This window comes from Hymenobacter saemangeumensis, assembly GCF_039541835.1.
Lineage (GTDB): Bacteria > Bacteroidota > Bacteroidia > Cytophagales > Hymenobacteraceae > Hymenobacter > Hymenobacter saemangeumensis.
This window is the reverse complement of sequence record NZ_BAABGZ010000016.1, coordinates 1-113,943: the sequence shown is the minus strand read 5'-3', so window position 1 is coordinate 113,943 and position 113,943 is coordinate 1. Positions and strand designations below refer to the sequence as shown.

Genomic DNA, 113,943 nt, shown 5'->3' with positions numbered 1-113,943 from the left:
GGCCAGCTTGCTTTCCTGGTCGAACAGGTCGCCTTTGGTGAGCACCATCAGGGTATGGCCCCGGGCCTTGAGTGCCTGCAGCGTGCCGGGCACGCCCGGCAGGGGCTCGATGGGGTAGTCGAGCAGGCGCTTGCCCAGGTCGATAAACTGCTGGATTTCATGCCCCCGCACCTGCCCGCCGGTGAGCTCAATGGCTGTTTCTATCATGGAGAGCATAAACGACTTGGCGCCGTAGCCGAACAGCTGCATGTTCTGGCGCTGCACGTCGTAGAGCCGGGCATTGATATGGGCAGTATCGGCGTGGGGCGCCAGAATATGCAGAAACTGGGCTTCGACGTGGTCGAAATGCGGCTGGTTAGGCCACAGGGTATCGTCGGCGTCGAAAGCAATAAGCTGAGGAGTGGGCATAGCGGCGGCGAAAAAGCAGGCCAAAGGTACCGAACTTGCGCCCCCATGAAGCAGCTGATTGACCTGGCCACCTGGCCCCGCCGCGAGCACTACGAATTCTTTTCGGCTTTCGAGGAGCCCTTCTTTGGCTTACAGGCCGAGGTGGACTGCAGCGCGGCCCTGGCCGAGGCCAAGCGCCTGGGGGTGCCTTTCTTCCTGTATTACCTGCACTGCACCCTACTGGCCGCCAATGCAGTAGAAGAGCTCCGCTGCCGCGTGGTCGACGGGCAGGTTGTGCGCTACGACCGCGTGCATGCCTCCCCTACCATCGGCCGGGCCGACCATACCTTCGGCTTTGCCTTTGTGGAGGCTCACGAAACGCTGGCTGCTTTTGTAGCTGCTGCCGAAGCCGAGATTGCCGCCGTACAGCAAAGCAGCGGGCTGCGCCTGAACGAGCATACTTCGCGGCCCGACACCATCCACTGCTCGGCCATTCCCTGGGTGAAGTTCACGGGCCTTTCCCACGCCCGCAGCTTCCGGTATCCCGATAGCTGCCCTAAAATTTCCTATGGCAAGCTCTATGAACTAGGCGCCGTCCGGCTGATGCCGGTCTCGGTGCACGTTCACCACGGCCTGGCCGATGGCTACCAGGTGGGCTTGTTCCTGGAGAAGTTTCAGGAGCTGCTGGGGTAGCGTTATTGAGCTCATTAAGAAGACATGAGACGTTAGACATGAGACCTTAGAATCGTTCTGCTGTAAGAACTTTCTAAGGTCTAACGTCTCATGTCTAAGGTCTTTTTATCACTTCACCACTTCCACCCAGCCTTTGGTGACTTTGCCATCGGGCAGGCGGAACAGGTAGGAATACACGCCCGGCGACACATCCGGGGCGTTGCCCCAGGTATTGCGGTAGTTGGTGGTGCTGTACACCTGCCGTCCCCAGCGGTTGAAGATGCTCAGGCTGTTTCCGGGGTAGAACTCCACGTTCTTGATAGTAAACACGTCATTCAGCCCGTCGTTATTGGCCGAAACGATGTTGTAGAACACCAGGCTGCGGTCGGGCGGGATGCAGGGGTCAACCTCAACCGTGGCCGTGGCCGATAGTGGGCAGCCCGCCGGAGACGTGCCGGCAATGGCGTAGGTTGTTGTGCCCGGAGGCGACAGCATAAATGGCCCGGGGCCGGTAAAGGTCTGCCCCCCGCCGCTGACGGTGTAGCTGCCGTTGCCACCGGCTACGCTCAGGCTGGCCGCGCTACCGGCGCAGATGCTCAAGGCGCCGCTCACGCTGAGGCTGGCGGGAGGCGGCACGGTTACGGTAACCGTGGCCGTAGCCAGGCAGCCCGCCGCCGAAGTGCCGCTGATGGTGTAGCTGGTGGTAGCTGCCGGCGCCAGCACAAAAGGCCCGGCCCCGGTGAGCGTGAGCCCGCCGCTACTGAGCGTATAGCTGCCCGTGCCGCCCGTAACCTGCAGGGTGGTGCTGCCGCTGCCCGGGCACAACAGCAGGTTGCCGGCCACGCTAAGCGACACGGCAGGGGCCACACTAAGAGTAAATGTATTGCTGATAGCACAGCCCGTGGCCGATGTGCCGACTACAGTGTAGCTGGTGGTAGCAGCCGGAGCCAATTGGAAAGGACCGGCCCCCGTAAGCGTCTGACCACCGCCGGTAAGGGTATAGCTTCCCACTCCCCCACTCACTGCAATGGAGGTGCTGCTGCCGGTGCAAAGGGCCGTATTGCCCGCAATAGTCAGCGGCGGCAGCGCATTTACCGTGATGGTAACCTGCCCGCTTGTCGGACAGCCATCGGCCGTGCTGCCGCTCACTGTATAGCTGGTGGTGACTGGCGGCGCCAGCACGAAGGGCCCCGCCCCGGTAAGGCTGAGGCCGCCCCCGCTGAGGGTGTAGGTGCCGGCCCCGCCGCTCACGCTCAGCGTGGTGCTGCTGCCTGCGCACAGCGTCGTAGCGCCCGAAAGCAGTAGGGGCGGCACCGGGTTCACCACCACAGTAACCGTCGCCGACGTGGGGCAGCCGCTGGCCGTAACCCCCTCAACCCGGTAGCTGGTCGTAGCCGCCGGCGTTAGCGTAAAAGGTCCGGGGCCGGTCTGTGTTTGTCCGCCTCCGGTAAGGGTGTAGCTTCCCGCGCCGCCGCTGATGGCCAGTGCGGTGCTGCTGCCGGCACAGAGCACGGTGGGGCCCGAAACCGTCAGCGGCAGCACCGGGTCGACGGTGATGGTGACGGTGGTGGTCAGCGGACAGCCGGCTGCCGTGCTGCCCGCAATGGTGTAGGTGGTGGTGGCCAGCGGCGCCAGCACGCACTGCCCGCTGCTGCTCAGCACCTGCCCTCCCCCGCTCACGGTGTACGCGGCCGTGCCCCCGCTGATGGTCAGCGTGGTGCTGCTGCCCCGGCATAGGTTCAGGCTGCCGGTTACCTGCAAAGCCGGCAGGGCCTGCACCTCCACCTGGCGGCGCAGCGAGTCGAGGGGGCAGCCGAAGCGGGAGATGCCGCCCAGCACCAGCTCGGCCCGGCCGGGCGCGGCATTCCAGCGCACCTGCACGGTGGGCAGGGTGTCGGAGCCGATAATGGTGCCGCCCCGGGCCCGCCAGCGGTAGCGCCCCATCGGCCGGCCCACCGGGGCGTAGGTACACAGCCGGGCCGCGTCGCAGATAATGGAGTCGCCGGTGAGGCGCGTAGGCCCCGCAGCGGGCACAATGGTGATGCGGAAGATGTCGGACGTCGCTTTTTTGCGGCAGTCGCTGCTGGTGGCCGTCACCACTACGTCGTAGGGGGAAGGACGGGCCGAGCCGCAGCGCGAGCTGAGCACAAAGGTGGCCCCCACGCTGCCCACGCCCTGCAGCGACACGATACCCGTGTTCTGGCCCGGGGCCACGGTGCCGGGCTGCCCATTAAAGCTGGCATCGATGCCGCCGGGCCCGTCGAGCAGGGCGCTGTTTACTTTAAGCGTCAGCAGCTCGTTGGGCACGCTCGTGGTGGCCGACAGCGGGAAGCTCAGCAGGCGGCCTTCCTCAATGACGTAGCTGCGCGGCACCACCGATGGCGGAGCCAGGGTGGGCGAGGCGCCGGCCGGACACACCCGTACCACCAGCTGGATGTCGCGCCGGGTGCGGCCCACCAGCACCTCCACCCCGTTTATCTGGCGGTACTCCGACACGTCGACCGCCACCACGTAGCGGCCCTGGGTGAGCACCCGGTAGGTGCTGAGGCCGGTGCTGGCATCGAGCTGGGCGATATTGCCCGGTGCCGTGCCAAAAGGCTGGCTTACCGAATACCCCGGCGCGTACAGCACCAGCACCGGCGGGGGCACAAAGCGGGCCGGCGGCACGGTATTGGCCCCCGAAGGATTGGCTGAGTAAGGAACCCCAAAGTCGTAGACAAGCCGGTCGCCATCGGCATCGGTGGCGTTGTTGATAAGCATCACCGTGTCGCCCTGGCAGACCAGCGCCACGGCCGTATCCGAAAATGTAGGCGAGGCATTGCGAATAAGGGGCGGGGCCATGTCCAGGTACAGGGTCATGTTTTCCTGGGATGAAGGCCGGAAGCTCAAGTCGATGTTGCGGATGGCCGCGTTGCGGGTACCATCGGTGACGTAAGCGTAGTAGCCCCCGGCCGACATGGGCAGCTCCACCGTGTCGCGGTAAACGGCCAGTCGTACGGGCGTGGTGGGCGGGCAGCCCGGCGTGGGCTGGGGCGTGGCGAAGCGCAGCGATACCCGCGGCACAATGAGCTGGTCGAGGGCCTCGCCATCCAGGATGCCCCCTTTCTGGTAGATGCCCACGCGCACAAAGGTGCGGCCATAGGGCACCTGCGACTGCGTTGGGCTGCCCGGCACGGTATCCGCATTGATGTACATGCCCACTGTCAGCTCGTAGCGAAAGGGGCGTCCGGGCCTGCCGTTGGCATCAAGGTAGCGGTAGCTCATTTCCCCGCCCAGCAGGTGAGAGGCCTGGGCACCCAGGCTTAGCAAACAGAGCCAGAGGCTAGCAAGCAGCCATTTCGTGCAGCCAGGCTTTGCCGGGCACGGGGCCGTTGCGACCAAATTGAAAGTACAGCGTAAAGGCATAGGCAGGCGCGGGCCAGCCACAGAGCAGCACCGCAGCTGCCAGACCAGCTTAATACCTTGAAGGTACTATGCTTAAGCCATTACCCAACACCATCCCCCTGGTTTACAAAGAATTATTTTCTGTATCAGGGTGCTGGTTCGCTAAGGGAAGCAAACCTGCTTTTTATCGGGTTTGCTTCCCTTAGCGAACCAGCACCGCTCTTAGTATTCTTCCGCCTTCAATAAGGCATTAGCCCTCAGTAGCCTCCTCCTGCAGCTCCTGCAACAGGCTTTCAAGCCGGTCGAGGTGCTGGCCGTAGGCCTGCTGCATGTGCCGGCGTAGGCACCAGTACGTGATGAGGTAGCTCAGCAGCAGCGTCAGGGCCAGCCATAGCAGAAAGCGCCCCTCGGCCGGCTGGGCCAGGGCCGCCCAGCCGTAGCGGCCGGCGGCATAAGCCAGCCCGCCGGCTATCAGCAGGGTAACGGCCAGGGTGGCATGAAAGTACAGGCCCAGCAGGCGGCGCAGGCTCTGTACCTGCTGCTGCAGGTGCACTTTTACGGACCGGGTGTTGTCGCTCATGCGCCGCAGCACGACCAGCTTGTAGAGGTAGTACGGCACCGAGCCCGCGACCAGCACGGCTATCACCGCCACCAAGGGCTCTACAACAGGGCCGCGCAGCTGCAGCAATGCCCACAGCAGGGGCAGTGCCAGGAACAGGGAGGCCACGTCCCACCAGAGGCTGCGCAGCATGCGGCCCACCGGACTATCGGAGCGTCGCGACACTACTTCTGCCAAGTTGAGGGAGCTGCTGAGGCGGGCCGGGGCGCCTTGCTGTTGCCAGGCGCGGGAGAGATGGTCGAGGTTCATTTAGAAGGAAGTAAAAGGTGACGAAGCTTATCCTGGGCGCGGTGCATCTTCACCCGCGCATTGTTGGCCGTGATGCCCAGTATCTCAGCAATCTCCTCGTAGGGGCGCTCTTCCAGGTACAGCAGCACCAGCGCTTTATCGAGCTGCGACAGGCTGGCAATGGCGCGGTACAGCGCCGCGAGCTCGTCGGAATCGGGGCCATCGGGGGCGGGCGCCGGCAGCGCGTGGGTGGCCGCACTCAGGGGCGCGGCGGCCGGGCGGCGCTTTCGCTCCCGCACGGCGGAGATGGCTACGTTCAGGGCTATGCGGTACAGCCAGGTGCTAAGCTTGGCCCGGCCTTCGTAGCGGGGCCAGGCTTTCCAGAGCTGCAGCATAATTTCCTGGTACAGGTCCTGCTGCTCGTCTTCATCGGTGCAGTACAGCCGGCACACGCGCCAGAGCAGGGCCTGGTACTGGGCCAGGGCAGCGGTAAAATCGACAGAAACAACAGGGGGCATGGCGGCTTAATTTGGCATATCAGTCGCCACTTGCGCCAACGTGTTACAAGCCGGACGAAAAAAAACGCTATTCCCCTGCTTGTTCTGCTTCTACCCCAGCTGCAATAGCCTAATTGTTAATCCATTATTTTTCGAATTCATCACCCAGCTTCTACCTGTCGGCGTAGGTCGAGGTCCTGGGCTACCTGGGCCAGCACGGGGCGTAGCAGCTGCTCGGTGTTGGACACCAGGCCCGGCAGGGTGTTGGGGCAGAAAGCGCCCTTCCAGGCGTCGAGCTGCTCTACCGGGGGCAGCACCTGCCACGCTTCAAAGTGAGCCAGGCTGGGCTTGAGCGTATGGGCGGTGGTTTTGAGCAGCCCCACGTCCTGGAGGCGCAGGCCCTCTCCGAAGGTGTCCAGGGCTTCTTCGCAGCTTTCCAGGAAGGTCTGCAGCATGAACTCCACAAACGTCTCATCGCCCTGGCTTAGCTGGCGCAGATGCTCCACCGAATACAGGCGGGCGTCGGCGCCGGCCGGTGTTGCCACGGGCAGCAGCCCGTCGCTTACCTCGCCGGCTCTATACTCGGCAAGCCCCGACCAGTCGGCCACAATTTTCAGCAGCTCCAGCTCGTGGAAGGGCTTGGCCAGGTAGTCGTTCATGCCCGCTTCGAGGCACTTTTCACGCTCCCCGCTCACGGCATTGGCCGTAAGGGCAATAATGGGCGTGCGCAGGCCCAGCTCCTGGCGCAGGGCCCGCGTGGCCTCAAAGCCGTTCATCACGGGCATCTGCACGTCCATCAGAATAAGGTCGAAAGCCTGCTGCCGCAGCATTTCCACGGCCAGGGCGCCGTTTTCCGCTTCGGTTACATCCACGTTGGCGTTGTTGAGGAAAGCCCTTGCAATCAGCCGGTTAAAGCGGTTGTCTTCGACCAGCAGCACGTGCTTGCCCCGCAGCGACTCGCGCAGGCTACCCACGCCGGAGGGCACGCCGCGCTCGGGCACGTCGGCGGCCGTGCCCACGGGCAGGCGCAGGGTAAAGCAAATGCGGGTACCGCTGTTTTTCTTGCTTTCCACCATTACCTCACCGCCCATCAGGTGAACCAGGCTGCGTGATATACTGAGGCCCAGGCCCGTACCGCCAAACTTGCGGGTGATGGACGAGTCTTCCTGCGTAAACTCTTCGAAGATGTCGGCCACATACTCCGAGTCGATGCCAATGCCGGTGTCGACCACGGTAAACTCCACCTCCACGCCTTCCTCCGTTTGCTCGCGCAGGCCGCAGCTGATGCGCACCTCCCCTTTCTCGGTAAACTTGATGGCGTTGCCGGCCAGGTTGAGCAGCACCTGCGTGATGCGGTACGGGTCGCCGCGCAGCACTTCCGGCACGGTTGCGCTGACTTCCGTCACAAAGGAGAGCCCTTTTTCCTCGGCCTTGTACTGCAGGGTTTTCTCAATCTGGGCAAACAGGCGGGCCGGCACAAAGCCCACCTCCTCGAGGGCCACCTTGCCGGCTTCGAGCTTGCTCAGGTCCAGAATGTCGTTGATGATAACCAGCAGGTTTTCGGCCGAGGTGCTGATGGCTTGCAGGTAGTTGTCCTGCACGTTGCTCAGCGGGGTCTGGGCCAGCAGCTGCGTCATGCCCAGAATGGCGTTCATGGGCGTGCGAATCTCGTGGCTCATGTTGGCCAGGAAGCTTTCTCGGGTACGCACGGCCGCTTCGGCGGCCTGCTTGGCGCGCTCCAGCTGCTTTTCGGCCAGCACGCGCTCGGTTACGTCCTGGGCATAGGCGATGATGTAGGGCGCCTGCCCGGCCTCGGCTACCAGGCAGTTGTGGTAGAGCAGGTAGCGCCGCTCCTGGTTTACGGGCAGCGTAACTGGAAGAATGCCCGATGCTTCGCTCAGGTGCTCGAAGTTGGCCAGGTACTTTTTGTACTCCTCGTAGCGTGACTCGCTCATTACCTGCGCCAGGTTGAGGCCCAGTATCTGTTCGGTGGGCATTTGCAGCAGGGCCGCCAGGGCGGGGTTGGCCGACAGCACGTTGCCCTGCAGGTCGTGGGTGCAAATCAGGGCCTGCGTGTACTGCATCAGGTCGCGGTACTGCTTGGCGTTGCGCTCCAGGTTCTGGCGGATGTGCTTGATTTCGGTGATGTCGGTGTTGATGGTCAGCACCTCTACCGTGCCATCGCTGCGCACCAGCGGCCGCTTGTCGACGAGGTAGTGCAGCACTTCGCCACTGGGAAAGTTCAGGGCCATTTCCTCGCGAATAACACACTGCTGGTCGATTACCATCTCATTCCAGGCCTGAAACTTCTGGCGCTCGGCGGCCTGCTCGGGGTACTCGTCGGGCCGCACGTAGGCATAGTTGCTGCGCTCCATAAAGGCGGTAAAGGCCTCGTTGGAAAATGCCACTTCGCCTTGGCGGTCCACCACGTACAGCACATCGGGAATGGTATCCACTATCTGGCGGATAAACTTCTGCTGCTCGTGAATGACGGCCTCGCTCTGCCGGTGCAGGTCTTCGGCCAGGTGGCGCTCGGTGATGTCGACGCCGGTGCCCACCACCATGAGGAGGTGGCCGTCGCTGTCGAATACCGGCCGGAAGCGGCGCAGCAGGTAGCGCGGCCCCTCGGGCGTGGCAATGGCTTCTTCCCACTGGGCTTCCTCCCGGCTTTGGATGGCCTGCAGAAACAGCTTGCGGCGGCCTTCAGCCAGGGCCCGGGGCTTCTGCCGGTACGCGCAGTACTCAAAGTCGTCCTTGCCGATAATCCACTCGCGCACCTGCTGGTTCTGAATGGCCAGGGGGTTGACGTACGCGTAGCGGTGGTGGGCGTCGAACACGGCCACATCGGCCGGCAGATGGGTAAGAATGGCTTCGTAAAACTGGCGCTGCTCGGCCAGCTTCTGCTCGGCCCGGTGCCGGTCGGAGATATCGAGGCCGTAGCCCAGCAGCATGCGCAGGGAGCCGTCGGGGTGAAACACGGGCTGCACGCAGCGCAGCAGGCGGCGCTCGCCCTCGGGCAGCAGGAAGCTTTCCTCAAATGTTACCAGCGAGCGGGTGCGCACGGCCTCGTCGAAGCGTGCAAAGCGCACCTCGCCAATTTCGCGCGGACGGTTGCGGTAGGCCGCGTACTCCAGGTCGTTCTTTCCAATAACCCAGGCCCGTATCGCGGGGTCTTTGATGCCGAGCTCGTTCACGTACACGTAGCGGTACTCGTGGTCGAAGATGCCGATGTCGCAGGGCAGGTGGTTGAGGATGCTCTCGTAGAACTCCCGCTGCTCGTCCAGCTTTTCCTCGGCTTTCTGCCGCTCGGTGATGTCGTAACCTGTGCTGAGCATGAGGCGCAGCTCGCCGCTGGCATCAAAAACGGGCTGAAAGCAGCGCAACAGGTAGCGCCTGCCGTGGGGGTAGGCAATGCTTTCTTCCCAGCTCACCGCCCGGCGCTCGCGTACGGCCTGCTCAAACAGGCTCTGCCGCTGCTCGGCCTGCCCCGGCGGGCGGTTGCGAATGCGGCAGGCCTCGGCGTTGTCTTTGCCAATCAGCGCCTCCCGGATTTCCGCCTGCGGCTCCACCGCCGGGTTGACAAACAGGTACCGGTAGTCGGGCGTGAGCACGGTCAGCGGGGTGGGCATCTCGTTCAGCACCGTCTCGTAGAACTCCCGCTGCTGCTGGAGCTCCTGCTCCAGCTCGGCCTGCCGGGCTTCGGCCTGCTCGCGGCGGGCACGCTCCTGCTGCAGCTGTGCCAGAAGCTCCTCCACGGTGGAAGCGGGTGTAACCAAAGAAGGTGCAGACATAGCAGTGCAGGAAGAGCAGGATGCCAACCAGCTCAGGTGAGTAGACGGCTGGCGGTCGGGCCGGTAAAAATACACGATTTTCCCGCATTACAATCTCGAAAAAACACAACATTAATATTTTTTAGCAGACTGCGGCCGGTTTACAACAGCCCGCCTGCTGCCCGGCCCCGTATTTTCGTGCTGATGAATCCAACGGCCACTCCCGACGACTACAAAACTTTTCTGCGGCGTTTTCACCCCGGCATCGACGATGCATCGCTGCAGCTGCTGCTGGCCGAGCTGCGGCCCCTGTCCATTAAAAAAGGTGAGTTCCTGATTCAGGCCGGCCAGGTGCAGAAAGAGCTGATGTTTGTGTACAGCGGAGTGCAAATCACCTGTTTCGACCACGAGGGCACCGAGCACGTCACCACGTTTTTCTACGCGCCCTCCCTGGCTGGCCTGCCCGACTCCTTTCTGTACCAGACCCCGGCCCAGGACAATATCCGGGCGCTGAGCGACAGCGAGTTCGGCTGCATCTCGTTTCAGCGCCTGCAGGAGCTGTTCGATGAGTCGCAGCCACTGGAGCGGCTGTTTCGCAAGATGATAGAAGCCAAGCTGGTGGGCCTTATCACGCGGCACAAGGAGTTTCATGCCCTCACCATCAAGGAGCGGTTTCAGCGCTTTGCCCAGCGCAGCGCCCACCTGTTTCACCTGGTGCCCCACAAGTACATCGCCAACTACCTGCACATCAACCCCACCAACTTCAGCAAGCTCTACAACTCCACCCGCTGGTGATGTTGGTATGTACCAACATTTAGCCGGGCAGCCCGGGCGTGCTTTGTGGCCTACAATGTCCCCTTCGTATGCACGCACCGCACCACTCCTTCTTCAAAGACCCGGCCCGGGCCCAGGCCTTTTTCAGCAGCTGGACGCAAGCCATTGAAACCTTGAACCAGTGCCGCTACCAGCGCCAGGAAGTGCCCAGCCAGCTCGGCACCACGGTGGTGTGGAGCCTGAACGCCGAGCAGCACAGCTGGCCGGCGCTGGTGATTTTTCCCGGCTTCCGCACCTGCGGGCTGTTCTGGGACCTCGACAACAACCTGGCCCCGCTCAAGGAGACGCACCGCATTTACCTGGTGGACGTGAACGGGCAGCCCTGCCTGAGCGCGGGCTACACCCCCAAGATAAAATCCCTGGACTACGGCCACTGGGCCGCCGACCTGCTCCAGCAGCTGGGGCTGGACCGGGTGGGTGTGGCCGGCGCCTCGTTTGGTGCCTTGCTGGGCCTGAAGCTGGCGCAGGTAGCGCCCGAGCGGATTAGCCACCTGGCCCTGCTCAACCCGGGCTGCCTGCAGCCCTTTTCGCTGGGATTGAAAAACCTGTATTACAACCTGATGCCCCTGGCTTTCCCCAGCGAAGCCAACGTGCGGAAGTTTCTGAATGCCGCCGTGTTTTGCTCGGGCTTTCACGAGCTGTCGGCCCCGGCCATGCAACTGCTGGTCGACTACGAGGTGTTTGCCATCCGGGAGTACCGCGACAACACCCCAAAGCCCTACGCCATGACGGCGGCGGAGCTGGAGCAGGTGAGCGTGCCCGTGTACCTGCTGCTGGGCGACAAAGACCTGCTTTTTCCCTACCAGAAGTCGCTGGCCGTAGCCCGGCGGCACCTGAAAACCCTGCGCCAGGCCCTGGTGCTGCCCAACATAGGTCATGGCATCGAAATCAGCCCAGTAGCCATGGCCGCCCTGGCCGGCTTTATCCGGGAGGATGCCAGTGCGCTGGCAGCAAGCCAAGACATTGCGCTGTAGCGCGGAATTGCATTCCGCGACCTTGGGCCATTGAGTTGAAGGAACGCGGAATGCAATTCCGCGCTACAACCCTGCCGGCTATTCTAACCGCGGCATGCAATTCCGCGCTACTGCAATTCCGCGCTACTGCAGGTTTACCAGCTCCATACTCAGTATCTGGTCGCCGATTTCAAGCTTGTGCACCACGTCCATGCCGCCCACCACGCGGGCGAAGATGGGGTAGCGCCCGTCGAGGTGGGGCGTGGGGGCGTGGGTGATAAAGAACTGGCAGCTCTCGGTGTCCTTGCCGGAAGAGGCCAGGCCCACGCTGCCTTCCTGGTAGCGCAGGTCGCCAAACTCCGAGCGCAGGGTGTAGGGTGCGCTGCCGCTGCCATCGCCGCGGGGGTCGCCGCCCTGGGCCACGAAGTTGGGCACCACGCGGTGGAAGTACAGGTTGTCGTAGAACTTGCTGCGAACCAGAGTCACGAAGCTGGCCACGGCCCCGGGGGCTTCGTTTACCAGCAGCTCCAGCAGGATGTCGCCCTGGCTGGTGCGCAGCCGCACCTGCTGGCCCGCCGGCACGCTCTGCACCACGCTCCAGTCGATGGGGTGCTGCTGGGCCGTACCGATGGGCGCGGGCGTGGGCTTAGGCGCCTTTTCCAGCTTGTCGAGCGCCGCCTGCAGGCCCTGCCAGGCTTCGATGTCGCGCGGCAGCTGCAGCTTGGCCTGGGCCTGGCGCAGGGCCTGCAGGTCGGCGGGCTGGGCCTGGGCGTACAGCTTGGCATCGGCCAGGGCTTCGGAGGCGGTGCTGAGCAGGGCCACGTCGCCGGTGCCCAGGGCCTGGCGCATGGCCGCAGCAAAGTCGGCCTGCCGCTCGGCCGGGAAGGCGCTGTTGCGGCGCAGGGCCACCAGGGTGTTCAGCCCGTAGCCTGCTACCACCGGCGACTGCCCGGGGGCAAAGGTTTCTTTCAGAATGAAGTTGAAAGACTGGGGGTCTTCGCCCAGTGCTTGCAGCAGGTAGCCTTTCTCGTACACCGTAGGGGCTGAGGCATAGCGCGACTGCAGGCGTTCGGTCAGCGTGGGCCGGCTGGCGGGGCTGGCCATCTTCACGGCCGCAGCCTGCAGGGTGGCCCGCACCCGCCAGGGCTTGATGCGGTCGGCACGGGCACTCAGCGCGGGGCCGGTTTCGCCTTTGCCGTGGGCCAGCAGCCACTCGGCAGCCGTGAGCGCCACGGGCTCGCGGCCGTCGCCCAGGGCGCTGAACACCGCGGCCCGGCTGTCCGCGTAGGTTTCGGTGCTGAAGGGCAGGGCGCGCAGGGCAGCTACCCGCACCCGGTAGTCGGCGTCTTTAGTGGCCAGCCGGGCCAGGGCTTCGGGCGCCCCTTTGGTGCTTAGCGCGGCTTTGCCCAGGGCCGTGGCGGCGGCCGACCGCACGGCGTAGTACTTGTCTTTGGCCGCTACCCGCAGCAGGGTAGCGCCGGCCAGGCGCGCCAGGTCGTCGTCGAGGCCCCGGGTGCGGGCCAGGGCCAGCGCCGCGGCCAGGCGGCCCGGGTCGGGCAGCGGCTTGTCGCTGTTGAGCAGCAGCACCGTGCGCCGGATACCTTCCGGCGAGCTGATGCCGCGCATGGAGGCGCGGGCCAGGCCCCAGGCCAGGGCCGCCATGCGGGCCGTGTCGTTCAGGGTTTCCACGCGCCAGAGCTCGGGCAGGCTCGTCCGGGTCACGCAGCGGCCCAGGGCCTCGTGCACGTAGCGGCGCACCAAACCATCGGGCTCTTTCAGCACGCGCACGCGCAGCGAGTCCACGGCAGTGCTGTCGCCGGTCTGGCCAATGGCATAGGCGGCGGCGCGGCGCACGCTGGGGTCGGCATCGCGCAGCAGGGGCAGCAGATAAGGGCTGGCCAGCTTTTCCTGCACCGAGGCAAACGCCAGGGCGGCCTCGCGGCGGTACGTAGGGTTGGCACTGGTCAGGAAAGGCAGCAGGGCGCTGGTGTTGCGCTCGTCCTGGGCCGTGCCGATTTGCCGCAGGGTAGCATCGGTGAACTTGTTGGCGGCGCTGGCGCTGGGCCGCGGGGTGCGGGCGCAGGCGGCCAGCAGCAGCAGCAAAGGCCAGAAGCGAAGAGTACGGCTGGGCATAGGCAAAGGGGCAGTTAGCAATGAACAATGCGTGGGTAATACATCATCCCGGGTCGGGAGCGACTAAAAGCAAATCCCAAGTTGCTGTACGGTTATTCCAGACCGGCTCCCCCTCTCCCTTTCGGAAATGCGAATTAAGCATTTTTTGGGGCGGGGGGTGAGGCGGACGGTAGAACGAAGTCTGTACTCCGACTTGGGAATTGCTGTAGCTTGTACGACGCAGCTCTGAAAGCGGCGGCATGGTGGCTAGGGCCGCTCAGGCTGCAGCTCGCCGGCCAGCTGCTGCAGGGCCGCGTCGAGCTGGGCAAACAACACCTCGTTGCCTTGCTGGAAGTAGCCGGCCAGGGCATTCTCAAACCCGCTCAGGTCGTAGAGGAAGGCCCGCAGGCTGTCGGCGGTAATGGCCGGGAAGTGGCGGCCGTAGCCCATCTTCTCCACTTCGGCGGCATTCAGCCACTGCTCGAACTGGGCCGGGATGGGAATGGCGCAGATGGGCTTGTGCAGGTACACGGCCTCCGAAATCAGCGAGAAGCCGCCATTGGTGACGATGGCGCGGCTGCTGGCCAGGTCTTCGATAAAGCCGGCTTCGCTGAAGGCGCGCAGCTGCACGTTGCCGTGGCTTTCCTCTTTGTTGAAGCCGTACACGCGGAACTCCTGGCCGGGCAGCTGCTGCAGAATGGACACCAGGTTTTGCTGGGTAGTGGCCGACTGATACACCAGCACGTGCTGCCCTTTGCTGGGCCGCGCCGCCAGAATCTCGGGCCGGATAATGGGGGGCACCAGGGTGGTGTCGGGCTTTATCAGCGGCAGCCCGAAAAACGTCGTGACGAAGTAGTGACGGCTGCGGGGCAGCTTCAGCTTCACGATGTTGCGGGCCAGCTGGAAGTTGCTCCGCTCCTCTTTGGGAATGGCTACGTTGAGTTCGGTCCGGTTGATTATCTGCATGTTGTCGATGCTGATAATGGGCAGCCGCCGCGTTTTAGCAAACAGGTAGCTGAACGACTCGAAGTCGGAAATCACCAGCTCGGGCTCGAAGTCGCAGAGCAGCTCGCGGTACTTGGCGAAGTTGATGCGCAAATCTTCCGGCGCTGTGCTGAGCGTGAGCGCCGCCGTGCGCGACTTACTTACCGTGAGGCCTTTGTAAGCCAGGTGAAAGCCCCGGATTTCGTGTACGCGCCCCGGGAAGGCCGCGTCCAGCATTTTAAAGGCCCGGCTGCTGCTCACCACGCACACCTGGTGGCCCTGGCTTAGCAGATGGCCAATCACCACCTTGCTGCGGGTAGCATGGCCCAGGCCTTCGCCGGGCACACCGTATAATATGTTCATCGCTGATTACCGCTGATTTTACTGATTCCGCTGATTTTTTCCTCGACAGGAAGCAGTGGATTTCGTGGTAAAGAAGCAAAAATTTCCATGGGCTGAAAGCTGCGAACTGCACGCAGCAGGCGTGCCGGCCGCAGTTTTACGATTATGGGTCGTGTAGCTGCGCTCCATAGTGACTGCGGGCAGCGCAGCGTCAGCTTTTTGCCCAGAATTTTACTTTACGCTTCTTGAGGATGAGGCCCAAGCCGTAGAATAGCTCCGTAAAAGCAATAACCATCCAAGCTGAAAACCAAACATCTGACACGTAGTGGTAACCAGGAATAAGCCGACCAATGCCTATCAGGATGGGGAGGGCTACTAGTGGAAACCGGTAGCGCGGAAAAGCGACCACAAAAGGCCAGAACAAGCTGAAAAACCCAGCCACATGTCCGGAAGGAAAGGAGTCATTATTGGGCCCTGCCTGCCAGAAGCCCCACCCGCTATACCCTTGCTCGAACAATACTTCCGGACGCAGCCGATGAACAGTCACTTTGAGAATATTAGCTCCTATCTGACTACTGAGATGAACCAGGAGAACCATTAAAAAAACAGTTCCCCATGCCCGTTTGAGCAGTATTCGCACAAGCAGAAAGCTGCCCAGTAAACCTGTAATGAGTATGGGAAGCCCCAAAACCTGAGGCTCTATTACAGCGGCGTAAGCTTGCTCGGCCAGTAAGGTGACGGCTGCAAATAGCGGACTAAGCCCTTCCAAATTTCGGTAAATAAACCAGGCAACCGGCTGGTCTATAAAGAGAATAAATAAGGTGCAACCGATTAACGTGCTGGCTGTAAACCACCAGAAAGTACGAGAGGCCATAAACCGCTTCTGAAATGCCTGGTAATGTACGCTCGCCATCCGTACTCGCCCTGCTATTGCGCCTCCAGCGACGGGCACGGCGCCTGCCCTGCCAGCCGCGTCAATCCAAGTAAATCAGAAATGCACCGCCATCGGCGGGCAATAAGCCAGTTGGAATTGCCGCTTTACGGCAGCGAGCTGCAAACCCGCCTCACCATCGGCTGCAGTCACACTCGCTGCGCTGCTTTAAGGCTATAAGCCAGCGTAAGCCGGTGGACTGCGGGCAGCCCTATGCAAAAGCCCCGACTTGAGGAAGTCAGGGCTTTAACAATCAACGAAATCAGAAAAATCAGCGCTTATCAATGATAAGCTTTTCGCTGTGGCTGAACTCTGGCGTTTCCAGGCGCAGGAAGTAGATACCCGCGGCCAGGCTTTCCAGGGGCAGCGGCACCTGCTGCGTACCCGCTCCGAAAGCCCGGGCTTGCTCCACGGTACGCACCAGCTTGCCCATGTTGTCGAAGATGGCCAGGGAAACGGAGCTGGGCCGCTTGAGCTGGAAGCTGGCCGTGGCGCCGCCGCTGGCCGGGTTGGGGTATATGCTGAGGTTGGTGAAGTTGGGGGCGGGCACCACGCTGGGCGAAATACCCAGCACGATGTTCTCGTCGCCGCTGCGGTAGGGCACGGCGTCGAAGTAAGTGAGCAGCATCTCGGCCGTGGTGCTTTCGCCCCACTGCACCCGCTGCGGCGGGCTGAAGGGGTTGCGCGGGTTCTGGGCGGTGTTGTCGTAGCTCACTTCGGCCTGCAGGCGGGAGCCGGCCGGCACGCGCAGCAGGCTGGTAAAGCGGTAGTTGCCCTGCCAGCGGAAGTCCCAGTCGTTGATTTTAACCAGCCGGATGGTGTCGCCGTTGGGCTTCACGGCCCACACCTTCCACTTCTGGCCCAGCAGGTGGGCGTGGGGCAGCACGCTCAGCAGGGTCACGTCGAAAGGTACCATCTGATTGGCCCGGAAGGTCGTCACCTGGTTAGCCGGCAGCACAAAAGGGCCGTTGGTGAGCGTCTGGGGCGAAATCACGGGCAGGGTCTGCACGTAGCGCGTCACCGGCTGCCGGGCAAAGAAGATGTTGATAGCCGAAGAGTCGTTCTGGGTGGTGTAGCTGGGCCCGTAGTGAATCTGCAGCAGCAGGGAAGCGCGGCGGTACAGTTTTTTACCCAGCCCGGCCGGGTAGAAGCGGGCCTGGGTGCCGGGTACCCAGCCGCCCCAGTTTTCCTCTACCGGGTTGAAGCCAAAGCCGCCGAAGCGGGTGTAGCCGTAGCCGGGGTCGGCCGCATCGAGTCCCTGGGCCTGCTGGGTGGTGTCGAGGCCGATGATGGCGTGGTGCACGATGCGCTTGTTGCCGGCCCGAAACTCGATGGCGGCAATGTCGCGGTCGGCGGGCAGGTTCACGGGCAGCACGAATACGCGGTACAGGTCCTGGCCATTGCCTTGGTGGGTGAAGGCCTGGCGCATGGGCACCACCAGGTCGGGCGTGCCCAGCTGCGAGCCGCTGGGGAAGGTGGGCAGCGGCGGGGCCTGGGCGGGGTTGCCCTGGGGCGTGCCGCTGTCAACCCAGGTGCGAATCAGCTGGATTTCGGCATCGGTCAGGGTGTTCTCGTCCAGGTAGTGCTTGTAGTTGGGGTCGGGCTTCCACGGCGGCATGTAGCGGATACCCGTAGCGTATTTGATGGTCTGGGCCCGGCTTACCACTTCGTTGTAGCTGGTGAGCGGAAACGGCGCCACTTCGCCGGTTCGGTGGCAGGGCGTGCAGTGGCTGTAAATCAGCGGCGCAATGTGCTGGCTGAAGGTAACCTGCTGGGCCTGGGCATGAGCAGCCAGCAAAACCAGCAGAACGAGTCGGAGTATTTTCATGGTTTCTTCTGGGTTTCTGGTTGCTGGTTTCTTGTTTCTGGTTGTCGTTTAAACCATTAACCAGAAACCAGAAGCTATTCGATAAAGCAGCCCACGGCGTCGGTGCGGGGCACGGCTACGGGGTTGCCGGCCATCACTGCCGCCAGGGCATCGGCCAGCTCGTGGTGCTGCACCACGGTGCGGCGCTGCCCCAGGCGGGCAAAGGAGTCGTCGAGCCGGCCCTGGTAGAGTACCCGGCGGCCATCGGCCGCTACCACCACGGCCTCGGGCGTGACGCGGGCGCGCAGGCGGCGCGTGAGGCGCTGGCCGGGGTCGGCCTGCAGCACGAAGGGCAGCTGGTAGGTTTGGGCAAAGCTGCGGAGAGAGGCCGGGCTGGCTTCCTTATCCGGAAATACGCCCACGAAGCGCACCCCCTGCCCCGCATACCGGCTGTGCAGCTCCCGCAGCGGCAGCGTGGCCGCCTGGCTGATGGGGCAGGTTTCGGCCAGAAACACGTACACCGTGGCCCGGGGCTGGGGCGAGCCCAACCCCAGCAAATGCACAAGCAGGAAGAGAAACAGTGGCATACAAAAGGCGGGCGCAGGCCGAAGCACTACAAATATGCTTCATAATTAAGCTCCTGGCAATACCAGTATCGATGCAGACACGCCCCGCTGCTCCGGGGTTCCAGCCATTCCGGCCTGATTTTCGTTCTCGGCCTTGCCTACTACCCTTACCGCTTATGAACACCCCTTCTGCTTTCCGCCTGCTACGCGCCACCTCCCTGCCGGCTCTGGCCGGCCTGCTTTTTATCACCAGCTGCACCGCGCCCCGCGCCATCGTGGCCACGGGCAAGGTGACGCCCCAGCACGAGTTCCGCGCCGGCTACAACGTGGGCTACAACATTGCCACCGCCCCCATTGCCAAAGCCGGTGCCGCCATCAAAGATGCAGCCAGCGCCGCGGCCAGCTCCGACAGCGTGCGCTACAGCAGCAGCCTCAACAACCTGCAGGCCGCCGCCCTGGCTTACCTGCTCGACCCGGTGCAGACCACCTCCGACCTGTCGCTGCGCTACGGCGTTATTCCCCGCCTTGATGTGGGCTATAAGTATGCCTTCGGCTCCCATGTGTTCGACGCCCAGTACCAGCTGCTGGGCCCGGTGGGCACCCCCGAAAGCCCCGGGGCCGGGGCCAGCACCGGCACCACCTACGCCAGCGTGGGCCTGCAGTTTGCCACCCAGCGGGCCAAGCTGCCCAGCATTCCTTTTCTCGACGACATCAACGAGGTGCTGGGCTTCTCGGCCCGCCGCCGCGACCTTATTGTTCCCCTTATCATCAGCCACTCCTTTGGCCCGGAAGAGGAAATCGGGGCGTTGTCGTACGGCTTGGCCTACGCCCACAGCTGGGTAAGCTATGAGTTTGTACCCGGCAAGGTATACAACGACAACCGCCAACGCCTGTCGGCCCTGCCCACGCAGTACCGCAGCTTCTCGTCTTACGGCGGCTTCGTCAACCTTAAGCTGGGCTACCGCTACGTGTATTTCGTGCCGGCCCTGTCCATCTTCTACCAGAACTATGGCGACTTTGCCCTGCTGAACGGGGCCAGCACTTCGCTGAGCGGCCTCACCTTCGTGCCTTCGCTGGGCGTGCAGGTGCGCATTCCCACCAAGCTGGGCGGCGGGCGGCGGTAGGGCTGACTTTCCCATTTTTTGGCCGTTATTTGTGCCCCTTTTCGATAATCTGCCGCCCTCCCCTAATTCCCACCCGCTCTGTTCCCCTATGGAAGCTCCCAACCCTGACTTCATGCGCGAGGCCATCCGCCTGTCGCTCGAAAAAATGCAAGCCGGCCACGGCGGCCCTTTTGGTGCCGTGGTGGTAAAAGATGGTCAAATCATTGCCCGGGGCTTTAATCAGGTGACGACCACCAACGACCCCACCTGCCACGCCGAGGTAGACGCCATCCGCAAGGCCTGCCGGGAGCTGGGCACCTTTCAGCTCGACGGCTGCGACCTCTACACCAGTTGCGAGCCCTGCCCCATGTGCCTGGGCGCCATCTACTGGGCCCGGCCGCGCCGCGTGTTCTACGGCAGCACCAAGCAGGATGCCGCCGCCATCGGCTTCGACGACCATTTCATCTACGAGGAGCTGGACCTGCCCATGCAGAGCCGCAAGCTGCCCATGACGCAGCTGCTGCGCGACGAAGCGCTGGTAAGTTTCCGCGCCTGGGAACAAAAAGAAGGCAAGACCGAGTATTAATTCAGGTCTTAGGTGTTAGGGACTTAGGTGTTAGTTTTTTTCTTTCGCCTGAAACCTGATTAAAGCCGATGTGGATTGCGGCTCTAATCAGACTACTCATAACCAGCTCTAAGACCTAAGCCCCTAATACCTAAGACCTATCAATGACTGAATTTTACCTCAACGACCAGCTCATCCGCACGGCGGAAGCACCGGCCAGCGCCCTGCTGGACTTTGTGCGCTACCAGCAGCACCTGAAGGGCACCAAGATTGGCTGCCGCGAGGGCGACTGCGGGGCCTGCACCGTGCTGGTGGGCGAGCTGGCAACCGATGGGCAGACGGTGGCCTACCAGAGCATGACCAGCTGCCTCACGCCCCTGGGCAACGCCCACGGCAAGCACGTGGTGACGGTGGAAGGCATCAACGCCGCGGCCGGGCAGCTCACGCCGGTGCAGCAGGCCATTGTGGCCGAAGGCGGCTCGCAGTGCGGCTTCTGCACAGTGGGCTTTGTGATGTCGCTCACCGGCCACAGCCTCAGCGACAAGCCCGCCACCGAGAAAAGTACCCTGGCGGCCATCGATGGCAACATCTGCCGCTGCACGGGCTACAAGTCGCTGGAGCGCGCCGCTGCCCGCCTCACCGCCCAGCTGGCCGAGCGGCCCCGGCAGAAGGCTGTGGAATGGCTCAGCCAGGAGCAGTTTGTGCCCCAGTACTTCCAGCACATGCCCGCTAAGCTGGCCAAGCTGCGCGACAAGCTGACGGCAGCACCAGCTGAGCATCATTCACCCACTCACCCATTCACCCATCCACTCATTGGCGGCGGCACCGACCTGATGGTGCAGCGCCTGGAGGAAATCCGGGAGCTGCCCGTGCGCCTGATTTACGACAACCGCGGCCTGCGCGGCATCCGCTCGTCGGAGGGCCACGTGGTGCTGGGCGCGGCCACCACGGCCACCCAGCTGCTGGAGTCGGAGCTGCTCAACGAGCTGCTGCCGGGGCTACCGGGCTACCTCAAGCTGGTGTCGAGCACGCCCATCCGCAACATGGGCACGGTGGCCGGCAACTTCATCAACGGCTCCCCCATCGGCGACCTCACCATTATGTTCCTGGCCCTGGGGGCTGATATCACGCTGGCCGATGCCGGCGGCACAACGCGGCAGCTGCCGCTGTCGGAGCTGTACCTGGGCTATAAGAAGCTGGACAAAGCTCCCGACGAGCAGGTGACGGAAATAAGCTTCCCCGCACCGGCGGCCGGCGACTTCTTCAACTTCGAAAAAGTGTCCAAGCGCACCCACCTCGACATTGCCAGCGTGAATTCCGCGGCCTGGGTCCGGGTGGAGAAGGGCGTTATTGCCGCCGCCCGCGTTTCGGCCGGCGGTGTGGGGCCCATTCCGCTGCTGCTGGCCCGCACCAATGCGTATTTACAAGGGCGGGAAATCAGCGCTGCTACTATTCAGGGCGCCAATGAGGTGATGCAAAGCGAAATCAGCCCGATTTCGGACGTGCGCGGCACCGCGGAGTACAAGCGCCTGCTGCTGCGCCAGCTGCTGTTTGCGCACTTCCTGAAGTTTGCGCCGGAAAAAGTGCAGATGCGGGAGCTGGTCTAGTTAATCAATAATTATAAAGAACGTCATGCTGAGCCTGTCGAAGCATCTCTACCACGAGAGTAAATCCTTTAAAAGGAATTACTACTGCGGTAGAGATGCTTCGACTCCGCTCCGCTTCGCTCAGCATGACGTTCTACTTTGTTTAAGTATGACGTTCTGCTGAACGTTTGTAGACAACACCATGAACCACCTCGACCCAGTGCGCCACGTGCGCGGCGAATCGCAGTACCTCGACGACGTGCCCACCCAGCAGGGCACGCTGCACGCGGCCGTGTTTGAAAGCCCGCTGGCGCACGGCGTGCTGCGCGGCATCAACCTGGAAGCAGCCCTGGCCGCTCCCGGCGTGTACCGCATTCTCACGGCCGAAGACATTCCCGGCGTCAACCAGATTGGGGGCATCGTGCCCGATGAGCCGCTGCTGGCGGAGGGCCACGTGCACTTCCGCGGGCAGCCGGTGGCGCTCGTGCTGGCTCAGCACGAGCACCAGGCCCACGCCGCACTCAAGCTCATCACCGTCGACATCGACCCGCTGCCCATCATCACCGACCCGCGGGTGGCGGCCGGGCTCGGCGAGCTGATTGTGCCGCCCCGCACCTTCAAGCTGGGCGACTCCGAGGCGGCCTGGGCCGGCTGCGCCCACATTTTCGAGGGCGTGGCCGAGAGCGGCGGGCAGGAGCACCTCTACATCGAAACCCAGGGCGCTTACGCCTTCCCCACTGAGATGGGCGGGGTGCGCATCATCTCCTCCACGCAGGGGCCTACGGCCGTGCAGCGCCATACAGCCCACGTGCTGGGCGTGGGCATGCACCAGGTGGAAGTCGACGTAACCCGCCTGGGCGGGGGCTTCGGCGGCAAGGAAGACCAGGCCACGCCCTGGGGTGCCCTGGCCGCGCTGGGCGCTTTCATCACCCGCCGCCCGGTGAAGCTGGCCCTCGACCGCATGGCCGACATGCGCATGACCGGCAAGCGCCACCCCTACTCGTCGGACTTCAAAATCGGGCTGGACGAAAACCTGAAAATCGTGGCCTACGAAGCCACCTTCTTTCAGGACGCCGGCGCGGCGGCCGACCTGTCGCCGGCCGTGCTGGAACGCACGCTGTTCCACGCCACCAACGCCTACTTCGTGCCCAACGTGACGGCCACGGCCTTCAGCTGCCGCACCAACCTGCCCCCCAACACGGCCTTCCGGGGCTTCGGCGGGCCCCAGGGCATGTTCGTCATCGAGGCCGCCATCGTGAAGGCCGCCGAGGAGCTGGGCGTGCCGGCCGCGGAAATTCAGCGCCGCAACCTGCTGCGCGAAAACGACCTGTTCTCCTACCGCCAGCCGGCCGAAATGTGCCACGCCGAGCAGGCCTGGGATACGGCCGCTGAGCTGTACGACCTGCCCAAAATCCGCCGGGAAGTAGCCGAGTTCAACAAAAGGAACGAGCTGTTCAAGAAAGGCTTTGCGGTGATGCCCATCTGCTTCGGCATCAGCTTCACCAAAACGCCCATGAACCAGGCACGGGCGCTGGTGCACATCTACTCCGACGGCTCGGTGGGCATCAGCACCGGCGCCGTGGAGATGGGCCAGGGCGTGAACACCAAGATTGCGCAGGTGGCTGCCCGCACCCTGGGTATCTCGCCCAGCCGCATCAAGGTGGAAAGCACCAACACCACGCGGGTAGCCAACACCTCCCCCACCGCCGCCTCGGCCACGGCCGACCTCAACGGCAAAGCCACGGAAATGGCCTGCCGGGCCTTGCGCGAGCGCCTGCTGCGCCACGCCAGCACGGAGTACACGCTCAACTACGAGGGCATAGAAATCAAGGACGAGGAAGTGCTGGCCGCCGGCATCCCCACCGAAACCAACTGGGAAAAGCTGGTGTCGTCGGCCTTCTGGAAGCGCATTGCCCTGACGGAAAATGCCCACTACGCTACGCCCGACATTCACTTCGACCCGGTAACCAACCAGGGCTACCCCTTCGCCTACCACGTGTACGGCACGGCCCTCACTACCGTCACCGTCGACTGCCTGCGCGGCACCTACACCGTGGATGCCGTACGCATTGCCCACGACTTCGGCCAGAGCATCAACCCGGCCGTGGACCTGGGCCAGATTGAGGGCGGCGCCGTGCAGGGCATTGGCTGGATGACGCTGGAAGAGCTCAGCTACAACGCCGAAGGCCGCCTGCTAAGCAACTCGCTCAACTCCTACAAAATCCCGGACCTCTACTGCGCCCCCGCCGTGCTCGACGTGCACTTCCTCGACACGCCGGGCCACCCCCGCGCCATCATGCGCTCCAAGGCCGTGGGCGAGCCGCCGCTGATGTACGGCATCGGCGCCTACTTCGCCCTGCGCGATGCCATCCGCGCCTTCCGCCCCGACGGCAAGCTGCCGCTTTCCGCGCCCATGACGCCGGAAAAGGTGCTGATGGGGCTGTACCCGGTACCCGTTATGACGCGGCCTACTACGGCTCTGGCCAGCTAGGCAAACTCCGTAGTGAGCAAAGCAAAAGCCCCTGACATCATATGTCAGGGGCTTTTGCTTGTAAGGGGCTGCCTATTCAGCCGCACCGTATAGAGCTAGTTCACAACGAGCTTACGCACCGCGACCAGGCCGCCGGCCTGCACGCGCACCGTGTAGAGGCCCGCCGGAACGCCGCCCAGGTCCAGCCCGGCCGTGGTACCTCCCGCGCCGAGTGCTACCGTGGCCGAGCGCACGCCGCGGCCCAGGGCATCGGTTAAGGTCAGCGTAGCCGACGAAGCGCTGCTGGCAGCCGGCAGCACCACGCTCACCTGCCCCGTGGCCGGGTTAGGATACAGCTCCGTCAGCTGGTTGAATGTGGAGGCCGTAGCCGCCAGCGGGGCCGAAGAGCCGCCGTTCAGCCGGATGCTGGCCGAGCCGTTGTACGGCCGGTTCACCGTGAGCAGGTCCAGGTCGCCGTCGCCGTCTACGTCGGCCGCGGCCAGGGCCTGGGGCCGGTCGGCAATCACGACATCGGTACCCTGGCTGCTGGTGCCGGTGCCAAAGGTGCCGTTGCCATTGCCCAGCCGTACGTTCACCACGCCCGAAGTGGCGTTGCTGGCGGTCAGCAGGTCGGGCAGGCCGTCGCCGTTTACATCGGCCAGGGTCAGGTCGAAGGGCTGCGGGCCGGTGGTCAGCTCGTAGCCGCCCGTGAACTGGCCTTGCCCGTTGCCGTAGCGCACGCTAATTGAGCCCGCGCTAAAGGAGCTGTTGCAGGTGATAAAGTCCGGGTTTCCGTCCTGGTTCAGGTCGGCCACGGCAATGCGGCGCTGCAGCAGACCCGTGGTGCCCAGGGCCACGGCGGTGGTGCCGGCGGGCGTGAACACGCCGTTGTTGTTGAGCGCAACGCCAACCGTGTTGTTGAAGGAGTTGTCGGTTAGTACATCCAGGTCGCCGTCGTTGTCGATATCTACAGCGGCCAGGTCGACGGGACCGCAGTTGCTGGCGCCGGCCGCAAAGGTGGTGGCCACGCGGAACGTGCCGGCCCCGTTGTTGGTCAGCAGCGCCACCACGCCGGTCCCGTTGGTGCAGGCTACCAACAAATCCAGGTCGCCGTCGCCGTCGGCATCAGCAGCTACCACGTTGCTGGGGAAGCTGGGCACCTGCACCGAGCCGGCCGCCGTGAACTGCCCCTGGCCGTTGTTGGCAAATACCTGCAGCAGGTTGTTGTTGCCGATGGTCAGCACCAAATCAAGGTCGGCATCAGCATCTACGTCGGCCAGCAGCAGCCCATTCGCTGCACCCGCCGGCGTAACGGACTGGGTGCCGCTGTACACGCCCAGGCCGTTGTTCAGCCGGATGGAAACCGTACTGGGACTGCCGGAAGGCCAGTCGGCGCTGAGCAGGTCCACATCGCCGTCGTTGTCCACGTCGCCCACCGTCAGGCTGCGCGGGCTTGAGCCAACGGATGCATCGGAGCCGCCGGTGAATACCCCGGTTCCGCCCACCGCGCCAACCCGAAACTGTGCCACGTAGGCTTGGCTCAGCGGCTGGCCGCTGCTGCTTTGCACGCCCCCAGCCGGCACCGTCAGGTTCACCAGCTCGCCCGGCTTGAAGTTGCGGGCCGGTTGAAACGTTAGCGTGTTGCCATTTACCGTGCTGGTACCGGCCAATCGTCCGGTTCGCTGCCCGGCGTAGGCCTGCACCCCGCTCATCCCGGCCTGGCTGCTCGCCAGGGGCTGCGAAAACGTCATGGTCACGGCCGATGAATACGGCACCGCCGACGCATTTCGGCCGGGGGTCTGGCTGTTAAGAAGTAAGGGTGCCTGCGCCCAGCCCGACTGCGTCAGCAGCACGGCGCCGGCTACCAGCAAGTAGCAGTTTTTCATGAAGGTGGTTTGAGAGAGGTTAGGATTTTGAACTTAGAATACAATGACGGGAGCCTGCTGCAGGTTAGTTTTTAGACTACCTGAAGTCAGCAGCTCTTTCAGACAACAAGGGTTCACTTCGTGTCATAAACCCTCCTAAAGCTTGTTTTCAATAGATGGTAGCAATTCAATTAGTATCGTGGCGGGCCCGCGCCTCCCCCATCGCCTGGCCTGTACGGCCAGACATAACATTGTGCGAAAAGGCTGCTCACGTCCGGGTAATTTGGAAAAAATGAGCAGCAAAAAGCCCCGGCCGCAGCGTGCGGTCGAGGCTTGTCACTTGGTTATCTGAGTCAATGCCCTTACGCTTTCTTCGCGCGCCGTCCTTCCAGAATGCGGTAGAACGAGCGGGTGTTGATTTCCTCACGGGTGAGGCCGGTCGCTTCGATTTCTTCCTACGTGATAGCGCCGCAGTTCAGGGCCTTGAGGGAGAAGCTAAGGAGGCCCTGGCCGGTAGCGGCGATGAGGTAGCCGGAGCGGGCTTCTCAACGCCACCCGCCGTTTTCTTTCGCCGGCCCTATGATGCCGGAATTGGTTTTCGTAATTTTGCACCCCGATTTTTACGAACCCCTCTTCTACTTGCAACTTACCCGCTCCATTCCCCTCGGTACCCACATACAAGGCTTTCTGATTTATGCCGCTGGCGACACCGCCGCCGCGCTTTTGCTGCACCAGTTTAGCTTGCTGCGGCTGCTGGGCATGGCCCTGGTGGGCGGCTTGCTCTACTCCACGGAGGTACCCGCTTATTTCCGCTGGCTCGACGCGCGGGTGCCGGCCCGCGCCGAAGGCAGCCAGCTGCGCAAAACCAGCCGCGCGGCCCTCACGCTTCTCTACTTCAACCCGCTCTGGATTGCCCGGCACTATGTGTTTCTGGGCGTGTTCGGGGGTGCCGCCGAAACGCTCTCCCTGGCCCTGCTGCCCGCAGCCGGCCGCTCCTTCCTGCTGAATGCCCCGGTTTCGCTGGTAGCCAACTACTACATCCAGAACCGCGTGACCACCAGCCGGCGCTTTGTGGCCAGCGCCGTCTTCTCGGGGGTCATGGCCGTGTCGTACGCCCTGAGCGCCGCCTGGCTGTAGAGCGGGCAACGACTTGCCGCCTTGCTTGCTGGCGTGCAGACACTAATAAAAAGAGCCCATTGCATGCAGCAATGGGCTCTTTTTGTTGAAAATCCTCAGGCTCCCCTCTCCTGCGGAGAGGGGCCGGGGGTGAGGTTTACCGCCCGCGCCGTCCTTCCAGAATGCGGTAGAACGAGCGGGTGTTGATTTCCTCACGGGTGAGGCCGGTCGCTTCGATTTCCTCCTCCGTGATTGCGCCGCAGTTCAGGGCCTTGAGGAAGAAGTTGAGCAGGCCCTGGCCGGTGGCGGCATCGTCGAAGATGTCGCCGGTGAGGGTGGAGATGGCGGCGCGCTCCACGAAGGTTTTGAGGCGGTGCACGGCGTCGTCGTAGCTGCTCAGGAAGAAGTTGTAGGTGGCGGCGTAGCGCATGGGTAGCTGGGCAGGGTTAAGGTCCCAGCCCTGGTAGCGGCCATTGATAAGGGAGTGCGTGGTGTGGTGGAAAGCCTGGCGCCAGGCGTTGTGCACGCTCTCCTGGTTTTCGCGCAGCTGGGCGTAGCTCAGGTTGTCGCCGCGGTGCGGGCCGATGGGCATCACATTGGTAGCCCCGTCGGAGAGGAAGATGCCGGTGCCGCCCAGGGCCACCTTGGTCATGTGGTGGGCGAAGTCGCACACGGGGTGGGCCATGGTCTGGTACTTGGCCGTGATGTTGCAGGAAGCTGTGTAGTCGTAGGTGCCGAAGTGGGCGGCAATGCAGCGGCCCTCGCTGGCGCGGATGATGCGCATGAGCGGGTTGCGGCCTTCGTCGTCCATCACAATCTGGGTAGCCTCCACCATGGTTTCCATCTTCAGGGTGCCGGGGGCCAGGTTGTTGGCTTTTTCCAGCAGCTCAAACAGGCGCACCATGGCCGTCATCTGCTCGGGAATGGTCACCTTGGGCAGCATCACCACGAAGTTGTCGGGCAGGCGGCCGCCGGTTTCGGCCAGCAGCGTGGTCAGGAAGATGTCGAGCGTGCGCACGCCGCGCTGCTTTAAGTCCTCAGTGAAGGGCTTGATGCGGATGCCGATGAAGGGCGACAGGGTACCCTGGTCCATGCCTTTGGCCGTTTCTTTGGCGGCCCGTACGGCGGTTTCGTCTTCCTCAGCGTCGGGGCGGTTGCCGAAGCCGTCTTCGAAGTCGATGCGGAAGTCTTCTACGGCTTCGCGCTGCAGCTTGCTCACAATCTTGTTGTACACCGAGTAAGCCAGCCAGGCCGGCTCCTGCTTGCGCTGCTCCGGGCTCATGGCATCAAGCTTTTCGGTCAGCTCAGCCACGTCTTTTTCAAGCACGGGCAGGTGCTCGTAGTTTTTCAGCTGCAGCACGCGGGCCAGCTCCACAAAGTTGGGCGCGTAGGTGCGCAGGTTGTTGAGGGCAATGTCGCCCATGCGCACGCAGGTATCGGCCTTGAACAGGTTGGCGCCGCCGTACACGGTGTGTACCGGCTGCCGGTCGGGCCGGTCGCCGGGATAAATCTTCTGGAAGCGCAGGTTGGCCATGCCCAACTCGTCGAGCACGGCGGATTTATCGGAATCTTGTAAGCTGAGTTTCATGTGGGAATTTAGTTGTCAGTTGTTCGTTGTCAGTTGTCAGGGTTGTTCTGACGTCAGCTTTGCCAGAACGACCTGACAACTGACAACGAACAACTGACAACCATAAAAATCAGGAGCCACGGTAGGTGGAGTAGCCAAAGGGGTTCAGCAGCAGCGGTACGTGGTAGTGCTCGGTGCTGGCTATTTCGAAGCAGATTTCCACGAAGGGATAAAAGGCGGCGGTGCCCTCGCGCTGGAAATATTCCTTGGTGAAGAACTTCATCTTGTAAACGCCCCGCGACAGCTGAATGCCGCCGGCCAGCAGGTTGGGAATACGCCCGTCCTGATTGGTGATGCCGTGGGCAATTTCCTGCCAGTCGTCGCCATCCTGGGCAAACAAGGCAATGGCTACGTCGGCCGCGGGCTTGCCCTTGGTGGTATCCAGAATATGAGTGGTTATTTGGCTCATGCGGCAAGTAGTTTTTCGAGGCGAATACGGGTTATTTTATCCTGCTCGCCCATGGCAATTTTAATTTCTTCTTCGGGTGAATTTGGCAGCCGCGTCTGCAGCAGCTCCAGCATTTCTTCGGCCGTTTTTCCGGTAGCGCACACAATGAAGATGTAGCCGAACTTCTGCTCGTATGCTTCATTGCCTTTGGCCAAGTCTTCCAGGGTTTGCTGCCCGGCCTGCTTTACGGCGCCCTGCTCCCCTTCGGCCCATTTGCTGGTGCTGGCAAACTTCTCCTTCAGGGAATTGACGTCGCCAATTTTCGGGTGGTGCGTAAAGGCTTCGCGCCAGTCGGCTTCCGACAAATTATACCAGATGGCTTTGGCCTTATCAAATAAGGTTTGCTCGTCGGCTACCGGAAATATCTCGCACATGGAATTAACCCAGTTTGTAGCGCCGCAGCACTTGGTTAATTCTTCGGCCAAAGCCGGTTTAGGCAGAGTGTTTAGTTGTTGCAGGGTCATAGCAGTAGCGCGGACTCTGAGAGTCCGCGATTTGAACGCAAATAGGTGCGCATCGGGAATACGGCATACGCGCGGACTCGCAGAGTCCGCATTACAGCACCGTCGGGAAGCGGTTTACATTCTTGTAATAGATGTACACGGAAGGCTCTTTGCCGATGCTGGCGGCCCACTGCTGACAGTAGGGCGCCATCCAGATGGAGTCGCCTTTTTTCACAGGGTACCACTGCTGGTCGAGCATGTAGATGGCCTCGCCCTGCAGGTAGAGCAGGCCGTGCTCCATGATGTGCGTTTCCACCATGGGCAGGCGGCCGCCGGGCTGGTAGGTGAAGATGTTCACGGCAATGTCGAAGCCCAGCTCGTTGGGCAGCAGCTCCTGAATGCGCAGAGCCTCGTCGTTCATGTACACCGGCGCCTTGCTGTCGTCTTTCTCGCCAAACAGCAGGCCCGGCGTGGCGTGGCCCTCCAGCGGCTCGTACACCTTGTGGAAGGTCAGCAGCTGCGTGCCTTCGCCGGGGTTGGTAAACAGGTAGTCGCTGCCCACGGGCACGTACACGAACTGCCCCGTCTGCAAGGTCTTTTCCTGCCCGCCGGCCGCCACCGTAATCTGCCCCTGCACCACGTAAAAGAAAATCTGTGAGGCCTTGGTCTGTCCCTGCAGGCGGCCGGCCGCCGTCAGCGTGATGATGGTCTGACAGAGGCGGGCCCCCATCTGCTCGTTGATGATGACGTTGGTGGTGCAGCCCGTCCAGCCCGGCACGTTGCTGTTGATGTAGCCATCGGGCGCAATGATGGCATGGTTGCGGGTAACGACGGAGCGGGTGAGTGCGGAAATTTCCATTTGTTGAATTAAAATTTTTGAATTAAAAATTAAAAAGCAGAAGCAGAATTTTAAAAATGAGGGCTAATTAAACTCGAAGCAACAAGCTGATTACAAAAGCTTACCTGGCCCAATTTTTAATTCTTAATTATTAATTTTTAATTCCATCAAAAACCGTTCGGATACTTCGATGGCGGCGGCCAAATCGGCCAGCTCCACGTTTTCCAGGGGATTGTGGCTGATGCCTTTGTAGCAGCGAATAAACAGCATGGTAACCGGGGCCACGGCCGAGATGGGCACGGCGTCGTGGCCGGCGCCGCTCACCAGCTCTACAACCTCGTGGCCGGCCCCGGCAATAGCCTGGCTTAGCTGCTGGCTTAGGGCCGGGGCGCAGGCCACGGGCGCGGTTTGCTGCACCGCGTTCCAGCCGAGCTGCACGCGGCGCCGGCTGGCAATGCTCTGGGCCAGCTGCCGCAGCTCCTCGTAGGCAGAGGCCAGACGCGCGGCGTCGGCGCTGCGCAGGTCGAGGCTGCAGATTACCTCGCCGGGGATGACGTTGCTGGCGGCGTGGCTTACCTGCAGCTTGCCCACCGTGGCCACAATCTTTTCCTTGTTGGCCTGCCCGAACTGCTCGGCGGCCAGCACGAACTCGGCGGCGGCGCAGAGGGCATCCTGGCGCATGTCCATGGGCACGGTGCCGGCGTGCCCGGCCATGCCGCGCCACTGCAGCTCCACGCGCTGCTGCCCGGCAATGGCCGTCACCACAGCCACGGGAATGTGCCGCTCCCACAGCACCGGTCCCTGCTCGATGTGGGCTTCAAAGTAGCCCAGCCACTGCTCGGCCGGAATGGCGTCCTGCGCCAGCCGGCGGGCGTCGGCGCCCATTTTCGCCAGGGCCTGGGCCAGGGTAATGCCCTGGGCATCGGCCCGGTCCAACAGACTAGGGTCGAAGGAGCCAGCCACTACCTTGCTGCCCAGGTAAGTGCTGTGGAAGCGCACGCCCTCTTCGTCGCTGAAGGCAATCAGCTCCAGGTGAAAGGGCAGGTCCGTAGTTTGTTGCGCCAGCTGCTCCAGCAAATCCAGGCCCATGAGTACGCCCAGGGGCCCGTCGAACTTGCCGGCATTCACCACCGTGTCGATGTGGGAGGCAATGACGAAGGTTTTAGCCGCCGGATTCCGGCTGCTGAGGCGGGCGCAGAGGTTGCCGATGCTGTCGGTGCGCGTGGATAAGCCAGCGGCTTCCATCCACGACTGCACCAGGTCGCGCCCCCGCAAAAAAGCGTCCGTGCCAAAGGTGCGCGTCACGCCCTCGGCATCTTCGCTGATGGCAGCCAGCTGCTCGATGCGCTGCATGACCTTTTCGGCCCGGCTAATGTAGTCCTGCATCCTTTTAGTTGTCAGTTGTTGGTTGTCAGTTGTCAGTGATGTTCTGGAGCCAGCTTTATCAGAACAGCCTGACAACGAACAACTGACAACTGCCCCGCCTTAGCGGGTAATAATTTCGCCCTGATTAAGCTGGGTGAAGGCGGGGCGCTGGTACACTTGCTTTCCCAGCAGGAAAGTCTGCTCCACTACGCCGTACAGCTGCCGGTAAAGGTAAGGCGACACCTTGTGTTTGTGCTGCACCATGTCCGGGGTCACCTCAAACGAGGCGTCGGGGTTCAGCACCAGCAGGTCGGCGTCGTGGCCTACGGCGATGCGGCCCTTGCGCTGGCCCAGGCCGGCCAGCTTCGCGGGGTTTTCGCACAGCCAGCGCGTGAGGTCAGAAAGGGTGGCGCCGCGCTGCCGGGCGGCGGTCCACAGCACCGGCAGGGCCAGCTGCAGGGAGGCAATGCCGCCCCAGGCCGTGGTGAAGTCGCCGCTTTCCAGCTGCTTGAGGTCGGGCGGCGCGGGCGAGTGGTCGGTGGCCACAAAGTCGATGATACCTTGCTGCAGGGCCGCCCAGAGCTGCTCGTTGTTGGCCCGCTCCCGGATGGGCGGCGCGCACTTGAACTGCGTCTGCCCGTCGGCAATGTCTTCGGCGTTGAAGAACAGGTAGTGCTGCCCGGTTTCCACAGTCAGCGGCAGGCCCTTGGCCTTGGCTTCGGCAATGGGGCCGATGGAGTTGGCCGAGGAAAGGTGCACGATGTGCACCGGGCAGCGGAACTCCTCGCAGAGCCGAATCATCAGCGCAATGGCCTCGTCTTCCCAGCTTTTGGGCCGCGAGGCCAGGTAGTTGGGGTACGAGCGGTGGTCGTTCTGCTTCCAGCTGTCGTCGTCCTGGCTGAGCTCGCAGTGCACCAGCAGGGGCAGCCCGTGCCGGGCCAGGATGGGCATTACCTGCCGCAGGTCGTCTTCCGTGGCATTGGGAAAGTCATCGATGCCGGAGTGCGTCAGAAAAGCCTTGAAGCCGAGTATGCCGGCGGCAATCAGGCCTTCTACCTCGGCAGCATTGCCCGGCACGATGCCGCCCCAGAAGCCGCAGTGGGTGTGCAGCTGCCCCCGCGTAGCTTCCAGCTTTACCTGAAAATTCGCTACCGAAGTTGTCACCGGCGCCGAGTTCAGCGGCATATCCACCAGCGTGGTCAGCCCCCCGGCAAGGGCGGCCCGGGTAGCCGTGTCGAAGCCTTCCCAGTCGGTGCGCCCCGGCTCGTTGATGTGCACGTGGGGGTCGACCACGCCGGGCAGGATGGCGCGGTCGTCCACGTCGAGCAGCTCGGCGCGCACGGCGCTGCCGTGGGGCAGGATGTCGGCAATGCGGCCGTTTTCGAGCAGCAGCAGGGCGGGCTGTTCGCCATCGGGCAGCAGCACGCGCCGGCTTTGCAGAGCTAATGTGGACATAAGGGGGAGTTTTGTAGTAAATTCGTGGCCTTTTTCCAGCGCCAGCTTCAGTTCTGGCGGGCATCATTTAAAAAAGGACTGCAAAAGTCTGGAAAGTCTTTGGTAATACCACCGCCTTGCTGGCGTCGGGCCTGAACAGCCGGACGACAGCTCGGCAGTCCGGTTGATTTTTCCCCTGAAACCAACCTTATCTAGCTACTTCCTACCGACTACTGAGTTCTTCTTTATGATGCCATTTCTAATCGCCTTCATCCTGCTGGCCGTGCTGGGCCTGCTGCTCGGCGTCATCTTCTTCATGCAGCGCTTCGCCCAAACCCGCCCCAACGGCGGGGAGCTGGGCAACAGCGGCTTCACCATTCAGGGCTTTTCCTACGTCCTCATCCTGCTCACGGTGTTCTACGTGCTGGGGGTGTTCTACGTGTACATTCAGGGCAGCGCCTGGGAAGGCCACCTCATGGAGTGGCTCAACATCGTGGTGCGCCTGATGCACATCACCTTCGGCATCGCCTGGATTGGGGCCTCGTTCTACTTCGTGTTCCTGGAAAATGCCCTCAACCGCACCCACAACGTGCGCGAAGAGCTGGCCGGCAACCTCTGGGCCGTGCACGGCGGCGGCTTCTACTACCTCGAAAAGTACAAGCTGGCACCCAAGGAGATACCGCGCGACCTGCACTGGTTTAAGTACGAGGCCTACTTCACCTGGCTTACCGGCTTCAGCCTGCTGATTGTCGTGTACTACTTCAACGCCAGCTCCATGCTCATCGACCCGCGGGTGCTGGACATCAGCCCGCTCACGGGGGTGGCCATTGGCGTGGGCTCGTTTGCGGTAGCGCTGGCCATCTACCACGTGCTGTGCGAAACCGCCTGGCTGAAAAAAGGGCCCTGGTTTGCCGTTATCGGCTTTGCCATTGCCACCGTTTTTGCCTGGTTCTACTGCCAGGTGTTCAGCGGCCGGGCCGCCTACATTCACTTCGGCGCCATGCTGGGCACGCTCATGGTGGCCAACGTGTTTTTCATCATCATCCCGGCCCAGAAGGCCATGGTGAAGGCCGCCACCCTGGGCCAGCCCCTCGACCCTACCCTGGGCAAGAATGCCCTGCAGCGCTCCCTGCACAACAACTACCTCACCCTGCCCGTGCTGTTTGTGATGGTGAGCAACCACTTCCCCAGCACCTTCAGCAACGCCTTTCCCTGGGCCGTGCTGGCCGCTATCTCGCTGGGCACGGCCGGCGTGAAGCACTGGCTTAACCTGCGCGAAAAGCACCAGACCAGCGTGTGGGTGCTGCCCGCCTCGGCCGCCCTGCTGCTGGCGGTGGCTTTCGTAACGGCCCCCAAAAACCAGGCCGCCGGCGCTGCCTCCACCTGCACCGAGCAGGTAAGCCTGACCCAGGTAAACCAGATTATGCAGCGCCGCTGCGTGCAGTGCCACTCGGCCAGGCCCACCGACGACATCTTTAAGTCGCCGCCCAACGGCGTGGCCTTCGACTCGCCCGACGACATCGTGCGCCGCAAAGACCAAATCATGCAGCGCGTGGTGGTGACCAAGACCATGCCCCAGAACAACAAAACCGACATGACCGACGAGGAGCGGGACATGATTCGCTGCTGGATTGAGCAAGGCGGGGTGAAGTAGTTTCTTGTTTCTGGTTGCTGGTTTCTAGTTGTTGTTCTAACGAGGAAGCTATTTAGGAAGTCAAAACATACCTATAGAACGTCATGCTGAGCAAAGTCGAAGCATCTCTACCACGAGAGTAAACCCATTCACAAGAATTACTTCCCCTGGCAAGATGCTTCGACTACGCTGCGCTGCGCTCAGCATGACGTTCTAACGCCTTTCTAAACAGCAACGAGAAACCGGAACCAAGAAACCAGTAACCAACCCATGCCCGCCACTCCCCGCGACTTACCTGTTTGGCAGCTGGCTTTGGCCAGCTTGCGGACGGGTGTGCCCGTGGCGCTGCTGTGCGTGCTGCGCAGCGAGGGCAGCAGCCCTGGCCGGCAGGGCTTTAAGATGGTGGTGACGCCGGACGAAACGGCCGGCTCTATTGGGGGGGGCATCATGGAGCATAAGTTTGTGGAGCTGGCCCGGCAGCGCCTGCGCACCGGCGACAGCAGCGCCCTGCTGCGCCCGCAGATTCATCGCCGGGAGGCTCCGGCCGACCGCTCGGGCATGATGTGCTCGGGCGAGCAGGACGTGCTGCTGCTGCCCCTCACAGCGGCTGACCTGGGCAGCATTTCGCTGGTTGTCAATGCGCTGCTGACCCTATCCGGCGGATATGTTGAGCTGAGCGCGGCCACCGGACTACGGGTGCTGCCAAACCAGTCTCTGCCTACTTTCTACGTTTATCAGCCCGGGCCCGACTGGCTTTACCGCGAGCAGCTGGGCTTTCGCGAGCAGGTTACCATCGTGGGCGGCGGGCACGTCAGCCTGGCCTTGTCGCGGGTGCTGGCTTTGCTCGATTTTGAGCTGACCGTGCTCGACGACCGGGCCGAGCTGCCCACGCTGGAAGCCAACACCTATGCCCATCACCGGCGCGTAGTCAGCTATGACCATCTGGCCGCGGAAGTTGCGGCCCACCCGCAGCACTACGTAGTTGTGATGACCGTGGGCTACCGCACCGACACCCAGGCCCTGCGCCAACTGCTGGGTCGTACCCGGGAGGGCCAGCCCTACCGCTACCTGGGCGTGATGGGCAGCCAGGCCAAAATTGCCGAACTGCGCCGCGTACTGCGCGAAGAGGGGTTTTCCGATGCCAGCCTGGCTGCCCTGCGCGGGCCCATTGGCATTAGCATCAACAGCAAGACCCCCGAGGAAATAGCGGTGAGCGTAGCCGCCGAGATTATCGGCGTGCGCAACGCCGCTTTTTAAGTGGTTCCATAGTTTGTAACGCGGAATTTCATTCCGCGCTGCCGGGCAAACCCAGGATTCGCGGAATGGGATTCCGCGTTACAGCCCAGCACCTAATCTCTCCCCCCGCTCCGGGCTTCCTGCGGCGTCATCAGGTAGCCTTCGGTAAATACGCGGTAGTTGTCGAAGATGGAGCGCACCGTGCGGCGCAGCAGCAGGTCCATGGAGATGCCGTTGGGCACTTCCACCCCGGAGGCGTAGCCGTTCCACACGGCCCGCTGGTTGCGGGCATCAATCAGCGTTACCATCAGGGTGCCGTCCGACATCAGCATGTTCACCGGCTGATATGTCTGGCGCATGCGCTCGGGGGTGTACTCATCGTCTTCGTAGCCGCGTTTTATCCACTCTTCCAGCGACTGCTGCTCGTAGCCCCGCAGGCGGATGTTGCCGGCAAAAAGCTGAAAGTTTACCAGCAGGTCGGGCTTGCCGCTGGCCGCCGGGCGGTAGCCTTGCTGGCGCAGCCGGGTATGAATGGCCTCGCGCAGTACCTTGCCCACTTCGCTACTGTCGGAGGCCAGACCGGGGCCTTGCATAAACTCGAAGGTCCGGTAGCGGTGAAACTTGCCGCTGTAGCTGTAGTCCGACTCAACCCGGGCTTCCGACAAGGTCATGCAGCCACTAATTCCGGAGCCAACAAATAATGTAAGCAGTAAGAGGTGTAATGCTTGTTTCATAACGGAGGAGGTATCGGTCGTAGGGGTCAACTTACGAAAAATAATCAACTCCGGTTGGCTGTTCTGCAGGGGGTTAGCCCATTAATTTACTTAATGCGGCTGGGTAGCATCCTGGTGGGTTTTTGCGGTGACGGCACCCGGTTTCCGGCAGCACAAACGGGCTGGCACAGCCGCTGCCTATAGCGAGTAGCAGCACCTCGCGCACAGGCCCGGCCACGAGCGTTTCACTTTCCTTCCCCCGTGCTGGTAGCTCATAGTAGACACGGGGCAGAGCCCCGCGCCATTAATCAGTTCCGCAACTTGGGTGAGCGCCCTTTTAGCCCACGCCCCTACCGGTAGCCGGCGGCCTGCAGCTGAAACAGCTCGGCGTAGCGGCCGCCTTTGTCGAGCAGCTCCTCGTGGGAGCCGATTTCGACGAACTGCCCGTTTTCGATTACCAGGATGCGGTCGGCCATGCGCACGGTGCTGAAGCGGTGGCTGATGAGCACGGCGGTTTTGCCCTGGGTGAGCTCGGCGAAGCGCTGGAACACCTCGTGCTCGGCGCGGGCGTCGAGGGCAGCGGTGGGCTCGTCCAGAATCAGCAGCTGGGCTTCGCGCATGTAGGCCCGGCCCAGGGCAATTTTCTGCCACTCGCCCCCGCTCAGGTCCACGCCCCCGTTGAAGCGCCGGCCTATCATCTGCTCGTAGCCACCCGGCAGCTTCTGAATCACGGTATCGGCCAGGCTCTGGGCGGCGGCGGCTTCGATGCGGGCCTGGTTGTGGCGCTCGGCGATGCGGCCCACGGCCAGGTTCTGGCCCGCCGGCAGCTGGAAGCGCACGAAGTCCTGGAAGATGACGCCGATTTCCTGGCGCAGCTCGGCCGGGTCGTACTCGCGCAGGTCGTGCCCGTCGAGCAGGATGCGCCCTTCGCTGGGGTCGTAGAGCCGGGCCAGCAGCTTTACCAGCGTGGTTTTGCCGGCGCCGTTCTCCCCCACCAGCGCCAGCTTTTCGCCAGCTTTCAGCTCAAAAGACAGATTGCGAATGGCCCATTTTGTACCATTTTTGTACTGAAACCCGACGTTTTCAAACTGGAAGCCGCGCTGAATGGGCCGGGGGAAAGGCCGGGTGTGGGCACTGCCTTCGATGGGCCTGGTAATGCGCGGCTTCAAGGCAAAGAAATCGAAGAAATCCTGCAGATACAAGGCGCCGTCGGCCACGGAGCTGAAGCGGCTGAGAATGCCTTCGAGCAGGGCACGGAGCCGGGCAAAGGAGCCGGCCAGAAACGTGAGCTGCCCGATGCTGATGCTGCCGCTCACGGTGCGGGCCAGAATGTAGACGTAGGCGCCGTAGTACCCGGCTGCGCCCACGGCTGCAAACACGGCACCCCAGCCGGCGCGGCGCAAAGCCAGGGACTTGTTTTGGCGGTAAAAGTCGTCGGAAAGGGTGCGAAACCGGTCGATGAGGAAGCCGGAGAGCCCAAAAATCTTCACCTCCTTGGCCGTTTCGTCGGAGGCGCCGGTTTGGCGGAGGTAGTCCAGCTCGCGGCGCTCGGGCGTCCAGGAGTGCGAGAGGGAGTAGCTGCGCTCGTTGAAGTGCGACTCGCCGAGGAAAGCGGGTACCACGGCCAGCAGCAGCAGCCCCAGCAGCCAGGGCTGAAACGCCACCAGCCCGGCCGCCAGCAGCACCAGCGTTACCAGGTCCTGCCCCTGGCTCAGCACCTGGCTCATCAGCACGGTGCGCGACAGGGTTTGGCGCCGGGCACGCTCCAGCTTGTCGTAGAAGGTGCTGTCTTCAAACTGGTCGAGGTCGAGCTCGGCAGCGTGCGCCATGAGGCGGATAGACGACTGGTTGGCAAACAAGTCGCCGAGCAGCGAGTCGAGCAGGGCCACGCCGCGGCCCAGGGCGTCGGCCAGCAGCACCAGCCCAAACTCCAGCGCCACCAGGGTAAACAAGGGCGCCAGGGCACGCTGCTCAGCCGGCAGGCGGGTAAGCGCCAGCACGCTGTCGAGAATAAGGCGGGCCACATAAAGCTGGGCCAGCGGCAGCCCCGCCCGTAGGAGCCGTAGCCCAATGTTGGCCAGCGACAGCGCCGGGCTGGTGCGCCAGATAAGCTGCAGGAAAGCCGGCAGGTGACGTAGCGCCGACACCCGTTCGCGCACGCTTACGGCCGGCTTGTCAGGGTCGAGCCGGCTTTTAGGTTTTTTGGCCGAGATAGATTTCAGAAAGTCAAGCATTGCCAGGGTACGCGCAAGCTTGGGGCCGGGATGAGGGAACAGCCTTTTTGGCAGCAAAGCAAAATCTGATTACTTTGTATAGCTAACGTTTGGCCGTTGCCTTGCTGCCAGGCAGCGACTGCTGCCAGCAAGGCCCACTTTCGGGCGTTCCTTGTTCACACTCTCTTCCGACAGTCTATGCGCCGCTTCCCCATTTCCCTGCTGCTGCTGCCTGCGGGCCTGGCATTTGCCCACACGGCCCAGGCCCAGGTACAGATTAGCGTAGGGCCGCAGGTAGGTGCCGTTAGCAGCTTCTCGTCTTACTACGGCTACGGCAACTACTCCAGCTCCGGCCGGGCTTACCAAACGCGCTACCTGGCGGGGTTTGAAGCGGGCTTCGCCTCGGTTCTGAGCTTTGGCCATTTCCAGCTGCAGCCCACGGTGCTTTTTGCGCAGCGCGGCTTTCGGGTGGACGACAACTATTCCAGCGCCACCTACAACGCGGTCACCAGCGAGCGCCTGCGCCTGAACTACCTGTGCACGTCGCTGCTGGCAGCTTATAGCCTGCAGGCTTCCGGCCAGGGATGGCAGGTGTTTGCGGGCCCTTACCTGGGCCTGCTGCTGGGCGGCAATTACACATTCCGCAACACGTACGCCGGCTATCGGCGCCAGACATACGTTGTTGAAGGCAAGGTACCGGTAGCCGGCAGCGAACAATACCGCGCCACCTCCAACGACCCGGCCGCCACCGACCCCTCCCTAGGCCACTCCCTCGACTCGTATTCGTCACGTTCACAGGACGTTGGATTGCAAGTGGGCGTGGGATACAGCTTCGGCAAAGCGCTGGTGCGAGCCAGCTACAGCCACGGGCTAAACAACCTGGGCGTAGGCTCGAGGATTGAAAACGGCAGCAGTGCCGGCGTGTACACCACCGAGCCGCCCAAGTACTCTACCCAGGCCGTTGTGGTATCGTTCGCCTACTTACTGCCGCTCTCAAACCGGCCCTGAAGAGCTGGGCCGACGGCCGCCCAGCTGCTCCCAACGACGAGCCTTTAACAAGTGCGGCACTGCTTCTGTGAGCCCGGGAGTGGGCTTTGTGCCGATTATTTAAGGAAGTGGCGCTGTTGGCTAGCCCGCCGCGGGGGTATTGCCGGGATTGGCGTGGCCGCGGAACAGCAGAATGTCTTTGTCGAACATGTAGATGCCGCTCTTATCGTCGCCCACCAGCTCCAGCTTGTCGTTGAGGGTGCGGGCCAGGGCCTCTTCCTCCAGCTGCTCCGACACGTACCACTGCAGGAAGTTGTGGGTGGCAAAATCCCGCTCCTGCAAAGCCAGCCCCACCAGCTCGTTGATGCTGGCCGACACGGCCATCTCGTGGCGCAGAAAGTCCTGAAACACCCGCTGCAGCGACTGAAAGGTGATTACCGGCTGGGGCAGGGCCGGCACCACGGCAAAGCCGCCGCGCTCGTTCACGTAGCGAATCAGCTTGAGCATGTGCACCCGCTCCTCGTTGCTTTGCTGGTAGAAGAAGTTGGTCACGCCGTCGAGCCCCGGCTGGATTTCGGCCCAGGAGGCCATGGCCAGGTAGGCCTGCGAGGACTCGGCTTCCATGGCAATCTGTTGGTTGAGGGCGTCTTTAATGGCGGAGGTAAGCATGGGCGGGTAAGCAAAAACGGTGGTGAGTCGATGAAGCAGCCGGGTGCTGCGCGTCATGCAAAGTAAGCAACCGGGACTTGCCAGGGCCAAAGCCCGCTACCCTTTCGCCGCTTCCTTGCCGGCCTTCGTAAGGCGCCGCCTGCCTGGGCCCACGCTCCCGCCCTCATTTGCTTGCTGATTCGCGGGCTCTTATTGCCTTCCCCGCCTTTTATGCAGCGGCCCGAAACCGTGTACAGAGCTCCAGCTGTTCAACCCCACCCCAACCCACGCCGCTTGATGCGCAGAATCCGAAGGGGGCGGGGAGACAGGTGACATGTACAAGGACAGGGCAACCGCTCTAAGCTGCGGCCTAGCCTGGCCCGCTGGGCTCCGCCGGGGACCGACGGGCGGAGCTGGCGCAGGGGGCCAGAAAAGTCAGCGGCGGCATAGCAGTAAAAAAGCCCTAACTTGCTTTGAGCTTCCAGCAACTCGCAATTTCAGAGCTCAGTTATCCACCTCCTTTTATCGCCGGCGCCTTGAAACCTTCTCTACTCCTTTTTCTTCTCCTGCCGCTTCACTCCTTCGCGCAGTTTGGCCGCACCTACATGGGCCCCACCATGCAGCAGAACCAACAGTCCCGCGACCACTTCAACCGCTCGATGAACCAGCGGACGCAGGACTTCCAGATGCGGCAGCTGCAAAAGAACCGGTCAGTGCCCGGTATGCCGCCGGCTAACGCCGAGGACAAGCTGCAGGCCCAGGCCAATCAGCAAAAGGCGGAGCAGGAAGCCAATGAGCAGCTCACGCGCCTGGCCCAGGAGCAGCAGCGCAAGCGCGAGGAACGCCCCGCCAAGAACCCGCAGCAGGCGGCCGCGCAGCTGAAGGAAGACCAGCGGCAGCTGACGCTGCTCACCGTGAAAAACTACCGCGACGTGTTCCTGCCGGGGCAGTACTCCACGGCGATGGAGGCCCGCACGCTCTCGCCCGCGTCCCGGCACAGCCTGGACCGCATCACTGCCCGGCTGATGGAGGAGGCGTGGTGGGGCAAGCAGGAAGGCAGCCAGCTCCCGGCGATAATTAAGTCGTACAGCGACAGCCTGGCTTCGCTGGCTACCGGCTTGATGGGGTTCGACCTGGCCTCGCCCCCACCGACACCCGCCCAGCTTACGGGCAGCCGCGTCGATGAACTGCTGGAGAAAGGCACCTTTAACCAGCAGACAGCCTGGCAAATCATGCAGGAAGTTGGGATGGCCGAGAAGCTCATCGCCGGGGATGGCGTGGTCAAGGCCGTCCTGGAATTTCAGGAGCTGAGCAGCGCCAATGCTTCCAACCAGGCACTTCAGAGCAACCCCAAAAAGCTGCAGAAAGAAGTGCAGGCCCGTCTCAGCCGGGTCAATTCGGAAATGCTGCGCTATGAAACGCGCATTGGCACCTTGGGCCGGCTGCCCGCCGCTCAAAAGACCATGCATAAATCTACCTCCACCTTCCTGGCAAAGAAGAGCAGCTAAGCCCGGCGCGGCCGGCAGCCTACCCGTGGGCATAGCGGAGTTGGTACCGGGGCCAGCCGGGCACACGAATTACAGCCGAAAGGCTTGCCCCCTGGTGTTTATGCCCATAGCCTGCACAGCACCCAGGTTATATCTGTATCGCCCCTGCTGGTGGAATAAGAGCCCCGCTCGTTCACGTAGCGAATCAGCTTGAGACTGGGTACCCGCTCTTCGTTGCTCTGCTGTTACGCAGCTGGCCAATGATGGCGCGGGGTGGTAACATCAGCGATGTTCTGCCGGGTCGTTCAACGACGAGACGCAAAATATTGCGTCTCTACATCCGCCTGGATTTTCGCACAGTGCACTACGTAAGTGGTATAAGGCCGTTCAGTGCGGCGGAATACACCTCTCAAGGCCCAACCTAGAGCCGTTTCAGGGTGCGGTACGTAGCGCGGACTAAAAGTCCGCGCTACTGAGCGGCGTACCCTGACGGCGAAACCGCTCAACGCTGCAGGCCTGGGCGCAGGACATGCTAACCTGTGAGGGCCGGCTGTCAGCACGCCGGGCCGGCCTTCGCGCTGGCGGGGAAACGGCGCTCACCGCTATGAATTGGAAGTACCTCGGCGGGCGGTGGGTTACCTCCCCGGCCCGGCGGGTATAGAGGGACACAGGCCGCGCTGCCTGTGCTTTTGCCTCCCCGGGCCGTCGCATCGGCCGCCCGGACCACGGTGCCGCCGCCGGGTTTTCGTCGCGAAGAAATCCCGGTTGTGGCCCGCCCCTCGCAATGGTCGCGACTTGCGGCGGGGCGCGTGATGGAGGCTGCTTTTCACCTTCCTTTTCTTTTTGTCATGAAGCTACACCACTTGCGCCCCCTGTGGGGGCTGCTGGTAGGCGCGTGCCTGTTGCCCGCCTGCCACCAACAATATTCCACCGAAAGCCTGGTGGTAACCGAAGCACCGGAGCAAGCCGCCGCGCCCGGCGAAACGCCGGCTCCTGCGGCCGCGGAGCCGCCCCGGGAAAACCGCGAGAGCTACGCCGTAATCCACGAAAACCCGTTTCTGACCGCCGCCCGAAACCCCCTCAGCACCTTCGCCATCGACGTAGACCGGGCCTCCTACGCCAACGTGCGCCGCTTCCTGACCCAGGACCGGCAGCTGCCCCCGCCCGATGCCGTGCGCCTGGAGGAGCTGGTGAACTACTTCCCCTACCAGTACCCGCAGCCGCGCAGCGGCCCGGCCTCGCTGAATGCCGAGGTGGCCGCCTGCCCCTGGAACCCGGCCCACCAGCTGGTGCTGGTGGGCGTGCAGGGCAAGCAGGTGGCGGCCGAGAGCCTGCCGCCGGCCAACCTGGTGTTTCTCATCGACGTGTCGGGCTCCATGGACGAGCCCCAGAAGCTGCCCCTGCTGAAGGAGTCGCTGCGCCTGCTGGTGCGCGAGGCCCTGCGGCCCCAGGACTACGTGGCCATCGTGGTGTATGCCGGGGCGGCCGGCGTGGTGCTGCCCCCCACCTCCGGGGCCGAGCCCAAAACCATTCTGCACGCTCTTGACCAGCTGCAGGCCGGCGGCTCCACGGCCGGAGGCGCCGGCCTGCGCCTGGCCTATGAGCTGGCGCGGCAGCACCGGCGGCCGGGCAGCAACAACCGCATTATCCTGGCCACCGACGGCGACTTCAACGTGGGCGAGCAGAGCGATGCCGACATGGAGCGGCTCATCACCCGGGAGCGGGAATCGGGCGTGTTTCTCTCGGTGCTGGGCTTCGGCGCGGGCAACCTGCAGGACAGCAAGATGGAGCTGCTGGCCGACCAGGGCAACGGCAACTACGCCTACATCGACCAGCTGCAGGAGGCCCGTCGGGTGCTGGTGCAGCAGTTTGGCGGCACGCTGTTTACCCTGGCCCGCGACGTGAAGGTGCAGGTGGAGTTCAACCCGGCCCTGGTGCGCGAGTACCGCCTGCTGGGCTACGAAAACCGCCTGCTGGCCGCCGAAGACTTCAACGACGACCGCAAAGACGCCGGCGAGCTCGGCGCGGGCCAGCAGGTCACGGCCCTCTACGAGGTGGTGCCAGCCGGGGCGCCCCCCACGGGCAACACCTCCGTCGATGCCCTGAAGTACCAGACCACCGCGCCCACCCGCACGGCCAACACCGGCGCGGAGCTGCTCACCGTGAAGCTGCGCTACCAGGAGCCCGCCGGCGGCCCCAGCCAGCTGCTGAGCCTGCCCGTGCGCGGCGTCCGCCTGGGCGAGCCCATCGCCGGGGCTTCGGACAACCTGCGCTGGGCCGCCGCCGTGGCGCAGTTCGGCCTGCTGCTGCGGCGCTCCCGCTATGCCGGCACGGCCACCTGGGCCAGCACCGCCACCCTGGCCCGCCACACCCAAGCCCCCGACGCCGACGGTTCCCGCCGCGAGTTCCAGCAGCTGGTGCAGGAGGCGGCCATGCTGGCAGGTGGGCGGGAGGGCGGCCCCTCCCCTACTGGCGTCCTTACGGGACCGGAGAGGTAACCCAATAACCCACAGCCCTACTGGTGCGGCCACCGCCCTGCTCAAGCGCAACCGCCACGCCTCCGGCCCCGACCGCTTCCTGCCCCACGTGGACGCGGAGCAGGTGAGCAGTCAGATGGCCACACACCGGGCTATGCTACCGGCGTAAGGGGCATAGGTTAATGTTGAAAAGTCCCGACTGCTCACGCACTCGGGACTTTTTTGCTGTCTGATAATAGGACTTAAGGGCCTTCTGTTTCAGGTGCTAAGCGGTAGCTGGTGCTGCGCCCCCCGGCGCCCTCGTGCTCCAGCACGCCCTTTGCCACCAGGTCGGCCATGTCGCGCCCGGCTGTATCCTGCGAACAGTGCGCGATGCGCGCCCATTTCGACGAGGTGAGCTTGCCCTCGAAGCCGTCGAGCAGGCGGGTGAGCAGCTGCCGCTGCCGCTCAGAAAAAGGCGTCAGCCGGTGGCGCTCCCAGAAGCGGGCCTTGGCCAGTACCTGCGCCAGGGTGTGCTCGGCCGCCTGCAGGGCCCGCCCCAGGCACTGCAGGAACCACTCCAGCCAGGGCGTCACGTCCAAGGGGCCGCGCTGACTGGTTTCGAGTAGGTCGTAGTAGGCCTGGCGCTCGGCCTGGATTTGTGCGGACAGGCTGTAGCAGCGCTGGCCGCTGCCGTCGGCCCGGGTCAACTGCAGGTCGGCGATGGCGCGGGCGATGCGCCCGTTGCCGTCGTCGAAGGGGTGAATCGTCACGAACCAGAAGTGGGCCAGTCCGGCCTTCAGCACCGGGTCCAGGCCCTGGTCGGCGTTGAACCAGGCCAGGAACTGCTGCATCTGCGCGTCCAGGGCCTCGGCCGGGGGCGCTTCGTAGTACACCCGCTCGCGGCCTAGTGGCCCCGATACCACCTGCATGGGCCCTGTACGCCAAGCACCGACTTCTACCGGGTAGAGGCCGCTGTAGCCGGTAGGAAACAAGGCGCGGTGCCAGCCAAACAGGCGCGTGTCCGTCAGCGGGGCCGCGGCCTGTTGGGTGGCGTCGAGCAGCATGGCCACAACTCCTTCCACCCGTCGGTCGGCTGCTGGCAGCGCGGCCCGGTCCAGGCCCAGGCGCCAGGCGATGGAGGAGCGCACCGAGGCCGGCGGCAGCAGCTCACCTTCAATTTCGCTCGACTTGAGTACGTCGAGCGTAAGCGTACGCAGCGTGGCTTCGGCCCGCAGGTCTACGCCCACGGCCTCGAGCTGCCCCAGCAAGTGCCCTTGCCGGTAGCGTACGCTCCCAAGCAGCGCTTCCAAAGCGGCATGGTCCCACCGAAAGGCCGGCCAGTCTGGATGTTGATGAATGTACGACCCTATTCTCCGCATAATTTGCGGTGAATATACCCCTTATTCTCCGCATGCCTGAGTCCGGGTAAACTCCCAGATTGCCTCCAAAGACATTCTGCTGGCTACCCCCGGCCTCGATGCCGAGCTGCTCAAGCGCAACCGCCACGCCTCCGGCCCCGACCGCTTCCTGCCCCACGTGGCCGCGGAGCAGGTGAGCAGCCAGATGGCCACACTCACCGCCGCTTTACTTTGAACTGAATGCGTTCAAGGACTGACCCTTTGGGTGAACTTACCTCATCCGCCAACTTTCTGAAATGCCCCTGCCGTGAACGACGCCACTGCTTTTGCAATCAGGAGAAATACAACAGTAAGCGTACCGTAGATAACAGCAAGCGTCCACTTGCGGCTAGCGAGCGAATACAGGAAGAAACAAGCGTTAATTGCGGGCACTAATAGCGCCGCAACCAGAAAATAGAAAATCCTGTCAATTGGGTGGTCGTTCCCTGCGTTTGTGGCTCCCAGCAAGAGGGGAAGCAGGGTGCACCCCACCAGCACCAAAAGGGCTGTATTGACAGCTAATGGTTGGTTATAGGAAGAGTTGACCAGCGACGGTATCATGCAGAGGGAAGAAGTAGGCCCAACAAGCTAAAACCAACGACTGGCTAAGAAAACAGCCCGTTTTTCGGCTCCCCGGTGCGGCAGCAAAGGTCGGAAGAAAACCAGCCCCCTCTAGCAGGCAAACCGCTTACTGTTCCTGCCGTGCGTGGTAGTAAGCAGATAGTTGTCCGGGAAGGCATCGCGCCGCCTCTCTTCCTCGGTAAGGGCTGTGCTCGTAACGTAGAAGCTGTAGACGCCTCGGCGTTCCTTGTCGGGCTGCCAACCCGTGATGCTTTTGTAGCACCTCTGTCCGGAGGACAAGGGAACCAGCCCCGCCGGGGAACGGTAGTAAAAGCGTTGGACCTGTATCCGGCCCCAGGAGCCCGCCGTCTGCCGGTGGTTGCGGATTGTAACCCAATAGGGCGAAGTTGCAATAAAGCAAAGGACTTGACTAATCAAGCGGTTATCGTTTGAGTAATCAAATGCGTGCTGACTGGTCAAACACCAGACGATGACCAGGAAGCCCGTAAGCAGGTGGGCAAAAGCCTGGCGGTAAAGGCCAGAAGCAACCCGATGCGTTAACGTGCCTCTTCGCGCACCTTTTGCTCAATGGCATTTATCAGCTGCAACACCTCGTCGGTAATGGGGGTGATGGTGCTCAAACCGCGCAGCGCCTGCTCCGACTGCCCGGCCTGGTGGAGGTCCATCAGCTGGTTAGCAACCTGATGCACTCGGCGGTGCACCTGATCGAGCTGCTGCGTTTCCGGCAGGTGGCCAAACTGGGGCAGCGCGACCGTGTTAATCCACTGACCCAAGGCACACACGTCGGCATCGCGCACGGGCGCTTCGTCGGTGCCGCCGCCGTACAGGAAGGAGCGCAACTTGGCTTTGAAGAGGATGTGCTTAAGCCGTGCGGCATCAAGTTCCCGCTTGAAGTTGTCACTCATAGGTATTAAATCCACAACCCCCGCGTGTGCAATGCGCCCGAAATCAGGCAGCTACCTCACCGAACCTTCAGCGGCTTCCAACTCGCCCGAGGAACCGAAAAAGAAGCTGCTGCAAGACCATGCCGAGTTTTTCTTCTTACAAAAATAGTGGAAAGTTTTACAGTTACTGCTGTTGCCCCCGTTAGACATTGGGCGCGTAAACAAGGCTGCGGACATCCGGATTCCGCTAGTCTCGGCAGCAGGCAACCGTTCCACGTACTGGCCGACCCGGAAACAAAGCCGGCTTCTTTCGTGAGGTCACAACACCCCTCGTTTGGGTGAAAGAGCTGTTCCACGCCGCGGCCCGGTTTCAGCGGCGGTGCAGGTAGATTTTGCGCCCGTCGCGGGTCGTGTCCGCCAACGAGGCCTGAATAACGCTCAAATCTTCCGCCTGCACCTCTCCTTCATCAGCGTCGTCGAAGAGGAAGAGGTGCTCTACCCCGTCAACCACGGCATGCCCGGCCACGACCAGCAGCCCCGCATGGAGGCCCTCGGTGCCACGGCCTTTGAAAAAGCCCGCGCCGTGGTTTACCACGACCTGGCCCTGGAAACCAGCACCACCCTACCCCCGGACGCGCGTCGTTCGGCTCACGCCCGCTCCGCTACCAGCCGGTACAGGTCTTGGGCATTTTCAAAAGCGGCGCCCATGGTATTGTTGAAGTAGGCATACACGTCTTTCCCCTCTTGGAGGTAGTCGTGTATCTGCTCGGCCTGGTCGTGCAGAAAGTCGCGCTCGTAGGACTCCCGGTAGTTTCCCTTCGGGCCATGGAAGCGCATATAAACAAAGTCTGCCCCCTCGTTGAGCTGGGCGTTTCGGGCGGGACCTTTGTCGTGCAGCACGAGGCTGGCGCCGTGGTGGTCCAGCATATCAAACGCATCATCGTCATACCAGCTGGGGTGGCGAAACTCCACCGCCTTGCGCCACTCGTGGGCGGGGTCTGCCGCTGCCAGCGCCTGCAATAACGCACTGACCGCCCTTAGCTGACGAATGGTGTTGCTGGGCGGGAACTGAATGAGCAGGCATCCCTTTTTGGGGCCCAACTCCCGTGCTGCATCTAGAAAGCGGGCAATGCCGGAGAGGTCCTCGGCCAGCGTCTTGGTGTGCGTTATATCGCGCCACAGCTTGATGGTAAAGTCAAAGGCAGGGCCGGTTTCCGCGGCCCAGGCCGCAAACGTTTTGGGCTGGGGGATGCGGTAGAAGGTGCTGTTTATCTCCACCGAGTTAAACAGGGTGGCATAGTAGGTGAGGCGGCTCGTCGCCTGGTAGGCCGCCGGAAAGGTGGCCTTGGGGCCGGGCACAACGATGCCGCTGGTGCCGGTGCGCAGGGTGCCAAGGAGGGCAGGCATGGAAGGAATTATACGGGAGTTTCGTGGTCTAACGTGCCACGCTGCCCCGGCGTTTTACTCCATGTCATCTACGGGTTGCTCGTCACCTGCACGGTTCGATAAGCAGCGCCGGGCTACCCGGCGCGGAATAACGTTCCGGCATTACCGCTTAGCTTCGGGGCTGCTGGGTTCCGCCAGCTGCTCTTGCTCCTTCCGAATGTCTTCTGCTGCCCTTCGTCGCATCCCCGGTTCCTTAGGCATGCCCCTTGTGGGCGACACGCTCGGGTTCCTGACCCGCCCCGTCGATTTGTTCAACAAGAAACAGCGTCGGTACGGCAACGTGTTCAAGGCGCGGCTGTTTGGGCGCACGGGCGTGTACCTGCTCGGGGCCGAGGCCAACAAGTTCGTGCTGGTGGAACAAGCCCGCTCCTGCTCCAGCCAGGAGGGCTGGCGCTTTCCCATCGGCGAGCTGTTCCACGGGGGCCTGATGCTGCGCGACGGCGAGGAGCACAAACAACACCGGGGCATTCTGCAGGCGGCGTTCAAAAAGGAGCCGATGCGGCAGTACCTGGAGGTGATGGCGCCCATTGTGGACCGCCGGCTGGCGGCCTGGGGCGAGCAAACCCCGCTGCGGGTATTTCCGGCCGTGAAGGCGCTTACCCTGGAGCTGGCCGGCAAGGTGTTCTTCGACCTGGATTTCTCGCAGGACCTGGCCAGTCTCAGCCAAGCCATGGCCGACCTGGTTGCCGCGGCGACCACGCTCGTCCCGTTCAACCTGCCGTTTACCCAGTACCGGCGGGGCATGAAGGGCCGGCAGCTGTTGCAGGAATACTTCGGCCGCGTGTTGCACGAGCGCCGCCAGGCCCCGGCCACCGACATGCTCAGCCACCTGAGCCAGGCCGAAGACGCCGACGGCCGCCGCCTCACCGACGCCGAAATCGTGGACCACCTGATTTTCTTCCTCATGGCGGCCCACGATACCACGGCCAGCACCCTCACCAGCATGGTGTACGAGCTGGCCGCTCACCCCGAATGGCAGGACAAGGTGCGCGCCGAAAGCCAGGCCGTGTGCCCCGGCCCCGCGGGGCTGGAGCCGACGCATCTGCCGCAGCTGGAGCAGCTGGGCTACGTGATGGACGAGTCGCTGCGCCTGCACCCGCCCCTGATTCTCATTCCGCGCTACACCACGCAGGAATTGGTGTACGAAGGCTATACCATTCCGGCGCACACCCACGTCAGCGTGCTGCTCTACCACAACCACCGCACGCCCACTCACTGGTCCGCACCCGACCAGTTTGACCCGCTGCGGTTTGCAGCCGGGCGCGCCGAGCACCGGAAGTGTCCGTTCGGGTACGCGCCCTTTGGCGCGGGGCAGCACTTTTGCCTGGGCTTCGCGTTCGCCGAGATGCAGGTCAAGCTCGTTATGCACCACCTGCTGCGTCGGTTCCGCTGGCAGCTGCCCGCCGGCTACCAGGTTGAGTTTGCCAGTATTCCCATTCAGCACCCCAAAGATGGCTTGCCGATAGTGCTGGAAACAGTGTAGCAGCTGCGGCGGCCCCCCTCGACCCGTGACCAGGCACTGCAACTCATTCCCAGCAAGGCTTTGGGGACCTACAGCTCGGTGAACAAACCAGAAGCCGCCTGCCTATCCGCCTTGTTTGTAAAATACCTGCGCGTAGTGGCCCTGTTGCCGGATTCGGTTAAGGTTAAAAAAGGTTTTAATTTTCTGGTCACCAATGACAACTTCCTTTTTACCAAGGCAGCTTGGCCAATGGTGGAGTAGTAACCTCGCTCCTTTCCAGCGTAAGTAGCGAGGTCAAAAGCGGTAAGCTGCCGTTGCGAAGGGAAGTAATGGAAAAGCTTACGGAAGCCATCGACTACAACATAAGGTGGATGAACCCTTGATGATAGTTCAAAAGGCTCCTTAAACTGAATGGGCTCAAGTTTAGGTCAGCACCGTTTCAATAAAGGCAGCGCTCTGTGCTTACCAAGGCCCCAGGGAACCTACTTTTGGCCCGATGACAACACAACGGCTGCGCGGCGTTTGGCTTGGGAGTGTGCTGGTGCTGGTCAGTGCCTGTGGCAACCTATCCCTGCTGGACACGCCCGCCCGCACCCTGTGGGTACGCCCTATACCGGCAAAAGGCTATCAGGTTCGGGTGGTGTATCGCCCGTCCAACGCGACCGTTCAGGCAGCCATTCAAGTCGTCCAACAACCGGCAAAGCAACCGGAGCGCGTGTTGGGCGATTACGAGCGCTACAATTGCCTCGATACGTGCTGGCTGACCAACAACTCGCGCTTAACCCTGGTGCTGCGCGACACGGTAAGCCAGCTCGGAAATCACCCCGATACCATTATCGTTGCCTTACCCTAAACGCTCTTTACTATAAACAGGCTTAAGTTTAGGGCACCACCGTTTTGCTAAACCTTTAATTATAGTCCGCTCGCGTGGCTTTGTACCTTTCCCGTCTCGAATTACAAGCCCGGCTTCACCTTGGCAAGGAAGCCGAACAATGGCTAGGCCACACTGAGGCAGATGGCTACACGGCCATCCAGTGGCTCTACTTAGCCCAAGAAGACCGGCACCGGTATAGCGTTACCTACATGGAGTCATTCGATGAAGGCGATGAGGAGTGGCAGCAGGTGCCCGAGTTTTCGCTGTTGGACCCCGACGCCGAGGAAAGTATAGCTTTTGATTCGGTCGAGGAAGCCGTCGCGTATGCGGTCCAGACCTACGGCGCTTCGCCGGACCGATTTGTCCCGGGCGGCATGCTAACCGAGGAATACGCACGGTACTGGCAAAGCAAAAACGCACCTGCCAAGTAAATGCTCCTTTTACCAAACGGGGCTAAGTTTAGGGCAGCACTGTTAATCTGAACGACTCTGATTCCAGTAGGGCACGAACCTTATTTGCTCTCGCTCACCGCAGGGCGCTTCGAAGGGGTTCCAAAAACGCGGTTTCGACGGTACGAATGGCAGCAGCTAATTGGGCTTTCTCCGCCGGCGTTCTTTTCTGCCCGCCGTTGAATGGGGTGCCGCCTGTTTTGACAAAATCCACGCTTAGGTGGGACGTCCCCGGCCGGCCGTTCCAGCCGGTTGAATCGCCCCGGAAACGGATACTGAAGCAGATGTCTTGCGTCACCAAGTACAATAGTCGGTGGGCTCCTGCGTCGTAGCCGGTGCCGTCCCGCAGCCGTCGCAGGTTGCCCGTGGCAGTAGCTAGGCTGTCGGCAGCCCGCAAGGCACGGGCTTGGCCAGCCTGCAACGTATACGCTGCCAACGAGGGTCTGCCCCCCACAAAAGTGAACAGAATACACGAAGTGCAACCAAGAAAGACGAGCAGCGCATAAGCTATTCTAAACATCACCGCTGTTATCGGAAGAGAGGCATAAGCACAAAGCAATGCCTAATGTACCGCTCCCTACCATAAACTGCCAGCGGCTGGCCAGCCCCAAATGCCAGCGGGCCGCTGCAAGACTAGGGAGTTCAAGAAACTCGTCTACGAATCAAAGTTTACGAAACTGGAGGAGTTGATGCGTTTCGTAAACCCACACTAGAATTAATTAAACTACTCCAGTCCGCCCAAAACCTGGGCTTTTATGGGCACAAAAAAGTCCCTCGGCCTCCTGGCGCGAGTTTAGTTGCGTTAAGCTCACACTGGAAACCCATTCCACTCCGCAGCCACCCCACCATAATTCCCGACCTTTGCGGCACTCATGCCCGCTACTTCCTCCCGCCCCTATGGCCTTGGCTTCTGGCTGATGTGCCTGTCGTCCTTCCTGTTTTTCCTTTCTTTTAATCTTCTTCTACCTGAGCTGCCCGACCACCTGACCCACTTAGGCGGTGGCAATTACAAAGGCTACATCATCGCGCTGTTCACGCTCACGGCCGGCTTGTCGCGCCCTTTCAGCGGCAAGCTGTCCGATACCGTGGGGCGCATTCCGGTGATGATATTCGGCTCGCTGGTGTGCTTTCTCTGCGGCTTTGCCTACCCGTTTGCCCAGACGGTGGTAGCGTTTCTGGGGCTGCGCCTGCTGCACGGCTTCAGCACCGGCTTCAAGCCCACGGGCACGGCGGCCTACATCGCCGACATCGTGCCCGACGAGCGGCGCGGCGAAGCCATGGGCCTGGTGGGCCTGACGGGCACGCTGGGCATGGCCGTAGGCCCCATGCTGGGCACCTGGATTGGCGAGCATTTCTCCATCAACGCCCTGTTTTACACTTCCTCGGGCGTGGCCCTGCTGTCGGTGCTGGTGCAGGGCACCCTTACCGAAACCCTGGCCCCGGCCCAGCGGCAGAAGTTCCGGCCGGGCCTGCTGCGCCTGCACCGCGACGAGCTGATAGAGCCCCGTGTGCTGGTGCCGGCCCTGGTGATGGTGCTGGCCCTGTTTCCCTTTGGCGCCGTGCTCACGGTGGTGCCCGACCAGAGCAAGCTGCTGGGCTTGTCGAGCAAAGGCCTGTTCTACACCAGCTACACCATTGCCGCCCTGGCCATCCGGCTGGCCGCCGGGCGGGCTTCCGACCGCTACGGGCGGGTGCGGGTGCTGCGCTGGTCGGTGGCCGTGGTGGCGTTGTCGCTGGCACTGCTGGCGGGCTGGACCACCCCCACGGGCTTCCTCGTGGCGGCCGTGCTGTTTGGCCTGGGCACGGGGCTGGTGTCGCCCACCCTGCTGGCCTGGGGCGTCGACCTCAGCGACCCCGCCTACCGGGGGCGGGCCATGGCCACGCTCTATATTGCCCTGGAAGTGGGCATCGGGCTGGGCGCCCTGGCCGCCGGCTGGATTTACGTCAACAAAGCCGAGCGCCTGCCCTGGGTGCACGGGCTGAGCTTGCTGATGACACTGGCCGCCCTGGTGTATCTGCTCACGCTGTCGACCAAGCCGGCCCCGGCCCCGGCGGTAGAGCCGGAGCCGGTGGCCGCCGAAGACCTGGTGTAGCGTCCCGCCTTTCTTTTCCTTTCTACCCGCTGCTGCCCTATATGAACTACCTGTACATCCTTGCCACTCTCCTGCTGCTGACCCTGGGCGGGCAGGCCCAGGCCCAGCCCGAGCCCCTAGCCTTTGGCCAGCTGGATGCCCGCCTGCTGTCGGCGGCACCATTTACGGGCGATAGCGCCGCCGAAGCCGTCATCCTCTGCGACTACGGCATGGCCAGCATCGTGGGCGAAGGCGCCCGCACCCAGGTTAAATTCGACCGGGTGACGCGCATCAAGATTCTGAAAAAAGCCGGGTTCGACTGGGGCAAGGTGGAAGTGCTGCTGCGCCACGAGCAGGCCGACCACGCCGAGCGCCTTACCAACCTGCAGGGGTTCACCTACAACCTCGTCGGCGGGCAGGTGCAGCGCCAGGCCCTGCCCGAGAGCAGCGTCTTCACCGACCGGGTTTCGGCGCTGTACTCCCTGCACAAGTTTGCCCTGCCCAACGTGCGCGAGGGCTCGGTTATCGAGTACCGCTACACCCTCTTGTCCGACTACGTGTTCAGCTTTCGCGGCTGGCAGTTTCAGCACAGCATTCCGGTGCGCTGGAGCGAGTACCGGGCGGCCATGCCCCACCAGTTTGTGTACAAGATACTGCTGCAAAGCAAGTACCCGCTGGCCCTGGAAGAGAAGGCCGGCGAGCACAGCCTCACGCCCCGCTTCCGCTGGGCCATGCGCGACGTGCCGGCGCTGCGTACCGAGCCCTACATGACCACCGCGGCCGACTACGTGGATGGACTGACCTTCGAGCTGGCCAACTACGACGGCCAGGATGTGAGCCGCTCCTGGGAGCAGATTGACTACTTCATCACCCACGACCCCGAGCTGGGGCAGCAGCTCGACGCCGCAGGCTTTCTCAAAGCCGACCTGGCCCGGCTGCCGGCCCCGGCGGCGGGCAATGAGCTGCAGCGCCTGGCGGCGGTGCGCGCCCTGGTGGGCAGGGCCGTGCGCTGCACCGGCGAGCTGCGCCTGCAGGCTTCGGCCCCTTTGCGAAAAATCTACCTCGAAACCCACCAGGGCAACGTGGCCGACGTCAACTTTCTGCTGGTGGCGGCGCTGCGCGCGGCGGGCTTCCAGGCCAGCCCCGTGCTGCTCAGCACCCGCAGCCACGGCCGCATCCGGGCCAGCCTGCCCCTGCTCAGCCAGTTCAACTACGTGGCGGCCCACGTGGCTTTGCCTGATGGGCAGGAGCTGGTGCTGGACGCCACCGACCCGCGGCTTCCCTACGACATGCTGCCCGAGCGCTGCCTCAACCAGCAGGGCCGCCTGATTGGGGACAAGGCCGGCACTTCGCGCTGGATTGAGCTGCGCCCCCGCCACCGCCACACCCACCTGCAGCGGGTGGAGCTGCAGCTCAGCGCCGACGGCACCCTGCGGGGCCAGGTACACGAGGAGTTTGCCGGCTATGCCGGCGCCGAGGCCCGCCGCGAGCTGCGCGAGCAGGGCGAGCGCAGCTACTCCCAGCAGCAGGCCCGGCAGCACGCGGGCTGGCTGTATGAAGGCCTGAAGGTGAGTAATGCCGACAGCGCTGCCCTGCCCCTGGCCCTGAGCTACCGCCTGACGCTGCCCAGCACCGGCAAGCAGGCCCTGGACCTGATTTACCTCAGCCCCCTGCGGGACTTCGGCATCCCTTCCAACCCGTTCCGGGCCGAAACCCGCGCCTTTCCGGTCGACTTCGGCATGGCCCGCGAAGAGATGCTGGTCATCAGTCTGAGCCTGCCGCCGGGCTATGCCCTGGCCGAGCTGCCCCGCTCCAAAGCCGTGGACCTGCCCGACAACGGCGGGCGCTTTGTGTGCAGCACTACGCAGTCGGGCTCCACTGTGCAGCTCAGCAGCCGCCTCACCCTGCGCAAGCCCCAGTACAGCCCGGCCGAGTACGGGCAGCTGCGCGAGCTGTACCGCCTGCTGCTGGAAAAGCAGGCAGAGAAGCTGATTGTAAAGAAAGGCTAGCCTGCTAATGCCGTTTTCAGGTAGGTGCAGGGCGTCAGGCTCCCTCCCTTTTGGGGAGGGGCCAGGGGTGGGGTGGCACGGCAGGAACCCGTACAAAAGCCTGAAATCTGCGGCAGAGTGAGGGCTGCCCGCGCCCCGGCTTAGCGGCCCAGGCCAAAGGCCACGCCCACCGATACTTCCACGCCACCCGGCGCAATGGCATCGACCAGGTCGCGGTTGCTTTGCTGCGTGGGGGCATAGCCCGGCGCGTACACCACGGGGTTGCCGGTGAGGCGGGCGCCGTAGCCCAGAGCACCTATCATGGCGAAGCGCAGGGTGGGCTGCCAGCGCACGCCACCGCGCAGGTGCAGCTGGTTGGAAGGCTTGAAGCTAAGGCGCGTGCGCTCCTGCTGCATGGTGTTTTCGTTCAACGTCAGGTCGAACTCGGCAATGCCCGTGGTATGGGTCAGGTTGAGGCCGACGAAGGGCGACAGCTTGCGCTGGGGCATAAAATAGTAGCGGGTGCCCACCCCCGCCTTGAAGCCCACGCCCAGTCCCAGGCCGGCGTTGAGGTCGAGGTTGGGGGTCACCATGTAGCTGAAGTCGGCCCCGAAGCCATAGGGGGCGCCCCAGCCCACATTCAGGCCAATCGACGACTTGGGGTAGTGACGCTCGGGCGCGGGGGTAGCTGTTACCTGGGCCTGAGTTGAAGCTGCCAGCAGCGACAGGCCGAGGGCCGCGCTAAAGGTTTTTAAAGTAAGCATGAAGAAAAATGGGGTTATTGAATAGAAGAATGGGCTATGAATGAAGCTAGTACCGGTGCTGCACAATGGTCAAAATGGACGCGGCAAAGGTAGACCGGGCGGCAGCACGTGCTGCCGCGGGCTCAGGCTTTCGCCGGTTTTGCCTGCCGGCTCCGGTACCGCCGCCGCCCGGGCTGGCCGCCCTGCTGGCCTCCATGACGAAAGCACTACTTGCGGAAGTTGCCTTGCTTTAGAAAAGAGCTATATTTTTCATAATTTTAGCTTTTTAAGCACCATCCCGTTCATTAATTTTAAGCTATTCGATGCTTGCCTCTCTACCTTCACTCCGGCTTATCTGGTTGATAGCTGGCTTATTGACTGCCTTGGCCGCCCAGGCTCAGAACGAGCCGGCCAAGTTTGGCAAGCTCGACGCCAAGGACCTCACCCCCGCCCCCTTCCTGGCCGACAGCGCCGCCGAAGCAGTTATGTTGTCTGATTATGGCACGGCGCGCGTCGATGTGGCCGCCAACCAGAAGCTGCAGCTGGTATTTGAGCGCACCACTCGCATCAAAATCCTGAAAAAGTCCGGCTTCGATTGGGCCACTGTGGAAGTACCGCTGGCCAATGCCAGTGAAAAGATGTCGAGCCTGCGGGGCTTCACCTATAATCTGGTGAATGGCCAGGTGGTGAAGGATAAGCTGGAAAGCGACGGCAAGTACTTCGATGACGTGAACAAGCGCATCCGGATTCGCAAGTTTACCATGCCCAATGTGCGGGAAGGCTCGGTTATTGAGTTCTCGTACTCGGTGGTGTCGGAAAACTTCTTCAACCTGCCCGACTGGCAGTTTCAGCACACCATTCCGGTGCGCTGGAGCGAATACCGGGCCTCCTACCCCGAATACTTCGACTACCGGACGCTGATGCAAGGCTACCTGCCGCTTTCCCTGCGGGAGCAAAGCGAAGGCAGCACCTTTTTCGGCAACCAGGCGGTACGAACCTGGCAGTACCGCTGGGCCATGAAAAACGTGCCGGCGTTTGTGCCCGAGCCCTTCATTACCACGGCGCGCGACTTTGTGGCCCGGCTGGACTTTGAGCTGGCGGGCGTGCGGTTTCCCAACGGCCTGGGCAATGGCATTACCTTCGACTGGGCCCGTTTCGACCGGGAGCTGCTTCAGGACGATGATTTTGGCCAACAGCTCGACCGGGGTGGCTTCCTCAAAGAAGCCCTGGCCAAGCTGCCCGCCACTACCCGCCTCGAAGACAAGGTAGCCGCCATCCGGACCATGGTGCAGCAGGCGGTGAAGTACAACGAGTACGAAAGCATCTACACCACGGCGCCCCTGAAGCGCACCTTTACCGAAGTGCGCCAGGGCAATGCGGCCGACATCAACCTGCTGCTGATTGCCGCGCTGCGGGCGGCGCAGATTGAGGCCAACCCGGTGCTGCTCAGCACCCGCGACCACGGCCGCCTGAACGAGGCCCTGCCCCTGCTCTCGCGCTTCAACTACGTAGTAGCCCACGTGGCGCTGGCCGACGGCAAAGACTTGTTTGTGGATGCCACCGACCCCCTGCTGCCCAGCGGCGCCCTGCCCGAGCGCTGCCTGAGCTACACCGGCCGCCTGCTGCTGAAAAGCCCCGGGCAGTCGCGCTGGATTGAAATCAAGCCCAGCCAGCGGCGGGTGCACTACCAGCAGGCCCGCCTTACCCTGAGCGCCGACGGCAGCATGAGCGGCACGGTACGCGAGGAGTTTGGCGGCTATACCGGAGCCAAGGTGCGGGCCGAGCTGCAGAAGCTGGGCGACGGCAAGTACCGCAGCCAGTTTGCCGGGCAGCACAGCAGCTGGACGCTGCCCAAGTTCACGGTGCTGGCCCGCGAAGAGCTGGCCAAGCCCCTGGCCCTTGAGTATGAGTTCAGCCAGGCCGGGGGCGATGCCGCGGGCGGCAGCTTCTACCTCAGCCTGCTCGATGGGTTTGGCAGCGACGAAAACCCGTTTCGCCTTGACACCCGCACCTACCCCGTCGACTTCGGCACCACCCAGGAAGAAACCATCATGATGACCCTGACCCTGCCGGCCGGCTACGAGCTGAGCGAGTCACCCAAAGCCGCCGTGGTGGACTTGCCCGAAGATGGCGGACGCTTTATGTACTCGGTGACGGGCACCGAGGGCACCGTGCAGCTTACCAGCCGCATGTACCTGCGCAAGCCCATGTACGCCGCGGCCGAATACGAGCACCTGCGCGAGTTCTACCGCCTGATGCTGGCCAAGCAGGCCGAAAAGCTGGTCATCCGCAAAAAAGCCTAACCTACTACGCTGCCCTCATGAAAACCCTTCTACCCCTGCTGGCGCTGCTGTCTCTTAGCGGCGCTGCGCCGCGCCGGGCCACGGCCCCGGAGCCCAAGTACCCAGTATCCGCCATCCCGGCCAGCCTGCGCGAAGGCGCCCACGCCGTGGTACGGGCGCACGACGAGGCCGTGGTCGTTAAATCGGCCAGCCGGCTGGTGCACACCGTGCACCGGGTTATTACCGTGCTCGACAACGCCGGCGACGACTTTGGCGGCCTGGGCGTGGGCTACGATGCCCTCAACAGCCTGTCTTACCTGCGCGGCGCCGTGTACGATGCCAATGGCCGCCTGCTGCACCAGCTGCGCCCGGCTGAAATCCGCGACCAGGGCGTGGGCAGCCAGGGCAGCAACTTTATGAGCGACGTGCGCGTGCGCTACGCCGACCTGCGCCAGCCCCAGACGCCCTACACAGTGGAGATGGACTACGAAATCGTGTCCGACAACACCTTGTTCTACCCCGACTGGCAGCCGCAGAAATCCGAAGGCCTGGCCGTGGAGTCAGCTAGGCTGCGGGTAACCATGCCGCCCACCATGCCCCTGCGCTACCAGGAGCGGCAGCTGCCGGCCGGCGTGAAGGTGCAGCGCAGCGTAGCCGGCACCCAGGAAGTGTACCAGTGGGAGCTGAGCAACCTGCCCGCCCTGGAGGAAGAAGAAGCCGCGCCGCCGCTGGAAGAGCTGGCCCCGGCCGTGGTGCTGGCCCCCGGCGCCTTCGAGGTGCAGGGTTACCGCGGCACCGCCGACAGCTGGCAGAGCCTGGGGAAGTGGAACTACGAGCTGAATGCCGGGCGCGACGTGCTGCCGCCCGCCACGCAGGCCAAGGTGGCCGCCCTGGTGAAAGATGCCCCCGACGAGCGCAGCCGGGTGCAGCGGGTGTACGAGCTGCTGCAAAGCAGCACCCGCTACATCTCGGTGCAGCTGGGCCTGGGCGGCTGGCAGACGTTTCCGGCAACGGCCGTGGCCGGCAGCGGCTACGGCGACTGCAAAGCCCTGAGCAACTACACCAAGGCCATGCTGGCGGCGGCCGGCGTGCCGGCCTACGTGGCCCTGGTAGGCGCGGGCGACGAGGAGGCCGATGTGCGCCCCGACTTCCCCAGCGCCCAGTTCAACCACGTTATTGTGTGCGTGCCCCTGACCAAGGGCGCCCGCCCCGACACGCTGTGGCTGGAATGCACCAGCCAGACCGAAGCCTTTGGCTACATGGGCAGCTTCACCGGCAACCGCCACGCCCTGCTGCTGACGCCCACCGGCGGCCAGCTGGTGGCCACGCCCCGCTACGGGGCCCAGGAAAACCGCCTGGAGCGGCGCATCGACGTGTTTCTGGATGCCCTGGGCGGCGCTACCGCCACGGCCCGCACCCTGCGCACCGGCCAGGAGCAGGACCACTACGCCCAGCTGCTGCACGCCCTGTCGCCGGCCGAGCAGAAGAAGTACGTAACCGAGCGCCTGAAGCTGCCCACCTTCACGCTCACCAAGTTTAACCTGGCCGCCACCACGGCCGGCGCCCACCTGCCCGCCGTAGTGGAAACCCTGGGCCTGAGCCTGCCCGGCTTTGCCCCGCCGGCCGGCAAGCGCGTGTTTGTAAACCCCAACCTGCTGAGCCGCCTGCCGGCCCTGCCCGCACTCGCCGGCGAGCGGCAGGCCGACGTGCTGCTGCCCCGCGCCAGCCTGCATGCCGACACCGTGCGCCTGCACCTGCCCGCCAGCTTCAAGGCCGAGACGCTGCCCACCGCCGTGCAGTTCAGCTCGGCCTACGGCAACTATTCCAGCGAGTTCCGGTCTTTGCCCGACGGCACGGTACAATACATCCGCCGCGTGGAGCTGAAGCGCGGGCGCCTGCCCCGCACGGCTTACGCCGGCTATGTCGACTTCCGCCGCAAAATCAGTATTGCCGACAAAGCGCAGGTGGTACTGGTGAAAACGGAAAGCTAGAATTTCTAGAGTAGAATGTTGAATTAATACTGGTTGGGGAACGACTTCGGTAATACCATAGTTTGGGCGAAACCGTCGACAACCTTGCGCTACTGGTCTATTGTTCAGCCAGCATGGCGAGCTAAAATTATTCTTTACCGTGTTTTCGACTTTCTCGCCTTTTCCCCGCTCTCTGCAAAAATTCTTACTTTTAGAGGCCTAAACCCCACACCCACTCATTTCTCTTTTCTTCACTTATGTTTCAAACCTTACCTGTGATGCCCCGTTCGTGGCAGCGCATTGCACTGGCTGGCCTGCTTACCGTGGTAGCGCCGCTGGGAGCCATGGCGCAACAAGTACTGTGGGCCGATAACCCGCACGTACCGGCCGAAGCTTCTTCTGTAACGGCCGCGCTGCGCACTTACCGCCCCATTGAAGTGCACATGGCCGCCATGCGCGCAGCCCTGCTGCCCGCCCCGGCCGAACAAGGAGCCGGCGCCCGCAACTCCAACGTGGTGGTGTCGCTGCCTACGCCCCAGGGCGGCTCGCAGCGCTTCCGCATCACGCAGGTGCCGGTGATGGCGCCGCAGCTGGCGGCGGAGTACCCCTCCATCAAAACCTACCAGGGCCAGGGCATCGACGACCCGTCGGCCATTGCCCGCCTCGACGTGAGCCCCAACGGCTTCCACGCCATGGTAATCGGTGCCCAGGGCACGTTCTACATCGACCCCGCCCGGCGCTTCGGCGACGACGTGCACCACCTGGTATTCAGCAAAAGCGCCATGAACACGGCGGTAGTAGGCTTCCGCTGCCTGATGAGCGACGACACGGACACGCCCAACACCCCGCGGGCCACTGCGCCCGTGGTGCTGCAGCGCCAGCCCAACGGCACCCAGCTGAAAACCTACCGCCTGGCCCTGGCCTGCACCCCCGAGTACGCCAACACCTACGGCGGCACCGTGATGGGCGCCCTGGCCGGCATGGTGGCCTCGGTAAACCGCGTGAGCGGCGTGTACGAAAAGGAAATTGCCGTGCGCCTGGTGCTGGTCAACAACAACTCTTCGCTGGTATTTACCAACGGCGGCCCCAACGTGCCCAACCCCACCTACACCAACAGCAGCGGCTCGCAGATGCTGAACCAAAACCAGCAGAACATCGACCGCGTGATTGGCAACGCCAACTACGACATCGGCCACGTGTTCAGCACCGGCGGCGGCGGCATCGCCCAGAAGCCTTCGGTGTGCATCAACAGCGGCAAGGCCCGCGGCGTAACCGGCCTGCCCAACCCCCGCGGCGATGCCTTCGACATCGACTTCGTAGCCCACGAGATGGGCCACCAGTTCAACGGCAACCACACCTTCAACGCCTCGACTGCCGGCAACTGCACCGGCCCCAACGGCACCCGCGCCGAAGTAGCTGCCTACGAGCCCGGCTCGGGCACCACCATCATGGCCTATGCCGGCATCTGCTCGCCCGAAGATGTGCAGAACTACAGCGACCCTTACTTCCACTCGCACAGCTTCGACGAAATCCTGTTCCACATCAACGGCGCCGGCAACTGCGGCGTGGTAACGGCCACCAACAACAGCGTGCCCGTGCCCAACGCCGGCCCCAACCGGGTGATTCCGGCCCGCACGCCCTTCATGCTGACGGGCTCGGCTACCGACGCCGACGGCGACGCCCTGACCTACGAGTGGCAGCAGTTCGACCGCACGCCCAACCTGACCAGCATCAACAACCCCACCGGCAACGCGCCCCTCTTCCGCGCCTTTGCCCCCACCACCTCGCCCACCCGCGTTTTCCCGCGCATGAGCGACATCGTGAACAACACCGCCACCTTAGGTGAGCGCCTGCCCACCTACAGCCGCACGATGAACTTCCGCTTTATTGCCCGCGACAACCGCGTGGGCGGCGGCGGCGTCGACTACGCGGCCAACCAGGTGGAAGTAGTTGCTACCGCAGGTCCTTTCCTGGTGATGCAGCCCAACACGAGCAACATCATCTGGCAGGCCGGCGCCCCGGCCCAGGTAAGCTGGGACGTGGCCGGCACCACGGCCGCGCCCATCAGCGCTGCCAACGTGGATATCCTGCTCTCGACCGATGGCGGCTACACCTATCCCATCACCCTGCTGAGCAACACGCCCAACGACGGCGCCCAGGCCATTACGGTGCCCCTGAGCACGCCCGCCACCACCACGGCCCGGGTGATGGTGCGCGCCACGGCTAACGGCTTCTTCGACATCTCGAACCAGAACTTCGTTATCGAAGGCAACAACGGTCCGACGTTCTTCCTCGCCCCTGCTGCCACCACTACGCCCCTGAGTGCCTGCGCGGGTGCTGCGGCTACCACGTCGGTAAACGTGGGCCAGATTACGGGCTTCACCGGCGCCGTCACGCTGTCGGCCGCCAACCTGCCCGCGGGCATCACCGTGACTTACGGCAGCACGACCATACAGGCCGGCAACAACACCAACGCCACCATCTCGGCGGCTCCCGGCACGGCTGCCGGCACCTACTTCCTCACGCTGACCGGCGTAAGCGGCAGCACCACGCACAGCACCTCGCTGAGCTTCACGGTGCAGCCGGCGGCTACGGCAGCGGCCGTCGCTCAGTCGCCCAACGCCCAGGGCTCGGCCACCACGGCTTACCGCCCGCGCTTTGTGTGGACGGCCGTGCCAAACGCCGTAACCTATGAGCTGGAAGTATCGACCAGTGCCACGTTCGCGGCGGGTGCCACTGTATTTGGCGGCCCCATCACCGGCCTCACCACCAACAGCTACCAGCCCACCATGGCCCTGAGCCCCAGCACCACGTACTACTGGCGCGTGCGGGCCGTGAGCCCCTGCGCCACGGCGCCCTACTCAGCCACGCAGACGTTCCGTACGGGCGTACAGGCCTGCAATACCACGGTAGCGACCAACGTGCCCCGCACGGTCCTGGCTAACGCGGGTGCCTCGGCTACGTCTATTATTACCATCAGCAGCAGCGAGCGGGTAAGCGAGGTGCGCTTGAGCAACCTCACCATCACCCACCCCAACGTGAGCGACCTGGAGATTAAGCTCCGCAACCCCCAGAACGTAGAAGTGGTGGTGCTGGCCCCCGGCACCTGCCCGAACACGGCTAACATCAGCATCAACCTCGACGACCTGGCGGCTAACGCCATTGCCTGCCCCATCAGCACGGGCGCCACGGCCCGCCCGGCCAACCCGCTGGTAGCCCTGGCTGGCAATACCGCCGCCGGCAACTGGACGCTGACCATCACCAACATGGCCACCACCGGCACGGCCCGCCTCACGGCCTGGAGCCTGGAGCTGTGCACCCTGTCGGAGCCGCCGGCCGCGCCGGACGTGCTGCAGGTATCGAATGGCACGCGCAACAACTCGGGCACCACGGTAGAAGCCTTCTGGGCTACGTCGAACACGGCGGGCGGCACGCCCACCTACTACGAGCTGCAGCGCTCGTTCGGCACCAACCAGAACTTCGCCCTGCTCGCCACGCTGGCCATTCCCTCGCAGGCCACGACTACCGATGGCGCCTACTCCGACTTCGTGACGGTGAGCGGCCGCTACTTCTACCGCGTGCGGGCCTGCAACTCGGCCGGCTGCTCTGCCTGGACCAACGAGGCCAACGCCCTTGGCACCCAGAAGAGCACCGAGCAGATGGGCATTGCGGTGTACCCCAACCCCAGCACCGGCCTGTTCAACGTGAGCATCGACAACGCCCAGCGCGGTGCCGTGGCCATCTCGGTAACCGACGCCCTGGGCCGTACGGTAGCCAGCACTCAGCTCAGCAAAAACGGTGCGGCCCTGCAGCACAGCCTCGACCTGAGCAAGCTTGCTCCCGGCGTGTACCAGCTGCACATTGCCCTGCCCGAGGGCACGGCCGTGCAGCGCCTGCTGAAGCAGTAACAGCAACTGCCTAACTAAAAAAGGCGGCTCCCTGGTTGGGGAGCCGCCTTTTTTATTGTTCACCCGTGTACCGCCCGCCACCAGGCAGGGCGGATGCACCCAGACGGGAGCAGGCGGCTCCTGAACCGATAACAGCTGCGCTCCTCCCTTGGGAACACCTGACTAGCCGCGACGCGAGCCAGACCCGTTCCCAGGAGTACTGTTTGAGCTGTAATACCCAACATTACCTTTTCAAATGTTAGAGGGAACCAGACGTGCTGAAAAGTCAGGGCTTACACACCTTGTTATTACAGCACCTGTTTCCCGCAGTGTTCGCAGTGTTCATTCAAATTGAATGAACAACACTGCGAGCAATGCGCATTTTTGAATGAGTCCACTGCGGGAATATAGAAGAAGCGATGTTGCGCATATCCTATAAGTAACTGGCAAAACCAAAAAGGTATAAGGCGTAGCCCCGGCAACCTCACCCCTGGCCCAGGTTCGCTTCATGCGCGAAGCCGGCAGAGTGGGGTGCCCATTCCGACACTCACATCTGGCTCCCCCTCTCCGCCAGACTCTGTGCATCAAGCAGGCTCGAGGTCGGGGCTGCGGTTGCCGGGGCTGGATGCACCACTACTTTTGGCCGCTTTCTTAGCACTAGCTTACCTGATTAGCTTGCAGACCCGCAACAAAAAACTCCCCGCCCCATTGCCCGTTTGGGCGCTGAGGCGGGGAGCTCTATGTAACAGGCTATGCCTGTATCAGGCTTAGCGGAGCTTCACCAGGCGCTGGGTCTGGGTACCGGTTGCACTCTGCACTTTTACCAGGTACACGCCAGCGGGCAGGCCGTTGATGTCCAGCTCGTGGGTCTGGCCGGCGGGCAGCGCCAGGGTGCGCACCTGCTTGCCAGCCAGGCCAAATATCTGTACCTGGCACATACCATCCGGCAGCTGGGCCAGGCTCAGCGTTACGGTAGAAGTAGCCGGATTGGGGTAAAGCAGCACCTTCGCTGCTGCCAGCTCACCAGGCAGCGCTACTGAGCGTACCGGCGATACCGAGGTCTGGCCATCGGTATCCACCTGCTGCAGGCGGTAGTACACGTTGGCGCTGCCCAGACGGGCAATGCTCGGGTCGGTGAAGGTGTAGGCCTTGGGCTGGTTGCTGGTGCCCTGACCGGCCACCTGGCCCACGGCCACAAACTCCTGCCCGTTGAGGGAGCGCTCCACCCGGAAATGGTCGTTGTTCTTTTCCGAAGCCGTATTCCAGGTCAGTACGGCGGCGCCGTTCTTGAGCGTGGCGTCAAAGGCTGTCAGTACCACGGGCAGCGGGCCCGTGTAGTTCACGGTGCGGTTGCCTACCACTTGGGTACAACCCGTGGTGGGGTTGGTGCCAATCACAGCAAAAGTGGTGCTGTTGGAGGTAGTGGAGATAGGGCCAGTGGGCAGCTCCACGGTGGTACCCGTACCCGGCTTGGCCGGCCCTATGTTCACGTTCGGTGTCACGTTGGTTTGTACAAGCTGGTAGTTCACCCCAAATTGTGAAGCATCTACCAGGATGTTGGTACCATAGTATGCGGCGCGGTACTCCGTAATGGTGGGGTTAAGCGCATTGATGGTACGGGTAAGCGGCAGCGGGTTCACCGTCAGGTTCGCGGTGCCTGCCGTAGCCGAGCACTCAATTGCGCCCAGGGAGAAGGCATTTATGCGCAGCGGATAGCTGCCGGCCGTCGTGTACACGGCGTTCGTGGTAAAGCTCAGGCTGCTGGTGCCCGTGCCGATGCCCAGCTTCGACGAGGCCAGGTTGGCGCCGGTGGTGGCGTTCTGCAGGGTGTAGATTACACCAGGCTCCACGTTGGCCACGGTGATGGTGGCCGTGTTGCCGGCGCAGATGGCGCTGGTGCTCAGCGTCCGGTTCTGGAACGTGACGCAGCCTACAGGTACCTGGTTAGAGAAAATGCTCTCGGTCCGGCTGGGGGCGGTGGCCGTGGCCGTCAGGATGCCGCCGGCATAGAGAGCGGGGTAAGGCGTGCTGCTCAGCCCGCTCAGCGTCCAGCTGATGGGCGTGGTGCTCGACGTAGTGGTGGTGGTCACGGTCAGGGGCGTTACCCCGTCGGCCGCCGTGAGGGGCGAGCCGTCGATGTACACCGTAATAACCGTGCCGATGGGCGTGTTCACCGGCACCGTCCCGGTAACGGAGGTATTGCCTTCCGTGTAGGCATTCGTAATGGTGGGCACAAAGCTGGTGCGCGGCGCCACGTTTACCACGTTGGAAGGGGCGCTGGCACTGTAGTCGACCGGCGTCACGGTGGCCCGCACGCTGCTGTTGCTGGCCAGAGCCGGCACGCTCAGCGTCCAGCTGCCATCGGCCAGCACGGTAGCGGTGGCGCTAAGCGTAGTGGCCGTTCCAGTGGCATTCAGCCCGGTGAAGATGGTGACGGTAATAACCGAGCCGGGGGCTTCTACCGAAGTGCCGGTCACGGTGGTAGCGCCCGGGTACAGCGGGTCGTTCACGATGGGCGGCACCACGGTGCGGTTGTTCACTACGGTCCGCGTAACGGCGGCCGACATGCAGGAGCTGCTGCCACCGCTCGATACGCTGGCCTGGAAGCTCAGCACCCGGCCCAGGGTGAGCGTGGGCAGGCTGGCGCCCGAGAAGGTAAAGGAAGTACCCACGGCGGCCACCTGGCTGAAGGGGCTGCCATCGACCGAGAGCAGCACCGTGGCGCCGCTCACCGTAGCACCGGTGATGCTGGTGGTGGTGGTCGTGATGGGGGACGTGCTTACCGTGGGCACGGGTGCCGTGGTGGTGGTGCCGGCGCACACCTGCGTGCCCGCCGATTCGCAGGTGCCACCCGGTACGACCACCGACACCATGTAAACGCCGCCGAAGGCGTTCTGCTGGCCTGAGTTACACTGCCCGATGTTGCCGCCCGGGCTGGTGAACTGGTAGTAGCTGCTACCAGCGGGAGCAGTAGTGCCGTTCGGGGCCGGGTGAATGGCCTGCACGGGGTTGAACATCACGTTGGAAGTGGGGTCCTGGGGAGAGCCGGCCAGGGCGCCGGCGCCGTTACGGGCCGGTACCAGGGTGCCGTTGGGGAAGCGTAGGTACACGTAGGAGTTGGTGGGCGCGAAGCCCCCGATGTTCTTGTCCGTAAAGCAGATGGGAGCTGCTGGTGCCGGGGTAGAGCAAGCGCTCTGGCCGGCAATAGACGCCTGGCAGGCCGTAGAAGTGGCCGACAGCGACTTGCCCGTGGCCAGGGCCGTGGCCGTAATCAGGGCGCCGGACGGCATGGCCGCCACGGTCAGCGACCAGGTGCCGCCGCTTTGTACCGTGGTGGTGGGCGACTGCGCCACCCCGTTGACAAACACCGTGATGACGGTGCCCACGGACTCGGTAGAGGAGCCGCTGACGGTGGTGGCCCCGCGCAGCACCGGGCAGTTCACGGTCGGCGTCGCGGTGCGGGCCGGAATGGTGGTACCGGGGGGCAGGGAGCCACCCGAGGTGGGGGTAGTGCCGCCAATCAGGTTGATAAAGCCGGTATCGGAGTTGGGCACGTTGTCCAGGCCGCTGATATCGGAGATGTTCTGGTACTTGGTTACGCTGTGGGGAGCAATGATGGTGTTGGCCACCATGCGCAGCGGGGTGCTGAGCGAAAAGGGTGTGGCCGTGCCGCTGGTACCGAAGTAGGTGCGCGAGCCAAACTCCGCCTGAATGACGGACAGGGGGATGTAGAAGTCGTAGAACACATCCAGGGTGCCATCGTTGTTGGTAAAGGCAATGGCTTTTTGGGCGTAGCTGTTGTAGGGCAGCTCCACCATGCTGCCGTCGGGGCCGCCGCCGGGCACCAGGCCGGGGTCGGAGGGGTTGGCCGTGCCGTCGATGTTGTAGAGGCGCACGCCGAAGTTACTGGCCAGCAGCACTTCCATCTCAAAGCCGGGGTTGCCCACCACCGCGTTGGGGTCGGCATCGGGCCCACTGAAGCCAAACTTGCCGTCGGTATCGATGGCAATGCTGTAGCCTTTGGAGTTGGGCGCCGCGCCGCCCAGGCGGAAGCGGAACATGAAGTTGTTGTTGGCGTCGACGTAAAAGCCTACCGAGTGGCCACCGTTGGGGAAGGCATAGTCGGCGAAGTCGGTGAACTTGAAGTTGGGACCCACGCGCAGGTCCGACATCGGCTCGCGGGGCGAGATAACCTGCGGCAGGTAGCGGTAAGGCAGTTCGCTGGCCGTACCCAGGTCAGTAGTTGAAAAGCCGGCTGAAGAAGCCGAAACGTAGCCGTCGCCGTTGGGGTCCAGCACCGCCGCCCCGGGCGTGCCCGCCGTGGCCGCCTTGAAAATAAGGCCAGACGTAGGCGTCTGTGCCTGCGCTACAAACAGGTTGAAGCCACTTAGCAGCAATACCAGGCACAGGATATTCAACAGCTTACATTGTCGGGATGATGGGGTAAAAACAGTCATAACTGCAGAGAATAAAGATGAGAGAGAGTAGAAACAAGCACAAATTTCCCGATTTTCCACAGCCCAGACTAAGGCGAATCGGCGAGTCAGGGTTTTCCGACGGTGAAACCGGTATTTCGACCCATGAGCCAGGCGGTCTTCCAGTCCGGCTATTCCCATTTTTTCGGCTGGCCGCTGGCCATTGCCCAAAGCAGGGTAAGCATCGCTAGCTTTGCAGGGATGGCTTCATCTCACCCAAGTTGAACACCTTAGATATGCGCTCCCTTCTGCTTGCCCTTTTGCTCACCACTGGGCTGCTGGCTGAGACGGCCTGGGCGCAGGTGCCGGCCTCCGCTCCGGCTACCGACAGCCTGCGGCGCCTGCTGGCCACCGCCCCGGCCGACACCAACCGGCTCAACATTCTGCTGCAGCTTTGCTCGCAGGCCCCACCGGAAATGGACGTGCAGCCTTACGCCCGCGAAGGACTGCAGCTGGCCCAGCGCCTGCGCAGCCGCGAAAAGGAGCTCACCTTCCTCTCGGTGCTCAACCTGGCCAACTACCGGCGGCAGGACTATCCCGCCGCCGCGCGCTATGCGCAGGAGCTTATGCGCAAGGCCCTGCAGCCTCCGGCCGAGCCCCTGTTTGCGGCGCAGGCCCTCACCAACCTGGGCAACATCGCCGGGGCCGAAGGGAACTACGCCGAAGCCCGGCGTTACTTCTGGCAGGGCGTGCGCCTGGCCGAGTCGGCGCCGCCCACGCCCCGCCGCCTGCGCATCCTGGCCTATGGCTACTCCAACCTCACAGGCGGCTACTCATTTCAGCTGCAGGAATCCAGCACCCGGCCCGATTCGCTTATTGAGCGCATGCGCTACTGCATCCGCCAGAACATCCGCCTGGCCAAGGAGCTGCGCGCCACCGGTGACGAACGGTCTTACCGGGGCCACCTGGCCAATGCCTGGGATGCCCTGGCCGACCTGGCCGACCTCAACCACCGCCTCGACTCGGCGCTTTACTACAAGCGCTTGGCCCTGAAAAGCTTCCGTGAGCTAGGCGACGCCCGTCTGGTGATGACCCGGCAGCAGCACCTGGCCAACCTGGAGCTGAGCGCCGGCAACGCCGCCACGGCCGCCGCCCTGGCCCGGGAGTCGAAGCAAGCGGCCCACGCCATGGGCAGCCCCGTGGATGAGGCCTATGCCGCCGAAACCCTGGCCCAGGCCCTCGACGCCCAGGGCCGCAGCCACGAAGCCTTCCAGACACTGCGCCGCTCCTACGCCCTGCGCGATACCGCGCTGGGCGCCGAAAAGCGGGCGGCCCTGGCCCAGCTGCAGGTCAGCTTCGAAACCGAGCGCAAGGAAGCCCGCATCCGCGAGCTTACCCAGCAGCAAAAGCTGCGTCAGGTTGAGGCCGAGCGCCAGCAGCAGCGCCTCTGGACGCTGGCCGCCGTGCTGGGCGTGGTGGGCCTGGCTCTGGCCGTGGCCGGGGTGCTGTACTGGCGCCTGCGCCGCAGCCGGGCCCAGCTGGCGGCCCTGGCCGCTTCCAAGGACCGCCTCTACGCCCTGGTGGCGCACGACCTGCGCGGCCCCGTGCAGGCCCTCGACGGCCTGGGCAACATGATAGCCTACTACCTGCGCCGGGCCGACCTGGCCGCGCTCACCCAGCTGCCGCCGCTGGTGTCGCAGGCCGTCACCAGCGTGAATCAGCTGCTCGACAACCTGCTGCACTGGGCCGCCAGCCAGACCGGCGAGCTCAGCTTTCAGCCCTCGCCCCAGCCCCTGGCCCTGCTATTGAACGAGTGCGCCTCGCTGTGGAGCACCACGGCCCTGGCCAACCAGGTGGAGCTGCGCGTGGCCCCCGTGGCCGAAGACGCCACCCTCTGGGCCGACCCGCAGATGCTGCGCACCGTGCTGCGCAACCTCGTCGGCAACGCCTTAAAGTTTACGCCTACCGGCGGCACGGTGCTGCTCGCCGCCGAGCCCGCCGGGGATGACGGCCAGTACCTGCGCATTACCGACTCCGGCCCCGGCATCAGCCCCGACGACATTGCCACGCTGCTGGGCCCTGAAAATGGCAAAAAGCGACTGCGGCGCCCCGGCGTGCGCGGCGAACAGGGCACCGGGCTGGGCCTGCGCCTATGCCAGCTGTTTATGCGCCGGCACGGCGGCAAGCTGGAGCTGCTCAGCCAGCCGGGCTCGGGCACCACGGCCCAGCTGTGGTTTCCGGCCCCGCGCTAACAAAGGCCCGGTCTTGGTTGTTAGCCGTTAATTTATTTCTTTGCTTAACGGCAGCCACCCTGTTGCTTTTCCTTATGTCTACTGCCCTGCCTTCGCCACCTCCTTCCCAAGCCGATGCCTCCCAGGCCCTGCGGGTGCTGGTGGTAGAAGACGAGCCGCTCTATGCCCTGCAGCTGCGCATCTGCCTCGATGAGCTGGGCTATCTGGCCCTGGGCCCGGCCTCGGATGCTTCCCAGGCCCTGGCCCTGTTTACCAGCTCCTCCCCCGACCTGGTGCTGCTCGACATCGGCCTGCACGGCGAGGTAGACGGCATCAGCCTGGCCGGCTTGTTGCGGGCCCAGCGGCCCGACCTGCCCATTCTCTTCATCACGGCCTTTTCGGACCGCGCCACCTTTGAGCGCGCCAAGGCCCTGGGGCCACTCGCCTACGTCAACAAGCCCTTCACGGTAACTGCCGTGCAGTACGCCATCGAGCTGGCCGTGCAGCAGATGGGGGCCGGCACCAGCAGCGCCGCCAGCGAGGCCGGCAGCCGCGCCGACTGGACCGCCGCCCGCCCGCCCGTGGCCAAAGCCGCCTGGCCGGAAGATGTGCTGGTGCGCGATGCCTTCTTCGTCAAAAACCGCGACCGCCTGCTCAAGATTGAGCGAGCCAACGTGCAAACCATCGAGGCCTCCGGCGACTACTCCCTGCTGCGCACCGTCAACGCCGGGCAGTTTCTGCTCAGCCTCTCCCTCACCCGCCTGGAGGAAAAGCTGCTCGGCACCAGCTTCCTGCGCGTACACCGCTCCTGGCTGGTGAACATGGACCTGGTGGATGAGGTGCTGCTGCACGAAAACGCCATCCGCCTGGGCACCCTGCACGTGCCCGTGAGCACCGCCTTCCGCCCCGAGCTGCTGCGCCGCCTGCCCCTGCTGAGCTAGGCTGCTCCTGCCTTAATTCAACTTATTTTCCCTTGAAGTCGCTGCTCATTTAAGCAAGCGAGGGCGTGCTACAACGGCGGCTCTCATTAGCGGTTGAGGGCAAAGAACCTGCCGTGGTCGTATTTAAAATAAACGCCATTGCACCGCACGTAGTGAGGGGGTGTGCCGCCAAGCGGCACGGCGTGCTGCGGGCGGACCAGTACCCCGAATTTTACGCGGACCACCAGCGTATCCCCGGATGCATTACTGGAAAGTACCCGCGTTTGGTACGCCGAACTCAGCGAGGAAATCCGGAGTTCGCCCGGGGTAGAGCTGCATGTCAAAATCAGTCCCCGGACGGCTGCGTTTGTCCAACCCCACGCAACCGGGCAGCACCAACAGCATAAGAACGGGCAGGAGTTTTCGCGGAGCAACGGAATTGGACATGTGCGAAGGTATTAGGTTCAGCGAAACGGTCGTGCCTTAAACTTAAGCCCGTTCAAAGTAAAGAGCGTAACTATGTGCTTTCACGCTCTTGCTATGAAAGGTTTGTTTGCACTGGGTCTGGGGCTGTTGTCCGTGTGCTTGCTGAGCGGTTGCCTAGCAGTTCGGGAAACCAAGCGGTGGGACTTTGTGCAGCTCAATGAACGGGGCACGCGACCCTTCATCGATATTACAGTGGAGCGCCCCGGATTTTATATGCCCGTGCCGCCGGTGCTTTGGGAGGTCCGCACGGACAAGCACTACCGCCTTCGCCTGGATATCAACACCGGAAAAGACGTAAGGTATGACCGGCTGGACTCAGTGGCTTACCGTCTATGGGGAGCTGCTCCGCAGGTGCTGGCGGCCGGAACCTTTCCCGTGGCCAACGGGGCGTTTGGCCGCCCCCGTCACCTCCTCGCCGCAGAGTTTCCCAACGTTCACCTTGTCCGGGGCCAGAGCCCGGCACGGATTCTCCTGCCCCATTCCAAGCAGGCCCTGAAAGGGACATTTATGTTTTATTTAACCGATACCGCTCGCAGTGCTCAGGTCATTCGTTTGGATTCGGTCACGATGCGCTACCGCAAGCGGCGATTTGGCAGTTTTCTGTGAAAACACGCTGTCTAAGACAGGCTAAAGGTGTACAGTCAAACGGTCACAAGGTAAACGCGGCAATTCAGTTTAAGGAAAATCTTATCGGGCTGTTAGCTATGGGAAAGGCCTGTGCGGTGTAAGTCTTAGGGGCTTCCCTAGAACTACCCCACATCACCCCTTCCTTAAAACTTATACCGCATCTGGGCCTTCACCTCGCTGCGGAGGGAGCCGGTGATTTCTTCCAGCCCCGAGCCGATTACATTCTGGTGGCGGTAGCGGGTTTCGGCGTAGCGCAGCCAGAGCGTGAGGTGGCGGCCCAGGCGCACTTCGGCAATGGCGTAGGCGCGGGTGCCCTGCCCGTACAGGGCCGGCACCGATACGGCCAGCAGAATATCCTGCTCGTACACGTACTGCCGGCTGTCGTAGTCGTCGGCGTCGAACAAGGCATAGCGGCCGGTCAGCTTCAGGTAGCGGCTGAGCTGGTAGCTCACGTCCTGGGCCAGCACGTAGCCGCGCCGCCAGGGCTGGGGCTCGTCGTCGCGCAGCTGGCTGGCCTGCACGCGGGTGCGCAGCTCCAGCTGGGGCGTGGGGTTGGTGTTGTAGTACACCAGCAGGCTGCGGCGCTGCTGCGGCGTGGGCAGCGGCATGGGCCGCACGCTGCCGTTGGGGTCGCGGAAGTCGCGGTCTTTGGTACGCTGGCGCAGCTGCACGTACAGGATGCTGCCTCGGTTAGGCGTGAAGCTCAGGCGCAGCAGGGCGTCGTGGCCGGCGCTGGGTGCCCCCACGCGGTAGCGCAGCCAGGGAAAGCGAAACTGGTCGTAGTAAGCCGCCACTTCCCAGCGCGGCACGGGGCGCACCTTCAGGCCCAGGTACACCCCGGTTTCGTTGATGCTGCGCGTGTTTTCGGCAAAGGCATTGCCGTAGATGCTGTGAAAGTCGGCGTCGTAGTGCCGCATCAGCACGGCGGCGTCGACGGTGGGGCCCAGGCTGGCCAGCACTCCATTCACCGTGCCCAGGCCGCCGCTGCTGCTGCGGGCCGTTTCGCCAAACAGCAGCAGGTTGCGCCACACGTAGCTGTAGTGCAGGCCCAGCGCCAGGTTGTCGCGCCCGCTGAACTCAAAGCGGTTGTAGGGCTCGGGGCGCTTGAGCAGCGGCGTATCGAAGTGGGTGGCCAGGCCCGTGAAGCCCAGGGCCAGGTTGCCGCTGCGGCTGGTGTAGCCCAGGTTGCCGCCAGCCACGGTTTCCTGCAGCTGCTGGCGGTTGGCCAGCTCCGACGGCGTGCGGTGGAAGCCGGTGAGCTGCAGGCCCGTGAAAAACTCGTCGAACTGCGCCAGCGAGTCCTGGGTTTGCTGCAGGTTGGCATCTACCTTTTTGTAGGACACAAAGGCCGTGGCCTGCACCCGGGGCGTCAGCTGGTAGGTAGCCGCGCCGCCCCGGAAAAAGGAATTTTCCAGCAGCGAAGAGTAGGCCCGCACGCCCACCGAGCTGCGGCGCAGGGTGGTAATGGTTTCGGCGCCCTTGCCCACGCCCAGGCCCGACGACAGCAGCAGCCCCTGCCCAAACTGCAGCTGGTAGTCGCCCAGGGCCAGGGTCTTCAGCTTGCCCCGTTCGTAGAGCACGAAGTGGGCCGACACGTAGTCGGCCCCGTACTGTCCGTTCGACGGCCGCCAGCGCAGCTCTTCCCCGGCGTCTTTTTCGGCCACCAAGCCCAGGCTGAAGTCCTTGGTATGACTGACGCGGTAGCGCAGCACCATTTTGTCGGGCGAGCCCAGGTAGCGCGTGGTAAGCCTGCCCTGGTAGAGGGTGGGCGGCGTGTAGCCCTTGCGCTGCTGCAGCACCCGCTCGTAGCGCAGGTAAAAGGCATTGTTTTCCTCGTGGGCAATGCGCTGCCAGAGGCCGCCGCGCGTGGCGTTGGGGTCGGTGGTGATGACGGCCACGAAGGGCAGCACCCGGTGGATAAGGCGCAGGTCGAAGCCTTCGATGCTTTGCAGCTCGTACACGCTCAGCAGGTCGCCGTGGGCTTCGCGGTGCCGCAGCAGCTGGCTTATCTGGTTTTCGGACAGCAGCAGCAGCGAGCGCAGCTCCTCACGGGTAGCGGTGTTCAGGTTCACCGGCGTCTGGTAGTACTGCAGCAGGGTTTCGTACAGGTCCTCGTACGGCACCTGGTCCGACTCAATCTCGGCAAACAGCTCCTGGGTGAGGCGGTCCAGGTCGGGCGGGCGGCGCACGTAGTCCTGGGCATGAGCACAGGGAGCAGTTAACAGGGAGCAGTTAACCGTTAAAAAAAGCAGGCTCCACAGGCTGCGCTTGAAAGCGGGGCTAACCTTAGCCTGCCTGCTTACTCCTTTTGTAATCCGGAACAGGGACTTGCTCATTGCTAACCGCTCACTGTTCACTGTTCACTGTTCACTTTACCCCAGGTCTTCACCACGCTCAGGTGGTGGCTGAAGCCCAGGGCCTGCTGATACGCGGCGGCATAGTCCAGCTGAAAGCTGCTGGCCGTGAGCCCCAGCCCGGCCGTTACTTGCTCGGTAAGGGAAGCCAGGCCGATGCGGGCAGCCAGCAGGGCCACGGGCCGGTACTCCAGGCCCGCCTTGAAGTTGGCGTCGCGCTCCACGTCCTTTTCGGTTTCGGCCAGCAGCAGCACCTGGGTGGTGGGTCGGTACGCCAGCCCGGCCTTCAGCACAGTGGGCACCCGCTCGTTCTGGTAAGAAGCCAGCCGGGCCTGGTTGAGGTTGTAGAGAGCGGCGCCGAAGGCCAGGCGGCCGGGCACGACCTCCACGTGGCCGCCCAGTGAGCCCAGCACCACCCGCCGGCTGCCCAGGCCTTCAATGCTCACCTGCAGCACATCGAGGCGCCCGCCCAGGCTGATAAGCCCCAGGCGGTAGCCGTAGCCGGCGCCCAGACGGGTTTCGTTGTACAGGCGCCCGCCGAAACGCTGGGCTTCCAGGCCCACCACACCGTTCTTGGCCCGGCCGGGCTGCGTAGCCGTGGCGCCGGGCACTATGGGCCCTACTGGCAGGGCCACGGCCAACGCCGCTACGTTCAGGGCGGGGCTGAGGTAGCGGTTTTCGGCGTAGAAGCCCACGGTGAGCGCATTCACCTCGCCCAGGCCTGCAACGTTGTTGCCCATGGCCCATACCTCCCCGCTCAGCGCTACCGAGGCATTGCTGAGCGCCGCCGCCCGCGCCCCGCGCACGCCGGGCCCGTTGCCCTGGGCGCGGGCGGGGTCGACAAGGCCAACAACAGCAAAAAGCAGTAAGGGTAGATATGCTTGCATAGCCGGAAGGTAGGCAGTATGAAATATTCCATTGCTACCAGCGTCGAAATTATTTGTCGCTCCCGGTAGTTGCTTTGCTTTGTTGTATTCGTTTCTGCATGCCCCGCTCGTTCACTTTGCCACCCCAGGCAGCCTCCATTACCTTCAACAACCAGCGCATCGACTACACCCTGCTGTTTCGCTCGCGCCGCACCATCGGCTTTGCCGTGCGGCCCGATGGCAGTGTGCGCGTAACCGCACCCGCGGGCACCTCGGCCGAGTGGGTAGCCAGCCAGGTACTTAAGAAAGCCGCCTGGATTTTAAAGCACCAGGCCAGCTTCCGGATGCGCCCGCCCGCCGCACCCGCCCGGCAGTACGAAGCCGGCGCTACGCACTTCTTCCTGGGGGAGCCCTACACGCTGCGGCTGCTCAGCGGCCAGCGCCCGCATGTGCAACCCATGGGACCCGACCTGCTTATCACCACGCCCGAGCCGCCCACGGCGGCAGCACTGGAAGACCTGCTGCACGCCTTCTATGCGCGGCAGGGGGCTACGCTTTTCGCCGCGTCCTTTGCCCGCATCTGGCCGCGCTTTGCCGAGTTCAACCTGCCCCTGCCGGCGCTTTTCGTGCGCCGCATGCGCACCCGCTGGGGCAGCTGCACCCCCAGCCGCAACTGCATCCGCCTCAGTACCGACCTGGTGCGGGCGTCGGAAGCCTGTATCGACTACGTAATGCTGCACGAGTGCTGCCACCTGCTGGTACCCGACCACTCGGCGGCTTTCTATGAGCTGCAAACGCGGCTGATGCCGGATTGGGAGCGGTGGAAGCGGGAGTTGAATGGGCTGCCGCGCTAAGGCGCAAACATTACTTGCCTGCGGCGTCGAGGTATTCACCTAGTTATAAACAAATAAAGCAAAAAGCCCCGCCGCGGAATGCGGCGGGGCTTTTTGCTTTATTGAGTTCGTCTGGCTCCCCTCTCCCGGAGGGGAGGGGCCGGGGCAGGGGTTAGCGCGAAGCCGCGCCGTCCTTGCTTTTCACCTTTACTTTGCCCTGGCTGGTTTTGAGCTTCACCTTGCCGCCCAGCTCCGCGTTGGCGCTGGCCGTGGCGCCCACGCCGGGATTGGGGCCGTTGTTGACCACCTGCATTTCCTTTACCAGGTGGGGGGCGCCGCCCAGCTTGTCGATGCACCAGAGCACGTAGCGGATGTCCACGCAGATGGTGCGCTTCAGGTCGGCGTCGTACACCAGGTCGCCGGTCATGGCTTCCCAGTTGCCGTCGAAGGCCAGGCCCAGCAGCTCGCCGCGGCCGTTGATGACGGGCGAGCCGGAGTTGCCACCGGTGATGTCGTTGGTGGTGAGGAAGGCCACCGGCAGCTGCCCGGTGCGCTTGTCGGCGTAGGAACCGAAGTCCTTGGCCTTAATCAGGTCGAGGGCTTTCTGGGGCACCTCAAACTCGGGGTTGCTGGGGTCTTCCTTTTCCAGGATGCCCTGGGCCGTGGTCATCAGGTCGTAGTGTACCGCGTCGCGGCCATCGTAAGCCTTCACCGAGCCGTAGCTCAGGCGGATGGTGGAGTTGGCATCGGGTGAGTACACCTTGTTGCCGTTCATGCCGCGGATGCCGGCCACGTAGGCGCGGTTGGCCTGGGCCAGCTTGGCCTGCTCGGCCTGGTTCTTGGACAGGATGTTGGTTTGGTAGTTGGTGTACAGGCTGTGGGCCGTGGCAAAGCCGGGGTCGGCTTCGAGCTTGGCGGCCGTGGGGTTGGCCAGGAAGTCTTCTACGGCCGCTTTTGAGGTCAGGAAGCTCTTCCCAAACACGTTGTCGGCGTAGCGGGCCCAGGAGCCGCTGTACTGGCTGTCCACGGTGCGGAACACCTCGGCCTGCTGGGCCTTGGGCACGTCGGTGGCGTACATCTGCATGAGGGCGGCAAACACCTTTTTGTCGGTGGCCACGTCGTAGTCTTTGAAGTAGGTGGCGGCGTAGGCTTTCAGGCCATCGGCGGCTTTCTTCACGGCGGCGGGGTCGGCCTTGGGGTCTTTCAGCAGGGCGTAGAGCGGCTCGAAGCGCACAGCGAAGGCATTGATTTCGGTGCCCAGCCCGGCTTCGGAGTAGTACACGGTGCTCAGGTTGTTTTCGCGCAGGTTCTGGTAGGCCGTGTTAATGGTGTTCAGGGCGCTGCCGTACTGCTGCTGGCGGGTGGCATCCTGGCCAATCCAGGTGGCGAGGCGGGCTTCCTCGGCCTTCTTAGTGTCGATGGTCTTCAGGCGCTTCATGCCTTCGCTCTGGCCGATGAAGTACTTCCAGTAGTTGGCAATACGGGCGTGCTTGCTGGCGTACTTGATGCGCAGGTCGGCGCTCTGGTTCATGCTTTCCTTCCACAGCTTCAGGCGAGTGTCGCGCAGCTTAATGGAGCTGGGGTGGGTCTGGTCCAGCATCATCTGCAGGCCGGCCGCGGGCAGGAAGCGCTGGGTACGGCCGGGGAAGCCGAAAATCATGGCGAAGTCGCCCTCGCGCACGCCGCTCATGCTCACGGGCAGGAACTTCTTGGGGCTGTAGGGCTTGTTGTCGGCCGAGTAGCCGGCGGTGGGCTGGTTGTTCTTGTCGGCATACACCCGGAACACCGAGAAGTCGCCGGTGTGGCGGGGCCACATCCAGTTGTCGGTGTCGCCGCCGAACTTGCCCACGCTCTCGGGCGGGGTGCCCACCAGGCGCACGTCGCCGAAGCGCTGGTACACGAACAGGTAAAACTCGTTGCCGCCGAAGAAGTCGCGCACGTAGGCCACGTACTTACCGCCTTCGGTTGCGGCTTCGCCCAGCGTCTTCTGGTGCTCGGCAATGAGCTTGGCGCGGTCGGCCTCGGCCATGCCGGGCGTCACGCCTTCCAGCACCTTGCTGGTCATGTCGTCCATGCGCACCAGCACGTCCATGGTCAGGCCCATGTTGGGCAGCTCCTGGGCAGGCGTGGGGGCGTAGAAGCCATTTTTCAGCAGGTCGTTCTGCGGGGTGCTGTGGCTCTGAATCTGGCCGTAGCCGCAGTGGTGGTTGGTGAGCAGCAGGCCCTGGCTGCTCACGAACTCGGCCGTGCAGCCGCCGCCGAACTGGCCCACGGCGTCCTTCAGGCTGGAGTTGTTTACGGAGTAGATTTCTTCGGCCGTCAGCTTGAGGCCTTTTTTTTGCATGTCGACGTAGTTCAGCCGCTTGATGAACATCGGCAGCCACATGCCTTCGTCGGCACTAGCACTGAGGGAGGGCAGCACGAGCAGCAGCCACAGCCAGGATTTTTTCAGCATGAATAAGAAATGGAGAGTGGGAATTTGAAAAACAGCAAGCGGGAAACCCGGAAACTAAGTTCCAAAGGTAAGGCTGAAGTTACGCCTGTGTTTCGCCCTGGCAGTTCGGCCGGCCCAGGACCGCGCCCGGGTCCTACCTTCGCTTCATGTCCCGCCTGTTCCGCGCTTTCTTCCTGGGGTTTATTTGGGTGTACCGCCATCTCATCTCGCCGCTCACGCCGGCCAGCTGCCGCTACACGCCCACCTGCTCGGCCTATGCCGCCGAGGCCATTCAAAAGCATGGGCCCTGGCGGGGCGGGCGCCTGGCCCTGCGCCGCATCAGCCGCTGCCACCCCTGGGGCGGCCACGGCTACGACCCGGTGCCGTGAAAGAGGGCTTAGGTGTTAGGGGCTTAGGTTTTAGATGGTGGATAAAAGAATTTCAAACTGGTCTGACAGCGGCCATTCCAATACCTAACACCTAACACCTAAGACCTAAGCCCTGATAATTCGTATAGCCCCATACCCCTGCCGCCCGGCCCCGATGCCGGCGCGGCGTTTTTTTGCTGCTTTCCTACTCTGTACACCGTTATGAAACGCTCCTTCCTGCTCCTATGTACCGCCCTCACGCTGGCCAGTGCCATTTCCTGTACCGAGGCCAATGGCGACGAGGCGGCCGATGCTACCGAAAAAACCGATAAGAAGAAAAAGAAGAAAGGCAACGACGAAAGCCTCGAAAACAGCCTCATTGCGGAAGCAGTGCCCGGCCTGCGCAGCGTCGGTAGCCTAGGCGGCGTGCCCGAAAGCTCCGGCCTGGCCCCCGGCGAGCAGGCCGGCACCTACTACAGCTTCGGCGACAACGGCAACTCCCCTATCCTCTACCGCATCAACGAAACCGGCAAGGTGCTGGACGAAATCAGTATAGGCGCCAAAAACGACGACTGGGAAAGCCTCACACGCGACAACAAAGGCTACTACTACATCGGCGACTGCGGCAACAATCAGTCGGACCGCCGCAACCTGCGCTTCTTCCGCGTAAAGCCCGCTTCTCCCCAGCAGGTCGATAAAATCAGCTTTTCCTACCCCGACCAAACCGAGTTTCCGCCCAAGAAAAAGCAGCGCCACTTCGACTGCGAAGCCAGCGTGTGGCACGACGGCCAGCTGTGGCTGTTCACCAAAGACCAGCAGGAGCAATCCAGCTACGTCTACACCGTGCCCGACCAGCCCGGTACCCATACCGCCAAGCGCATCAGCACAATCAACATTCCCAGCCAGGTCACCGACGCCGCACTCAGCCCCAACGGGCAGCGCCTCATCCTGCTCGGTCGCGGCGAGCTGTTTATCCTGGACGGCAGCTCCTGGAACGACATTCTGAAGGCCTCACCCCGCCGGGTAAACCTCGCCGGCACTGGCCAGACCGAAGGCGTGGCTTTCAAGGATGAAAAGACCCTGCTGATTAGCACCGAGCAGGGCGGGCTGTACGAGTACGCGCTGCAGTAAAAACCGTTAGCTTGCCCCCATACTGACTGCCCATAAGCAGCGCTTAACCAGGCAAAAAGCTACCCCTCGCCCCAAGACCTATGATATACGTGGTCCTACAGACTTTTCTTGAAGTTGAAGTCGCTTGTCAATTAGGAAAAGAGCTGTTATTAAATAAAGTTAAGGCTCACGTCAAAGACGAAAGGTCATACTGGAGGGAGGAAGGCAATGTGTACGAAATCCAGATACTATACCATCAAAACTTAGTTATCATTTGGGACACCATCATTCAATACGAGCCACAGTATGAAGACCAAGAGCCTTTTATTTCTAATCTGAACGATTTTGTAAAAGCCCTTGAGGAGTACACTCCTCTTAAATAATCACCCAACAGTGCTAGCCCCTGGTTGGGGAACTCAGCTTAGGCCTTCTGCCTCCTCCTGCCCCAAATCCCGCGGCGCGTAGCCATACGGATTCTCCGGGTCCTTGCCGGCGCGCAGCAGCACCCAGATGCCCACCAGAATCAGCGGAATGCTCAGCATCTGCCCTTGATTGAGGGGAGCGAACACCCAGGTGCTTTCAAAAGCTTCCTGGTTTTCCTTGAGGAACTCGCCCAGAAAGCACCGGATGAAAAGCAGCACCACAAACAGCCCAAAGATGAGGCCCCGCAGCGTGCGCTCTTTGTCGTAACTCCACAGGGCGGGCTATACGAGTACGCGCTGCAATAGCTACCTGCTGCTTTGGGCAGCCAGCTGTGCCAGCACCTTGCGCCTACTTGCCTTAGGGAAGGCTTTTGTCCAGACCAGGATTACCACGTCATAGCCGCCGGAGGCAGTGCGCTCGGCTGGCGACAGGGCAATGGTATTTACAACCGGAACTTCGCCTTTCTCCGTCCAGGGCAAGATATTATTCCGGAAAAAGGCGCTTTTTGTCAGAAGCGAGGTACCCAGCGAGCCCGTGGCAAACGCCACCCGCTTGTTGGACAGGTCAACCGTTTCCTGCAATGTCACTGGCTCGTTCTGCGCACGCAGTTGCAGCAGGTATTGCTGCTGCACGTTCAGCAGCGAATCTAGGAAGGCAACCTCCTGCTGGTTGAGCGTGGGCTGGTCGTCCTGGCCCAGCTGGCGCTGTGCCATGACAGGCAGCAGCACCAGCATCAGGCTGATGGAAAGCCCGGCCTTCAGCAGCCAATGCCGGGCAGAATCGGTGGCCATTTTTCTATTTAGGAGCTGGCCTTCGCCATCATAAGAAGTAGCTGAACAGGCAAGTGTGCCCCTACTTTCGCACCGTCACCCGCGCCACAACCTTATCCTCGTCTTCCTTGCCCAAATCCCGCGGCGCGTAGCCATACGGATTCTCCGGGTCCTTGCCGGCGCGCAGCAGCACCCAGATGCCCACCAGAATCAGCGGAATGCTCAGCATCTGCCCTTGGTTGAGGGGGGCAAATACCCAGGTGCTTTCAAAAGCTTCCTGGTTTTCCTTGAGGAACTCGCCCAGGAAGCGCTGGGTGAAAAGCAGCACCACAAACAGCCCGAAGATGAGGCCCCGCGGCGTGCGCTCTTTATAACGGTTCCACAGCCCGTACAGCCCGGCAAACAGCACGGCGCAGAACAGCGCTTCGTAGAGCTGCGTGGGGTGGCGCGGCTCAAAGGGAATCATGCCCGTGGTGTGGTGAATCTTGTTGTAGTTGACGAACAGAAAGGCCCAGGATACATCGGTGGGCTTGCCGATAATCTCGGAGTTCATCAGGTTGCCCAGGCGAATCAGCCCGCCGCCTACGGCCACCACCAGCACAATGCGGTCGAGCACCCAGAGGTAGTCGAACTTGTTGTTGCGGGCAAACAGCCAGGTGGCCAACAGGATGCCGATGGTGGCGCCGTGGCTGGCCAGGCCGCCTTCCCAAATCTTCAGAATGTCGAGCGGGTGCGACAGGTAGTAGTCGGGGTCGTAGAACAGGCAGTGCCCCAGCCGGGCCCCCAGAATGGTACCCGCCAGCATGTACACGGTAATGTTGTCGACCCAGCGCGGCGACACGCCTTCCGACTTGTAGATGTGCGTCAGGATAAACGTCCCAATCACGAAGCCGGACATGAAAAACAGCCCGTACCAGCGCAGGGTCAGCGGCCCGATTTCGGCGATGATGGGGGAAACGTCCCAGGTAATAGCAGCAAGGAAAGAAGTCATGGTGCAAAGTAACGCCAACTTTCAGTTGGCGCCCCACCGGCACCGTCCTGACGGGGCGCCAGCAGAAAGCTGGCGTTACAGCGCTTCCAGCTCGGCCGCGAAGCCACCGCTCAAAATCGGAAACCGCAGCCAGGAGCGCGGGTCCACGTTGTAGTCGTCGAGGTGGAAGCCGGGGGCAAACCGCTCGCGCTTCCACTGGTTGCGGCTCCACAGGGTGTAGAAACGCTTCACGTAGGTTTTGAGCAGCTCGGGGTCGGTACCGGTTTCCTCCGTTAGCAGCGTGGCCAGCACCTGCTTGGGACTCAGCCGGTCGTAGAACGCCAGGCGCTCGATGCGGTTGAGCAGCACGTAGGGCATGAGGTCGCGCTCGTCGGTCTGCTTTTCTTCCAGCGGGCGCAGCTCGGCCGTGGGCTGCAGGTTGTTGACGTGGCGCAGGCCGGGGTAGCCCAGCTCCGTTTCGGCCCAGCGCAGCCACTTTTTCACGAAGTCCTTGTCGACGCCCGCAATGGGCGAGATGCTGCCGGCTGTGTCGCCGTCCATGGTGCAGTAGCCCACGCTGGCCTCCGAGCGGTTGGAGGTGGTGATGAGCAGGCAGTTTTTAATGTTGGCCAGCAGCCAGATGCCGGGGGCGCGCACCCGGGCCTGAATGTTCTGCAGCGCCAGGTCGTCGGTTGCCCAGCTCAGCTCCCGCCCAATGGCACCGGCAATCTTGCCCACGTAGCCGCTCACTTCGGCATCAATGTCCCAGTTATAAAACTTCGCCCCAATGGATTCGGCCAGCTCTTTGGCCGAGTTGTAGGTGTCGTCGGAAGAATTGACCGTGCCCTGGTAGGCGCAGGTAAGCAGCTGGTTTACCAGCTGCTGATTGGTGGTTAGGGCCTGGGAGCTGCTGCCTGCCGCGGCCTCACCCGTTTGCTGCACGCTGGGCCCGCCGGCGCCCATCTGCTCCACCACGTCCTTAGCGGGCTCAAAGCAGCCGCTGCGGCGCTTAAACTCTTCCACGCCCAGCTCCTCCACGCCCAGGCGCACCATCTCGGCCACGGCTACGGCGCAGAGGCAGGAGTCGGCCCCGCCGCTCAGACTGAGCACAAAGCCCTTGCTGCGCGCCTTGCGCAGGTAGTCGAACAAGGCCAGGCTCAGGGCCTGGTTCAGCTCGCGGTACTCGTCGGGGGCCGGCAGGGGCACCAGCTCTTCCGCCCGGGCCAGCGGGGTAGCAAAGTCCACGTCGATATACTCCAGGTCAACCTCCTTGAAGCTCATCAGCTGGTTGCGCAGCAGCAAATGTCCGTTGCGGGCTACCAGAATTTCGCCGTCGAACACGATGCGGCCCGACTCGTTTCCCAGCAGGTTGGCATAGAGGTAGGTGCACTCGAAGTTGCGCGAGGCATTCATCACCAGCTTGTAGCGCACGTCGGTCTTGCTCATGGCGAAGTGGCTGGCCGACGGGTTCACAATCAAATCTACCCGGCCCTTGAGGCGGGCAGCTGGCCGCATGGTGTCGGGGCGCCAGGCATCTTCGCAAATCTCGAAGCCAAAGCGCACGCCCTGGTGCTCAAACACCAGGTCGCCCAATTGCCACTCCTCCCCTTCCCACTGCACGGTGGTGGTTTCGCCCGCCATCCACGACACGAAAAAGCGCGGCTCGTAATGCACGCCGTCCAGGGCCAGGTACTGCTTGGCTGCAAAGCCCAGAATCTCGCCGTCGCGCAGCACAGCGGCCGTGTTGTAGGTAGCGCCGTTCAGGCGCACGGGTAGCCCCACGGCCACGCAGATGCCTTCCGTCCAGGGCCGCACTTTCTGCAGCTGGGCCAGGGCCATCTGCGGCATCCACTCGCTCAGAAACAAGTCCTCGCAGCCGTAGCCGGTCAGGCAGAGCTCCGGCAGGCAAAGCAGCTGCACACCGGCTGCCTTGGCCTGCTCAATGGCCGTCCGAATGTTGTAGAGGTTGTTGTCCCAGTCAATGGGAATCTGGTTGAGGGCGGCTCCGGCGATGCGCATGGTGCAAGGGAATGGTTGCTGGTTTCTTCAGAATCCTTGCCTGAAGAAGCCCAAAGGGAAAGTATTGTTAGTATAATGCTCGCGAATTAAACGGGAAAAGGCCCCGTAAGGCCATCCGTCGCTTAGCTGCTACCTTCATCCCCCTTCAATTACCTGCCCCGCAGCTATGTTAATTCTTCAGTCTCTGGTCGCTCTGTGCTGCAGCTTGCCTGTTCTACCCAGCACTACCAGCGCCGGTTTGGCACCTGCTGTTCAGGCTCGCCGGCCCCGCTGGTCGTTCGCAACAACCGCCTACTCACGCTAATGACGGCCGAGCTGGCAGCTGCGCGCCTACGCACTACCTACCGCCAGCATATCCGGGTGGGCAAGGTAATACCCAATGCTCACGACCCCGCTGTGCGCGACACCCTGCTGCTGGTTAGCACGGCGGCTGACCAGCTAAAGATTTTTACCAACCAGCACAATTCCTTTCTGTTCCAGGCCAGCATTACTTCGCGGGCAGTGTCCTTTGGTAAAGGAATCCGCGTGGGTGCCAGCCAGGCTATGTTTTGCCAGGCCTTCGGCCTGAGTCCCAGGTACGAGATATACCAGGTTATCGAAAGCCCGGAAGCTGGCTACAGCATCACCTTCTTCTTCAAAGCCGGGGTGCTGAGCCGCGTGGAGTACCAGGTTCACTCCAGCGACTAGCTGCCCTATACGCCCAGCGCCGCCAGCGCCCGCTCAGCTGCCAGCTGCTCGGCCTGCTTCTTACTCAGACCCATGCCGCTGGCAACCACCTCGTCGTTTACCACTACGTGGGCCGTAAACTCCATCACACCACCCGGCCGGGCCTCGCCGCTGATGTCGTAGCGCACGGTTTTGCCTTCGCGCTGCGCCCACTCCACCAGCTTGCTTTTGAAGTTGGCCGTGGTGGAAGTCAGCGTCTGCACGTCCACGAAGCCTTTCACCAGGCGGTTCAGCACAAACTTGCGGGCGGCCTCGTAGCCCAGGTCGAGGTATACGGCACCTACCAGCGCTTCCAGGGCGTTGCCGTTCACCGAGCGCGAGCGGGCAGCCCGGCCCTGGCCCACGTCGAGCTGCACCAGCTTGTCCAGCCCCAGCTTCAGGGCAATGGCGTTGAGGCTTTCGCGGTTGACGATGCGCGAGCGCACCTCGGTCAGAAAGCCTTCCTGCTCGTAGGGAAATTTGCGAAACAGATACTCGGCCACCACCGTGCCCAGCACGGCGTCGCCGAGAAACTCCAGCCGCTCGTTCGACTGATGCCGGCCGCGCTCAGGCTGCTGCCGCACCGCCGAGGAGTGCGTAAACGCCAGTCGGTAAAGCTGCGCATTCCCGGGCGTAAGGCCCGTAACAGTGGCAATGGCCTGCCGGAACGCTTTGTCGCTGCCTATCAGCCGACGAAACAAGCCAAAAAGCGGCAGCGGCCCCGGTCTTAGCATAGAATTTCTGCCTGCTACTGAACCTTGCGGAACACCACCGAGGTGTTGTGGCCGCCAAACCCGAAGGTGTTGCTCACGGCTACGTTCACGGTGCGGGCCTGGGCCACGTTGGGCGTGAAGTTCAGGTTCTGGTTGATGTCCGGGTCGGGCGTGTTCAGGTTGATGGTCGGCGGCACCATATCGTGCACGATGGAGAACACCGACGCCACGGCCTCAATGCCACCGGCGCCGCCCAGCAGGTGGCCGGTCATGCTCTTGGTGGAGGAGATGTGCAGCTTGCTGGCATGCTCGCCGAACACGGTTTCAATGGCCTTGATTTCGGCACCGTCACCCAGCGGCGTGCTCGTGCCGTGGGTGTTGATGTAGTCTACTTCCGAGGGCAGGATACCGGCGTCGCGCAGGGCGTTTTCCATTACCAGCACCACGCCGCTGCCGCTGGGGTCGGGCGCGGTGATGTGGTAGGCGTCCGACGACATGCCGCCGCCAATGAGCTCGGCGTAAATCTTGGCGCCGCGGGCTTTGGCATGCTCGTACTCTTCCAGCACCAGGGCGCCGGCGCCTTCGCCCAGCACAAAGCCGTCGCGGTCCTTGTCATAGGGGCGCGAGGCGCTGGCCGGGTCGTCGTTGCGCTCACTCATGGCCTTGAGGGCGTTGAAGCCGCCGATGCCGGACTCGGTGATGGCTGCTTCCGAGCCGCCCGTGATGCACACGTCGGCCATGCCCAGGCGCAGGTAGTTGAAGGCCGCGATGATGGCGTCGTTCGACGAGGCGCAGGCCGACGTCGTCACGAAGTTGGGACCGCGGAAGCCGTTCTTAATGGAGATGTTGCCCGACGCGGAGTCGGCAATCATGCGCGGAATGAAGAAAGGCGAGTAGCGCGGCGTGCCGTCGCCCCGCCCGAACTGAAAGCATTCTTCCTGCAGCGACTTCAGGCCGCCGATGCCCGAGCCCCAGATAACGCCCACCCGGTTTTTGTCGACCCCGCTTTCCAGCAGGCCCGAGTCGGCAATGGCTTCGTCGGAAGCCACTACTGCAAACTGAGTGAACAAGTCCATCTTGCGGCCTTCCTTGCGGTCGAAGAAATCGTCCGGGTTGTAGCCTTTCACTTCGCAGGCGAAGCGGGTTTTGAACTTGCTGGCATCGAAGCGGGTGATGCCGGCCGCGCCGCTCGTGCCCGAGCGCAGGCCTTCCCAATAAGCCGGAGCAGTGTTGCCCAGGGGTGTGATGGCCCCAAGGCCGGTAACGACAACGCGTCGAATAGACGACATAAGCGGGCGCCAGCGGCGCAAAAAGGTAAACGAAATAAAACAGCAAAACCGGCCGGCGGCGAGCCGGCCGGTATGGAAGTCGGAACCGTAAATGCTAAAGATTTAGCAATTGGCTCGGATTATCAGGCAGCAAGGAAATGGGCGCCCCGGGTGGCAGCAATGGCTGAGCCATTCCCCGGGCGGCATCCTGCAAATGCTTAAATCCGGACCAGCGCTAGTAAATCTTTACCATGCAGGGCTCTATTTCGCGTGCTCCTCGAGGTAGCTGATGGCCTGACCCACGGTGCCAATGTTCTCGGCCTGGTCGTCGGGGATGCTCACGTTGAATTCTTTCTCGAACTCCATAATCAGCTCGACGGTATCCAGCGAGTCAGCGCCCAGGTCGTTGGTGAAGCTGGCCTCAGTGGTCACTTCCGACGCTTCTACGCCCAATTTATCGATAATGATGGCCTTTACTTTTTCTGCGATTTCAGACATTTCCGTGGAGGGTTTAGGGAAAATTACGGCGCAAAGTAACGAGAGATTTTCCAACTACACCACGGCCGGCCTTCCAAAACCAGAGTATAAGATTATGGCGCCGGCCCTTTCGGCGGCCCTTCGCAACCCGTAGCTTTGCCCTCAACCATGCCCCTGGCCCTCCCCTACAGCCCGATGAAAACCTTTACGCTCGACGTTGACTACGACTGCGACTTCGACTTATTCGGGCTGGTGTCGAGCACCCGCGACTACAACCTGGCCTGGGCCCTGAACCGGGCGCTGCGCCTGCGCCTGGTGAAGCAGCCCGAGCTGCTGCTCGACCTGCTCAACCGCGGGCGCCTGGTGTTCAGCCACTACCTCCACGCGACGGAAAGCATTACGCTGCGCCTGTTTCGCAACCGCTCCATTGCCCCCTCGGCGCTGAAAAAACCTTTCCTGGCGCCCGACATCAAGGAGTACGACTACCTGCTGGCCATTACCAATGGCAGCGGCCCGCTGGCCGGGGAGGCGTTGCTACAACAGCTGGCGGCCTTGCCGCAAGTTCAGTATGTTTGTCAGTTCGACCCCAACACGCTCAAGTATAAAGAGAACCTGATTCTGTAACTTTTCTGCCCTGCCTTCCCAGGCTGCCGCCCTAGTGCTATCCCACATAGCACCTAAATTCCCAGCAGCGAAAATCCGGCCGGGCCGCCTCTTGCGGCCGGCTGCCTCCCCCTCCTGCCAGGGTGGGGAGTTTTTTTGCTCTTTCACAACCAACACTACATGGAAAATCGCCCCACTTTTAACAAGACAAAAATTGTTGCCACCGTTGGCCCGGCCTCCAACACCTACGAGAAGCTGGGCATGCTCATCCGCGAGGGCGTCGATGTGTTTCGCCTGAACTTCTCACACGGCTCCTACGACGACCATGCTTCGGTGATTCACACGGTGCGACGCCTCAACAAAGACATGCGCACGGGCGTGGGCCTGCTCCAGGACCTGCAGGGCCCCAAGATTCGCCTGGGCGAGGTAGAAGGCGGCGGCGTGGAAATTCACCCCGGCGACAAAATCAAGCTGGTGTGCGGCGAAAAGGAAATCAGCACGGCCACGCGCCTGAGCACGATTTACCTGGGCCTGGCCCGCGACGTGAAAGCCGGCGACATGATTCTCATCGACGACGGCAAGATTGAGCTCAAGGTGCTGGCTACCGACCGCGAAACCGAGGTAGATGTGGAGGTGGTGTACGGCGGCCTGGTAAAGCCCCGCAAAGGCATCAACCTGCCCGACTCCGACGTGTCGGCCCCCTCCATGACGGAAAAGGACATCGAAGACCTTAAGTTTGGCCTGGAGCACGATGTGGACTGGATTGCGCTGTCCTTTGCCCGCCGTGCCGAGGACATCCGCTTTATCAAGCAGCTGATTGCCGAGGCCGGGAAAACGACCCGCGTGGTGGCTAAGATTGAAACGCCGGAAGCCCTGCGCAACATCGACGAAATTATTGAGCTGACCGACGCCGTGATGGTGGCCCGCGGCGACCTGGGCGTGGAAGTGAAGATGGAGGAGGTGCCCATGGCCCAGAAGATGATTATTCAAAAGTGCAACAAGGCCGGCAAGCCCGTCATCGTAGCTACCCAGATGATGGAAAGCATGATAACGGCCCCCCGCCCCACCCGGGCCGAAACCAGCGACGTGGCCAACGCCGTACTCGACGGCGCCGACGCCGTGATGCTGTCGGCAGAAACCGCCGTGGGCGCTTACCCGGCCGAGGTAATCCGCTCCATGGTGGCCACCATCCTCAGCGTGGAAACGCGCAGCCCCCAGCTCTACAACCGCTGGCACCCCATCGACCCTGGCTCGCCTAACTTCATGGCCGACAGTGTGCTCTCGGCGGCCTGCCACCTGGCCAAGAACACGGGCGCCAAGGCCATTACCGGCATGACGCACCGCGGCTACACGGCCTTCCAGATTGCGCGCTACCGCCCCAAGGCCGACATCTTTATTTTCACCGACAACCGCCTGCTGCTTACCTCCCTTAGCCTGATTTGGGGCGTGCGCAGCTTCTACTACGACCGCCTCATCAGCACCGACAGCACCATCGCCGACATCCGCTACGTGCTGACAACCACCGGCCACCTCGAAGAGGGCGACGTCTTCATCACCACCGGCTCCATGCCCATTCAGGAAAAGGGCCGCGCCAACATGGTTAAGGTGAGCATCGCCTAATCGCTGATTGCCGCTGATGCTGTTGATTGCGCTGGCATGCAAAAAGGCCCCGCTCTGCTGAGAGTGGGGCCTTTTGCTCTTAGGGATACAGCCTCTTAAAAGGCGTTTTGCAATTGGACGGGTAGAGACGCAACATTTTGCGTCTCCGGGACCGCGCCGATGCAGCGCATCTTACTCTTTAACCAGCCGCTTCGTAACCGGGACCTGGTTGTCAGCCTGCACGGTTAGCCAATACACCCCGGCCGGCAGGCTGGCCAATGTCAGGGCGGCTACAGTTTGCCCGGCTGCCATTTCAACCACGCCCTGCTGCCGGCCCAGGGCGTCGAACAGCAGCAGGCGGGTACCGTGCCTCGCCGCGGAGGCAAGGACAAGGGTAATTGTTTCCGTCGTCGGATTGGGATGCAGGATGGCTACGGCCGCGGCCTGTGCAGCCCGGGCGGGAAGCAGATTGGCGTAATTGGTCGCGGGCCCGCAGCCCATTCCCGGCACTCGGAGGAAATACTGCAGGGTGGTGTTTCCGGTAATAAAATTCCCTAATCCGGCTTCGTAGCCGTACCGCTGAAACCAGTTGCCATCGGTGACGGTGGTGTATTGTACCCCGGAAGATGGGTTTATGACAAACATTTCCTCATAAGCCAGCAGGCCATTGCTTGGCTGACAAGCCGCTGTGGCACTAAGCCCGACACCCAGCCCCACTACTATGCTTTGCTGACCGGGGTAGCGGGCATAGCGCCTGTACTCTCCCGATAGGAAGGGCAGGGCCGGATACTGCGGCGACTGACCGGTACGGAGCGAAAACGCCATCCGGCCACGCTGCCCAGACTCCAGCACCGCGCCGGGCGGGCCACAGCCCTGGCTGCTGTGATGAACCACGCGGCTCTGTTGGCGACAGACGTAAATCAGGGAATCGCCCACTATTTGCCGGGACTCAACAAGCCGCAGCGTATAGCGTGAGCTGCAGGGCGGGCTGCCCACGGGCCGCTCAGTTTCACTATACCCCAGCTGGTCGCCGGGCAGCAGGTTGAACAGCCGGGCCGCAAAGAGTGGCGAGTCGGCGAGCGGGACCGGAAGCTGGGCCATTTTCCATTGGGGTATGCTTCCACTCTGGCCCAGCCACTGCGGACCGGAAAGCAGCCCATAGCGGCGGCTCAGCCGCAAGACCTAGCCCGAGCTCAGGGTAATAACGGCAACCGAGTCGTGGGGGCTGCCCGGGTTGCTACTGCCTGCCTGCCAGGACCGGCTACTGAGGGTGGCCGTGAGCGTGGGCATGGTGCTGGCTACCCAGGAGCTGCTTACTGCCGCACGGGGGGCAGCCGGAGGTATAGCGCAGCCTGAAAGCTGCCTTCGGCCAGGTTTTCCAGCAGCAGCTCCCCGCTGCCGGTTTCCCGGACTAAGCGGGCGCCAAACAGGTTGTTGCGGCTCTTTCGCCCGGTAGCGGGGCCCCGGAGCACCGTGCCATCCAGGGGTCGTACCAAGCGGTTGAAAGCCCAGGCCGAGTCGCCGGCCGGGGTACGGTAGGCCGAGTCAAGTCACAGAAGGTAGATGAAAGGCGCCGGCGTAGCCGCTGCTGCGGTGGAAAAGCTGTAAATCAGCCCGGGCTGGAATGGCTGCCACTCTGCCTGGGCCGCTGCGCTCAGGCGCAGCAGCAAGCTCAGCAGAAGCGGCATCATCAGGGCGTACTTGTTTCATAACCTGAATGATTGGTAATCCTGACTCAAGGTAAGCCAATTACCAAGTGTTGCTGCTGCGCCAGCAACGCAAAAAGCCCCGCACCATTCAGATGCGGGGCTTTTGTAGAAGCGTGGAACCAGGCCTTGGGGCGGCGCAGCCCGGCTCCACTAACTCAGTAACTGCTTAAAGCGAGTTAACGAGCTTAGTCAGCTTGCTCTTGTTATTAGCAGCTTTGTTCTTGTGGATGATGTTCTTCTTGGCCAGACGGTCCAGCATCGAAGACACCTTCTTCAGCAGCTCCTGAGCAGCGGTTTTGTCGGTGGCTTCACGCAGGCGCTTGATAGCCGTGCGGGTGGATTTGTGCTGGTAACGGTTCAACACGCGCTTGGCTTCGTTGCTGCGGATGCGCTTGAGGGCCGACTTATGGTTTGCCATGAGAAGGAATATGTTGGAGCTTTATGCTTGATTTCAGGTTTGGGAGGGCAAAGGTACAAAATACCGGCACATTTCCAAAACCTGTCAACAAAAAATCTGTGAGCAAATAAGATAGAGCCCGCTAGCGCCCTGCCCGGGGAACAAAAGTAGTAGGCAAGCCGATTACTTTCGCACGGTGCTGCGATTCTTTCATTTGCTTATCGTAGCTCGCTGCCATGCCTCTTGTCGCTAAATCCCCCTACCGGCCGCCGTTTTACCTGTTCAACGGCCACCTGCAGACCATTGTGCCCAGCCTCTGGCGCCAGGTGCCCGACGTGGCCTACGCGCCCGAGCGCCTGGAGCTGCCCGACGGCGACTTCCTGAGCCTGTACTGGAGCCGCCTGCCGTCGGACCAGCCCACCGATACGCTGGTTATTGCATCCCACGGGCTGGAGGGCGACGCCCACCGCCCCTACATCCGCGGCATGGTGCGGGCCCTGAACCGGGCTGGCTTTGATGCCCTGGCCTGGAACTACCGCAGCTGCGGCGGTGAAATGAACCGCCTGCTGCGCTCCTACCACCTCGGCGATACCGACGACCTGCACGGCGTTATCGGCCATGCCCTGGCCACCGGCCGCTACCGCCGGGTGTACCTGACGGGCTTTAGCGCCGGCGGCAACGTAACCCTCAAGTACCTGGGCGAAAACCCCGGCCGCGTGCCCGCCCAGGTGCAGCGCGCCGCCGTGTTTTCGGTGCCCACCGACCTGCGGGCCAGCTCCATCCACATTGCCCGGCCCCAGAACCAGGTGTACCTGCGCCGCTTCCTGAAGTCCCTGCGCCAGAAAATTCGGGCCAAGGCCGAGCTCATGCCGGATGAGGTCGACCTGGAGGGCATTGAGGCCCTGCGCGACTTCCCGCAGTTCGACAACCGCTACACTGCGCCCATGCACGGCTTTGCTTCGGCCGATGCCTACTATGCCCACGCCAGCTCCGGGCAGTACCTGCAGCACATTCGGATTCCTACCCTGGTAGTAAACGCCGAGAATGACCCTTTCCTGCCGCCCTCCTGCTTTCCGCGGGAGGCGGCAATGGCCTCGCCCTACGTTTTTCTGGAAGTACTGTAATTGGCAAAACGACGGGGACAAAAAAAACCAAACGACAGGGACAAAATTTTAAAGGTTTTAAGCAGCTCCTAAAGCTTGTTTAAACGTCAAAAGCCCCCGGCTGAAGCCAGGGGCTTTTTTGTACAAAACCGGTTTAGCTCTGGAATGTCAGTGAGGGTGAATGGCATTCAATAGCCGTTTCTTGGTGCTTGAGCTATTTTTTCGACTCGCCTTTGTTTTAGCAAACGAAAAAGCTAGCCTTGCTTACAACTCAATAACCAACCCACTGACGTTTCAGTACAGTACAGAAAGCAGGCCGGTTATCAAAAGCCTGTCCACCACCTGAATCTTGCGTAAAGTTCTCAGTCTCTCTGTCTGGGTGGTTGCTGTTATTAGCTGCACCATTATTGGAACCAGCGATAAAACGCCAATCGGAACCTGCTGAATCCGTTTTGTAGTTGGTCATTCGGTGTTTGTGTGGGGGAATTTGGCTGGCCAATAAAGTCAGGCTATTGTTGCCCCCTGCGTCTCCAACCGCATCAAAGTCTGCTTGGTTAGGGTCAAAGCCAGCGGTGAAGCGACCATTCAATATCAGGGTGCCGTTTTGTCCATTACAAAGAGCCCACCCATAAGCTTCAGTGCCTGCCAATCCACGGCCGGTGCCATCATAGTGTGCAGGCACGTAACGCCCTACTTCCTGAATTTCATCCGGCGAACGGGTGATATTGCGTAGCACATTCTCCCAGCGCAAGCCACCGGCTGACGTGATTCGGATGAATTCACCACCCGAGTAGCCAGGGTTATCAGCTACAAGCGTGGCCTGCACTTCTCGCATGCAGTTGCGGCTAGTGCCATCGGCATAGGGCCGCAAATCCGAATCTACAGCAGCGGTAGCTTGAAGCTGAGCCGGTAGAACAACGTTGGATTGACCACTGAAGCGCATTAATTGGCCATCTAGGCATACAATGCCCGCCGTGACCGTGTGTGCCCCCACGGGGCCGCTTACTTGGCAGCCCGTAACGATAAAGCCGCCTTTGCCGAGAAATTGGGCCTGCACGGCATCTGTTAGCTCCTGCTGAAGCACCTGCAAATCATCATTGGCGCGGGCGCGGCCGTTATTGGCGAATAGTAGTTGTTTCATTACACAAAAAGGAGTGAGTAGCGCTTAGTAGCCAGCTTGTAGCGGCGAATAAAGGCGTGAAGTTGAAGGGTCTTTTCAGGGGTGTTGATTCCAAGCGGAACCCGTACCATAAAATCAAGCTGGGTGACAAACTCCTGATAGAAGTAATCAAACTCCCAGCTTGCAGGTGGGTGTTCATTAGCCAAGTACATAAACTGTTCTGGCAGGTGTTCTTCTACACGGTTGTAGTCATATTCAGGCAGCAGCTCTGTATCTGCATTTACTATCCTGATTCGGCGCAAGAAGGGGTCAAAGCGCAGATTCAAGGCCCGTTCAAAGACCATCTTTTGCCCGTTGTAGCTGAGTTCACGGCGGGTTTGGGCTTCAAAGTCAATGAAAATCGTGTACTGGCCACGCAAAGGGGCTAGTAGTGCGTATAGCCAAGCCAATAGGCGCGGCTTGCGAAGCATTACCGGCACCAGCTGCCTGACCAATGCAAAGAAGTCAAGGCGGTAGCGCACGGGCACACCGGGCAGGTTCTGATTACTGGCCATCGGGAACGAATGTCAAGGTTTCAGGCAGCGTGTGGCCGGGGGTGTCTTCGCCAATGATGTACCCCGCAATGGTTTCATATACGCGGGTGATAGTCACGGGCTGGTTAGCTCCCGAACGGCCTTCCACAGTTGCCAATTGCACATCTGTTATCCCAGGCACGGCTTGGATTGCGTCAATCAACTTGCTTAGGTACACCACCCCATCAAATGCGAGTCCGGCCAAGTATCCTTCAATAGCAGCTACCACGGCCACCTTCAGCGGGGCTACCGGCAACAGCGGGTCATAATAAATATTCCCTGCTACCCGTAGCCGGTCAGCCGCTTCACTTATTATCTGAAGCCGCACCCCCACAAAGCCCACTTTGTCATAGTAGCCTTCTACCTGCACCTTTTCAGCGGCGCTAAGCGCGGCCAATGTACCCGGCTGAGCACCGGCCTTGGCCACCTTGATAAACAGCCGCCCCGTCTGGGCATTTTCCTTTGCCGTGGCCCGCTGAATGATACGCGAAGCAGGTAGGTCGCTTTCGTAGCCAAGGCGGCCTGTAGGCAGCACCACCAACGGTTCGTCAACCTGAAACAGCAATGCTTGGTCTGCATACCATGCAGGGGTGCCAACGGGCGCACTGGCCACGAACGCTTCTACGGCTTGGCGAAATCTATCCCACAACGTTTCGTGAACCCAATGGGCCACGGCCACTACATATTCTATCTGTCGATAAATAGCGGTGGCACTTGGACTGGTGAGGCCAGCCAGCTCAGGACGGGCGGCGCGGTCGGCTGCAATGGCAGCCTGTATTGTGGCAATGGTACGGGCCATAGTTAGACAGTCTGAAGTTTTGAGGTTGTGTTGTCCGAAAAGGGGGCCGTGCTCCCTTGGCGGGCCATTACGGAAAGTCCACCGGCATTGCGTCCCACAGCGGCATGCGCGGCTTGTCCACTCCGGTCGAAGGCAATGGTTCCGGTTTCATCGAAACCGTAGTCGCCAATCAGCCCTACTTCGTTCACTGCATCGGGCAAGGTGCGAAGCCGGTAATTGGCCAGTATTTGGGCAGCCGAGCGGTTGTAATTCCACAAGCGCACGTTGTCCATTAAGCCTAGCAAGCGCTGAGCGCCGTTTGAGTCGCTGAAACCAAAGCCACAGCCGAGGGGGCTGCCAAGTGTTGCCGAGGCCACATTTCCTGTATTGAAAATGGCGTCAATTTCTCCGTTCACATAAAACCGCAATTGCCCACTGGGCAAATCCTTATTAAAAGTGAACGCCACATGTGTCCATCTATCCGAAGCTATCAGGCCGTTTCCTGTATAAGCCAAGCCGGTGCCGTAGTGGGTAATGGCAAGCTTGCTGGTACGGTTTGCAGCAGGGCCACTACTTTCCAAGCGGAAGTACCATTGGTAGTTAGTAGCCAAACGCGAGACGAAAAACAGCAGCATAAACACACCACCACTAGCGGGTTGCTGCGGATTCACCCAGCATTCAAATGTGATGGTGTTGGGCAGCTGGTAGCGGGTGTCGTTGGTTGGGGGCACCACGCCACTATTGGCACCCGCACTGAATAGCAACGCCCCGCCTGCATTCGTGGTGGTCAAGAGCTTGCCATTGGAGGTTACAAACTTGGGCATACCTATGAGCCAAATGAAGTGAGTTTCCAGCACACGGCCGCATTGGCCCCAATGGCACGGAAGGCATACCCGCTGCTGGTATAGAACATCCCTTCTTCTACCCCGCTCAAGGCTTGCGCCCCAATGCCCGTAAACACACCGTTAGTCCAGTTGGCGGCTGTTGTTAGCTTGGCCTGTTCAGAAGCCGGGAATTGCCCTGGCGCTAACGCAGTGGCCGCAATTTCAGCCGTGGTAAGGCTGGCTGGCTTCACGTTTAAGGTTAGCACCCTGGTACCCCCATTATATGAGCCAAGCAGATTGCTGCTAACCAGAGCCGCCGTGAAAAGAGAAGCCGCCGCATCCTTCGCTTGGTTATCGGAATAGCCAGCAGGCACCGTGGCCCAATAGGCGCTAGCGCCATCGGTGAACAGTGCTTTGCCATTTTGCCCCGCCTGAGCTGGCAGAGCTGCCGCCGCACCCAGCGGGAAGCGCAACTGCCACCCGGCTACGGTCTTCTCATACGCCGCAATATTGTACCGGAAGTACCAATCACCTGTAGCGCCCAAATTGACATCTGGCACAACAGAGCCACCTAGGATTTTAGAACCATCCTTGGGCCGAAGGCTGCCCCGGCTTACCCATTCGCCATCAACGTACACCCAGACCGTTCCCAAAGCCGTGTCGAGGAACACATCATCTAATTGCACATCATACGGCCCGATGGGTGCCGAGCCATTCAGTTCTTCTGCGAACAGGCGGCTGCCACGGCTTAGTTTTTCAAGTTGCTCAATTGCGGCAATTACGTTCGCTTCATATTCCCGCAAATCTTGAGCGGTGGTCAACCCCGCCCCGTCTCCGTTACTGCGGATTTTTTCGGGTAGCAGGGCGATAAGTGCTTCAGCAAGCTGTCCCATTAGTAAAAGTCTTGAGGGTTGTAGTCGGTGTGGTCATAATCCTGCCCTTGTCCCGGTTCAGGTGCAGGTGCTTCTTGTGTGTTGTTGGTGGTGTTGACTCTGTAACTGGCCTGAGCGTAATAGCTCACCAATTCCGAGTCTACCGCTGCATCCGGCACCGTAAGCACTTGGCCGCTGGTGAGCGCATCCGTTATGCTAAGTCCATTTGCATCGGCAAGGGCAAACAGTGCTTCTGTTCCACCCAGGTTGGTCAAAGCCAGGTCTAGCAAGCTTTGCCCATCACTTACTTTCAGCTCAGCCATTTTCGTCTTTGTAAGAGGCTAGTAGGTACAACTGGCCATCTGTGGATAAGGCCAGCTGTGAAATGGTCATGCCATCCAATTCCATCTGTTCTTGAATTTCAGCCGACACCACCGCGCCGGGGGCATCGTCAAGCAGCATCGAGCGCAGCCCGACACCGACCAACGGACTACCACGCCACCATCCCTTCTCAGAAATAAGAATGTGCCGTTGGTGCTGCTCAGTCGATTCACCTATTTCAAGGTCACCACCACGCACCACCAAATCATCTTCACCGTCTGTGAGCAAGTCAAAAACTTTCATCGTTAAGAGATGGTGGCTGAAGTGATGGTGCCAGTCTGGGCAGCAGCGGTGCCCGTAGTGGCCACAGTGCCCGAGACAGTAGCCGAGCTGATAAGGGCCACTATCAAGTCTGCCAGGGTGTCCACGTAGGCATCTTGTGTTTGGGCATTGCCTTGGGGGCTGTTGTCGGTGCGGCTGGCCATATCGACCAACAACCCCTTTAAACCCTGTTTAAATGCGGTTTTATTGAGTGGCATTAGTTCTTAAATAGAAGGTCTAAGCGTTGGTCAAGTGCAGTGAACTCAGGTGCGTTTAGCAGTTGCAGGGTAGCACCGTTGTTGGTCTGAAAGGACATGCGGCCGATAGCGGCGAAGGTGTCTTTTAGAATGGCTTTCAAGCTTTCGTTCTCGGTGGCCAGGGTTAGCAGTTGGGCGGTGCTGGCCTGCACCACTACAGCGGTGTCTTCATCAAGCATCAGCAGCGTTACCGAGCTTCCTACTTTGGGAATCACTGTAAAGCCATCTACCGCCCCGTCATCAGCAATGGTGCGTAAGCGTACCCCTACCAGCTCAGCTCCTTCATCATCGGGGTCAACGTCACAGGTTAGCTCCTGAAGGTTTACACTGGTTACCACTCCCGTCTTAACCGGGTGTGGCCCTTGGGTGAGAAGTTTCAAAAGGCGTTGTGCTTTCTCGCTCATTGCTAGCCTGCTTTATTGGCCCGTTTACCTAATTCAATTGTGCGCCGGAAGCCTTCGGGGCCAAAGCTGGTTTTCACCGTATCGACCAAATAGCGTCCTGACCGCTGTGGGTGCAGGTCGTCATACAGTTCCGCAACTCCCGAGTGAATCACGTAGGGCACCCCAAAGCCCGTGAAGCTGCCCCGGTAACCATCGTACTTGAAAGAGCTGAGCCGCTGAAGCGCCATACCTTTCAGCACCACCGGGTCTTTGCTTTCGGTGCGAAGCGTAATGGTGCGTTCTTCCCCTTCTGTGTCGCCTACATCTTTCACGGTGGTCTTTTTACCGTTCCTGTGGTAGGCTACCACCTTGGCTTTTATTCGCACATCTTCAGCCCGCTTGTAAGTCAAATCATCACTAATGATGTTCTGCTGAAAACCGTACTTGGCCACCGAGCCTTCCGGCCCGGTGGTGCTGGTGAATTCGGTGTAAGGCAAACCCACGAACAAGCGGCCACCACGGAAGTAGGCACACACCAAGTAGTTTTCCTTGACCTTCTGAAGCACGTTGGCCACGGTGGTTCGGTCGGCACGGAAGGCTTCAATGGCAATGGCAGGCACCGAGTCTGAAAGCTTCACACCGGGCACCAATTCTGCCAGAAGCTTTTTCAGTGACATGTTTTTGAACGTCTTATTGATGGGGGTGCGCTTCAGCTTCCAATACTCATCTTCGCACCGAACCTCAAAAGGCACCGTCAACTTCACTTCAGCCACGTAGCCTTTGAACTCGGTGCGTAAGTTGCCATCATAGCCCAATTGCACTTCAACCGGGTCACCCACCTTCACCACGTCTTCAACCTTCACCCGTTCGGCCACGCTGCCATCTGGGTTCACCACCTGCACCAGCCCGTATAGCTTGAGGTTGCAGGTATCACCCAGATTCTTCCAAGATGATTCGGCTTCATAGCCGCTAATCTTGGTGTAAACCAGATTACCAATGGTGACTTTGCAGGTAAGAAGCAGGCTCATTTTCGGATTAGTTTGGCCACCGAGGATTCATCAGAAACCGCGTTGATTTCATAGTAGAAGCTGCCCGAGTTGCCGGGCACAAGTGGAAAGGTTATGTCCTCAATCACCAGCCGGGAAATGTTGAAGTAGGTAAGCAGCTGGCATTGGCAAGACACGTCCCGATTCACCTTCCACAGCCGGGCAAGCTCCCGCATCTTTTCTTCTGGGTAGTCATCAGGCACCAGCCCGCCCGAGTCCCTGAAACGTTCGGCCGATTCCCGCACGGCCTGCCCTTTGATGTTGATTTTGTAGTCATCTTCACCAATCATTTCCTTCACGGTGCCATTGCCGCCCGCTATGGGAGTCTTGACAATAACCTTTGCGCCGCTGAGCGTAATTAGGGGTTCATTGGGCAGCCAAACCCCGTCAATCTGAATGCGAAAGAACATGGGAGTGCCCAGCAGCGAAACGGGCGGGGCCGCGAAGTTTGGGGCTTCATTTTGGAATTCCCCGCCCCCGGCAAGCACCTTGGGGTAGGGAACCAGCAAAGGGTTCCCTAGCCCGGTGAAAAGGTTGATGTTGAAGCCAGGTGGCTTAGATGTCAGTTCCATTTCTATACTATGCCTACGCCTTGGCTTACCCCGTTTACTACCCGCTCCAATGCTTCTTCAAGCATCCTCACAACATCGTTTGTCCCTTCGGTTAGATTGGTGGTGTTGATGTTGATAGAGTCCTGAAACTTGCCAATGGTGATGTTCACCGTTGTTGGCTTGCTGCCCCCGCTGGTGACCTTTTCCGCTTTCGCTTTCACGGGCTTCGCGGCCACGCCCTGGGCTTTTGCAGCAGCCTCAAACGGGTCTTCTTTTGGCCCGGCCACCATCAGCTTTGAATCAATAGCCCCCACCTTCATTGAGCCTAAACCCAGGTAAGGTGCAATGGTGTCCCATAGCCCTTTGAACTTGCCCACCAACCCTTTCACAAAGCCGGTGATTCTGTCCCACAGCCCGGTAAACCACTTTTCAATGCCCGGAAACAGCCGGAAGATTTGGGACACCATCAGGTAGAACGGGTTGTTCTCTATGAAGAATTTGCCGATAGCCAGCAGCCAAACCTTCAGCGTGTCCCAATAGCTGATAATAAGTGCTACGGCACCAGCCACGGCTACCAGCCCGAGAATGATGATACCAATAGGGTTGGCACTCATAGCGGCATTCAGTGCCCATTGTGCCACGGTAGCACCTACCAGCCCACCTGAAAAGCTAACCAGCCCAAGCAAGCCAGAACCCACCATCAGCAGTGCATTCTTGGCTACCGACAAGCCCGAGGCTGTTTGAGCGAAGACGAAGCGCCAAATAGGCGGCACCACGGTCATAAACCCGGCTCCCATCAGCTGAAGCAAGGGTATCATTTGCGATACCATCACAGCGGCCTTAGCTGAACCTTGGATGAATGGCAAATAAGGCTCTGTGGCTTGGAACACCGAAATGCCAAGGTTTTCCCACAATGCCTTTGCCCTATCCATACGGCCTGCATGGGTATCCATGATGATGCGGGCCGCATCGGTGGCCGCGTGTGAACCCGTCATTGCTTTTTTGTACTCACCCAGGGCAACCGTACCCCGTAGCAGGATATTCGCCGCGTTGGAATTTTCTGTGCCAAAAAGCTTGGTCACCAATGCCGAGTCATACTGAATCTTCTTCAGTTCAGTCAAGCGGGCAGCAAAGCTTTTGGACTTATCCCCTAAGATGTTGATGTCAACACCAGCTGCCTTCAGCTCCTCTTTCACGTCCTTCGGCAAGAAGCGGCCTTCACCCAGCTTGCCCAGCACGTTCCGTAGAGCAGTGCCCGCTTCAGCTCCTTTTAGGCCCCCTTGGGCAAGAACCTGAATAGCGGCATTGGTTTCAATGAAGCTGACACGGGCACCCGAGGCAGCCACACCCGCCACCTTAATTGCGGCGGCTATATCAGGCACTTCAGCAGCACCCGCATTTGCCCCGGCTGCCATCACATTCATCGCCGTAGTCATAGCCTTCGCGGCCGTGACAGGGTTTTTCAAATCAATGTTGAATTGCTGAAGGGAAGTGGTAAGCGCCTTCATGGAGCCAACACTATCCCCCTTCATGGACTTAGCCAGGATGCCCACGGCCGCGCCCATGCTGGCCATTGCCGCTTTGTTTTCGGCCATCTGTGGCCCGAGTTCGCCCAAGATGCCTTTGTAGCTCTCAATGTTGTCAGCTGCGCTACCACCCAGCAGCAAGGACATTTCCCGGCCTTGCTGCCCGAGCTGAACCAGCCCCGCTCCCGTCTGGCCTGTAAGCGCAGATAAATCAGCTAAGGACTGTTGAAACTTCACCCCCGGTTCAATGGCTGAGTTCAGCGTATTGGCGGCGGTCTGAATACCCTGTGCCGCTTGGTTGGCCAGCATCAGCCCCACCCCAAGCGCCTTGGCACCGGCCTTGGCTTTGTCGAAAACCCCGGCCATTTTTTCGGCCTTCTGCAAAATGGTTTGCATTGGCCCGCTTGCCTTATCGACAAGATTCAAAACCCACTGGTAAGCTCTCATTGACAGGTTGGAAAATCAAAAGGCACCCACTTACTGGGTGGGTGCCTTTTGTTGGTTTGCTTTGGCTTCTTGCTCCCGAATCCATACCAGGTTAGCGAACATTTCAGCCCACTTCTCATCAGTGAGCGCGTCCACTTCTTTTGGCGACATTCGGAAGTAGTAAGACAGCTCCGCGTTTACAATTCGGATGAAGCTGGTTTGCGGAGTGATTTCCGCTTCATCAATTAGTTTTTTAGTGTCGCAACCTTGCTGGTGATGATTTCATCAACGCGGTTCACAAGCGCGTAATAGAGTTCATCATCAGCCTTGGTTTCGGCAATGAAGTTGAGCTGACAGTTAGACATGATGACTTCAGAATACTTGCTGGGCTTCTTCGTCTTCATCAGCACATCATTGGCCGCTTCCACAATTGCACGGGAGGGGTGTTTGAAGCACACCAGCTTGCCATCTACTTCTACCACTTTGATTTTGCGGCCGTGCTCCTGTGCCCACAGCACCAATTGGTATTCCGTAGGGTTGCCATCGGCATCAGCCAGCGCGGGGGCAGTAGAGGCTACAGGGCCAACAGCAGCAGCAGCCACGGCGGCGGCTTCAGGGTTGCTACTGGTGTTGCCAGCAGAAACACCCAGCAAGCCGAGCGAGTGAGTATGACCGGGCAAGCTCTCGGTTTTCAGGGCATCAGCAGCGGTTGTGTCGTTCAGGTTCGTCATCTTGGATTAATGAAAAAGCAAAAAGGGAGGGGGTTGGCAACTTTTGCCGTTTAAAGGGTTATTAAAGAGAAAGGCCAGCCAGCACCCCGGCTGGCCTTTCATATTAAATTGACATTTGCAACTGAATATCAGAGCACTTGAAAGGCAGTGTCACGGGCATGTTCAGGTCACCCACCTTGCCGCCTTTTTCATACTCACCCAGCAGCACGTTCTTAATCACGTCCTTCACCACTTTCGGATTCTCCATGTCGGGAATGAACATCACGATAATGTCAAAGGGGGGAAGGGTCGTAATGGTGCGGCCGGGGTAAGCCGCAAGCATGCTGGCCACCATTGCTTCAAAGTCCGACTGAAGCACTGTCAAGCTTCCGTCTGAATCCGTCTGGCCATCGGCATAAGCAATGGGCTTGCGGCCGGTGCCGTAGATAAATTCTCGGGCCGTTTTCTCTTTGTACTTGATTTCAGTGACACCCAGCACCACCCGGCCAAGGAAGGCTATTTGAATGTCCTGCCAAGAGTATTCTTTGCCGTTAATCACTGATTAAGAATTGAAAGGGTTGAAGAATTCCACGGTGGCTTCAATGGTGCGGGCCGTGGCTTTTTTAGTGATTCGCACTACAGCCTTGATTTTGTCGGTAGCGGTCACGTTCTGGTTCGGGTCAACGAACACCGACACGGCTACCGCTTCGCCCGTTACCACCATTTGGGTTTCAATGGCATTTTCCAGCACGTTTTGAAAGCGGGCGATTTCAATAGCCGGAAGCTTGCCGCTGGTAGGGTCTACACTCACATCGTCCAAGAGTTCATCCAAGTAGATAGCGCGGGCAATGCGAGCCGCTTTTTTGATTACTCGGGAATCTTTGATGAAGGCGTAGTCATCAGTAGCCGGGGCACACGTAGGGTCGTCATTGAAGAAGAACCCGTCTTTGCCAGGGTGAACCAGCGGGAAGATGTAGGCTTTATCAGTCAACACGTCCAAGGCCGTGTCGAGCAATGACGTGACTAACGCACCGCCTGACAGGCTGGCTTGGCGAAGGCCCGCGATAGCACCCGAGCGCACCCGGCCAATGGAACGCTGAACCGGAATGGCTGACAAACGGCCCAGCACGGTTCCCACGTTGGCATATTTGCTGGCCACTGTGATACCAGCATCTACCAATTCAGCCACCCGTACTGCATCACGGCCAATGGTAACAGCCACGCTGTTTGCATTGAGTGTGCGTAGGTCGTAAGCAGCGGCGGCACTGGCATTGAAGGCCCGGCCTTCCAATACCACATCGACAGGCCGGAATCGGATGAACTCAGCAGCGGCGAAGGTTTGAGCAAGCGGCACAGCAGCCAGCAGGTCAGCCGTAACACCAGAGGCCAAGGCGGCTTCAGCCACCACCGGATTCAGGGCCACAGCCAGCAACCGTACCACTCCCTTCTTTTCCTGAAGGAAGCTCTGAAGGGCCACGTTGGCATCACTGCTTACAGTAAACAGGTTTACCAGCGTAGTTGCGTTTTCTAAAAGCAACACATGCAGCGGGGCACCGTCTCCGGCTTCAGCATAGAAGTCTTTGACATGCTCCCAGGCCAAGGCGTTGTTGTCCACGTCGGCATCTTGGGTGATACCAGCCACTTCCGCGTCACGCAAGCTGTAAAACAGCCGTTCGGTGATTTGGTCAATGTAGGTATCGGGCAGGCACAGCACCAGCAGGGCCACCCCGTCAGCATTGGCTACTTGGCGGCCTAACTGCCCGTTGCCAAGCATAATTTTTACTTGTGGCCTCATTTATTCGGCTTTTTTGGTGGGAGTTTTCTTTGAAGTGGCCGTAGCCTTGGCAGCAGCGGGCTTAGTTTCCCGAGGCTTGCGCGTGGGGGCTGCTGGTGCCGACACCGGCACTTCAGCAGTGGGCTTGCGCCCCCGGCGCACGGCCGGGGCTGAGCTGGCAGCCTGCATCACCTTCTTCACAGCTGCATCAACAGCGGCCGTTATGGGCCGGGTGTCAAGGGTGATGTTCACCGTCTTTGGTTCAGCAGCCGGTTTGCTGGGTTCTTTCAGGAAGTCGGGAAGGTGGGTTGCATTGGCTACCAGCTCACCCAGGCTTTCAGGCAGCAACGAGGCGGCGGGCTTCACAGGAGCGATTACCAAGCCCGCTTCAGCCATTGCATCTTCAATCGACAGGCAAGCGGGCACTAACAGCGCTTCACGGTGAATCACCATTTTTTCACTGCCAGCCTTCGCGGCCGAATGTTCCGCGTAGCTCTCAAACTCGGGCCTGTAGAACTTCCCGTCATGCGTGGTAGCCACCAAGGCCCCCACATCGGGATTGCTTGCGAAGTAGGGCACCGAGCGCTTCACCAGCTCCGCAAGGGTGTATTTGGGTTTGTTCACTTGATAAAGCGAAAAGGGGTGAAAAAACGGATGTAAAACCACAGCCCAGCACACAGCAGCACTACCACTGTGAAGCCGATACAGTACCGGGCAAATCGGCTATTTTGCGTCACCACCGCTTCTGTTTTCGTGGTGGTGCTGGCTTGTCGGGTGCGGCTGATTTCGGTATCTACCACGGGCACTTGTGCTACAAATGGCTTCGTGATTGACGTGACCTTCACCAGCCCGTAGGCATCGACTGAGAAGGCAAGCGTAGTGTGTCCACTGTTGCTGTAGATGGTCACGGGCCGGATTCGGCCGGTGCGTTCATCGTAGGCCAGCCGGGTAGTGAGCTTGGCCGAGTCACCCGGCACCGACACAGCCACTAGCCGTTGTACTTGGCGAAGGGTGGTGGAATCCGTAATAACGGTTTCGGTGCTGGTGCTGGGTCGGGTGGTGGCACAACCTGAGCTGGCCACCACCGCCCAAAACATTCCGACTATCAGCACCACTTGGGCCACGGCTTTAGCTGTGCGTGTGTTGGCCAGGGTGCGGAAGTCGAAACGGGGTTTCATTACTCGGGAATCCAACTTGATACTATGGTGATTTGAGAGCGTAGGCGGCGCATTCTGTAGACTCCATCACCATTCCGGTTGATGCCGCCCGAGCCGGTGTTGCCTTCCACGGTTATCACAAAATCTTCCCCCCAGCGGTCAACAAAGCCAACGTGCCCGATGCGGCCCAAATTGGCGTAGTAGAAGCCTACACAATCACCCTGTTTAGGCGGGCCGCGTAGGGCCATACCCCGGCTGTAGATGACTTTGGCAGCCGGGAACCAGTTCCGGGCAGCGCCCGAGCCGGGCGGCACTGCCAGCCCTACTTGCTTCAGGCACCACGTAACGAAAGCCCCACACCAGGGCTGGCCACGTTGGTTGCCCGAGCTTTTCAGGTAGGTTTCCACCCGAGGGCCGCAGTTGCTACAGCCCACTTCCCGCACCCCGGCATCAGCTTCAGCATTGAAGACCTTGGCTAGCGCAGCCCGTTTGGCCGTGCTGGGTGTAGCGCCAGGCGCTACCGCGTAAGCTGACTGAACAAGAGCAAAAAGCCCAATAAGTAGACAGCGGTAAGTAAGTGTTTTTGCCACGGCGTGAGCTGGTAAAAGTTCCTCACAAAGCGGCTGCCACGGGTAAGGAATCGGTGAATGACGGTGAATTCATGCTTCAGGAACAGCTTGCAAAAGCTGTAGAGAATGAGGCCGCGAATGGTGGCCAGCAGAAGCGTTTGAAATACCCCAATGTCCATCAGCACGGGCCGCTGGCCATCACTAGAAGCTACTTCGGCCACATCGGGGAAGGCGTACCACAACACCAGAAACAGGAACAAGCCAGCCGCCTTCCCCCGTTGTGTCACCAAGCATTGCAGGCGGTTCCGCACCCGTTCGGTGGAACCAGTAGCCCACTTGTCATAGAGCAGGGCCACCCCCACTACCACGCCAAGCAAAGCCAGAATTGAAAAAAGAAGCGTTTTCATCAGTCGGTATTAATGTTGAGCCACTTGAATAGACGCTTCAGAAAAAACGTGGTGCAGAAACCGACAGTGGCCCCCACAGCAGCATAGATTGCCGCGCCTATCAGACTGTTTGCGCCAACCGCGCCAAGCTGCACGGCCATCAGCATCCCGAGCGGGCCACTGAAGATTCCTGTCACCACGTTTTCTCCGTTGGTCATCTTAGTAAAGCCGTGAAGGCTTAGGCGTGGGCTTCTACCAGGGCCACAATGCCGACCTCATCAGCACGGGCAGCGCGGCCACCACTGCGAACCATTGCCGAAATGATGGTGCCGTAGAAAAGCGGGTTGCCGTTGCCGTTGGAGCCTGCATCTTCAAACACCTCAATGCCGCCGTTCTGCGAGCCGCCAAAGCAGCGGCGCACATAGTTCTTTTGCCAGAACAGGCAGGACACGTTGTCATTCGAGCTGCGGGCTTCAGCGAAGTCCATTTTCGTGTTGTCGTCGTTGTCGTAGATGGTGGTGTCGCTCCGTACGAACACGTCAAAGCCCATCACCTTACCGATTGCCCCGGCGGTCAGCACAGCTTGGCCGATTTTTTCCAGGCTGGTGAATTCCTCAATCAGCAGCAGGTCAGTCACCAGCAGTGCGTCAATCAGCATGTAGCGGCCTTCACGGGGCACATTCTGCGAATCCAGAATGGTAGCCGCCTTAATGATGTCCTCTTTTGCAATGCGCTTCCGGTTCACGGTGCCAGCGCCGAGCTGGAAGATTTTGTAAGCCGCACGGGCCGCACCCGAAGTGCGAATGATGTTGACACCCACGGTAGGCGACCAAGCGAAGGCCATGCCTTCGGCCACTTGCGTTCTCAGCACTTCGGTTTGGTCAAACAGCACCGATTGCCGCTTATCGTAGTTGGCTTCAATTTCTTCCGTCTTCTGAATCACTACCGGGTCGGTGGTGTACTCGTCAATGTCGTAATCAGCAGTGGTGTCTACACGCTTGGCAGCCTGAGCGGGCAGCTGAGTACGGTTCTTTTGTGCGCCCGGCTTGGTGCCCGCTTGGTTCAGCTTCACGGTCTTGCCTTCCAGAAATGCCCCGTCATCACGGCTCTGCATCATGAAGGAGTTGTCGGGGTAGATGTTCTCTTCAATGGTATCTACCCAGATTTCACGCTGAATAGCCATGAAGGCAAAGGGCTGGTTCAGGCTCACGGCCGGTTTGGCAGGCAGGCAGCAGCCTATGCCAAAAAGGGCAGCAGCAGGAATAACGGGGTTTACACCCGTCACCAGTGCAAGCACAGCACCCAGGAAAAGGGCCATAACTGCGTTGTACAGAAGGTTTTTGAAGTTAAGTTTCATCAAACTTAGAAGGTAAAAAGTGGGTGTTTAACGTGAATTATAGACTTGTTTTTGGACACGTTGGAAGGGTTTAAGCACCCTTCGCCGTGTCCGCGAAGGGTGCTTTACAATGTGGCTGGGAGTGCTTCTGGGTGGTGCTTAGCTGTTGGGCTTGCGGCCGTACTGAGCTTCGTACATGGTGTTGTAGCGGTCGGAATTGGAAGCCTTCAGGGCCAACAGGCCCTTGGAATCCTTCTTCTCCCACTCGCGCATAGTCCAGGCGGCCCGAGGGTCAGGCGCAGTGCCACCAGTGCCACCCAGGTTGGTGGTGTTGTTGCTGTTCACTTCCCGCACCACATCGGCCAAGCGCAGGTCTTTGCCGGGCTTATCACCTTCAGGCGCGTCAGTGGCCGTGGGCTTCTTCAGTTGGTCAAAGCCCAGGAAGTGCAGGGCCAAGCCAGGGTCAGCAGCTGCCAGCTTCGTAAACTTGTCTTTGTTGCCAGCATCTACCAAGCCTGCTTTTTCGGCAATGCTGATAATGGTATCAGCATGGGCATTGGCAGCATTCAGCCGCATTTGTTGAATGGCAGCCACTACTTGTGCAGGCGTACTGCCAGCCGCAAGCCCGAGGGCCAACAGGATTTCATCCATCGGTTTTTGAGTTTGGAGATTGAGGGTTGGTAAAAATTTGTTCAGGCTTTCGGCATTGGCGGTGGCGTCTTCAGTCAGCCACAGGCCAGCGCCCAGGTGTAGGCGAAGGGCATTTTTGTTGCCCGGTATGTCCACTATGCTTGCTTCATTCAGAATGCTTTTGGTGATAGTTGGGCGCGTTTGGCCCGCCACCAGCATTTCAGGCTTTTCAGACCATTCCAGAATTTCAAGGCCCGAGCTACAGGCGTTCAAAATCTTCTGGTTCACCTTGCTTTCAATCGACTGAGCAAAAGGGTCGGTTTGGTCGAAAACCCCTTCAGCCGAGATAGTAGCGTCCTCTTTGGACACCTGCACATCTTCCCACTTACCAATCACCAGCCCCCGTGTGTGCATGTAGAGCATCACGGGGTTCTTCAGGAAGTCTTTCAAGTCAACTCCCTTGGTGATGATGCGGGTGCCGTAGCAGTTCAGGCGTTCATCAGTCAGTACAAAGCGGGCCATAAATGGGGTGTGGGTTGGAGCAATTGGGATGCAATACTACCCCCGGCAAAACCCGCTGTAAAGCCCTCATTTCCAAGATACGTGGCCCATTTTCTATAATGCGTACACAGTACCCGCATCATTGAAATTCATACTGGCCAGCCCTACCCGGTCAGCTTTTCTTTGCTTCAAAAAGGAGCAATGGCACTTACCAACAAGGACAAAAAGGAGTTGGCCCTAAGCCTATTCCTGAACACCGACAAAAGCCAGAAAGAGATTGCGGCCCGGCTTGAGGTGAGCGAAAACACGCTTTCGACATGGGCCAATGCCGGTGGCTGGGCTACCATCAAAGGAGCAAACACCGCTACCCGGCCACAGATTATTGCCGACCTGTACCAGCAAATCAGTCTGATAAAAGACAAGGCGGTAGATGATGAAGGGAAACGGCGGGTGATGAACACCCACGAAACCCAGGCAATACGGATGATAAGCAAGTCAATCAGTGAGCTTGATAAGCGGCTCAGCATTGACACCTACATCACGGTCATTGAAGAAATGATGACGTGGCTTTTCGAGGTGGCACCCGCCCTTGCAAAAAGCATCATGCCCAAGGTTGACGGGTTCGTGGATTCCAAATTCAAGGAATTGTCATAGCGGCCCAACTACAGCCGAGTCTTTAAACACCATTTAACAGCCTCACCACGGCCACAACACCCCGCTTCTGGTATCGGTGTATCAAACAAGGCCCGCGAAGCGCACAAACAAGCCTTTTCAATGGCATCTCCATTATCCAAAAAAAAGAACCTGCAAGCCAGGTGGAAGCAGCTGGTTAAGAAGATTAGTTCTGACCAACCCATCAACCTTACGGAAACTGAGCAGGACAAGGAAGCCCGCAAGGCCCGCGCAAGGGCTGATTATGGCTTTTTTGTCACCTACTACTTCCCGCATTACGCCAAGGATAAGGCAGGCAACGTCACTGAATGTGCTCCTTTCCACATCAAGGAGGCCAATGAGGTACTGAAAAACCCCATGTTTAAGGGCATTTGGGAGTGGTTCAGAGGTTCAGCCAAGTCAACAAATGCTGACATTTTCTTGCCCATGTGGCTGAAAATTCAGGAGCCACGGCAGCTGAACGTAATGATGCTGATAGGCAAGAACAACAAAACGGCTACTCGCCTTTTGCAAGACATTCAGGGCGAACTAGCCGCAAACCCCCGCTTTCTGAATGACTTTGGCCAGCAGATAAAGGATGGTTCCTGGGAACAAGGGGAGTTTCAAACCAACGATGGGTGCGCTTTCGTGGCATTGGGCATGGGTGAGCCACCGAGGGGCACCCGCTTTGGGTCACATCGTCCTGACTTCATTGTGTGCGACGACTTAGACGACGACAAAATGAAGAAGAACCCTTCGCGCATTCGTGAAGCGGTTGAATGGTTAGAAAGAGCAGTGCTGGGCACAGGCGACACAGGAATAGGCCGGTTCCTATTCGTGAACAACCGCATTGCCAAAAACGGCATTCTGGCCACGCTGGTAGCAATTAAGCCGCATTGGCACCACAGCAAGGTTAATGCCCTGCAAGAAGACGGAACACCAAATTGGAAGCGCTACACCCGCGAATTCTATGCTGCCCTACTGAAAGACGTGGGATGGAAGGCGTTCCAAACTGAGTGGCAAAACGACCCACAAGAAGATGCCGGCGTGTTTGAGCATGAGCAAATCAAGTGGGAGAAAATACCGAGCTGGGAGAAGCTTGATTCAATCGTGATGTATGGTGACATGTCCTACAGCACTAGCAAGAAATCAGACTTCACATCTATTCCGGCATGGGCCAAGTGGGGAAACCGGCTGGTAAAGCTGAAGGTGTACCACCGGCAAGGCCAGACGCTCAGGAAGGCTATAGAATGGTGGTTTGAATTCTACATCAGCCTACCAGCCCCCATTAAAAGCAAGTTCCGGTGCTATGTCGAGGCCAACGCTACCCAGAAGCTTTTGCTGAAGACGGAAATAGACTTGGCCTGTAAGAAATACGGCATTGTCAACTTCATCAAGTACGACACCGACCGCAAAGGCGACAAGAATGACCGCATTGGTTCAATGACTAGCGCCTATGAAAACGGGGATACCGTCGTCTACAACATAGACGAAAAAGAAGACCCTGACATGATAGCCAGCATTGAACAGCTTACCGGCTGGGAGGAAGGCGCGGCGCATGATGACGGGCCGGATGCTGACCAATCCGCATGGCAAAAACTTCAGAAACTCGGGCGGCTGAGTGGCCGCACCGGGCAACGCTCAGGCAAATTTCAAAAGAACACTTCACGCGGTTTTTAATATGCTTTTCCTTACCCCCAATGACTTCTTAGGCCAAATCAGCCGAGAGGACTTAGACACGCTGTTGGAAGAACAACCCCAGCCCGAGCCGGAACCAGTAGACCCCGAAGTGGAACCTACAGGTGATGAACCCGCCCCGGAACCTGAACCCACCATTATTGAGCTGGCAGAGCGTAACGCAATGGCAGAGGTAGCCAGCTACCTACGCGGGCGGTACGATATGGAAGCAGCATTTAGCCTGTCGGGCATGCTCCGCAATGCCCAGCTGGTGATGATAGTGGTAGACGTGGCCTTGTGGCACCTGTTGCCCCGTGTCACTTTCCGCATGGTGAGCGAGGTACGCGAAACCCGCTACAATGCTGCTTTGAAGTGGCTGAAGTTGGCCCAAGACGGGAAAAGCAACCCCGACTTGCCCCGCTATGCCCCCAGCTCAGGTACCAGCACCCAGCGCAACAACCTTTTTCGGTATGGTAGCCAGCCAGCCCGGTCACACAACTTCTAATAGCAATGCAGTTAGGACAACCCTTTAAAGCCTTCACCCGCTGGCTTAATCAATTTGAGCTAGCCAAGAAGCCCGGCACCACCGACACGGCCACCATAGCCGGTGGCAAAAAAGCCAAACGGGCACCCAGGCTAAAAGATAGCTTGGTGGCCCTGCAATCACGCACCAGGATTGCGGCTGAAATGGAAGCATGGAAGCGGGCTGAAGACCGGGCCTTGCACCCCACCAAGCCCCGCCGTGATATGCTTATGGCACTTTACCAGCAAATCACCAAAGACAACTACTTAACTGGCCAGATGACCACCCTGAAGAACAAGGTGCTGTCGGAAGGCTACACGGTAGTTGATAAAACCGGCAAGGAATACCCCGATGTGCTAGAGCTGTTTGAACGGCCTTGGTTTACGGATTTCCTGTCACGGGTGCTAGACACCGACTTCTACGGCCACACGCTTATCAACTTTGACTACCCAAACGAGGAAGGCGAATTTCACCGATTCGACCTGATACCGCGTGGCCAGGTGGTGCCAGAATTTGGGCAAGTGCTGCTGAAGCCCACCGATGATGTAGGAGTGCCCTTTCGTGGCATTGATGCCGACTACACCAAGCTTCTGATTGAAGTCAGAATGTTTGATGAAGAGGGCAAAGACCACATTGGCATTCTGAATAAGGCCGCGCCCGAAGTCATTTGGAAGCGCTACACCCGCACCGATATGTCACGGCGGTCTGAAAAGTTCGGCATGCCCCTGGTAAGCCTCAAAACAAGTGCTGTGGAGGAATCAGAGTTATCAGCCCGAGAGGAAGCACTAGCCAACATGGGTGCCAATGGCTGGGTGGTTATTGACGAGTCGGAAGAAATCGACGTGGTAGAGTCGAGCAACACCGATGGTTCAAAGATTTACACAGCGCTTAGCAGCATGTGTAATGATGAAATAGCCTACTTGATAACTGGCCAGACTGCTACCAGCCAGGAAACAGGCAGCCGGGCAGGGGGTGAGGTACATGAACGGGTGCAAGAGCACTACATACAGGCCCGTATGCGGTTCATTTCGCAGTACGTAAACTTCACGTTGTGGCCGTTCCTGAAGCTTTGGGGCTATCCCTTGGAGGGGCTACACTTCAAGTGGCGTAAATGGATTGATGAAGCCAAAGCCAAGGAAACTGGTGATGCCCCCAAGCCCACCAATGACCCTGAGAAGGACACCCCGCCCCTGAGGTGGTCTAGCTAAGCCGGACACAATTGGGACATGATTTGCAAGTGGTTTTCGAAGTGGTTGGGTGAACAGTAGCCGAGG

General features: G+C 61.3%; 101 protein-coding genes (1 of these 101 only partly in view). 37 read left to right on the top strand and 64 right to left on the bottom strand.

What is annotated here, in order from left to right; all coding sequences use genetic code 11:
• A protein-coding gene (locus tag ABD919_RS08375; RefSeq protein ID WP_345235540.1) for an HAD family hydrolase crosses the window boundary here: on the bottom strand, positions 1-408 show its 5' portion. 288 nt of this gene lie to the left of the window's left edge; the window shows 408 of its 696 coding nt (coding positions 1-408); it begins with the start codon at positions 406-408; its stop codon lies off the left edge, out of view.
• 45 nt (positions 409-453) lie between these two features.
• Here ABD919_RS08375 and ABD919_RS08370 point away from each other — a divergent pair, with 45 nt between their 5' ends.
• Entirely contained in the window at positions 454-1,080 is a 627-nt protein-coding gene (locus ABD919_RS08370) for a CatA-like O-acetyltransferase (RefSeq protein ID WP_345235539.1), read from the top strand.
• A gap of 108 nt (positions 1,081-1,188) precedes the next feature.
• Here the strand turns inward: ABD919_RS08370 and ABD919_RS08365 are convergent, their stop codons facing one another.
• From ABD919_RS08365 to ABD919_RS08350, 4 genes are all read right to left on the bottom strand, one after another.
• On the bottom strand, positions 1,189-4,368 hold the full coding sequence (locus tag ABD919_RS08365; protein WP_345235538.1) for a T9SS type B sorting domain-containing protein: 3,180 nt from the start codon (positions 4,366-4,368) through the stop codon (positions 1,189-1,191).
• Positions 4,369-4,693: 325 nt separating this feature from the next.
• The gene (locus ABD919_RS08360) at positions 4,694-5,311 is read right to left on the bottom strand and encodes a hypothetical protein (protein WP_345235537.1); all 618 of its coding nucleotides are present in this window, start codon (positions 5,309-5,311) and stop codon (positions 4,694-4,696) included.
• Complete coding sequence (locus tag ABD919_RS08355; RefSeq protein WP_345235536.1) at positions 5,308-5,808, bottom strand: RNA polymerase sigma factor; 501 nt, start codon at positions 5,806-5,808, stop codon at positions 5,308-5,310. Before ABD919_RS08355 ends, ABD919_RS08360 begins: the two co-directional genes overlap by 4 nt.
• Positions 5,809-5,948: 140 nt before the next feature.
• Positions 5,949-9,578 carry a PAS domain-containing protein gene (locus ABD919_RS08350; protein WP_345235535.1) on the bottom strand — a complete coding sequence of 1,210 codons (3,630 nt, stop codon included), beginning with the start codon at positions 9,576-9,578 and terminating at the stop codon, positions 5,949-5,951.
• A gap of 183 nt (positions 9,579-9,761) precedes the next feature.
• On the opposite strand from ABD919_RS08350, the gene ABD919_RS08345 reads away from it, so the two are divergent.
• Positions 9,762-10,352 carry a Crp/Fnr family transcriptional regulator gene (locus ABD919_RS08345; protein WP_345235534.1) on the top strand — a complete coding sequence of 197 codons (591 nt, stop codon included), beginning with the start codon at positions 9,762-9,764 and terminating at the stop codon, positions 10,350-10,352.
• Positions 10,353-10,420: 68 nt separating this feature from the next.
• Positions 10,421-11,365: an alpha/beta fold hydrolase gene (locus tag ABD919_RS08340; RefSeq protein WP_345235533.1), complete on the top strand. Its 945-nt coding sequence runs from the start codon at positions 10,421-10,423 to the stop codon at positions 11,363-11,365.
• A gap of 123 nt (positions 11,366-11,488) precedes the next feature.
• Here the strand turns inward: ABD919_RS08340 and ABD919_RS08335 are convergent, their stop codons facing one another.
• The 5 genes from ABD919_RS08335 to ABD919_RS08315 all read right to left on the bottom strand — a co-directional run bounded on the left by ABD919_RS08335 (position 11,489) and on the right by ABD919_RS08315 (position 18,107).
• Positions 11,489-13,477: a peptidylprolyl isomerase gene (locus ABD919_RS08335; RefSeq protein WP_345235532.1), complete on the bottom strand. Its 1,989-nt coding sequence runs from the start codon at positions 13,475-13,477 to the stop codon at positions 11,489-11,491.
• A 246-nt stretch (positions 13,478-13,723) separates the two neighbouring features.
• Complete coding sequence (locus ABD919_RS08330) at positions 13,724-14,803, bottom strand: glycosyltransferase family protein (RefSeq protein ID WP_345235531.1); 1,080 nt, start codon at positions 14,801-14,803, stop codon at positions 13,724-13,726.
• Between the two features lie 190 nt (positions 14,804-14,993).
• Complete coding sequence (locus tag ABD919_RS08325; RefSeq protein WP_345235530.1) at positions 14,994-15,656, bottom strand: phosphatase PAP2 family protein; 663 nt, start codon at positions 15,654-15,656, stop codon at positions 14,994-14,996.
• A gap of 328 nt (positions 15,657-15,984) precedes the next feature.
• Positions 15,985-17,541: a T9SS type A sorting domain-containing protein gene (locus ABD919_RS08320; protein WP_345235529.1), complete on the bottom strand. Its 1,557-nt coding sequence runs from the start codon at positions 17,539-17,541 to the stop codon at positions 15,985-15,987.
• A 74-nt stretch (positions 17,542-17,615) separates the two neighbouring features.
• Positions 17,616-18,107, bottom strand: a complete 492-nt coding sequence (locus tag ABD919_RS08315) for a redoxin domain-containing protein (protein WP_345235528.1) — start codon at positions 18,105-18,107, stop codon at positions 17,616-17,618.
• Between the two features lie 155 nt (positions 18,108-18,262).
• Here ABD919_RS08315 and ABD919_RS08310 point away from each other — a divergent pair, with 155 nt between their 5' ends.
• The 4 genes from ABD919_RS08310 (at position 18,263) to ABD919_RS08295 (ending at position 23,831) form a co-directional block, all read left to right on the top strand.
• Positions 18,263-19,210 (top strand): hypothetical protein, encoded by a 948-nt coding sequence (locus tag ABD919_RS08310; RefSeq protein WP_345235527.1) that lies wholly within the window; start codon positions 18,263-18,265, stop codon positions 19,208-19,210.
• 88 nt (positions 19,211-19,298) lie between these two features.
• A complete protein-coding gene (locus ABD919_RS08305; protein ID WP_345235526.1) occupies positions 19,299-19,775 on the top strand; it encodes a nucleoside deaminase in 477 nt (158 codons plus the stop codon).
• 143 nt (positions 19,776-19,918) lie between these two features.
• A complete protein-coding gene (locus tag ABD919_RS08300) occupies positions 19,919-21,361 on the top strand; it encodes an FAD binding domain-containing protein (protein WP_345235525.1) in 1,443 nt (480 codons plus the stop codon).
• Positions 21,362-21,542: 181 nt separating this feature from the next.
• Complete coding sequence (locus tag ABD919_RS08295) at positions 21,543-23,831, top strand: xanthine dehydrogenase molybdopterin binding subunit (RefSeq protein WP_345235524.1); 2,289 nt, start codon at positions 21,543-21,545, stop codon at positions 23,829-23,831.
• Between the two features lie 95 nt (positions 23,832-23,926).
• On the opposite strand, the gene ABD919_RS08290 is transcribed toward ABD919_RS08295, so the two are convergent.
• Positions 23,927-25,696 carry an FG-GAP-like repeat-containing protein gene (locus ABD919_RS08290; protein ID WP_345235523.1) on the bottom strand — a complete coding sequence of 590 codons (1,770 nt, stop codon included), beginning with the start codon at positions 25,694-25,696 and terminating at the stop codon, positions 23,927-23,929.
• A 618-nt stretch (positions 25,697-26,314) separates the two neighbouring features.
• Here ABD919_RS08290 and ABD919_RS08285 point away from each other — a divergent pair.
• Entirely contained in the window at positions 26,315-26,812 is a 498-nt protein-coding gene (locus ABD919_RS08285) for a hypothetical protein (RefSeq protein ID WP_345235522.1), read from the top strand.
• A 136-nt stretch (positions 26,813-26,948) separates the two neighbouring features.
• On the opposite strand, the gene ABD919_RS08280 is transcribed toward ABD919_RS08285, so the two are convergent.
• The 6 genes from ABD919_RS08280 to allB form a co-directional block, all read right to left on the bottom strand.
• Positions 26,949-28,379 (bottom strand): DUF6986 family protein, encoded by a 1,431-nt coding sequence (locus ABD919_RS08280; RefSeq protein WP_345235521.1) that lies wholly within the window; start codon positions 28,377-28,379, stop codon positions 26,949-26,951.
• Positions 28,380-28,488: 109 nt separating this feature from the next.
• Positions 28,489-28,827 (bottom strand): hydroxyisourate hydrolase, encoded by a 339-nt coding sequence (gene uraH, locus ABD919_RS08275; protein ID WP_345235520.1) that lies wholly within the window; start codon positions 28,825-28,827, stop codon positions 28,489-28,491.
• Positions 28,824-29,330 carry a 2-oxo-4-hydroxy-4-carboxy-5-ureidoimidazoline decarboxylase gene (gene uraD, locus ABD919_RS08270; RefSeq protein WP_345235519.1) on the bottom strand — a complete coding sequence of 169 codons (507 nt, stop codon included), beginning with the start codon at positions 29,328-29,330 and terminating at the stop codon, positions 28,824-28,826. The genes uraH and uraD overlap by 4 nt, the downstream gene beginning before the upstream one ends.
• A gap of 91 nt (positions 29,331-29,421) precedes the next feature.
• Complete coding sequence (gene allE, locus ABD919_RS08265; protein WP_345235518.1) at positions 29,422-30,168, bottom strand: (S)-ureidoglycine aminohydrolase; 747 nt, start codon at positions 30,166-30,168, stop codon at positions 29,422-29,424.
• 123 nt (positions 30,169-30,291) lie between these two features.
• Positions 30,292-31,533, bottom strand: a complete 1,242-nt coding sequence (locus tag ABD919_RS08260) for an allantoate amidohydrolase (protein ID WP_345235517.1) — start codon at positions 31,531-31,533, stop codon at positions 30,292-30,294.
• 99 nt (positions 31,534-31,632) lie between these two features.
• The gene (allB, locus tag ABD919_RS08255; RefSeq protein ID WP_345235516.1) at positions 31,633-32,967 is read right to left on the bottom strand and encodes an allantoinase AllB; all 1,335 of its coding nucleotides are present in this window, start codon (positions 32,965-32,967) and stop codon (positions 31,633-31,635) included.
• 226 nt (positions 32,968-33,193) lie between these two features.
• Between allB and ABD919_RS08250 the strand changes: the two genes are divergently transcribed.
• Together ABD919_RS08250 and ABD919_RS08245 are read left to right on the top strand one after the other, a co-directional pair.
• Positions 33,194-34,600 (top strand): urate hydroxylase PuuD, encoded by a 1,407-nt coding sequence (locus ABD919_RS08250; protein WP_345235515.1) that lies wholly within the window; start codon positions 33,194-33,196, stop codon positions 34,598-34,600.
• Between the two features lie 249 nt (positions 34,601-34,849).
• Positions 34,850-35,836 (top strand): XdhC family protein, encoded by a 987-nt coding sequence (locus ABD919_RS08245; RefSeq protein ID WP_345235514.1) that lies wholly within the window; start codon positions 34,850-34,852, stop codon positions 35,834-35,836.
• A 92-nt stretch (positions 35,837-35,928) separates the two neighbouring features.
• Here the strand turns inward: ABD919_RS08245 and ABD919_RS08240 are convergent, their stop codons facing one another.
• Positions 35,929-36,549, bottom strand: coding sequence for a DUF4136 domain-containing protein (locus ABD919_RS08240; protein WP_345235513.1), 621 nt, complete (start codon positions 36,547-36,549; stop codon positions 35,929-35,931).
• A gap of 329 nt (positions 36,550-36,878) precedes the next feature.
• Positions 36,879-38,762 (bottom strand): ABC transporter ATP-binding protein, encoded by a 1,884-nt coding sequence (locus ABD919_RS08235; RefSeq protein ID WP_345235512.1) that lies wholly within the window; start codon positions 38,760-38,762, stop codon positions 36,879-36,881.
• Between the two features lie 177 nt (positions 38,763-38,939).
• Between ABD919_RS08235 and ABD919_RS08230 the strand changes: the two genes are divergently transcribed.
• A complete protein-coding gene (locus ABD919_RS08230) occupies positions 38,940-39,749 on the top strand; it encodes an outer membrane beta-barrel protein (protein WP_345235511.1) in 810 nt (269 codons plus the stop codon).
• Positions 39,750-39,869: 120 nt separating this feature from the next.
• Here ABD919_RS08230 and ABD919_RS08225 read toward each other — a convergent pair whose 3' ends face one another.
• Complete coding sequence (locus tag ABD919_RS08225; protein ID WP_345235510.1) at positions 39,870-40,397, bottom strand: ferritin; 528 nt, start codon at positions 40,395-40,397, stop codon at positions 39,870-39,872.
• A gap of 515 nt (positions 40,398-40,912) precedes the next feature.
• Between ABD919_RS08225 and ABD919_RS08220 the strand changes: the two genes are divergently transcribed.
• Positions 40,913-41,884: a V-type ATP synthase subunit E family protein gene (locus ABD919_RS08220; protein ID WP_345235509.1), complete on the top strand. Its 972-nt coding sequence runs from the start codon at positions 40,913-40,915 to the stop codon at positions 41,882-41,884.
• Between the two features lie 827 nt (positions 41,885-42,711).
• On the top strand, positions 42,712-44,361 hold the full coding sequence (locus ABD919_RS08215) for a vWA domain-containing protein (RefSeq protein ID WP_345235508.1): 1,650 nt from the start codon (positions 42,712-42,714) through the stop codon (positions 44,359-44,361).
• A 221-nt stretch (positions 44,362-44,582) separates the two neighbouring features.
• Here ABD919_RS08215 and ABD919_RS08210 read toward each other — a convergent pair whose 3' ends face one another.
• The 5 genes from ABD919_RS08210 to ABD919_RS08190 all read right to left on the bottom strand — a co-directional run bounded on the left by ABD919_RS08210 (position 44,583) and on the right by ABD919_RS08190 (position 48,592).
• Positions 44,583-45,701: a Fic family protein gene (locus ABD919_RS08210; RefSeq protein ID WP_345235507.1), complete on the bottom strand. Its 1,119-nt coding sequence runs from the start codon at positions 45,699-45,701 to the stop codon at positions 44,583-44,585.
• A gap of 255 nt (positions 45,702-45,956) precedes the next feature.
• Positions 45,957-46,280: a hypothetical protein gene (locus tag ABD919_RS08205; RefSeq protein WP_345235506.1), complete on the bottom strand. Its 324-nt coding sequence runs from the start codon at positions 46,278-46,280 to the stop codon at positions 45,957-45,959.
• Between the two features lie 557 nt (positions 46,281-46,837).
• On the bottom strand, positions 46,838-47,206 hold the full coding sequence (locus ABD919_RS08200) for a CZB domain-containing protein (protein ID WP_345235505.1): 369 nt from the start codon (positions 47,204-47,206) through the stop codon (positions 46,838-46,840).
• A 349-nt stretch (positions 47,207-47,555) separates the two neighbouring features.
• Positions 47,556-47,780, bottom strand: a complete 225-nt coding sequence (locus ABD919_RS08195) for a hypothetical protein (protein WP_345235504.1) — start codon at positions 47,778-47,780, stop codon at positions 47,556-47,558.
• Between the two features lie 53 nt (positions 47,781-47,833).
• Positions 47,834-48,592: a DUF72 domain-containing protein gene (locus ABD919_RS08190; RefSeq protein ID WP_345235503.1), complete on the bottom strand. Its 759-nt coding sequence runs from the start codon at positions 48,590-48,592 to the stop codon at positions 47,834-47,836.
• 196 nt (positions 48,593-48,788) lie between these two features.
• On the opposite strand from ABD919_RS08190, the gene ABD919_RS08185 reads away from it, so the two are divergent.
• The 6 genes from ABD919_RS08185 (at position 48,789) to ABD919_RS08160 (ending at position 55,497) form a co-directional block, all read left to right on the top strand.
• Entirely contained in the window at positions 48,789-50,114 is a 1,326-nt protein-coding gene (locus ABD919_RS08185; RefSeq protein WP_345235502.1) for a cytochrome P450, read from the top strand.
• Between the two features lie 78 nt (positions 50,115-50,192).
• Complete coding sequence (locus ABD919_RS08180) at positions 50,193-50,354, top strand: hypothetical protein (RefSeq protein WP_345235501.1); 162 nt, start codon at positions 50,193-50,195, stop codon at positions 50,352-50,354.
• Between the two features lie 235 nt (positions 50,355-50,589).
• Positions 50,590-50,946 (top strand): hypothetical protein, encoded by a 357-nt coding sequence (locus tag ABD919_RS08175; protein ID WP_345235500.1) that lies wholly within the window; start codon positions 50,590-50,592, stop codon positions 50,944-50,946.
• A gap of 74 nt (positions 50,947-51,020) precedes the next feature.
• The gene (locus tag ABD919_RS08170) at positions 51,021-51,398 is read left to right on the top strand and encodes a TrbG/VirB9 family P-type conjugative transfer protein (RefSeq protein WP_345235499.1); all 378 of its coding nucleotides are present in this window, start codon (positions 51,021-51,023) and stop codon (positions 51,396-51,398) included.
• Positions 51,399-52,288: 890 nt separating this feature from the next.
• Positions 52,289-53,509 carry an MFS transporter gene (locus ABD919_RS08165; protein ID WP_345235498.1) on the top strand — a complete coding sequence of 407 codons (1,221 nt, stop codon included), beginning with the start codon at positions 52,289-52,291 and terminating at the stop codon, positions 53,507-53,509.
• A 41-nt stretch (positions 53,510-53,550) separates the two neighbouring features.
• Entirely contained in the window at positions 53,551-55,497 is a 1,947-nt protein-coding gene (locus tag ABD919_RS08160) for a DUF3857 domain-containing protein (RefSeq protein WP_345235497.1), read from the top strand.
• Between the two features lie 140 nt (positions 55,498-55,637).
• On the opposite strand, the gene ABD919_RS08155 is transcribed toward ABD919_RS08160, so the two are convergent.
• On the bottom strand, positions 55,638-56,240 hold the full coding sequence (locus ABD919_RS08155; RefSeq protein ID WP_345235496.1) for an autotransporter outer membrane beta-barrel domain-containing protein: 603 nt from the start codon (positions 56,238-56,240) through the stop codon (positions 55,638-55,640).
• 362 nt (positions 56,241-56,602) lie between these two features.
• On the opposite strand from ABD919_RS08155, the gene ABD919_RS08150 reads away from it, so the two are divergent.
• The 3 genes from ABD919_RS08150 (at position 56,603) to ABD919_RS08140 (ending at position 64,379) form a co-directional block, all read left to right on the top strand.
• The gene (locus ABD919_RS08150; protein WP_345235495.1) at positions 56,603-58,522 is read left to right on the top strand and encodes a DUF3857 domain-containing protein; all 1,920 of its coding nucleotides are present in this window, start codon (positions 56,603-56,605) and stop codon (positions 58,520-58,522) included.
• A gap of 17 nt (positions 58,523-58,539) precedes the next feature.
• The gene (locus ABD919_RS08145; RefSeq protein ID WP_345235494.1) at positions 58,540-60,492 is read left to right on the top strand and encodes a DUF3857 domain-containing protein; all 1,953 of its coding nucleotides are present in this window, start codon (positions 58,540-58,542) and stop codon (positions 60,490-60,492) included.
• 257 nt (positions 60,493-60,749) lie between these two features.
• Positions 60,750-64,379, top strand: coding sequence for a reprolysin-like metallopeptidase (locus ABD919_RS08140; protein WP_345235493.1), 3,630 nt, complete (start codon positions 60,750-60,752; stop codon positions 64,377-64,379).
• Between the two features lie 746 nt (positions 64,380-65,125).
• Here ABD919_RS08140 and ABD919_RS08135 read toward each other — a convergent pair.
• A complete protein-coding gene (locus ABD919_RS08135; RefSeq protein WP_345235492.1) occupies positions 65,126-68,776 on the bottom strand; it encodes a T9SS type A sorting domain-containing protein in 3,651 nt (1,216 codons plus the stop codon).
• A 293-nt stretch (positions 68,777-69,069) separates the two neighbouring features.
• Between ABD919_RS08135 and ABD919_RS08130 the strand changes: the two genes are divergently transcribed.
• Together ABD919_RS08130 and ABD919_RS08125 are read left to right on the top strand one after the other, a co-directional pair.
• On the top strand, positions 69,070-71,025 hold the full coding sequence (locus ABD919_RS08130; protein WP_345235491.1) for a sensor histidine kinase: 1,956 nt from the start codon (positions 69,070-69,072) through the stop codon (positions 71,023-71,025).
• A 74-nt stretch (positions 71,026-71,099) separates the two neighbouring features.
• The gene (locus ABD919_RS08125) at positions 71,100-71,945 is read left to right on the top strand and encodes a LytR/AlgR family response regulator transcription factor (RefSeq protein ID WP_345235490.1); all 846 of its coding nucleotides are present in this window, start codon (positions 71,100-71,102) and stop codon (positions 71,943-71,945) included.
• Between the two features lie 243 nt (positions 71,946-72,188).
• Here the strand turns inward: ABD919_RS08125 and ABD919_RS08120 are convergent, their stop codons facing one another.
• Positions 72,189-72,371, bottom strand: a complete 183-nt coding sequence (locus tag ABD919_RS08120; protein ID WP_345235489.1) for a hypothetical protein — start codon at positions 72,369-72,371, stop codon at positions 72,189-72,191.
• Positions 72,372-72,464: 93 nt separating this feature from the next.
• Between ABD919_RS08120 and ABD919_RS08115 the strand changes: the two genes are divergently transcribed.
• Positions 72,465-73,016, top strand: coding sequence for a hypothetical protein (locus ABD919_RS08115; protein ID WP_345235488.1), 552 nt, complete (start codon positions 72,465-72,467; stop codon positions 73,014-73,016).
• Positions 73,017-73,180: 164 nt separating this feature from the next.
• On the opposite strand, the gene ABD919_RS08110 is transcribed toward ABD919_RS08115, so the two are convergent.
• Complete coding sequence (locus tag ABD919_RS08110; RefSeq protein WP_345235487.1) at positions 73,181-75,226, bottom strand: helix-hairpin-helix domain-containing protein; 2,046 nt, start codon at positions 75,224-75,226, stop codon at positions 73,181-73,183.
• Positions 75,227-75,390: 164 nt separating this feature from the next.
• A complete protein-coding gene (locus ABD919_RS08105; RefSeq protein WP_345235486.1) occupies positions 75,391-76,278 on the bottom strand; it encodes a hypothetical protein in 888 nt (295 codons plus the stop codon).
• Positions 76,279-76,376: 98 nt separating this feature from the next.
• On the opposite strand from ABD919_RS08105, the gene ABD919_RS08100 reads away from it, so the two are divergent.
• Entirely contained in the window at positions 76,377-77,111 is a 735-nt protein-coding gene (locus ABD919_RS08100) for a M48 family metallopeptidase (RefSeq protein ID WP_345235485.1), read from the top strand.
• A gap of 151 nt (positions 77,112-77,262) precedes the next feature.
• Here ABD919_RS08100 and ABD919_RS08095 read toward each other — a convergent pair whose 3' ends face one another.
• Positions 77,263-79,545, bottom strand: a complete 2,283-nt coding sequence (locus ABD919_RS08095; protein WP_345235484.1) for a S46 family peptidase — start codon at positions 79,543-79,545, stop codon at positions 77,263-77,265.
• Positions 79,546-79,691: 146 nt separating this feature from the next.
• Here ABD919_RS08095 and yidD point away from each other — a divergent pair, with 146 nt between their 5' ends.
• The 3 genes from yidD to ABD919_RS08080 all read left to right on the top strand — a co-directional run bounded on the left by yidD (position 79,692) and on the right by ABD919_RS08080 (position 81,385).
• The gene (gene yidD, locus ABD919_RS08090; protein WP_345235483.1) at positions 79,692-79,913 is read left to right on the top strand and encodes a membrane protein insertion efficiency factor YidD; all 222 of its coding nucleotides are present in this window, start codon (positions 79,692-79,694) and stop codon (positions 79,911-79,913) included.
• 201 nt (positions 79,914-80,114) lie between these two features.
• Entirely contained in the window at positions 80,115-81,023 is a 909-nt protein-coding gene (locus ABD919_RS08085) for a hypothetical protein (RefSeq protein ID WP_345235482.1), read from the top strand.
• 80 nt (positions 81,024-81,103) lie between these two features.
• Positions 81,104-81,385: a hypothetical protein gene (locus tag ABD919_RS08080; protein ID WP_345235481.1), complete on the top strand. Its 282-nt coding sequence runs from the start codon at positions 81,104-81,106 to the stop codon at positions 81,383-81,385.
• Between the two features lie 33 nt (positions 81,386-81,418).
• Here ABD919_RS08080 and ABD919_RS08075 read toward each other — a convergent pair whose 3' ends face one another.
• The 4 genes from ABD919_RS08075 to nadE all read right to left on the bottom strand — a co-directional run bounded on the left by ABD919_RS08075 (position 81,419) and on the right by nadE (position 85,184).
• A complete protein-coding gene (locus tag ABD919_RS08075; protein WP_345235558.1) occupies positions 81,419-81,700 on the bottom strand; it encodes a prolipoprotein diacylglyceryl transferase family protein in 282 nt (93 codons plus the stop codon).
• 30 nt (positions 81,701-81,730) lie between these two features.
• A complete protein-coding gene (locus tag ABD919_RS08070; protein ID WP_345235480.1) occupies positions 81,731-82,216 on the bottom strand; it encodes a DUF8192 domain-containing protein in 486 nt (161 codons plus the stop codon).
• A gap of 61 nt (positions 82,217-82,277) precedes the next feature.
• The gene (lgt, locus tag ABD919_RS08065; RefSeq protein WP_345235479.1) at positions 82,278-83,186 is read right to left on the bottom strand and encodes a prolipoprotein diacylglyceryl transferase; all 909 of its coding nucleotides are present in this window, start codon (positions 83,184-83,186) and stop codon (positions 82,278-82,280) included.
• A gap of 75 nt (positions 83,187-83,261) precedes the next feature.
• A complete protein-coding gene (gene nadE / locus ABD919_RS08060; RefSeq protein ID WP_345235478.1) occupies positions 83,262-85,184 on the bottom strand; it encodes an NAD(+) synthase in 1,923 nt (640 codons plus the stop codon).
• A 195-nt stretch (positions 85,185-85,379) separates the two neighbouring features.
• Here nadE and ABD919_RS08055 point away from each other — a divergent pair, with 195 nt between their 5' ends.
• On the top strand, positions 85,380-85,871 hold the full coding sequence (locus tag ABD919_RS08055) for a hypothetical protein (RefSeq protein ID WP_345235477.1): 492 nt from the start codon (positions 85,380-85,382) through the stop codon (positions 85,869-85,871).
• Positions 85,872-85,876: 5 nt separating this feature from the next.
• Here ABD919_RS08055 and rnc read toward each other — a convergent pair whose 3' ends face one another.
• From rnc to ABD919_RS08040, 3 genes are all read right to left on the bottom strand, one after another.
• On the bottom strand, positions 85,877-86,590 hold the full coding sequence (gene rnc / locus ABD919_RS08050; protein WP_345235476.1) for a ribonuclease III: 714 nt from the start codon (positions 86,588-86,590) through the stop codon (positions 85,877-85,879).
• A 47-nt stretch (positions 86,591-86,637) separates the two neighbouring features.
• Complete coding sequence (gene fabF, locus ABD919_RS08045; RefSeq protein WP_345235475.1) at positions 86,638-87,891, bottom strand: beta-ketoacyl-ACP synthase II; 1,254 nt, start codon at positions 87,889-87,891, stop codon at positions 86,638-86,640.
• A gap of 240 nt (positions 87,892-88,131) precedes the next feature.
• Positions 88,132-88,368, bottom strand: coding sequence for an acyl carrier protein (locus ABD919_RS08040; RefSeq protein ID WP_035564218.1), 237 nt, complete (start codon positions 88,366-88,368; stop codon positions 88,132-88,134).
• A gap of 147 nt (positions 88,369-88,515) precedes the next feature.
• Here ABD919_RS08040 and ABD919_RS08035 point away from each other — a divergent pair, with 147 nt between their 5' ends.
• Together ABD919_RS08035 and pyk are read left to right on the top strand one after the other, a co-directional pair.
• Positions 88,516-88,971: an IPExxxVDY family protein gene (locus ABD919_RS08035; RefSeq protein ID WP_345235474.1), complete on the top strand. Its 456-nt coding sequence runs from the start codon at positions 88,516-88,518 to the stop codon at positions 88,969-88,971.
• 159 nt (positions 88,972-89,130) lie between these two features.
• On the top strand, positions 89,131-90,570 hold the full coding sequence (gene pyk, locus ABD919_RS08030) for a pyruvate kinase (protein WP_345235473.1): 1,440 nt from the start codon (positions 89,131-89,133) through the stop codon (positions 90,568-90,570).
• Positions 90,571-90,741: 171 nt separating this feature from the next.
• Here the strand turns inward: pyk and ABD919_RS08025 are convergent, their stop codons facing one another.
• The 4 genes from ABD919_RS08025 to rpsT all read right to left on the bottom strand — a co-directional run bounded on the left by ABD919_RS08025 (position 90,742) and on the right by rpsT (position 92,676).
• Entirely contained in the window at positions 90,742-91,650 is a 909-nt protein-coding gene (locus ABD919_RS08025; protein WP_345235472.1) for a T9SS type A sorting domain-containing protein, read from the bottom strand.
• Between the two features lie 212 nt (positions 91,651-91,862).
• Positions 91,863-92,045: a hypothetical protein gene (locus ABD919_RS08020; protein WP_345235471.1), complete on the bottom strand. Its 183-nt coding sequence runs from the start codon at positions 92,043-92,045 to the stop codon at positions 91,863-91,865.
• A 54-nt stretch (positions 92,046-92,099) separates the two neighbouring features.
• Complete coding sequence (locus ABD919_RS08015) at positions 92,100-92,240, bottom strand: hypothetical protein (RefSeq protein ID WP_345235470.1); 141 nt, start codon at positions 92,238-92,240, stop codon at positions 92,100-92,102.
• Between the two features lie 184 nt (positions 92,241-92,424).
• Positions 92,425-92,676 (bottom strand): 30S ribosomal protein S20, encoded by a 252-nt coding sequence (gene rpsT / locus ABD919_RS08010; protein WP_345235469.1) that lies wholly within the window; start codon positions 92,674-92,676, stop codon positions 92,425-92,427.
• A gap of 215 nt (positions 92,677-92,891) precedes the next feature.
• Here rpsT and ABD919_RS08005 point away from each other — a divergent pair, with 215 nt between their 5' ends.
• Positions 92,892-93,779: a YheT family hydrolase gene (locus ABD919_RS08005; protein ID WP_345235468.1), complete on the top strand. Its 888-nt coding sequence runs from the start codon at positions 92,892-92,894 to the stop codon at positions 93,777-93,779.
• 250 nt (positions 93,780-94,029) lie between these two features.
• Here ABD919_RS08005 and ABD919_RS08000 read toward each other — a convergent pair whose 3' ends face one another.
• The 22 genes from ABD919_RS08000 to ABD919_RS07900 form a co-directional block, all read right to left on the bottom strand.
• On the bottom strand, positions 94,030-94,899 hold the full coding sequence (locus ABD919_RS08000) for a phage baseplate protein (RefSeq protein WP_345235467.1): 870 nt from the start codon (positions 94,897-94,899) through the stop codon (positions 94,030-94,032).
• A complete protein-coding gene (locus ABD919_RS07995) occupies positions 94,899-95,432 on the bottom strand; it encodes a hypothetical protein (RefSeq protein ID WP_345235466.1) in 534 nt (177 codons plus the stop codon). Before ABD919_RS07995 ends, ABD919_RS08000 begins: the two co-directional genes overlap by 1 nt.
• Positions 95,422-96,249 (bottom strand): hypothetical protein, encoded by an 828-nt coding sequence (locus ABD919_RS07990; protein WP_345235465.1) that lies wholly within the window; start codon positions 96,247-96,249, stop codon positions 95,422-95,424. The genes ABD919_RS07995 and ABD919_RS07990 overlap by 11 nt, the downstream gene beginning before the upstream one ends.
• Positions 96,250-96,251: 2 nt before the next feature.
• Positions 96,252-97,052, bottom strand: coding sequence for a LamG domain-containing protein (locus ABD919_RS07985; RefSeq protein ID WP_345235464.1), 801 nt, complete (start codon positions 97,050-97,052; stop codon positions 96,252-96,254).
• A 2-nt stretch (positions 97,053-97,054) separates the two neighbouring features.
• Complete coding sequence (locus tag ABD919_RS07980) at positions 97,055-97,945, bottom strand: hypothetical protein (protein WP_345235463.1); 891 nt, start codon at positions 97,943-97,945, stop codon at positions 97,055-97,057.
• Positions 97,945-98,247: a hypothetical protein gene (locus ABD919_RS07975; protein ID WP_345235462.1), complete on the bottom strand. Its 303-nt coding sequence runs from the start codon at positions 98,245-98,247 to the stop codon at positions 97,945-97,947. Before ABD919_RS07975 ends, ABD919_RS07980 begins: the two co-directional genes overlap by 1 nt.
• A complete protein-coding gene (locus tag ABD919_RS07970; protein WP_345235461.1) occupies positions 98,240-98,548 on the bottom strand; it encodes a hypothetical protein in 309 nt (102 codons plus the stop codon). Before ABD919_RS07970 ends, ABD919_RS07975 begins: the two co-directional genes overlap by 8 nt.
• Positions 98,549-98,550: 2 nt before the next feature.
• The gene (locus ABD919_RS07965) at positions 98,551-98,730 is read right to left on the bottom strand and encodes a hypothetical protein (RefSeq protein WP_345235460.1); all 180 of its coding nucleotides are present in this window, start codon (positions 98,728-98,730) and stop codon (positions 98,551-98,553) included.
• A gap of 53 nt (positions 98,731-98,783) precedes the next feature.
• A complete protein-coding gene (locus ABD919_RS07960) occupies positions 98,784-99,227 on the bottom strand; it encodes a hypothetical protein (RefSeq protein WP_345235459.1) in 444 nt (147 codons plus the stop codon).
• A gap of 2 nt (positions 99,228-99,229) precedes the next feature.
• A complete protein-coding gene (locus ABD919_RS07955) occupies positions 99,230-100,234 on the bottom strand; it encodes a hypothetical protein (RefSeq protein WP_345235458.1) in 1,005 nt (334 codons plus the stop codon).
• The gene (locus ABD919_RS07950; RefSeq protein ID WP_345235457.1) at positions 100,231-100,662 is read right to left on the bottom strand and encodes a DUF6046 domain-containing protein; all 432 of its coding nucleotides are present in this window, start codon (positions 100,660-100,662) and stop codon (positions 100,231-100,233) included. The genes ABD919_RS07955 and ABD919_RS07950 overlap by 4 nt, the downstream gene beginning before the upstream one ends.
• A 164-nt stretch (positions 100,663-100,826) precedes the next feature.
• Positions 100,827-102,755 (bottom strand): phage tail tape measure protein, encoded by a 1,929-nt coding sequence (locus ABD919_RS07945; protein ID WP_345235456.1) that lies wholly within the window; start codon positions 102,753-102,755, stop codon positions 100,827-100,829.
• Positions 102,756-103,000: 245 nt separating this feature from the next.
• A complete protein-coding gene (locus tag ABD919_RS07940) occupies positions 103,001-103,486 on the bottom strand; it encodes a hypothetical protein (protein ID WP_345235455.1) in 486 nt (161 codons plus the stop codon).
• 103 nt (positions 103,487-103,589) lie between these two features.
• Positions 103,590-104,024, bottom strand: coding sequence for a hypothetical protein (locus ABD919_RS07935; protein WP_345235454.1), 435 nt, complete (start codon positions 104,022-104,024; stop codon positions 103,590-103,592).
• Positions 104,025-104,027: 3 nt separating this feature from the next.
• Entirely contained in the window at positions 104,028-105,260 is a 1,233-nt protein-coding gene (locus ABD919_RS07930; protein ID WP_345235453.1) for a DUF2586 family protein, read from the bottom strand.
• A complete protein-coding gene (locus ABD919_RS07925) occupies positions 105,261-105,863 on the bottom strand; it encodes a hypothetical protein (protein ID WP_345235452.1) in 603 nt (200 codons plus the stop codon). It lies immediately after the preceding gene.
• On the bottom strand, positions 105,860-106,417 hold the full coding sequence (locus ABD919_RS07920; RefSeq protein ID WP_345235451.1) for a hypothetical protein: 558 nt from the start codon (positions 106,415-106,417) through the stop codon (positions 105,860-105,862). Before ABD919_RS07920 ends, ABD919_RS07925 begins: the two co-directional genes overlap by 4 nt.
• Positions 106,417-106,803 carry a CHAP domain-containing protein gene (locus tag ABD919_RS23945; protein ID WP_425556400.1) on the bottom strand — a complete coding sequence of 129 codons (387 nt, stop codon included), beginning with the start codon at positions 106,801-106,803 and terminating at the stop codon, positions 106,417-106,419. The genes ABD919_RS07920 and ABD919_RS23945 overlap by 1 nt, the downstream gene beginning before the upstream one ends.
• 110 nt (positions 106,804-106,913) lie before the next feature.
• Positions 106,914-107,372 carry a hypothetical protein gene (locus ABD919_RS07915; RefSeq protein WP_345235450.1) on the bottom strand — a complete coding sequence of 153 codons (459 nt, stop codon included), beginning with the start codon at positions 107,370-107,372 and terminating at the stop codon, positions 106,914-106,916.
• Positions 107,372-107,569, bottom strand: a complete 198-nt coding sequence (locus ABD919_RS07910) for a hypothetical protein (RefSeq protein WP_345235449.1) — start codon at positions 107,567-107,569, stop codon at positions 107,372-107,374. The genes ABD919_RS07915 and ABD919_RS07910 overlap by 1 nt, the downstream gene beginning before the upstream one ends.
• A 20-nt stretch (positions 107,570-107,589) precedes the next feature.
• Positions 107,590-108,669: a phage capsid protein gene (locus ABD919_RS07905; protein ID WP_345235448.1), complete on the bottom strand. Its 1,080-nt coding sequence runs from the start codon at positions 108,667-108,669 to the stop codon at positions 107,590-107,592.
• Positions 108,670-108,846: 177 nt separating this feature from the next.
• A complete protein-coding gene (locus ABD919_RS07900; RefSeq protein ID WP_345235447.1) occupies positions 108,847-109,839 on the bottom strand; it encodes an HK97 family phage prohead protease in 993 nt (330 codons plus the stop codon).
• 180 nt (positions 109,840-110,019) lie between these two features.
• Here ABD919_RS07900 and ABD919_RS07895 point away from each other — a divergent pair, with 180 nt between their 5' ends.
• From ABD919_RS07895 to ABD919_RS07880, 4 genes are all read left to right on the top strand, one after another.
• Positions 110,020-110,472 carry a hypothetical protein gene (locus tag ABD919_RS07895; protein WP_345235446.1) on the top strand — a complete coding sequence of 151 codons (453 nt, stop codon included), beginning with the start codon at positions 110,020-110,022 and terminating at the stop codon, positions 110,470-110,472.
• 120 nt (positions 110,473-110,592) lie between these two features.
• Complete coding sequence (locus tag ABD919_RS07890; protein WP_345235445.1) at positions 110,593-112,149, top strand: hypothetical protein; 1,557 nt, start codon at positions 110,593-110,595, stop codon at positions 112,147-112,149.
• 1 nt (position 112,150) lies between these two features.
• The gene (locus tag ABD919_RS07885) at positions 112,151-112,651 is read left to right on the top strand and encodes a phage protein Gp36 family protein (protein WP_345235444.1); all 501 of its coding nucleotides are present in this window, start codon (positions 112,151-112,153) and stop codon (positions 112,649-112,651) included.
• Positions 112,652-112,656: 5 nt separating this feature from the next.
• Complete coding sequence (locus ABD919_RS07880) at positions 112,657-113,877, top strand: phage portal protein family protein (RefSeq protein WP_345235443.1); 1,221 nt, start codon at positions 112,657-112,659, stop codon at positions 113,875-113,877.
• The last annotated feature ends 66 nt before the right edge of the window (positions 113,878-113,943 follow it).

Coding starts and splice junctions, on each gene's coding strand:
- ABD919_RS08115 (WP_345235488.1), top strand. CDS start 72,465: ATGAAAGGTTTGTTTGCACTGGGTCTGGGGCTGTTGTCCGTGTGCTTG.
- ABD919_RS08095 (WP_345235484.1), bottom strand. CDS start 79,545: ATGCTGAAAAAATCCTGGCTGTGGCTGCTGCTCGTGCTGCCCTCCCTC.
- ABD919_RS08295 (WP_345235524.1), top strand. CDS start 21,543: ATGAACCACCTCGACCCAGTGCGCCACGTGCGCGGCGAATCGCAGTAC.
- ABD919_RS08005 (WP_345235468.1), top strand. CDS start 92,892: ATGCCTCTTGTCGCTAAATCCCCCTACCGGCCGCCGTTTTACCTGTTC.
- ABD919_RS07960 (WP_345235459.1), bottom strand. CDS start 99,227: ATGAGCGAGAAAGCACAACGCCTTTTGAAACTTCTCACCCAAGGGCCA.
- uraH (WP_345235520.1), bottom strand. CDS start 28,827: ATGAGCCAAATAACCACTCATATTCTGGATACCACCAAGGGCAAGCCC.
- ABD919_RS07915 (WP_345235450.1), bottom strand. CDS start 107,372: ATGAAAACGCTTCTTTTTTCAATTCTGGCTTTGCTTGGCGTGGTAGTG.
- ABD919_RS08120 (WP_345235489.1), bottom strand. CDS start 72,371: ATGTCCAATTCCGTTGCTCCGCGAAAACTCCTGCCCGTTCTTATGCTG.
- ABD919_RS08160 (WP_345235497.1), top strand. CDS start 53,551: ATGAACTACCTGTACATCCTTGCCACTCTCCTGCTGCTGACCCTGGGC.
- ABD919_RS08215 (WP_345235508.1), top strand. CDS start 42,712: ATGAAGCTACACCACTTGCGCCCCCTGTGGGGGCTGCTGGTAGGCGCG.
- nadE (WP_345235478.1), bottom strand. CDS start 85,184: ATGCGCATCGCCGGAGCCGCCCTCAACCAGATTCCCATTGACTGGGAC.
- ABD919_RS08070 (WP_345235480.1), bottom strand. CDS start 82,216: ATGGCCACCGATTCTGCCCGGCATTGGCTGCTGAAGGCCGGGCTTTCC.
- ABD919_RS07980 (WP_345235463.1), bottom strand. CDS start 97,945: ATGGGACAGCTTGCTGAAGCACTTATCGCCCTGCTACCCGAAAAAATC.
- ABD919_RS07900 (WP_345235447.1), bottom strand. CDS start 109,839: ATGGCCCGCTTTGTACTGACTGATGAACGCCTGAACTGCTACGGCACC.
- ABD919_RS08025 (WP_345235472.1), bottom strand. CDS start 91,650: ATGGCCCAGCTTCCGGTCCCGCTCGCCGACTCGCCACTCTTTGCGGCC.
- ABD919_RS08230 (WP_345235511.1), top strand. CDS start 38,940: ATGCGCCGCTTCCCCATTTCCCTGCTGCTGCTGCCTGCGGGCCTGGCA.
- ABD919_RS08240 (WP_345235513.1), bottom strand. CDS start 36,549: ATGAAACAAGCATTACACCTCTTACTGCTTACATTATTTGTTGGCTCC.
- ABD919_RS08225 (WP_345235510.1), bottom strand. CDS start 40,397: ATGCTTACCTCCGCCATTAAAGACGCCCTCAACCAACAGATTGCCATG.
- ABD919_RS08315 (WP_345235528.1), bottom strand. CDS start 18,107: ATGCCACTGTTTCTCTTCCTGCTTGTGCATTTGCTGGGGTTGGGCTCG.
- ABD919_RS08360 (WP_345235537.1), bottom strand. CDS start 5,311: ATGAACCTCGACCATCTCTCCCGCGCCTGGCAACAGCAAGGCGCCCCG.
- ABD919_RS08155 (WP_345235496.1), bottom strand. CDS start 56,240: ATGCTTACTTTAAAAACCTTTAGCGCGGCCCTCGGCCTGTCGCTGCTG.
- ABD919_RS07930 (WP_345235453.1), bottom strand. CDS start 105,260: ATGAGGCCACAAGTAAAAATTATGCTTGGCAACGGGCAGTTAGGCCGC.
- ABD919_RS08305 (WP_345235526.1), top strand. CDS start 19,299: ATGGAAGCTCCCAACCCTGACTTCATGCGCGAGGCCATCCGCCTGTCG.
- ABD919_RS08355 (WP_345235536.1), bottom strand. CDS start 5,808: ATGCCCCCTGTTGTTTCTGTCGATTTTACCGCTGCCCTGGCCCAGTAC.
- ABD919_RS07975 (WP_345235462.1), bottom strand. CDS start 98,247: ATGGCTGAGCTGAAAGTAAGTGATGGGCAAAGCTTGCTAGACCTGGCT.
- ABD919_RS07885 (WP_345235444.1), top strand. CDS start 112,151: ATGCTTTTCCTTACCCCCAATGACTTCTTAGGCCAAATCAGCCGAGAG.
- yidD (WP_345235483.1), top strand. CDS start 79,692: ATGTCCCGCCTGTTCCGCGCTTTCTTCCTGGGGTTTATTTGGGTGTAC.
- ABD919_RS08260 (WP_345235517.1), bottom strand. CDS start 31,533: ATGCAGGACTACATTAGCCGGGCCGAAAAGGTCATGCAGCGCATCGAG.
- ABD919_RS07920 (WP_345235451.1), bottom strand. CDS start 106,417: ATGAAACCCCGTTTCGACTTCCGCACCCTGGCCAACACACGCACAGCT.
- ABD919_RS07910 (WP_345235449.1), bottom strand. CDS start 107,569: ATGACCAACGGAGAAAACGTGGTGACAGGAATCTTCAGTGGCCCGCTC.
- ABD919_RS07905 (WP_345235448.1), bottom strand. CDS start 108,669: ATGGCCCTTTTCCTGGGTGCTGTGCTTGCACTGGTGACGGGTGTAAAC.
- ABD919_RS08330 (WP_345235531.1), bottom strand. CDS start 14,803: ATGAACATATTATACGGTGTGCCCGGCGAAGGCCTGGGCCATGCTACC.
- ABD919_RS08080 (WP_345235481.1), top strand. CDS start 81,104: ATGATATACGTGGTCCTACAGACTTTTCTTGAAGTTGAAGTCGCTTGT.
- ABD919_RS08340 (WP_345235533.1), top strand. CDS start 10,421: ATGCACGCACCGCACCACTCCTTCTTCAAAGACCCGGCCCGGGCCCAG.
- ABD919_RS08350 (WP_345235535.1), bottom strand. CDS start 9,578: ATGTCTGCACCTTCTTTGGTTACACCCGCTTCCACCGTGGAGGAGCTT.
- ABD919_RS07970 (WP_345235461.1), bottom strand. CDS start 98,548: ATGAAAGTTTTTGACTTGCTCACAGACGGTGAAGATGATTTGGTGGTG.
- ABD919_RS08345 (WP_345235534.1), top strand. CDS start 9,762: ATGAATCCAACGGCCACTCCCGACGACTACAAAACTTTTCTGCGGCGT.
- ABD919_RS08165 (WP_345235498.1), top strand. CDS start 52,289: ATGCCCGCTACTTCCTCCCGCCCCTATGGCCTTGGCTTCTGGCTGATG.
- ABD919_RS07880 (WP_345235443.1), top strand. CDS start 112,657: ATGCAGTTAGGACAACCCTTTAAAGCCTTCACCCGCTGGCTTAATCAA.
- ABD919_RS08250 (WP_345235515.1), top strand. CDS start 33,194: ATGATGCCATTTCTAATCGCCTTCATCCTGCTGGCCGTGCTGGGCCTG.
- rpsT (WP_345235469.1), bottom strand. CDS start 92,676: ATGGCAAACCATAAGTCGGCCCTCAAGCGCATCCGCAGCAACGAAGCC.
- allB (WP_345235516.1), bottom strand. CDS start 32,967: ATGTCCACATTAGCTCTGCAAAGCCGGCGCGTGCTGCTGCCCGATGGC.
- ABD919_RS08370 (WP_345235539.1), top strand. CDS start 454: ATGAAGCAGCTGATTGACCTGGCCACCTGGCCCCGCCGCGAGCACTAC.
- ABD919_RS07995 (WP_345235466.1), bottom strand. CDS start 95,432: ATGGCCAGTAATCAGAACCTGCCCGGTGTGCCCGTGCGCTACCGCCTT.
- ABD919_RS08210 (WP_345235507.1), bottom strand. CDS start 45,701: ATGCGGAGAATAGGGTCGTACATTCATCAACATCCAGACTGGCCGGCC.
- ABD919_RS07890 (WP_345235445.1), top strand. CDS start 110,593: ATGGCATCTCCATTATCCAAAAAAAAGAACCTGCAAGCCAGGTGGAAG.
- allE (WP_345235518.1), bottom strand. CDS start 30,168: ATGGAAATTTCCGCACTCACCCGCTCCGTCGTTACCCGCAACCATGCC.
- ABD919_RS08035 (WP_345235474.1), top strand. CDS start 88,516: ATGCCCCTGGCCCTCCCCTACAGCCCGATGAAAACCTTTACGCTCGAC.
- ABD919_RS08245 (WP_345235514.1), top strand. CDS start 34,850: ATGCCCGCCACTCCCCGCGACTTACCTGTTTGGCAGCTGGCTTTGGCC.
- pyk (WP_345235473.1), top strand. CDS start 89,131: ATGGAAAATCGCCCCACTTTTAACAAGACAAAAATTGTTGCCACCGTT.
- ABD919_RS07990 (WP_345235465.1), bottom strand. CDS start 96,249: ATGGCCCGTACCATTGCCACAATACAGGCTGCCATTGCAGCCGACCGC.
- ABD919_RS07895 (WP_345235446.1), top strand. CDS start 110,020: ATGGCACTTACCAACAAGGACAAAAAGGAGTTGGCCCTAAGCCTATTC.
- ABD919_RS08325 (WP_345235530.1), bottom strand. CDS start 15,656: ATGGCCTCTCGTACTTTCTGGTGGTTTACAGCCAGCACGTTAATCGGT.
- ABD919_RS08185 (WP_345235502.1), top strand. CDS start 48,789: ATGTCTTCTGCTGCCCTTCGTCGCATCCCCGGTTCCTTAGGCATGCCC.
- ABD919_RS08335 (WP_345235532.1), bottom strand. CDS start 13,477: ATGCCCAGCCGTACTCTTCGCTTCTGGCCTTTGCTGCTGCTGCTGGCC.
- ABD919_RS07985 (WP_345235464.1), bottom strand. CDS start 97,052: ATGCCCAAGTTTGTAACCTCCAATGGCAAGCTCTTGACCACCACGAAT.
- ABD919_RS07955 (WP_345235458.1), bottom strand. CDS start 100,234: ATGAGCCTGCTTCTTACCTGCAAAGTCACCATTGGTAATCTGGTTTAC.
- ABD919_RS08320 (WP_345235529.1), bottom strand. CDS start 17,541: ATGAAAATACTCCGACTCGTTCTGCTGGTTTTGCTGGCTGCTCATGCC.
- ABD919_RS07965 (WP_345235460.1), bottom strand. CDS start 98,730: ATGGCCAGCCGCACCGACAACAGCCCCCAAGGCAATGCCCAAACACAA.
- ABD919_RS07940 (WP_345235455.1), bottom strand. CDS start 103,486: ATGACGAACCTGAACGACACAACCGCTGCTGATGCCCTGAAAACCGAG.
- ABD919_RS08175 (WP_345235500.1), top strand. CDS start 50,590: ATGACAACACAACGGCTGCGCGGCGTTTGGCTTGGGAGTGTGCTGGTG.
- ABD919_RS08200 (WP_345235505.1), bottom strand. CDS start 47,206: ATGAGTGACAACTTCAAGCGGGAACTTGATGCCGCACGGCTTAAGCAC.
- uraD (WP_345235519.1), bottom strand. CDS start 29,330: ATGACCCTGCAACAACTAAACACTCTGCCTAAACCGGCTTTGGCCGAA.
- ABD919_RS08300 (WP_345235525.1), top strand. CDS start 19,919: ATGACTGAATTTTACCTCAACGACCAGCTCATCCGCACGGCGGAAGCA.
- ABD919_RS08085 (WP_345235482.1), top strand. CDS start 80,115: ATGAAACGCTCCTTCCTGCTCCTATGTACCGCCCTCACGCTGGCCAGT.
- ABD919_RS08125 (WP_345235490.1), top strand. CDS start 71,100: ATGTCTACTGCCCTGCCTTCGCCACCTCCTTCCCAAGCCGATGCCTCC.
- ABD919_RS08205 (WP_345235506.1), bottom strand. CDS start 46,280: ATGATACCGTCGCTGGTCAACTCTTCCTATAACCAACCATTAGCTGTC.
- ABD919_RS08105 (WP_345235486.1), bottom strand. CDS start 76,278: ATGCAAGCATATCTACCCTTACTGCTTTTTGCTGTTGTTGGCCTTGTC.
- lgt (WP_345235479.1), bottom strand. CDS start 83,186: ATGACTTCTTTCCTTGCTGCTATTACCTGGGACGTTTCCCCCATCATC.
- ABD919_RS08000 (WP_345235467.1), bottom strand. CDS start 94,899: ATGAAACAACTACTATTCGCCAATAACGGCCGCGCCCGCGCCAATGAT.
- ABD919_RS08140 (WP_345235493.1), top strand. CDS start 60,750: ATGCCCCGTTCGTGGCAGCGCATTGCACTGGCTGGCCTGCTTACCGTG.
- ABD919_RS08130 (WP_345235491.1), top strand. CDS start 69,070: ATGCGCTCCCTTCTGCTTGCCCTTTTGCTCACCACTGGGCTGCTGGCT.
- ABD919_RS08145 (WP_345235494.1), top strand. CDS start 58,540: ATGAAAACCCTTCTACCCCTGCTGGCGCTGCTGTCTCTTAGCGGCGCT.
- ABD919_RS08040 (WP_035564218.1), bottom strand. CDS start 88,368: ATGTCTGAAATCGCAGAAAAAGTAAAGGCCATCATTATCGATAAATTG.
- ABD919_RS08100 (WP_345235485.1), top strand. CDS start 76,377: ATGCCCCGCTCGTTCACTTTGCCACCCCAGGCAGCCTCCATTACCTTC.
- ABD919_RS08015 (WP_345235470.1), bottom strand. CDS start 92,240: ATGATGCCGCTTCTGCTGAGCTTGCTGCTGCGCCTGAGCGCAGCGGCC.
- ABD919_RS08310 (WP_345235527.1), top strand. CDS start 18,263: ATGAACACCCCTTCTGCTTTCCGCCTGCTACGCGCCACCTCCCTGCCG.
- ABD919_RS08190 (WP_345235503.1), bottom strand. CDS start 48,592: ATGCCTGCCCTCCTTGGCACCCTGCGCACCGGCACCAGCGGCATCGTT.
- ABD919_RS07950 (WP_345235457.1), bottom strand. CDS start 100,662: ATGTTCTTTCGCATTCAGATTGACGGGGTTTGGCTGCCCAATGAACCC.
- fabF (WP_345235475.1), bottom strand. CDS start 87,891: ATGTCGTCTATTCGACGCGTTGTCGTTACCGGCCTTGGGGCCATCACA.
- ABD919_RS08280 (WP_345235521.1), bottom strand. CDS start 28,379: ATGAAACTCAGCTTACAAGATTCCGATAAATCCGCCGTGCTCGACGAG.
- ABD919_RS08235 (WP_345235512.1), bottom strand. CDS start 38,762: ATGCTTGACTTTCTGAAATCTATCTCGGCCAAAAAACCTAAAAGCCGG.
- ABD919_RS08290 (WP_345235523.1), bottom strand. CDS start 25,696: ATGAAAAACTGCTACTTGCTGGTAGCCGGCGCCGTGCTGCTGACGCAG.